General features: G+C 44.4%; 98 protein-coding genes and 3 pseudogenes (2 of these 101 running past the window's edge). 71 read left to right on the forward strand and 30 right to left on the reverse strand.

Going from position 1 to position 115343, the window contains the following annotated elements:
• On the reverse strand, positions 1-514 hold the 5' portion of the coding sequence (locus MKX98_RS05470) for an MBL fold metallo-hydrolase (protein WP_339221884.1). The gene continues 248 nt to the left of window position 1, outside the view; 514 of the gene's 762 nt are visible here — the first part of the coding sequence; it begins with the start codon at positions 512-514; its stop codon lies beyond the left edge, outside the window.
• A 187-nt stretch (positions 515-701) separates the two neighbouring features.
• On the opposite strand from MKX98_RS05470, the gene MKX98_RS05475 reads away from it, so the two are divergent.
• The 3 genes from MKX98_RS05475 to MKX98_RS05485 all read left to right on the forward strand — a co-directional run bounded on the left by MKX98_RS05475 (position 702) and on the right by MKX98_RS05485 (position 4529).
• Positions 702-1151, forward strand: a complete 450-nt coding sequence (locus tag MKX98_RS05475; protein WP_339221886.1) for an Lrp/AsnC family transcriptional regulator — start codon at positions 702-704, stop codon at positions 1149-1151.
• 346 nt (positions 1152-1497) lie between these two features.
• A complete protein-coding gene (locus MKX98_RS05480) occupies positions 1498-2202 on the forward strand; it encodes an ABC transporter ATP-binding protein (RefSeq protein ID WP_339224323.1) in 705 nt (234 codons plus the stop codon).
• Positions 2202-4529 (forward strand): FtsX-like permease family protein, encoded by a 2328-nt coding sequence (locus MKX98_RS05485; RefSeq protein WP_339224325.1) that lies wholly within the window; start codon positions 2202-2204, stop codon positions 4527-4529. The genes MKX98_RS05480 and MKX98_RS05485 overlap by 1 nt, the downstream gene beginning before the upstream one ends.
• Positions 4530-4790: 261 nt before the next feature.
• Here the strand turns inward: MKX98_RS05485 and MKX98_RS05490 are convergent, their stop codons facing one another.
• On the reverse strand, positions 4791-5483 hold the full coding sequence (locus MKX98_RS05490) for a hypothetical protein (RefSeq protein WP_339221888.1): 693 nt from the start codon (positions 5481-5483) through the stop codon (positions 4791-4793).
• A 64-nt stretch (positions 5484-5547) separates the two neighbouring features.
• Between MKX98_RS05490 and MKX98_RS05495 the strand changes: the two genes are divergently transcribed.
• The 28 genes and pseudogenes from MKX98_RS05495 to MKX98_RS05630 all read left to right on the forward strand — a co-directional run bounded on the left by MKX98_RS05495 (position 5548) and on the right by MKX98_RS05630 (position 49681).
• Complete coding sequence (locus MKX98_RS05495) at positions 5548-5916, forward strand: BlaI/MecI/CopY family transcriptional regulator (RefSeq protein ID WP_194541060.1); 369 nt, start codon at positions 5548-5550, stop codon at positions 5914-5916.
• Position 5917: 1 nt separating this feature from the next.
• Positions 5918-7018: a M56 family metallopeptidase gene (locus tag MKX98_RS05500; RefSeq protein ID WP_339221891.1), complete on the forward strand. Its 1101-nt coding sequence runs from the start codon at positions 5918-5920 to the stop codon at positions 7016-7018.
• 297 nt (positions 7019-7315) lie between these two features.
• Positions 7316-7801, forward strand: coding sequence for a sigma-70 family RNA polymerase sigma factor (locus tag MKX98_RS05505; protein ID WP_339221893.1), 486 nt, complete (start codon positions 7316-7318; stop codon positions 7799-7801).
• Between the two features lie 160 nt (positions 7802-7961).
• Positions 7962-9005 (forward strand): Gfo/Idh/MocA family oxidoreductase, encoded by a 1044-nt coding sequence (locus MKX98_RS05510; RefSeq protein WP_339221895.1) that lies wholly within the window; start codon positions 7962-7964, stop codon positions 9003-9005.
• A 334-nt stretch (positions 9006-9339) separates the two neighbouring features.
• Complete coding sequence (locus MKX98_RS05515) at positions 9340-10116, forward strand: histidine phosphatase family protein (protein WP_339221897.1); 777 nt, start codon at positions 9340-9342, stop codon at positions 10114-10116.
• Between the two features lie 197 nt (positions 10117-10313).
• Positions 10314-12842, forward strand: a complete 2529-nt coding sequence (locus tag MKX98_RS05520) for a helix-turn-helix domain-containing protein (protein WP_339221899.1) — start codon at positions 10314-10316, stop codon at positions 12840-12842.
• Positions 12843-13016: 174 nt separating this feature from the next.
• A complete protein-coding gene (locus tag MKX98_RS05525) occupies positions 13017-14345 on the forward strand; it encodes an MFS transporter (RefSeq protein ID WP_339221901.1) in 1329 nt (442 codons plus the stop codon).
• Between the two features lie 45 nt (positions 14346-14390).
• The gene (locus MKX98_RS05530; RefSeq protein WP_339221903.1) at positions 14391-16685 is read left to right on the forward strand and encodes a glycoside hydrolase family 3 N-terminal domain-containing protein; all 2295 of its coding nucleotides are present in this window, start codon (positions 14391-14393) and stop codon (positions 16683-16685) included.
• Positions 16686-16933: 248 nt separating this feature from the next.
• The gene (locus MKX98_RS05535) at positions 16934-18157 is read left to right on the forward strand and encodes an EndoU domain-containing protein (RefSeq protein WP_339221905.1); all 1224 of its coding nucleotides are present in this window, start codon (positions 16934-16936) and stop codon (positions 18155-18157) included.
• A gap of 17 nt (positions 18158-18174) precedes the next feature.
• Positions 18175-18588, forward strand: a complete 414-nt coding sequence (locus MKX98_RS05540) for a hypothetical protein (RefSeq protein ID WP_339221907.1) — start codon at positions 18175-18177, stop codon at positions 18586-18588.
• A 370-nt stretch (positions 18589-18958) separates the two neighbouring features.
• A complete protein-coding gene (locus MKX98_RS05545) occupies positions 18959-19288 on the forward strand; it encodes a nucleoside triphosphate pyrophosphohydrolase (protein ID WP_339221909.1) in 330 nt (109 codons plus the stop codon).
• Positions 19269-21716: pseudogene (locus MKX98_RS05550) on the forward strand (DEAD/DEAH box helicase family protein). Before MKX98_RS05545 ends, MKX98_RS05550 begins: the two are co-directional and overlap by 20 nt.
• Positions 21717-21773: 57 nt before the next feature.
• The gene (locus MKX98_RS05555) at positions 21774-24926 is read left to right on the forward strand and encodes a DUF3427 domain-containing protein (protein WP_339221911.1); all 3153 of its coding nucleotides are present in this window, start codon (positions 21774-21776) and stop codon (positions 24924-24926) included.
• Positions 24927-24937: 11 nt separating this feature from the next.
• Positions 24938-25339 (forward strand): 8-oxo-dGTP diphosphatase MutT, encoded by a 402-nt coding sequence (mutT, locus tag MKX98_RS05560; RefSeq protein ID WP_339221912.1) that lies wholly within the window; start codon positions 24938-24940, stop codon positions 25337-25339.
• A 148-nt stretch (positions 25340-25487) separates the two neighbouring features.
• Positions 25488-25853 carry an HIRAN domain-containing protein gene (locus tag MKX98_RS05565; RefSeq protein WP_339221914.1) on the forward strand — a complete coding sequence of 122 codons (366 nt, stop codon included), beginning with the start codon at positions 25488-25490 and terminating at the stop codon, positions 25851-25853.
• A gap of 82 nt (positions 25854-25935) precedes the next feature.
• Positions 25936-26409 (forward strand): hypothetical protein, encoded by a 474-nt coding sequence (locus MKX98_RS05570; RefSeq protein WP_339221916.1) that lies wholly within the window; start codon positions 25936-25938, stop codon positions 26407-26409.
• 146 nt (positions 26410-26555) lie between these two features.
• Positions 26556-27536: a hypothetical protein gene (locus MKX98_RS05575; RefSeq protein ID WP_036661803.1), complete on the forward strand. Its 981-nt coding sequence runs from the start codon at positions 26556-26558 to the stop codon at positions 27534-27536.
• A 411-nt stretch (positions 27537-27947) separates the two neighbouring features.
• Positions 27948-31022, forward strand: coding sequence for a metallophosphoesterase (locus MKX98_RS05580; RefSeq protein WP_339221920.1), 3075 nt, complete (start codon positions 27948-27950; stop codon positions 31020-31022).
• 490 nt (positions 31023-31512) lie between these two features.
• Positions 31513-33225 (forward strand): DUF262 domain-containing HNH endonuclease family protein, encoded by a 1713-nt coding sequence (locus tag MKX98_RS05585; RefSeq protein WP_339221922.1) that lies wholly within the window; start codon positions 31513-31515, stop codon positions 33223-33225.
• Between the two features lie 246 nt (positions 33226-33471).
• Entirely contained in the window at positions 33472-34047 is a 576-nt protein-coding gene (locus MKX98_RS05590; protein ID WP_339221924.1) for a restriction endonuclease subunit S, read from the forward strand.
• Positions 34044-37253, forward strand: coding sequence for an HsdR family type I site-specific deoxyribonuclease (locus MKX98_RS05595; RefSeq protein WP_339221925.1), 3210 nt, complete (start codon positions 34044-34046; stop codon positions 37251-37253). The genes MKX98_RS05590 and MKX98_RS05595 overlap by 4 nt, the downstream gene beginning before the upstream one ends.
• 115 nt (positions 37254-37368) lie before the next feature.
• Positions 37369-38571 carry a restriction endonuclease subunit S gene (locus MKX98_RS05600; RefSeq protein ID WP_339221927.1) on the forward strand — a complete coding sequence of 401 codons (1203 nt, stop codon included), beginning with the start codon at positions 37369-37371 and terminating at the stop codon, positions 38569-38571.
• A gap of 15 nt (positions 38572-38586) precedes the next feature.
• Entirely contained in the window at positions 38587-39204 is a 618-nt protein-coding gene (locus MKX98_RS05605; RefSeq protein ID WP_339221929.1) for a Fic family protein, read from the forward strand.
• A gap of 35 nt (positions 39205-39239) precedes the next feature.
• On the forward strand, positions 39240-40838 hold the full coding sequence (locus MKX98_RS05610; protein ID WP_339221931.1) for a type I restriction-modification system subunit M: 1599 nt from the start codon (positions 39240-39242) through the stop codon (positions 40836-40838).
• Positions 40839-41542: 704 nt separating this feature from the next.
• Positions 41543-47407, forward strand: coding sequence for a DUF3320 domain-containing protein (locus tag MKX98_RS05615; protein ID WP_339221933.1), 5865 nt, complete (start codon positions 41543-41545; stop codon positions 47405-47407).
• Positions 47408-47655: 248 nt separating this feature from the next.
• A complete protein-coding gene (locus MKX98_RS05620; protein WP_339221935.1) occupies positions 47656-48246 on the forward strand; it encodes a hypothetical protein in 591 nt (196 codons plus the stop codon).
• Positions 48247-48546: 300 nt separating this feature from the next.
• Positions 48547-48717, forward strand: a complete 171-nt coding sequence (locus MKX98_RS05625) for a hypothetical protein (RefSeq protein WP_339221937.1) — start codon at positions 48547-48549, stop codon at positions 48715-48717.
• 403 nt (positions 48718-49120) lie between these two features.
• Positions 49121-49681 (forward strand): nuclease-related domain-containing protein, encoded by a 561-nt coding sequence (locus tag MKX98_RS05630; RefSeq protein ID WP_339224327.1) that lies wholly within the window; start codon positions 49121-49123, stop codon positions 49679-49681.
• An 88-nt stretch (positions 49682-49769) separates the two neighbouring features.
• On the opposite strand, the gene MKX98_RS05635 is transcribed toward MKX98_RS05630, so the two are convergent.
• Positions 49770-50630: a hypothetical protein gene (locus MKX98_RS05635; RefSeq protein WP_339221939.1), complete on the reverse strand. Its 861-nt coding sequence runs from the start codon at positions 50628-50630 to the stop codon at positions 49770-49772.
• Positions 50631-50735: 105 nt separating this feature from the next.
• Here MKX98_RS05635 and MKX98_RS05640 point away from each other — a divergent pair, with 105 nt between their 5' ends.
• Both MKX98_RS05640 and MKX98_RS05645 read left to right on the forward strand, forming a co-directional pair.
• Complete coding sequence (locus MKX98_RS05640; protein WP_339221941.1) at positions 50736-51815, forward strand: endonuclease NucS domain-containing protein; 1080 nt, start codon at positions 50736-50738, stop codon at positions 51813-51815.
• Positions 51805-52533 carry a hypothetical protein gene (locus MKX98_RS05645; RefSeq protein ID WP_339221943.1) on the forward strand — a complete coding sequence of 243 codons (729 nt, stop codon included), beginning with the start codon at positions 51805-51807 and terminating at the stop codon, positions 52531-52533. Before MKX98_RS05640 ends, MKX98_RS05645 begins: the two co-directional genes overlap by 11 nt.
• Positions 52534-52565: 32 nt before the next feature.
• Here MKX98_RS05645 and MKX98_RS05650 read toward each other — a convergent pair whose 3' ends face one another.
• Complete coding sequence (locus tag MKX98_RS05650; RefSeq protein WP_007131103.1) at positions 52566-52817, reverse strand: helix-turn-helix transcriptional regulator; 252 nt, start codon at positions 52815-52817, stop codon at positions 52566-52568.
• A 160-nt stretch (positions 52818-52977) separates the two neighbouring features.
• Here MKX98_RS05650 and MKX98_RS05655 point away from each other — a divergent pair, with 160 nt between their 5' ends.
• The 7 genes from MKX98_RS05655 to MKX98_RS05685 all read left to right on the forward strand — a co-directional run bounded on the left by MKX98_RS05655 (position 52978) and on the right by MKX98_RS05685 (position 57949).
• Positions 52978-53469, forward strand: a complete 492-nt coding sequence (locus tag MKX98_RS05655; RefSeq protein WP_339221947.1) for a hypothetical protein — start codon at positions 52978-52980, stop codon at positions 53467-53469.
• Between the two features lie 329 nt (positions 53470-53798).
• A complete protein-coding gene (locus MKX98_RS05660; protein WP_339221948.1) occupies positions 53799-55007 on the forward strand; it encodes a WXG100 family type VII secretion target in 1209 nt (402 codons plus the stop codon).
• 2 nt (positions 55008-55009) lie between these two features.
• Positions 55010-55357 (forward strand): hypothetical protein, encoded by a 348-nt coding sequence (locus tag MKX98_RS05665; protein ID WP_339221949.1) that lies wholly within the window; start codon positions 55010-55012, stop codon positions 55355-55357.
• A gap of 205 nt (positions 55358-55562) precedes the next feature.
• Positions 55563-55922, forward strand: coding sequence for a hypothetical protein (locus tag MKX98_RS05670; RefSeq protein WP_339221951.1), 360 nt, complete (start codon positions 55563-55565; stop codon positions 55920-55922).
• Positions 55923-56292: 370 nt separating this feature from the next.
• A complete protein-coding gene (locus MKX98_RS05675) occupies positions 56293-56502 on the forward strand; it encodes a hypothetical protein (RefSeq protein ID WP_233354758.1) in 210 nt (69 codons plus the stop codon).
• A gap of 208 nt (positions 56503-56710) precedes the next feature.
• Positions 56711-56926: a hypothetical protein gene (locus MKX98_RS05680; RefSeq protein WP_194541077.1), complete on the forward strand. Its 216-nt coding sequence runs from the start codon at positions 56711-56713 to the stop codon at positions 56924-56926.
• Positions 56927-57580: 654 nt separating this feature from the next.
• Positions 57581-57949 (forward strand): hypothetical protein, encoded by a 369-nt coding sequence (locus MKX98_RS05685; protein ID WP_194541078.1) that lies wholly within the window; start codon positions 57581-57583, stop codon positions 57947-57949.
• Positions 57950-58173: 224 nt separating this feature from the next.
• On the opposite strand, the gene MKX98_RS05690 is transcribed toward MKX98_RS05685, so the two are convergent.
• Positions 58174-58836 carry a hypothetical protein gene (locus MKX98_RS05690; protein WP_339221953.1) on the reverse strand — a complete coding sequence of 221 codons (663 nt, stop codon included), beginning with the start codon at positions 58834-58836 and terminating at the stop codon, positions 58174-58176.
• Positions 58837-59430: 594 nt separating this feature from the next.
• On the opposite strand from MKX98_RS05690, the gene MKX98_RS05695 reads away from it, so the two are divergent.
• Positions 59431-60186, forward strand: a complete 756-nt coding sequence (locus MKX98_RS05695) for a hypothetical protein (protein ID WP_339221955.1) — start codon at positions 59431-59433, stop codon at positions 60184-60186.
• Between the two features lie 51 nt (positions 60187-60237).
• Here the strand turns inward: MKX98_RS05695 and MKX98_RS05700 are convergent, their stop codons facing one another.
• Both MKX98_RS05700 and MKX98_RS05705 read right to left on the reverse strand, forming a co-directional pair.
• On the reverse strand, positions 60238-60879 hold the full coding sequence (locus MKX98_RS05700) for a hypothetical protein (protein WP_339221957.1): 642 nt from the start codon (positions 60877-60879) through the stop codon (positions 60238-60240).
• Positions 60880-61163: 284 nt separating this feature from the next.
• Positions 61164-61322: a YvrJ family protein gene (locus MKX98_RS05705; RefSeq protein ID WP_336245426.1), complete on the reverse strand. Its 159-nt coding sequence runs from the start codon at positions 61320-61322 to the stop codon at positions 61164-61166.
• A 432-nt stretch (positions 61323-61754) separates the two neighbouring features.
• On the opposite strand from MKX98_RS05705, the gene MKX98_RS05710 reads away from it, so the two are divergent.
• On the forward strand, positions 61755-62504 hold the full coding sequence (locus MKX98_RS05710; RefSeq protein WP_194541082.1) for a hypothetical protein: 750 nt from the start codon (positions 61755-61757) through the stop codon (positions 62502-62504).
• Between the two features lie 36 nt (positions 62505-62540).
• Here the strand turns inward: MKX98_RS05710 and MKX98_RS05715 are convergent, their stop codons facing one another.
• From MKX98_RS05715 to ssuC, 9 genes are all read right to left on the reverse strand, one after another.
• A complete protein-coding gene (locus MKX98_RS05715) occupies positions 62541-63032 on the reverse strand; it encodes a cell wall hydrolase (RefSeq protein ID WP_194541083.1) in 492 nt (163 codons plus the stop codon).
• A 91-nt stretch (positions 63033-63123) separates the two neighbouring features.
• Positions 63124-63321 (reverse strand): helix-turn-helix domain-containing protein, encoded by a 198-nt coding sequence (locus MKX98_RS05720; protein WP_194541084.1) that lies wholly within the window; start codon positions 63319-63321, stop codon positions 63124-63126.
• 78 nt (positions 63322-63399) lie between these two features.
• Complete coding sequence (locus MKX98_RS05725) at positions 63400-63792, reverse strand: sigma-70 family RNA polymerase sigma factor (RefSeq protein ID WP_194541085.1); 393 nt, start codon at positions 63790-63792, stop codon at positions 63400-63402.
• A 757-nt stretch (positions 63793-64549) separates the two neighbouring features.
• The gene (locus MKX98_RS05730) at positions 64550-65494 is read right to left on the reverse strand and encodes an aliphatic sulfonate ABC transporter substrate-binding protein (RefSeq protein WP_339221964.1); all 945 of its coding nucleotides are present in this window, start codon (positions 65492-65494) and stop codon (positions 64550-64552) included.
• 69 nt (positions 65495-65563) lie between these two features.
• Positions 65564-66706, reverse strand: coding sequence for an LLM class flavin-dependent oxidoreductase (locus MKX98_RS05735; RefSeq protein ID WP_339221966.1), 1143 nt, complete (start codon positions 66704-66706; stop codon positions 65564-65566).
• A 1-nt stretch (position 66707) separates the two neighbouring features.
• Positions 66708-67607 (reverse strand): aliphatic sulfonate ABC transporter substrate-binding protein, encoded by a 900-nt coding sequence (locus MKX98_RS05740; RefSeq protein ID WP_339221968.1) that lies wholly within the window; start codon positions 67605-67607, stop codon positions 66708-66710.
• Positions 67604-68623, reverse strand: a complete 1020-nt coding sequence (locus MKX98_RS05745; RefSeq protein WP_339221970.1) for an ABC transporter substrate-binding protein — start codon at positions 68621-68623, stop codon at positions 67604-67606. The genes MKX98_RS05740 and MKX98_RS05745 overlap by 4 nt, the downstream gene beginning before the upstream one ends.
• A gap of 118 nt (positions 68624-68741) precedes the next feature.
• Positions 68742-69539, reverse strand: a complete 798-nt coding sequence (locus tag MKX98_RS05750; RefSeq protein WP_339221972.1) for an ATP-binding cassette domain-containing protein — start codon at positions 69537-69539, stop codon at positions 68742-68744.
• Between the two features lie 13 nt (positions 69540-69552).
• The gene (gene ssuC / locus MKX98_RS05755) at positions 69553-70332 is read right to left on the reverse strand and encodes an aliphatic sulfonate ABC transporter permease SsuC (protein WP_339221974.1); all 780 of its coding nucleotides are present in this window, start codon (positions 70330-70332) and stop codon (positions 69553-69555) included.
• Positions 70333-70694: 362 nt separating this feature from the next.
• Here ssuC and MKX98_RS05760 point away from each other — a divergent pair, with 362 nt between their 5' ends.
• Both MKX98_RS05760 and MKX98_RS05765 read left to right on the forward strand, forming a co-directional pair.
• The gene (locus tag MKX98_RS05760) at positions 70695-71429 is read left to right on the forward strand and encodes an SMI1/KNR4 family protein (RefSeq protein ID WP_339221975.1); all 735 of its coding nucleotides are present in this window, start codon (positions 70695-70697) and stop codon (positions 71427-71429) included.
• 342 nt (positions 71430-71771) lie between these two features.
• Positions 71772-72431, forward strand: a complete 660-nt coding sequence (locus MKX98_RS05765; protein WP_339221976.1) for a hypothetical protein — start codon at positions 71772-71774, stop codon at positions 72429-72431.
• 24 nt (positions 72432-72455) lie between these two features.
• Here MKX98_RS05765 and MKX98_RS05770 read toward each other — a convergent pair whose 3' ends face one another.
• The 3 genes from MKX98_RS05770 to MKX98_RS05780 form a co-directional block, all read right to left on the reverse strand.
• Entirely contained in the window at positions 72456-73325 is an 870-nt protein-coding gene (locus tag MKX98_RS05770) for an AraC family transcriptional regulator (RefSeq protein ID WP_339221978.1), read from the reverse strand.
• Between the two features lie 260 nt (positions 73326-73585).
• Complete coding sequence (locus MKX98_RS05775) at positions 73586-74062, reverse strand: small multi-drug export protein (RefSeq protein WP_339221979.1); 477 nt, start codon at positions 74060-74062, stop codon at positions 73586-73588.
• Between the two features lie 32 nt (positions 74063-74094).
• A complete protein-coding gene (locus MKX98_RS05780; protein WP_194541096.1) occupies positions 74095-74823 on the reverse strand; it encodes a MerR family transcriptional regulator in 729 nt (242 codons plus the stop codon).
• A gap of 423 nt (positions 74824-75246) precedes the next feature.
• On the opposite strand from MKX98_RS05780, the gene MKX98_RS05785 reads away from it, so the two are divergent.
• The gene (locus MKX98_RS05785; RefSeq protein WP_339221981.1) at positions 75247-75672 is read left to right on the forward strand and encodes a DUF6157 family protein; all 426 of its coding nucleotides are present in this window, start codon (positions 75247-75249) and stop codon (positions 75670-75672) included.
• Between the two features lie 133 nt (positions 75673-75805).
• Here MKX98_RS05785 and MKX98_RS05790 read toward each other — a convergent pair whose 3' ends face one another.
• On the reverse strand, positions 75806-76828 hold the full coding sequence (locus MKX98_RS05790) for a zinc-binding alcohol dehydrogenase family protein (protein ID WP_339224329.1): 1023 nt from the start codon (positions 76826-76828) through the stop codon (positions 75806-75808).
• 149 nt (positions 76829-76977) lie between these two features.
• Between MKX98_RS05790 and MKX98_RS05795 the strand changes: the two genes are divergently transcribed.
• Positions 76978-77355 carry a helix-turn-helix domain-containing protein gene (locus MKX98_RS05795; protein ID WP_194545057.1) on the forward strand — a complete coding sequence of 126 codons (378 nt, stop codon included), beginning with the start codon at positions 76978-76980 and terminating at the stop codon, positions 77353-77355.
• 159 nt (positions 77356-77514) lie between these two features.
• Here MKX98_RS05795 and MKX98_RS05800 read toward each other — a convergent pair whose 3' ends face one another.
• Positions 77515-78867, reverse strand: a complete 1353-nt coding sequence (locus tag MKX98_RS05800) for a solute carrier family 23 protein (RefSeq protein ID WP_339221983.1) — start codon at positions 78865-78867, stop codon at positions 77515-77517.
• Between the two features lie 57 nt (positions 78868-78924).
• The gene (gene guaD / locus MKX98_RS05805; RefSeq protein ID WP_339221985.1) at positions 78925-80289 is read right to left on the reverse strand and encodes a guanine deaminase; all 1365 of its coding nucleotides are present in this window, start codon (positions 80287-80289) and stop codon (positions 78925-78927) included.
• Positions 80290-80666: 377 nt separating this feature from the next.
• Here guaD and MKX98_RS05810 point away from each other — a divergent pair, with 377 nt between their 5' ends.
• From MKX98_RS05810 to MKX98_RS05820, 3 genes are all read left to right on the forward strand, one after another.
• Positions 80667-80894 carry a hypothetical protein gene (locus MKX98_RS05810; protein WP_339221986.1) on the forward strand — a complete coding sequence of 76 codons (228 nt, stop codon included), beginning with the start codon at positions 80667-80669 and terminating at the stop codon, positions 80892-80894.
• Positions 80895-80925: 31 nt separating this feature from the next.
• A complete protein-coding gene (locus MKX98_RS05815) occupies positions 80926-81366 on the forward strand; it encodes a hypothetical protein (protein ID WP_339221988.1) in 441 nt (146 codons plus the stop codon).
• Between the two features lie 171 nt (positions 81367-81537).
• Complete coding sequence (locus MKX98_RS05820; RefSeq protein WP_339221990.1) at positions 81538-82323, forward strand: superoxide dismutase family protein; 786 nt, start codon at positions 81538-81540, stop codon at positions 82321-82323.
• Positions 82324-82827: 504 nt separating this feature from the next.
• Here MKX98_RS05820 and MKX98_RS05825 read toward each other — a convergent pair.
• Positions 82828-83160, reverse strand: a complete 333-nt coding sequence (locus MKX98_RS05825) for a hypothetical protein (protein ID WP_339221991.1) — start codon at positions 83158-83160, stop codon at positions 82828-82830.
• A 1157-nt stretch (positions 83161-84317) separates the two neighbouring features.
• Here MKX98_RS05825 and MKX98_RS05830 point away from each other — a divergent pair.
• From MKX98_RS05830 to MKX98_RS05885, 12 genes and pseudogenes are all read left to right on the forward strand, one after another.
• Positions 84318-84701, forward strand: a complete 384-nt coding sequence (locus MKX98_RS05830) for an AAA family ATPase (RefSeq protein WP_339221994.1) — start codon at positions 84318-84320, stop codon at positions 84699-84701.
• 90 nt (positions 84702-84791) lie between these two features.
• The gene (locus MKX98_RS05835; protein ID WP_339221996.1) at positions 84792-85307 is read left to right on the forward strand and encodes a DUF4241 domain-containing protein; all 516 of its coding nucleotides are present in this window, start codon (positions 84792-84794) and stop codon (positions 85305-85307) included.
• 283 nt (positions 85308-85590) lie between these two features.
• Positions 85591-86634, forward strand: coding sequence for a WXG100 family type VII secretion target (locus MKX98_RS05840; protein ID WP_339221997.1), 1044 nt, complete (start codon positions 85591-85593; stop codon positions 86632-86634).
• Entirely contained in the window at positions 86635-87042 is a 408-nt protein-coding gene (locus MKX98_RS05845; RefSeq protein WP_339221999.1) for a contact-dependent growth inhibition system immunity protein, read from the forward strand. It abuts the gene before it with no gap.
• 448 nt (positions 87043-87490) lie between these two features.
• On the forward strand, positions 87491-87982 hold the full coding sequence (locus tag MKX98_RS05850; protein ID WP_339222001.1) for a hypothetical protein: 492 nt from the start codon (positions 87491-87493) through the stop codon (positions 87980-87982).
• Positions 87983-87985: 3 nt separating this feature from the next.
• Positions 87986-88096 (forward strand): annotated as a pseudogene (locus MKX98_RS05855) (RNA 2'-phosphotransferase); the annotation flags it as partial.
• Between the two features lie 92 nt (positions 88097-88188).
• Positions 88189-88620, forward strand: coding sequence for a hypothetical protein (locus tag MKX98_RS05860; RefSeq protein WP_339222003.1), 432 nt, complete (start codon positions 88189-88191; stop codon positions 88618-88620).
• 438 nt (positions 88621-89058) lie between these two features.
• A complete protein-coding gene (locus MKX98_RS05865; protein WP_339222005.1) occupies positions 89059-91047 on the forward strand; it encodes a DUF2207 domain-containing protein in 1989 nt (662 codons plus the stop codon).
• A gap of 311 nt (positions 91048-91358) precedes the next feature.
• The gene (locus MKX98_RS05870) at positions 91359-94694 is read left to right on the forward strand and encodes an S-layer homology domain-containing protein (protein WP_339222007.1); all 3336 of its coding nucleotides are present in this window, start codon (positions 91359-91361) and stop codon (positions 94692-94694) included.
• Positions 94695-94869: 175 nt separating this feature from the next.
• The gene (locus tag MKX98_RS05875; protein WP_339222009.1) at positions 94870-96948 is read left to right on the forward strand and encodes an ATP-binding protein; all 2079 of its coding nucleotides are present in this window, start codon (positions 94870-94872) and stop codon (positions 96946-96948) included.
• A gap of 106 nt (positions 96949-97054) precedes the next feature.
• Positions 97055-97210: a hypothetical protein gene (locus MKX98_RS05880; RefSeq protein WP_220686422.1), complete on the forward strand. Its 156-nt coding sequence runs from the start codon at positions 97055-97057 to the stop codon at positions 97208-97210.
• 379 nt (positions 97211-97589) lie between these two features.
• Entirely contained in the window at positions 97590-97841 is a 252-nt protein-coding gene (locus MKX98_RS05885) for a hypothetical protein (protein WP_071221372.1), read from the forward strand.
• 298 nt (positions 97842-98139) lie between these two features.
• Here the strand turns inward: MKX98_RS05885 and MKX98_RS05890 are convergent.
• A pseudogene (locus MKX98_RS05890) lies at positions 98140-98247 on the reverse strand (FMN-dependent NADH-azoreductase); the annotation flags it as partial.
• A 229-nt stretch (positions 98248-98476) separates the two neighbouring features.
• Here MKX98_RS05890 and MKX98_RS05895 point away from each other — a divergent pair.
• The 4 genes from MKX98_RS05895 to MKX98_RS05910 all read left to right on the forward strand — a co-directional run bounded on the left by MKX98_RS05895 (position 98477) and on the right by MKX98_RS05910 (position 102680).
• Positions 98477-99433 carry an SDR family NAD(P)-dependent oxidoreductase gene (locus MKX98_RS05895; RefSeq protein ID WP_194541121.1) on the forward strand — a complete coding sequence of 319 codons (957 nt, stop codon included), beginning with the start codon at positions 98477-98479 and terminating at the stop codon, positions 99431-99433.
• A 54-nt stretch (positions 99434-99487) separates the two neighbouring features.
• Positions 99488-100963 (forward strand): multicopper oxidase family protein, encoded by a 1476-nt coding sequence (locus MKX98_RS05900; RefSeq protein WP_339222013.1) that lies wholly within the window; start codon positions 99488-99490, stop codon positions 100961-100963.
• 214 nt (positions 100964-101177) lie between these two features.
• Positions 101178-102035 carry a hypothetical protein gene (locus MKX98_RS05905; protein ID WP_339222015.1) on the forward strand — a complete coding sequence of 286 codons (858 nt, stop codon included), beginning with the start codon at positions 101178-101180 and terminating at the stop codon, positions 102033-102035.
• Between the two features lie 93 nt (positions 102036-102128).
• A complete protein-coding gene (locus tag MKX98_RS05910) occupies positions 102129-102680 on the forward strand; it encodes a delta-aminolevulinic acid dehydratase (RefSeq protein WP_339222017.1) in 552 nt (183 codons plus the stop codon).
• Between the two features lie 98 nt (positions 102681-102778).
• Here the strand turns inward: MKX98_RS05910 and MKX98_RS05915 are convergent, their stop codons facing one another.
• The 5 genes from MKX98_RS05915 to MKX98_RS05935 all read right to left on the reverse strand — a co-directional run bounded on the left by MKX98_RS05915 (position 102779) and on the right by MKX98_RS05935 (position 109212).
• Entirely contained in the window at positions 102779-103567 is a 789-nt protein-coding gene (locus MKX98_RS05915; protein ID WP_071221356.1) for a response regulator, read from the reverse strand.
• Positions 103560-105260, reverse strand: coding sequence for a sensor histidine kinase (locus MKX98_RS05920; protein WP_194541127.1), 1701 nt, complete (start codon positions 105258-105260; stop codon positions 103560-103562). The genes MKX98_RS05915 and MKX98_RS05920 overlap by 8 nt, the downstream gene beginning before the upstream one ends.
• A 145-nt stretch (positions 105261-105405) precedes the next feature.
• Positions 105406-107061, reverse strand: a complete 1656-nt coding sequence (locus MKX98_RS05925) for an iron ABC transporter permease (protein ID WP_194541128.1) — start codon at positions 107059-107061, stop codon at positions 105406-105408.
• Positions 107058-108167 carry an ABC transporter ATP-binding protein gene (locus tag MKX98_RS05930; protein ID WP_220686415.1) on the reverse strand — a complete coding sequence of 370 codons (1110 nt, stop codon included), beginning with the start codon at positions 108165-108167 and terminating at the stop codon, positions 107058-107060. Before MKX98_RS05930 ends, MKX98_RS05925 begins: the two co-directional genes overlap by 4 nt.
• A 22-nt stretch (positions 108168-108189) precedes the next feature.
• The gene (locus MKX98_RS05935; protein ID WP_339222021.1) at positions 108190-109212 is read right to left on the reverse strand and encodes an ABC transporter substrate-binding protein; all 1023 of its coding nucleotides are present in this window, start codon (positions 109210-109212) and stop codon (positions 108190-108192) included.
• Positions 109213-109458: 246 nt separating this feature from the next.
• Here MKX98_RS05935 and MKX98_RS05940 point away from each other — a divergent pair, with 246 nt between their 5' ends.
• The 6 genes from MKX98_RS05940 (at position 109459) to MKX98_RS05965 (ending at position 115079) form a co-directional block, all read left to right on the forward strand.
• On the forward strand, positions 109459-109686 hold the full coding sequence (locus MKX98_RS05940) for a glycine zipper domain-containing protein (RefSeq protein ID WP_194541131.1): 228 nt from the start codon (positions 109459-109461) through the stop codon (positions 109684-109686).
• A 260-nt stretch (positions 109687-109946) separates the two neighbouring features.
• The gene (locus MKX98_RS05945; protein ID WP_194541132.1) at positions 109947-110321 is read left to right on the forward strand and encodes a BlaI/MecI/CopY family transcriptional regulator; all 375 of its coding nucleotides are present in this window, start codon (positions 109947-109949) and stop codon (positions 110319-110321) included.
• Positions 110322-110329: 8 nt separating this feature from the next.
• Positions 110330-111820, forward strand: a complete 1491-nt coding sequence (locus MKX98_RS05950; protein WP_339222024.1) for a M56 family metallopeptidase — start codon at positions 110330-110332, stop codon at positions 111818-111820.
• A gap of 292 nt (positions 111821-112112) precedes the next feature.
• The gene (locus tag MKX98_RS05955) at positions 112113-112988 is read left to right on the forward strand and encodes a radical SAM/SPASM domain-containing protein (protein WP_194541134.1); all 876 of its coding nucleotides are present in this window, start codon (positions 112113-112115) and stop codon (positions 112986-112988) included.
• Positions 112989-113205: 217 nt separating this feature from the next.
• On the forward strand, positions 113206-113391 hold the full coding sequence (locus tag MKX98_RS05960) for a hypothetical protein (RefSeq protein WP_339222026.1): 186 nt from the start codon (positions 113206-113208) through the stop codon (positions 113389-113391).
• A 212-nt stretch (positions 113392-113603) separates the two neighbouring features.
• Positions 113604-115079 (forward strand): DEAD/DEAH box helicase, encoded by a 1476-nt coding sequence (locus tag MKX98_RS05965; RefSeq protein ID WP_220686413.1) that lies wholly within the window; start codon positions 113604-113606, stop codon positions 115077-115079.
• Positions 115080-115192: 113 nt separating this feature from the next.
• On the opposite strand, the gene MKX98_RS05970 is transcribed toward MKX98_RS05965, so the two are convergent.
• Positions 115193-115343, reverse strand: partial view of a class I SAM-dependent methyltransferase gene (locus tag MKX98_RS05970; RefSeq protein WP_339222029.1) — the end only. It continues 578 nt past the right edge of the window; only the last 151 of its 729 coding nucleotides appear in the window; its start codon lies beyond the right edge, outside the window; its stop codon occupies positions 115193-115195.

Consider the following 115343-nt stretch of genomic DNA (forward strand, 5'->3'; position numbering starts at 1 on the left):
GTGTTTCGATGGCTTCCCCAACAGCTTCATACCAAACCGTATCTCCAGCAATATACAATGTTTTCTCGTTAGGGTGCTTAAAGACAACACCGCACACATGTCCGGCAAGTTGTAATATTTCTCCTCTGCCGTGTTCGCCTTTAGTTTTAACTAATCGAATATCTCCAAAGGCTGAATTTTCTTGCAGCACTTCTACCTTTTGAAAACCGGCGTTTCTGACTTCTGCCGCGTCTTCTTCGTTTTGTACAAACATTTTAATATCTTTTGGCAGCGCCTCTTTAGCCGTATCGTCCCAATGGTCTAAATGTAGATGAGTGACTATCACAGCATCCAAGTTGCTGATAATATGGCCAACCGAGGCTGGCAAGCCAACCAAAGGATTGTTTCGATCTTGGCGTAACGAATTAGGGAAAGGCGGATACGTATCTTTTTCTCCCAAAAAAGGGTCGATTAAAAACTTCTTCCCTGCATATTGGACAACAAGTGTCGCATTTCGAATGAGCTGTATTTTCATGGCAATAGACTCCTTTTTTGATTTGGATATAGTTTACTCAGCGGCCAAGTAACCAATACAGGTTCCCTTTGTCCACTTTGGGATAAGGGTTACTGTATAGTAAAATGATAAAGGACATCTTGAATTTAATCGATGCTTCGATGAAACGCTTTTACATCAAATCATTTCACGGTGAAAGGATTATGGTATGCAACTTGATCAAACGGATTATCAGATCCTTCGGTTACTAACCGAAAATTCAAGGATTCAATGGAAAGACTTAGGGAAACAAATTCATATGACTGGACAAGCAGTAGGCAATCGTATCAAAAAACTTGAGGAGAGCGGTGTAATTACAGCCTATTCCCTAATCATCGATGAAATGAAATTAGGGCTTGCTTATACAGCATTTGTTATTATTCATATGAAAACAGCAAATCACGATTCGTTTATTCGTTTTATTATGGATCAACATGAGATCGTGGAAGCGCATCGTATTTCGGGAGAAGGCTGTTACCATTTAACGATAAAAGTTTCATCCCAAGATCAGCTGAATCTTTTTCTTAATAAACTTCTCGATTATGGGAATTACAGCTTGAATCTGTCCATACAAAAAATCAAACAACGCAGTACGTTGACCGCCGCACCAAATGAATAGCAAAAGCTTCATTCGAGGATGCCGTCATCGAAGGCTTTACGCTTACTACAGAGAATAAAAGGATTGTGTTGCAATTTCAGATAGGAAGTATAAGAGTCATGTAGGTGTTGTTTCACCTATATGACTCTTTTTGTGTTCATGATGTTAAGCGGGAGAAGCGGCGACAAAGACCCTTCTGAAGACCGATACGTAAATACATCGGCTGCAGGAAGAAATATCCATGAGTCTAGATATGATGGATATAGAATGAAACCAGCGGTTAGTGAGAAACGGTAGTTTCTTCACAAGTGACCGGGAATGGCAGGCAACCCATTTCCGGAAAATCCAATACGGGGAGATGTACGAAGTGACAACGTTAATCGAATTCAAAAACGTAACCAAGGCCTATCCAATCGGCGAAGTAACGATTCAAGCCCTTGCGGGGGTTGATTTTTCGATCCGGGAGGGGGAATTCGTAGTGATTCTAGGAGCAAGCGGGGCGGGGAAAAGCACGATTTTGAACATTCTCGGCGGGATGGATACCGCTACCTCGGGACAAGTGTTTGTTGGGGATCAAGAGATTACGGGATGGAGCGAGAAGAGATTAACCCAATACCGCGGCGAGCAGGTTGGCTTCGTCTTTCAATTCTATAACCTGATTCCGAATTTGAATGCGCTCGAGAACGTGGAATTTGCGACAGAGGTATGTAAGGACCATCTGGACGCCCGTGATATTTTACATAAGGTTGGACTAACGGATCGTTTGAAGAACTTCCCTTCCCAGCTCTCTGGTGGCGAACAGCAACGAGTTGCGATTGCCAGAGCGGTTGCCAAGAATCCCGCGCTGCTCCTCTGCGACGAGCCCACCGGTGCTTTGGATTATGTGACAGGAAAGTCGGTCTTAAAGCTTCTTCAAGATTTAAATAAGGAAACGAAGACATGCGTCGTGCTGGTCACCCATAATTCGGCCATCGCGCCGATGGCGGATAAAGTGATCCGCGTCAAGAGCGGGAAGATCGAGAGCATCACGATTAACGATCACAAACAAAGCGTTGAAGGGATCGAGTGGTGATGAAGATTTTAGCGTTGAAACTATTAAGGGACATGAAGCAATCGGTAGGACAATTCATAGCCATAGTATTGGTTATTGCGGTGGGAGCCTTTTTCTACACGGGGCTGGTCACCTTGAGCGACAATCTTAGCGGCTATACGAAGGGGTATTTTCAAGAACATAATCTAAGCGACTTGAACGTCTATTACAGTCAAATTTCCGCAGAGGATGTGGCCGGTTTACGAGACATCGAAGGCATTCAACATATCGAAGGGCGTTATACCGTTCAGGCCGAACAGGCTTTTGAAAGTGATAAAGCCTTATTAACGGTGCATTCGATCCCTGTACCTAATGCAATCAACACATCCAGGATGATGGAGGGCAGGATGCCAGCAGGGCCGAATGAGATCCTGTTGGACTCCCACTATGCCGAGGCACATCATTACCGTGTAGGTGATACCATCAGCCTCCGTGTGAATGACAAGGACATGACGTTCACGATTAGCGGCTTGAATGAAAATGTGGAGCATGCCAAGAAGAACGAAACCCAGGACCATCAAGCTTATGGAATCGCTTATATCCCCGAAGAGACCATACCTGAAATCGCAGGCAGCATGTTCTACAATGAGATCCTGATTGATGCCAAGGACGGTTACGATATGGACCAGTTAGGCCAAGCCATTGAAGCACATTCCCAGTCCCTCCCTTATATAAGCCAGGTCAGTAAAGAACGGACCTTCAACTATTCCCAGACCCAGCAGACGATTCATAATAATAAGCTGATGAGCAGGGTGATCCCGATCGTTCTCTTTTTGATTGAAGCGGTGATTCTGTTTCTGATCATGTCGAGGATTATCGATTCCCAGCGAAATCAAGTGGGCATTATGAAGGCATTAGGGGTGAAAAAAAGAAGCATCATGCTGCATTACATGGGCTACCCTGTGCTGGCAGGCGTCATCGGCTCCATCTTGGGCTATGCCATCGCCGCCGCTCTATTCATTCCACTCATTACAACGTCGATTGGAAGAAGCTACTCCCTGCCTGACCTGACATTCACCCTCTCGTTCTTTACGCTCCTACCTCCGATGATCTGCTCCAGTGCGTTTGGCATGCTGTCCTGCTATTTCAGCGGCAGAGCGATCCTACAAGAACGTGCTGCCCAGGCGATGCGTCCGAAACCGCCCAAGAAGATGAAGAAGCTGCTCATCGAGCAAGTTCCGGGCATGTGGAGCCGGCTTCCCTACAGCTACAAGATCATTCTACGAAATATATTCCTAAATAAACAAAAAGCATTCGCAAGCTCCGTTGGCGTTGTGGTCAGTACGGTTTTGTTGATCACGGCTTTTGGCACGCAGACGGCCCTGCTCAAGGTAGCCGGCCAGATTGAAGAGGTGAATACGTATGATTTACGAGTCGATTATGCGATAGGATCGTTCCCCGATATGGCAGCACTGCCGTCCGGCATAGCAGAACGTTATGGGTTGTCCACCTACCCTGTGGAACTCATCCGAGGGGAAAACAAAGAAAACGCTACGCTGGTGGTTACGGAGCAGGATAATGAGCTGATTCGCTTTTATGATGAACAAGGCGACCGGCTATCGTTAGAGGATCATGGCGTGCTGGTACCGAAATCTTACGCGGATCAATATCATATTGCTGAAGGGGATACAATCCAGCTTCAATTCACGGCACCGGAGCTTAACCAAACCATCGTCGATATGAAGGTTCTGGATATCTCCACACAATACTCGAATCCATCGTTCTACAGCACACCGAATTATATGAAGAGTGTGGGTATCGACTACGATCCTTCTTCTCTGTTAGTGAGCGTCCATAGCGCTGCCGATCTGGCGGGCGTTCGCAGCTTCTTCGAACAGGACCCGCAGGTGGAGGCCATTGTGGACAAGGATGATCTCAAGAAATCTGCGCAATATATGCTGAAGCAAAACAGCTTTATTTTCATCATGTTTATCATCTGTGCCGTCATTCTGTCCTTTGGCGCCATCTACACGATCTCTTCCATCAATATTTACGAAAGGAATCGTGAGCTTGCCACCCTGAAGGTATTAGGTTATCCCAAACGTAAAATCAACCGGTTGATTTTCTCTGAGAACATGCTGTTAACCGCTTTTGCGGTTATTGTCGCCCTGCCGATCAGCGGTTATGTCTATTCCATCATCATCCAGGCGCTTTCGAGTACGCATCAGCAAATTCCGGATCAATTAAACCTTGTGATTATGCTGGCATCGGTTGTACTGGCGTTCATCCTGACCCTCTTCTCCAACCTCATGCTTCGGAAAAAGGTGACGCGGATTCATATGATTGAGTCGTTGAAGGGTGTGGAGTGAATGGAATGCCTGCAAGAAGTACTGAGTACCCCAGACCCAAAAAATATCGGTAGTAAGGTATAAAATTAAGGGATTGGTAGAGCGTCAGCATTTATTGATGACTAGAGAAAGCGCCATGCCTGTTTTCATGAGGCGTGGCGCTTTAATAATCTTTTAGCAGCGATAAGTTTAAGAATGACATCCCCAATAATCATCGCTTTAGTAGAAATAACTACTTTGGGTGAAGCATCATCTCTACCAGCAATGAGATCTTATGGGGGATTAACCATCAACTACACTCATTTGCGCATATCCGGTTGTGCTGTAGGTACTCGCACGAGCTCCATAAGCAGTGTTACGTTTAGGGTTCGTAAGATATATTTTTCCGCCTTGCTTAACGTTATTTACATAACCGAGGTCTGCGCCAGTGTCAATATTCGTGAATCCGCCATTATAGCTTGTCCCTGGCAAAGAGTCAGCTGTCATTGTAACTCTGCTGGCGCTGGTGAAAAAGGTGTAAAACGGCAGTGTCGCTGAAGAATCGGATGGTTCAAATAGATAGACAAACCCTACATAATTCGCGGCTAGGATCTGAAAATCATAAGCTGTAAGCTTAGCTAACTGTTGTTTGCGCACGTCCTCTTTCAATCTAGGAACGTCCCAGTCCGGAAACAGGTCGGAAAATTCAGGAAGTTCTTCAATGGTTCCATCCGGCAGCTCATACGCAACCTGGCCATCAACGGTCCAAGAAGTGCTGTAAATGATAGAATTCCTTGCGTCCAAGATTTCATCCTTCCATTCCTCGGGCGCTACGTCAATATCCTGATACGCAAGTTCCTGTTGTGACAGGGAGTTGTAGTCCTGTTGATCATTCGCAAAAGCAAGGCTAGGTGTGAGTAGAAGGAGAAGAGTCAGTACCGATAAAAGCATTATCATGACGATCCAGATTTTATCTTGATTGTTTAGGTTTGACATGTATATAAGACAAATGTAGAATCTTAGGTAGACAATTGTCTTAAAGGAGTTGATCCATAGAACGATGAAAAAGCTGCCTGATGCGGAGTTTGACATTATGAAAGTGGTTTGGGCCAATGATCCACCTGTAACGACCCATATTATTATGCAACAGCTTGGAAACGAAAGGGGATGGAAAGCGCAGACGGTCATTTCCCTAATGTTACGGCTGATGGAACGAGGTTTCATTCGAACTGAGAAAAAGGGAAGAGAGCGTATTTATTTTCCGCTCATTAGCAAGGAGGACTACCTGAAATTTGAAACAGGTGACTTTATGGAGCGTTTTCATGCGAACTCCTTCTTCAGCCTGGTTGCTACGCTGTATGCCGGTAATAAGGTAAAGGACAGCGACCTAGACCAACTGGAAAAGTGGCTGAAAGAAAAGAGGGAGTGATATGCAGGGATTTTTAGTAACCCTGATTCAATGCTCTGTTTCGATGTCGTTGATAACGCTTATGTATACGGCAGTACGGCCCATTTTATCAAAACGATATGCCGCAAAGTGGATGTATAGGGTTTGGCTGCTGATTGCGGCAGGCTGGATAATTCCCTTTCGTCCACAGATCGACCCGTTAATTTTCCATGTGCCTATACCGGATATTCCTGTAGCTTTTGCCCAATCAATGTCGTTCATGGCTGTAAGGGATATGGAGAACAATTGGGCAACAATCCCTTTGTGGTGGTTGCTTGCAGCAATTTGGGGATGTGGCGTTGTAAGCATTGTATTGTATCATGCTCTGCGGCATGGTCGCTTCATAAAGACGATACGCCGATGGAGTGAGCCTGTTCTCGATGTGAAGGTTTTGGGAATTTTGGACCGTGTGAGATCGGAACTGAGGATAAACAAACCTGTAGGGTTAAGCGTGTGTGAGAGTATTACAAATCCAATGCTCGTTGGCTTTTTCAGGCCTGTCATTTTACTTCCGCCTATGGAACTCTCAGACGATGTATTGTCACTGATTCTAAAGCATGAGTTGATTCATTACAAACGGCACGACCTCTGGTATAAGGCCATGATTCTGATGGCAACCGCGTTTCATTGGTTTAATCCGGTTGTCTATATTATGGCAAAAGCGGCTGCGAAACAATGTGAAATTTCCTGTGATGCATTGGTTTTACAGAATGCAGATCATCAACGGCGAATGCAATACGGGGAAACAATTATTGCTGTCGTCAGGAATGGAGCGAAGGTCCAAACAGGATTATCAAGTAATTTTTATGGAGGGAAAAAAGACTTGAAAAATCGGATATCTTTAATTATGGACCCGAAAGGGAAGAAGGCGGGCATTTTACTCTTTTGTTTGGCTCTGGTGGGGATTCTATGGACCGGCTCCGCGCTGACCGATGAAGCTAATGCAGATGACCCGCAAACATCTATTGCTACTGAGACTGTTACTTGGTCTTATGATAGCGATAGACATATTGATAACGAAGTAACCCGCCTCAAGGAGTCGCTGCGCCGCTACGCAAATAATTTAGACTCAAGTCATAAATAAAGAGAAGGCAACTTTTTTGAACTGACTACCGTAAAGTAAACCGTCATTTAAAACCATCTTCAGCAACCTGAGTCCAGTTTCGTTCGGACTTAGGTTGCTTTCATTTTTTCCTTTCGCCACCGCTTCATTCCCCATCCTGCCTTTCGATGTCCCCAGCCTTTTTTCAAATTTTGAAGAAATTGTTAAATTGCCCCTTTTAACCCGCTTATCGAGTAAACCATAAATACCAAATATTATGAAATTATATAAAATAATCCCTTAATTGGAGAATTGGTATGCGGGGAAGGTGGTGAGAGGATGGTTCTAAATGATGACCAACGACGTGTTATTAAAGCATTATATTTAGAAATGTATTTTTTATTGTTTTCATATGCACAAAACATGTTGAGCGACCGTTCACTGGCTGAAGAAGCCGTTCAGGACACATTTAGAATTGCGTGTGCTAAAGCCGACAATCTTTTATATAGCCCCAATCCGAAAGGTTGGCTATTAAATACGCTAAAGTATGTTATTAAAAACAAAGCTCGCAGTCGGGCGTACCTCATTAATTCCTTAAAGTTAGATGAAAACATGATCCCTGGGGATCTTGATGTACTCGATATTGATTTTATGTACTCTGACTTAACCAATAGTGAGGACTATAAATTACTTAAAAAGATTGCTCTGGATAAGTACTCGATGTTGGAGGCGGCTAAAGAGATGAGGATTTCTGTGGAGGCTTGTAAAAAACGAGTTCAACGAGCGAAGAAGAAAATGAAAAAGGTTTTAAAAAAAATGGTTTAAACAGCTACCAGCATAGAAAGAAAGTGCCCTGCGCTTTGAATCCAAAGGAATAACGGATCAGTATCGTATATCAAAGTGTACGGGCTGCAGCCCCTTGATCTATAATAAGTGACGTGCATGCAATGGCAAAATTCAATCGCGAATGGAATAGGAGAACAGGATGATGAAACAAAAAATGGCCGTCATTGGCTTAGGGCATATGGGTCGGCATATGATTCACCGCTTACTGCCCCAATATACGGAAAAGATCGAGTTGGTCGCCATTTGCGACAGTGATGAATCCAGTTTGCATCGTGAAGCTGCGGAAGCAGGGATTCATCCAAGGCTGTACACCGACTATCGCCAGCTGCTGGATGAGGTGACGCTTGACCTGGTGTATATCGCGGTTCCGCCGTCCCTGCATTATGATGTGGCCCGGATCGCATTTGAGAAAGGCATCCACGTCTTCTGCGAGAAGCCGCTGGCCAACAGCTTGACCGAAGCCCGGAGTCTGGTGGAGCTGGCCGAGAAGGCCGATGTGCTCCATGCGGTTCATTTCTCGCTTCCGCTAGACCCGGCTGTTCTAAAGCTGCGGGCATTGCTAGAGGAGCAAGCGATCGGCGGGATCCAAGGCATGGAGTTGTACCTGGAGTTTCCGCAGTGGCCGAGGGCATGGCAGCAGAATCCATGGATCACGTCAAGGCAGCAGGGCGGATACCTGCTGGAGGTTGGCATTCACTGGATCCAGATGATCCCGCAGGTGTTCGGGCCGATTACGCATGTGAAGAGCGAGATCGAGTTTCCGCCGGATTCGAATCAGTCCGAAAGCCGAGTCCAGGCCGTGCTCCGATTACATAATGATATTGAGATTCGCCTGTCGGGAACCGACCAACGGGAAGGGGAGGAGCGTGTCTCCCTGGTGGTTCACGGTGAGGAAGGAACCTTGGCATTGGAGAACTGGTGCAACTTATACCTAAGCGGCAAGAACACCGATCTGCAGCCTGTACCTGTCGATGATGTCGTCAGCCCGCTGCCGATCTTGAAGCAAATCATTCAGATTCTAAATGGAGAGTCCGGCCAGATCTATGATTTTTATGACGGGTATAACGCGCAGGTTGTTTTGGAAGCCCTGCGCAAGCCGGGTGAGGGCTTTGCGGATGTAAGGGCTCAGTTGATGGGGGGCGGCAAAAAGTACGGGACAGAACCGATTGCCAATTTGAGGTGATCCATGGTGTCCGTGCAACTTAGCAGTTTCATCACGCTCGGCCTGTAAAGGATGAACTAACCCTCTTGGCTCCTTTGCAGGCTGGGCCTTTTCCCACGGGGCGTGATGGAATGAAAAGATTGTATGGGTAATTATTTAACCTCTTATCCTGGAACGAGCCAATAATATTGAAATTTTTAATTAATTGATGACGCAGAAAACGATAAACCGCTGTCTCTCCGCCAGACGGCGTTTCTTTTTATAATTATATTTGGAAGCGCTTTCCGACATGTTTGTATTTCCGACGTTAGGCTTCCTTTCACTTGAAAAAGATATTACTTAGGGGGAATAGGGTATGGGTAAACTTAGAAATGTGCTTTTTCTTGCCATTCTTTTATCTCTTGTCATTTCATTGGCGGCGTGCGGCTCCGAACAGGCTGCAAGCAAGGACAACACGGTTACTTTGTATATTACAAGGCACGGAAAAACAATGCTGAACACAAGTGATCGCGTGCAAGGCTGGGCCGATTCGCCGCTGACGGAGCCCGGTGTCACGGTTGCCGGACAGCTCGGAAAGGGATTGAAGGGGATTCCATTCGCTGCCGCATATAGCAGTGACAGCGGTCGGGCGATCGAAACGGCGAACCTCGTCCTTGAAGAGAGCGGACAAACAGATGTGAAGCTTACGACCGACAAGAATCTGCGGGAATGGAATTTCGGCAAGTACGAAGGGGACCTGAACGCGAATATGTGGAACGTGATTATGCAGGGTTTAGGGATCACCGATATGAAACAGCTGGATATGAAGTCTGATATGGGGAAAATTGCTGACACGATTGCCGCCTCGGACGAGACCGGACAGGCCGAGAATTGGGAAGCGATCTCCACTCGCTTGAGAACGGCTTTGGATGAAATCAGCCATGAAACAGCCGTAAACGGCGGCGGCAATGTGCTTGTCGTTTCTCATGGCTTATCGATCAGCGCCCTCCTTCAAACAATTGATCCTGGCCAAGTTCCCCCCGCGGGTCTGGAAAATGCGAGTGTAACGAAGATTATTTACAAGGACGGTACGTACAACATCGAATCCGTAGGTGATATGAGCTACGCCGAAAAAGGCGAAAAAGCAGAATAAAAGATACGGATAAATCCAAATACAACAAAATGCCCTGGTCGCGGTTTTAAGACTTCGATCAGGGTGAATTTGTTTTGATTGGAGGTTTGGGAGGTTGCCGCATTTCTGTACAATAGGCTTAGATCTTGAAGCATACTATTTTGTATAATGGACGATAGTACAAAAAAGATACGCAATCTTTGTCTGGGGGGACATCTTTGAAAACGTCCATCTTTGAATTGGTGGAGACAGCGGACGATCTGCCGTTTGATGTATCGCTGCACCGGGTAAATTACGTGGCGAGCCATTGGCATAACAGCGTGGAGATCATATTCGTGCTTTCCGGCAACCTGGAAGTCACCGTCGGAACGGAGCACCACACGATAACCGAAGGCGATGTATTTGTGATTAATTCCAGCCATGTCCATGAGGTCATTGGGCTGGACATGAACATTATCGCCACGTTCCTGATTCCAATGGTGTTTTTGAAGGAAAACATTAAAGGCATCGAGGACATCCGCTTCGAATGCAATTCTTCCACGGTCCGGCCGGAACAGAAAAGCGGGTTGGACCGAATCCGCCAGATGCTGGCTGAGATGGTCGAGCTGAAGCAGAAAAAAGGAGAGGCGTACGAGCTGGATATGGGAATCCGCATGCTGGCCGTGTTTTCCATGCTCATTAAGCAGTTCAAATCCTCCGAAACCGGCGGCGCGATAAACGAGAAATATATGGAGCGCATGCTCCGTATTATCAATTATATCGACGAGCATTACAATGAGCCGATCACCCTGCAATCGATCGCCAAAAAAGAATTTTTGTCCGTACCTTATCTGTCCAAATTTTTCAGTGAAAATATCGGGCTTAATTTCCAATCCTATCTGACAAGCATCCGGTTGAAGAACGCGGTGGAGGAGCTGCTTCGATATGAAGACCTCCCGATCGCGGATCTGGCGTTAAGCCACGGATTTCCCAATGCCAAATCATTTTACACGGCGTTCAAAAACAAATACCGTCAGACCCCTCATGAATACCGTAAACAGTATCGACCTGACCGGGAGACGGAAGCCAAAAAGCAAGACATCTCTTCGAATTATCTTCAGTTTAATCAATCCAGCGCACTGGGGATCATCCGTCAGTATTTACGGCGGACCGAATCGTTGGAGGTTGAAACGATCCAGGCAATCGAAACGAAGACCTATGAGGTGAACGCGGCCGCTCAGGGAAGAAGACTGAAGCATACATGGAAAAATCTCATCACGATCGGGAAAGCGCAGGAAGGGCTGCATGCCGATGTACAACAACAGCTGATCTATCTCCAGCAATACTGTCCGTTCCGGTATTTACGCTTTCACGGGATTTTTGACGACGGGATGATGGTATATGATGAAGACGAGGAAGGGCGGCCGCGCTACAATTTCAGGCAGGTGGACCAGCTGTTCGATTTTATGCTGTCGATTGGCTTGAAGCCGTTCGTAGAGCTGGGATTTATGCCCTCCGCGCTGGCATCCGATCCCGGGAAGACGGTGTTCTACAGAGCCAGCTTTACGAGTCCGCCGAAGTCGCTGGATAAATGGAGCGGACTTATCGACTGCTTCCTTCGCCACTGCATGAACCGTTACGGTGCGGCGGAGGTCGAGAGCTGGAGATTCGAGTTCTGGAACGAGCCGGAATTAATCGTATTTTGGCCCGGATCCGTTCAGGAATATCATGAGCTGTATTTGGCCACCTACAGAACCGTCAAACGGTTATCCGCAGGACTGAAGATCGGCGCGCCCGGCCGGATCATCACCGTGACTTCGCCGGAAACGGCGACGAATTTTTTCGCGTTTTGCCGGAAGAACGATTGTCTTCCTGACTTCATTCCGCTGCATTTTTATCCGCATGAAGAAATCGAAAAACGAATACAACAAGAGGAAGCGGATCTCAAGCAGGACGAAGATCTGTACCGGAAGCTGCTGGAGAAATTCGGAGGGATTTCGCCGAATCCCGATTTTCTTAGGGAAAGACTCGCGATCGAGCTACAGCTGTTAGCTGACCAGGGATTATCCGGCCGCGAGGTATATATGACGGAATGGAATTCGACCGCCTATCACCGCGAATTGACGAACGATACCTTATACAAGGCCGCCTATATCGCCAAAAATATTCTCGATAATCTTGATTCCATCGACGGTTTCGGTTACTGGGTGCTGAGCGACAACATTGAGGAAACGTTCCCGTCACCGCGTTTGTTTCACGGAGGACTTGGGCTCATCGCCCAATATGGGATCCCGAAGCCCGCCATGCATGCGTACGGGCTGCTGGGCAAGCTGGGGGAGACGCTGATTGCACGCGGGGATGGATATATCGTGGCTGCCCGTGGAGATACCATTCAAATCATGACGTATAATTACGTTCATTATGATGATCTTTACGCTCTCGGCGACACTTCGTTTATAGATGAAACGCATAGGTATAACGGATTCAAGGAAGAGAAAATCTTAAAAATCGACATCGCTATTAGCGGGTTGCCTCTGGGAACGTACCGTATGGTTACTCAAACGATTACCCGCAAAACCGGCAGCAGCTACGACAGATGGGTGGAAATGGGGGCACCGGAATCATTGACGGCTGAGGATATCGCTTATCTTAAGCAGAGCTCTCCGTCAAGACAGGTCCAAGTATTGAACCTGGAGAACGGGACGGTGATTGGCTCCACCTTGAAACCGCATGAGGTGCAGCTGATTGAATTAACGCCTATGGTATGAGCGGCAAAGCAAGCTGTGTCAATTTTTAAGCCATTCGGAAAGGATAATTTAAACGCTTTCATAATGAGATTAAAAATCGCCCTATAAGTCTTTAAACAACCGCCTGTCTTCATGAAGGCGGTTTCTTTTATAATTTGGTTGTAATCGTTTTCAAGATCATAGGAGGTTATATAAATGGCTGGAGCTAAAGTAAAAGGACAGGTCAAAACCCCTTTTGGCCGATTGACTTTCGGCGTGATGTTAGGCTACGGCCTGATGATGGTCGCACTCATGACACCGGCGACATTGTTGTTGACATTTAAGATGATTGAGATCGATCCGGATGGATATACGTCGTCTTATGGTCTCGTGGCCGGAATCGGCGCTTTCTTCGCCTTGATCGGTAACCCTTTGGGCGGTGCGATCAGCGATCGGACGATCAATAAATTCGGACGGCGGCGCACCTGGATTTTGCTCGGACCTTTGGTCGGCAGCGCTGCGCTTCTGATGATTGGCTGGACATCCTCGTTATGGCTCATCATCGTAGGATGGGCGATTGCGCAGCTGTTCTTCAACTTTGGGATGGCGGCGTACACGGCACTTATTCCCGATCAGGTGAAAGAAGAAAAACAAGGCACGATTTCCGGACTGCTCGGCATGTCCTTACCGCTCGGGATCGTAGTCGGGATGGTATTGATGACATTGTTAACGGACGTCTCCTCAGCCGCGAAATGGACACTTATTGCCGCGATCGGCATCGTGGGTCCGATCATCAGCTTGTTTCTCATTCAAGAAGGAAAAGTGGAAATTATCGGCGATGATAACACGGTCGTGCCGCTCAGAGAGAAACTGAGCAAGATTTACCCAAGTCCGCGGCGGTTCCCGGCGTTTTCTTGGGCGGTCGCTTCGAAATTTCTGATGATGATGGGGTACTGCAGCAGCCTTTACCTCACGGTGATGCTCGTCAACCGGATGGGTTACACGGAAGCCCAAGCTACGGCCAGCGTGGCTAGCGTGAATATTATTTCCACGATTGCCATGTCGTTGACCAGTATTTTCGGCGGGGTGTTATCGGATAAATTCCGGAAGCAGAAACCGTTCTTGTATGTGTCTGCATTCATTATGGTGATTGCCGTACTGATATTTGCGTTTGTTCCTCATTACTTGGCTTATGTCATCGCATCCGCGGTGCTTGGTCTCGGATTCGGCTGTTTTTCCGCCGTCGATATGGCTTTGGTGGCGCGCATTCTGCCGCGGAAAGAAGACTCAGCCAAAGACTTTGGCATTATGAACGTGGCAAACGCATTGCCGCAATCGATCGTTCCGGCGATTGCACCGCTTCTGTTAAGCGCAGGCACGTCGATTGGAATTGGCAGTTGGACGTTCTTCTACCTCGTCCTTGCCATATTCACGGCAATCGGCATGGTATCCATCAAGCCGCTGCCGGAAGTAGGCGAACCGGTAGCTACAGATAACGGAACCGAAGCTGTTGACAGCAGCCTTGCGCCTGCAACTATGAACTGAAGGTAAACTCGGATTGAAATAAAGAGAATCGGGGAGAGAGAGAACATGAGAAACCATACTCTAGATACGATCAATAAGACAGAAGAAACCGTTCAATATGTAAAAAATCCCGGCGGCCCGACTTTGGGCTACAATCAGGAATCGGGCGTGGGCCTGATCGAGCAGGACGGCTTGTTCTTCAAGGATTTAAGCCGTGACGGCAAGCTGGACAAATATGAGGACTGGCGGTTGTCGCCGGAGGAACGGGCGAAAGACCTGGCGTCGAAAATGACGGTCGAGCAAATGGCCGGCCTGATGCTGTACAGCCGCCATCAGTCGATTCCTGCGCTTAGTAATGGCTGGTTCTCAGGCACGTACGGCGGGAAAACGTATGAGGAGAGCGGAGCGAAGCCTTGGGAACTGACCGATGAGCAGATCGCATTTTTGGTCAAAGACCATGTGCGGCACGTGCTTGTGACCGCGGTAGAAAGTCCGGAAGTCGCGGCGCGCTGGAACAACAAAATACAGGCGTTTGCCGAAGGAACCGGCTTCGGTATTCCGGCGAACAATAGCTCCGATCCCCGCCATGCCTCGGATTCAAGCTCCGAATTCAACGCGGGTGCGGGCGGTCATATCTCGATGTGGCCCGAGACATTGGGCCTGGCTGCAACTTTCGATCCCGAGATCACGAGGAAGTTCGGGGTGATCGCTTCCCGGGAATATCGCGCGTTAGGGCTAGCAACCGCCCTGTCTCCGCAAATCGATATCGCCACGGAGCCGCGCTGGTTCCGGTTTAACGGCACGTTTGGCGAAGATTCGAAGCTTGCTGCCGATATGGCCCGCGCTTATGTCGACGGCTTCCAAGCTTCCGAAGGCGAACGGGAAATCGCGGACGGTTGGGGTTATGACAGCGTCAATGCGATGGTGAAGCATTGGCCGGGAGGAGGATCGGGCGAAGCCGGCAGGGACGCCCATTACAGCTGTGGGAAGTATGCGGTGTATCCGGGAAACAACTTTGACGAGCATTTGGTGCCTTTTGTTGACGGGGCATTCAAGCTGGACGGCAAAACTGAGAAGGCGTCAGCTGTCATGCCGTATTACACGATCTCCTCCGGTCAGGACACCGTAAACGGCGAAAATGTCGGCAACTCCTATAATTCGTACCTGATTCGGGATTTGCTGCGCGGGAAATACGGCTATGACGGCGTCGTATGCACGGACTGGATGATCACGGCCGACGTCTCCGGTCCCAAGGATTCTTTTCTGAGCGGAAAACCATGGGGCGTAGAGGATTTGACCGTGGCCGAGCGCCATTACATGCTGCTGATGGCCGGGGTTGACCAATTCGGCGGCAATAATGAGATCGAGCCGGTGTTGGAGGCTTACAAGCTGGGGGTTCGCGAACACGGTGAAGCCTATATGCGTGAACGGTTCGAGCAATCGGCCGTCCGGCTGCTGAAAAATATGTTCCGCCTCGGCTTGTTTGAAAATCCGTACCTCGATCCACATGAGAGCGTCAAGCTGGTTGGCAACCCCGAATATATGCGGGAAGGTTATGAAGCGCAGCTTAAATCGATCGTCATGCTCAAAAACAAAAACGGGGTGCTTCCGCTTCGTGCGAAGAGCAAAGTATACATCCCCAAACGTTTTCTCCCGCCGGGGAAAGACTGGTTCGGTAATCCGACGCCGGAGAGCTACGATTATCCGGCCAACCTGGAGGTCGTCTCGAAATATTTCGAAGTAACCGACAATCCGGACGAAGCGGAATTCGCCCTTGTCTTTATCACATCACCGAAGTCCGGTACCGGCTACAGCCAAGAGGATGAGGAGCAGGGCGGGAACGGTTATGTGCCGATCAGCCTGCAGTACAAGCCGTATACGGCGGAATATGCCCGGGAAGTCAGCCTGGCCGGCGATGAACACGGGAATGAACCGCGGAACCGTTCTTACAAGGGAAAAACCGTCACTCCGCATAATACGACGGACTTAGATATGGTACTGGAGACGAAGGAAAAAATGAAAGGAAAACCCGTCATCGTCTCAATACTGTTAACCAATCCAACGGTTGTTTCGGAATTTGAAGCGGAAGTGGACGCCATTCTGGCAAACTTCGGCGTTCAGGATCAGGCGATGATGGAGGTATTGACGGGAGCAGCGGAGCCGTCCGGGCTGCTGCCGATGCAAATGCCCGCCCATATGCGAACCGTCGAAGAGCAGTTCGAAGATGTCGCGCACGATATGGAATGCCATGTCGATACGGAGAAGCATGTATATGACTTTGCCTTCGGGATGAACTGGAGCGGCTTGATCGAGGATGAACGAACGATGAAATACCGTAAAAGCAGACTCTTTTTAACCTAAATAAGAGAGGAGCTGTTCCATTGCCATGATGATGGCTTTTGGGACAGCTTCTTTGTATTTTAGGGATGTTTGTGTAATCATAACACAAGCCAGTCTTAATCAACGGAGGGTACCGATGAATGAAGCGATACCGTTTGACCGAATCTATCAGGTTGATCGGGCAAAGGCGAGAAATTCAGGACCTTGGAATGTTTTCCAGTTATTTGTATTTTGGTATAATCTGTTTAGCAAATAATGGAGTGATATAAATGCCCAAAATCCAGGTTCCACCCGAATTGCTGATTCAAGTCGCTGAGAAGTTCCGTTTACAGTCCCTGCAAATGGAATGGATGATAAGTTCACTTGACCATCAAATGAATGCCATGCTGATGTGGGAGGGGACGACGCGGCAGCGTTTTTTTGAAGACTTTCATAGAGCCCGCAGTGAAATGACCCGGACGATTGAATACATGAGTTCAATTAGTGATGAATTAAAACGCATTGCTTATCGATTTATATTAGTAGATGAAGAGCTATTGCCTCTTGCTCTGGTAGGCAGAAAAGAGGAGCCCAAAACTTGGCTTGAAAAGGCCTGGGGCAGCTTGAAGGAATTAGGAAACGGAATAATGGATGCTTCTAATGAGCGATATGATAAACGGTATTCTTCGGTGTGGAGCTTTCTGGATTACTGGACAGCTGGCATACCCAAAGGTGCTTACCAAGGATATGTCGAAAGAGCTGATAAGCTATTTGATTCCCCGAATGACTTCGCCAATGGCATGACCTTTGGAGTACATGGAACTATTAGAGAAGCTATTTTTCCTACAAAGGCTTGGTCTACAGAACATGTAGCTAGTATCATAGGAGCAGCAGGAATTGCTACGGGTGCAACAGTACCTCTTATGAAACCGAAAGATATATTGAGTCCAAGGGTTAAGTATGAAGTTAGAAAAGGTAATGATGGATTGCAGCGTGATGAAGATGGAGGGGGAACGCCGAAGAAGGTAGAGGGTGCGGATAATGGTGGTTCTGGTGAAAGTGTAGTTTTAAACAAAACTATAATTAGTCCAGAGATCGAACAAAAGATACTATTTGGGAGAAGAAACGAACCAACATCAAAAAAGCCGAATGGTGTTGTGGGAGGTCATTCACCTAATATAAATAATTCGCATCCTGATTTCGCGGTAGAGGAATTAAGAATTAATCCTGATGGGACAAAAGATATAAAATTTTACACACAATTTCCAGATGGGAAGATTTCAAATGTTAAGTCAAGTACTATTTTTCCAGACTCATGGACTGATACTGAGGTAATCAATGCTGTTAAAGAAGTTGGTGATAAGCCAAGTATTGGTACTCGTGTTGACATAGAAGGTGTAAAAACACTGCACACTGGAACTGTCAATGGGGTAAAAATAGATGTTATTAAAATGGGCGATGATGTGATTTCAGCCTATCCAGTAGGAACAAAGCCGACGCCAGGTTTTAAATAAAAGAAGGAGGTATTAAAATGTATAAGGAACTTGATACACTTTTAACAGATTTTCAAGATGCAGATAATTACTGGTATGACGTTGGTTGTTTAACTGCTGAAAAATTAATTAAAATGTTTAAACAAGAAGATTGGAATAAGTTATCAAATGACCTATTGACAAAATCTCTAGGTTGGCAAAAAAAATTAGCTTATTGTTTAGGTGATGACTCCAATTTGGAAGAGTTAAAAATTTTACTAACTTTAGCGAGTGTTGAGGACGCTGATTTATTTGAAGTCTGTATTGACTCTTTAAGGAGTTTTACCAGTGAAGAAAATAGACGAATAATACGTGAAAACCGTTTTATTATAGAAAAAGTAAAGGAAATTATACCTGAAGCTGGCGTAGTATCAAGAGAAATATTTCATGACTTTCTTGATAATATAGAGTAATCAAAAATCAATAAACAATAGACGAAATAACGGGTCTGTTAAAATGACATGAAGGTTTCTTGAATTAGTTGTACTCAATGAATGCTTTAATTTTATAACGTTAATATCGCTCTTACGTTACATTAATGGCTGTAGCTGCTAAAGTCTACAGCCTATTATTTTGCAGTGATACACACAAGTAGCCTAACAGCGATTGTAACGGGTAAATTAAATCGATGGCAATAAGACGTGGTTCAAGAGAATGCCTAAAAGTAGAGCTCCTCATCTAGGTAACTTATAAACTTCGTTTAACGCAAGGAAGCTTCTTCGAACGATATTTTGATATGATACAATGTAAATACATAATTAACCATGTAAAGGATGAGAATCTATGCCGGTTTACAATAAGCTAGTTCGGGATCTGATCCCCCAAGTCATTGAAGCTACAGGCAAAGAATTTCGCACACGGATCTTGGATGAGGAAGAGTATAAGAAAGAATTGATCATAAAACTTAAAGAAGAGTCGGAGGAATACTTTGCCGCTGAAAGTTCAAAGGAGTCATTGGAAGAGCTTGCAGATATGCTTGAGGTTATCCGGGCATTGGCGGTCGTACATGGAGCAACATGGGAAGAGCTTGAAGCCTTGAGAGAGAAGAAGGCGGAAGCTCGAGGCGGATTCCAAGAACGGGTGTATCTAATTGATGTCGACGACAACGCTTAATGTCAAACTAATAACAGAAAACTTAGCAGACGATTTAATCACCGGGATGCAGAATGCTTCCGGAATCTATATTATGACTTCGTTCGTTATGCAGTAGGGAGTGCGTTTGTTGGCGCCCCATTTGAAAGGTGCGATCGAACGGGGAGCCGAGGTAAAGGTTCTCGCTGGGGATTATTTATTCGTTACGCAGCCTGAAGGTTTGCAGGCATTACGTGATATCGATACCCGACTGGAGGCAAGGTTATGGCGCAGTATGGGGACTTCCTTTCACCCAAAAGCCTATTTGTTTGACTACGAAAACGGTGAAGGGCTCCTTATCGTCGGTTCCTCTAACTTCTCCATGTCCGCCATGAGAATGGGGATGGAGTGGAACCTGGCTATGAATGCAAAGGCCGAGCCTTATACGTTCCAAGTCGCGCTTGAAAAGTTTATGCAAAACTTTTATCACGATTCTACGCTGCCGCTCAATGACAACACCATTTCTCTGTATGAAGAAGAATATCGGGCGTACCACCGTAAAAATCCAGAGTTAATTCGAATGATAACCGAAATGGAGGAGAATGAGTACCGAACCGAAAACGCTAGCGATCCTGTTGAGGATAAGGTTTCTGAAGACGAACAAGCGTCTATTCATCCACGTTTTGCTCAGATTGATGCTCTTGACGCTCTAGAGAGAACGTTAGAAGAAGAATATGACAAAGCCATGGTCGTTATGGCCACCGGACTCGGTAAAACCTATCTAGCAGGTTTTTTCGCCCAGCGTTTTCAACGGGTATTGTTCATTGCGCATCGAGAAGAAATTCTTTATCAAGCCAAACGGTCATTCCAGCGCATCATGCCGGACAAAACTTTCGGTATCTATAACGGTGTCAAAAAAGAAGGGAACGCGGATTGCGTGTTTGCTTCAATCTACACGCTAGGGATGAAGAAGCATCGTGAATCGTTCGCACCGGACGGATTTGATCTTATCGTGGTGGACGAATTCCATCATGCAGCTGCAAACTCATACCAATCGGTTATCCAGTATTTTAAGCCGAAGTTTTTACTTGGCATCACGGCAACACCAGACCGAATGGATGGGAAGGATGTGTATGCCCTTTGTAATGGCAACGTCGCGTACCAGATTCATTTCATTGAAGCCATCCGTCGCGGCTGGTTGTCCCCATTCCAATATTACGGGGTCTATGACGATACAGATTATTCATCCATTCGGTGGCTCGGAACGCATTATGATGACGAGCAGTTGACTGCAGCTCAGTTGAGAGAGTCGCTGGCAGACAAGATCTACGATGCCTGGAACGAGCATAAGCAAACACGGACGATTGGCTTTTGCTCATCAATCCGACAAGCGGATTTTTTGTCGGGGTATTTTCAAGATAGAGGAGTAGCTGCGGTCAGCCTTCACTCTGGAGCCGTAGGAATCACGAGGGGAGAGGCAATAGACCGTCTAGATAGAGGAGATTTAGAAGTCATATTTACGGTAGATTTGTTCAATGAGGGAGTGGATATTCCTAGTGTGGATACCCTGCTTTTTGTCCGACCGACCGAATCCTTAACCGTATTTACACAGCAGGTTGGCCGGGGACTGCGGTTATCGGAGCAAAAGACGCATTGCACAATCATTGACCTCATCGGAAATTATCGTAATGCAGACGTGAAGCTTCGATTATTCGCCACTGACGGTGACGGAAAGAAAACGGTAAAGGAACCGATCATCCCGACTGTGCCGGATGGATGCGAACTCCATTTGGAGACATCTGTTGTTAACCTCCTGGATGAACTAAGCCGTAAGAAACTGCCACATCGCGAGCGTCTGCACCGTTCTTTCCTTGATCTCAAGAATGAGCTCGGTCGAATCCCTACATATTTGGAGCTTCACCTTCATGGGAGCTCGAACAGCTGGGAATATCGGAATGAATTCGGTTCTTATATCGGATTTCTCCTCTGGGCCGAATGCTTAACGAAGGAAGAGGAGGAGATTTATTATCAATATGAGGCTTGGCTACGTGATGTCGAGAAGACCGTCATGACCAAGAGTTATAAAATGATCGTGCTCCTGTATATGCTCGAGCGTGGGCCCGAACATTGGGCAGAATCAGTTCCCCCTCAGGAAGTAGCGCCATTCTTCCACGAATACCTAATGGAAAAGGAATACCGGAGAAGAATCGATTTCTCCGATAAGGATTCGAAACGACTCTGGGAATACAATGAGACCGGAGTTAGCCAGCTCATCGAGCGGATGCCAATGACAAAATGGGGTTCGGCTAAAGGCAGTATGACCCGCTTCGAGGAGGGTGTGTTTAGTCTAAGATTTGAACCTGCCCCTGAGCATGGAGCCGTTTTGCACCAGTGGACGAAAGAAATCTGCCTATATAGGCTGCATCATCATTTTGAACGTAAAGAGCAGAAGCAGGGACCCCTTCAGTGATGAGGGGGTTTTCAAATATTAAATCGCTTGCTCAAACAATTAAGGAGTTGCTGCTATATGAAACAGGGCCTTTATGAGCAGATTATAAATAATCTTACTAGAAGAGAATTATTGACTTTGGATAGTTCCTTATACGAAATTGGGATTGAGCCATTAGATCCGGAGGAAGCACGCAAGGTGCTCTCTAATTACTTAGGCACCGTGATTCGTAGAGCTTTGAAAATCATTCGGGAAAGTAGCAATGATGATGAAGCACTCCTTTTACAGGTACGTGCCTGTAATGAAATTATTGCCACTCTACGTAACACACTGGACAATGAAGAATTAAGGGAGTGGCAGCTTGATGAACAGGGTGAGGTTTTAACCTATGTCTATTCCAAACTAAATCATATTCGAGGCATCAAGGAGTCTAAGGTTCATCGTCCTACAACCCCCTTGTCTCAAAGTTCATTGTTTACGGGTTCACATTCTGAGCCTAATATGATGAGTGAGCTTAAAGCAGAGATTATTACTTCGGATCAGGTTGATCTGTTGGTTTCTTTCATTAAATGGAGCGGGCTACGTTTCCTAATGGAGCAGTTAGAGGAGTTCACGGCAAATGGAGGCCGGTTACGTGTCATAACAACGACCTATATGGAAGCAACGGATTACAAGGCTGTGACAGAATTAAGTAAACTCCCGAACACAGAAATCAAAATCTCATACGATACAGAGCGAACACGGTTACATGCGAAGGCATATCTGTTTAAAAGAGACACTGGATTTACTACAGCATACGTCGGATCATCTAATCTTTCAAATCCTGCTCTTACGAGTGGCTTAGAATGGAACTTAAAAGTTACGGAGAAGGATTCTTATGACGTCCTACGGAAGATAGAGGCAACCTTTGAGAGTTATTGGAACGATCGTGAATTTAAAAGTTTTTCCTTTGCGGATCAGGAGCATCAATTGCTTCTCCAGCAGGCACTTGGCAAAAAGAAAGAACATGAGCGAATTCAGGTAACCTTCCCATTTACCCTTACGCCTTACGATTATCAGAAGGAAATCCTTGAGAAGCTCGAGGCTCAGAGAGTGATATATGGAAGAACGAGAAATCTACTAGTGGCGGCTACGGGAGTAGGAAAGACGGTTGTTTCTGCTTTCGACTACAAACGGTTTGCCGCCCGGAATCAAAAGTCGAGATTACTCTTCGTAGCCCATCGTGAGGAAATTCTAAAGCAAAGCTTGGACACCTTCCGTTTTATATTGAAAGACCTGAATTTTGGAGAACTTCACGTAGGGAGTAACCAGGCCGATTCGATTGATCATCTATTTATTAGTATTCAAAGCTTCAATACTTTAAAACTCACTGAAAAAACCACTCGGGATTTTTATGATTACATCATCGTTGATGAGTTTCATCATGCCGCAGCCCCTTCTTATCAAACGCTACTGGCATATTATCAGCCACAAATTTTATTAGGTTTGACAGCTACGCCTGAGCGAATGGATGGGAAAGATATTTTGCACTACTTTAATGATACAATTGCAGCAGAGATACGCCTAACAGATGCCATTGATCGAAAACTGCTCTGTCCCTTTCATTACTTCGGTGTGACGGATAATGTCGATTTGTCTCAGGTCAAGTGGTCAAGGCGAGGATACGATCTAAATGAGCTTGAAAATTTATATTCCCATAATAAAATTCGGGCAAGCCAAGTTATAAACAGTCTAAAGAAATATGTAACCGATTTGGATGAAGTGAAGGGCCTCGGTTTTTGCGTGAGTGTTGATCATGCACTTTACATGGCTAAAGTTTTCAATGAGTCGGGGATAGCCGCGACTGCCTTGCATGGAAAGTCAAGTAACGATGAGCGGAGCTCTGCAAAGAGAAGATTAGTGTCAGGGGAAATCAAAGTGATCTTCGTTGTAGATCTTTATAATGAAGGGGTAGATATACCGGAGATTAACACGGTTTTATTCCTTCGTCCCACAGAGAGCTTGACCGTATTCTTACAACAGCTTGGACGTGGACTTCGTTTGGCAGAAGGAAAAGAATGTTTAACGGTTCTTGATTTTATTGGGCAAGCCCATAAAGAATATAATTTCCAGGAGAAGTTTAGAGCAGTGCTTGGTAAAACAAAGCATTCTATACAGCATTATGTCGAGAATGGTTTCTCGAGCCTGCCACGTGGAAGCTTTATTCAGCTTGAGAGGCAAGCTCAGGAATACATCCTGAGAAATATTAAGCAAACCACAATCAATAAGAGAAGTCTTATTGAGAAGCTGAAACACTTTACAGAAGATACCGGATTAAGCCTGACACTTGATCATTTTACTCAGTATCACGGAATGAGTCTTTACGAGTTTTATGGTGGACGTAATGGGAGACGGACATTTCGAGGATTGATGGCTGAGGCGGATCTGATCGAACCATTCGAATTCGAGAATATGGAGTATCTGATAAAACGTATTCCAGCTTTATTAAGCATAAACTCCAGGAGATTTCTAAGTTTTTTAATCGACTATCTTGAGGATCCTGGGAAAGCCGCACGTACAGAAGAAGAACGACTGATGTTAAATATGTTTTACTATACCTTCTACCGATCAGAACCGAAGAAACAAGGTTTTCTGGACATTAACCAGGCTATTCAGTCTATTGTTTCCTATAAAGAGTTCAGGGATGAGATCATTGAAATATTAAAGCATAATTACGCACACATTAACTTTGTTGATAAAAAGAATGAATTCCCATTCGTATGTCCATTAGACTTACATTGTACATATTCAACGGACCAAATTTTGGCGGCCTTTGGTTTTTGGAATGAAGAGAAGGCCCCAGCCTTTCGTGAGGGTGTGAAATATTTCGAGGATAAGAAAACGGATATTTTCTTTATTACGCTAAATAAATCCGACAAGGACTTTTCTCCTTCTACTTTGTATGAAGATTACGCCATAAATGAACGCCTGTTTCACTGGCAAACACAAAGTCGTATTTCGGAAGAAACGAATACGGCTAAGCGATATATCCATCATAGACAGACGGGAAACAGAATTGCATTATTTGTCCGTGAATACAAAGAGGAGAATAATTATACTTCGCCTTTTGTTTTCTTAGGAGAAGCTGAGTATGTGAGGCATGAAGGCAATAAACCAATGAGTATTGTGTGGAGGTTGAAAGAAGAGATGCCTCCGGAATTAGTACCGGCAGCAAATAAGGCTATTGGGTAGGGGGTGAATCGATGCTCGCGGTAGCAGCGGCCATCATTGAAAATGAAGCCGGCCAAATCTTAATAGCCAGACGTAAGATGGGAAAGGCGCAAGAAGGTTTATGGGAATTCCCCGGTGGCAAAATCGAGCATAATGAATCGATTGAAGATTGTATAAAAAGAGAACTGCAAGAAGAAATGAATATTCAAATTCAACCGTATGAGTCGTATGGTGAACATGACCATTATTATGGATCGACACATATTCGCTTGTATGCCCATAAGGCTATGTTTGTGAGTGGAGAAATAGTGTTAGTTGATCACGACCAGTATATGTGGGTATATCCAACAGAGTTTGGAGAGTATGAATTTGCTCCGGCTGATGTTAAATTCGTAAAGATGTTAATAGGACATTCAGCAGAGTCCATGGATTAATCCATGGGCTTTTTAATTTCAAGAACATGCATTCGCTGACAAACAGCTGTTCATTTAGAACTATAAAATATGATAATCAACGATACTAGGCTAAACTTCCGGAGTGCAAATACTAGGAGTTTCAGTGAGAAACGGAAAGAAGGTATACATGAAGCAAGCTTTTATTGCAATAACAGGTACCTCGCATTATTTCGGCACGAGTTTTTTGAAGCCGGGGATGGTCGTGCAGCTTGTCAAAGATCCTGGCAATCCGTATGACGAGGAGGCGATCCAGGCGGTTATTCCTCCTATTGGAAAGATCGGTTACGTTGCGAACAGCACACATACGGTGCCTAAAGGATGTCGGAGCGCTGGTCGGATTTATGATTCATTTGAACAACAAGTCTACGGAGTGATTCGGTTTATTGTGAAGGACTTGGTCATAGTAGAACTTATGGAAGGTATAGCAGCATTCGATGTTTTTCTCCAAACAGAACATCAATCATTCCCTTTAAGTGAGAGAAATTTGCCGTAATTTGTTTTTTATTGTGTTAGGAAGGGACAGTGGGAACTTTGACGAATTTAGGTATATAGAATTAAGAGGGAGGAGAATTGGCATGGACCTGGTAGATCGATTGTATCAGAAAATAATAGAAGATCCGCTATCCCCTAAGGTGCTGATTGTCCCATCCTATTCACAAGGGCATCAATTGCTTGAGCGAATTTGCGAACGCTTCGGCTCTATTTTTAATGTAGAAGTCCAGACTCTCCAGGGCATGGTGCACGCCAATACAGCATTAGAGCTAGCGGGCAGAAGGCTTCGTTTGCTTGATGAGGATCAGTTGTTCTGGGTGGTTCGACAGCTGATGCTGCATCAGGCCGAAGCAGCCCCGCATAGTTATATTACGCAAAAATCAATGGTAAACGCTGGGGTGGTCCGTAAAGTTCATCAGTCGCTCGTTGAATTGCGAATAGCTGGGGTTCGGTCCGGAGAAATACATGAACGAGAAGAGGCTTGTATTTCCAACAATTGCTTGACCATTATGCAAAAGTTAATTGCAGGGATTGGGCGGTATGTAGTGCTGAGCTAACCCTTATATCAAGTTCATTTGCACGGTCGTAGATTACGGGTGACGCTTCGGCATGAAACGCAACATCTTTACTAAGCGTTGAACTTTAACAAAATACTAGTAGTGAAGAAGGCTTGATTTTTAAAATCAGGTACTGGAGGGTTTATATGTACTTCATTCAAGGTGCTAGGGCTGAGAAGATTGAATCTGTGACGTTTATGGAACTAGGTATGGTGGAGAGTGATTTGGAGGAAATCTTGAGGAACAGTGTCTTTATGTTATGCGATGAAGAAGAATCTATGCTCATCGTAGGGAGACAAGTTAAAAATGAAAAGAACGGCAGAAGCGACTTAACTGCTATCGACAACAATGGCAACATAGTATTGATTGAGATCAAAAGGGATCGTAGAGATATAGGGAATCGAAAGGAAGCCTTTGAATTCCAGGCTATTCGTTACGCAGCCAGTTATGCAACTATTAAGTCCACAGATGAGCTAGTTAAAAAGGTTTATGCCCCATATATTGAAAAGTATCCAAATGAATTCGAAACAAGCGAATTAACTTCATATGAAATTGGTATCAGAAAGTTAAATGAGTTTTTAGAAAGAAACGGAGCAGTGAATGCTTTTAATAATAGGCAACGGATCATATTAGTAGCCTCAGAGTTCGATGATCAAACACTTTCCGCAGTTGCCTGGTTGAATAGCAACAACGTAGATATCAGTTGTTTTAGATTAGTTCCCTATAAAATTAATGGTGACGTTTATATTAACGCAGAGAAGCTACTTCCTGTTGCGGATTATGATGACTACTATATTAATTTTTTGGAAAAGTCATTAACCCCCGTCTACAAAAGCAAGAAGGATGTTACCAGAAGAAACCTACCTAAGATCGATGCTATGCTCAGCTGGGGAGTAGTAAGAGAGGGAGATATTATCGTTGCTAAAGGGAAAGGGGACGAGGCAATCCTTTTGTCGAGTGGAAATGTCAAAGTAAACGGAAAGGAAGTATCCATGCAAACCTGGTTAAAGGAGATTTATGGGTGGTCAAGCGTTCAAACTTATGTCTTTGCTGTACATAAAGAAAGTGGTAAAACGTTGTCACAGATAAGAGAGGAATATATGTTAGAGGCGGAAAATGAACATTAATAGAAGTAGGTTGGTTTATACTAAACTTATTAATTGTATGTCTAACATTGAAGAAGATTTTAGCCGTGTTAAGGCATAATCTGTTGCTGGCTGCAGCTCCCTGATGAATGGAAGCCGGAGAGGTCAAGGGCTCTTTTCAATTCGATCCTCTGTCGAAGTTCCGATTGGTGAAGTCGAGTAAACGCTAGCTGAAGGTCGTTATATTCTTGCAGTCAATCCAAGGAAACCTGATGATATCGGGAATGCTGTATAAACTGATAATTATTATCCATTCCGCATGCGCATAGATAATAAAGTACCTCGCTGGTCCAATCTTCCCTCATTGAGGGCTAGATAAATGATTTGCTATTCTACAAAGATTTACTTTCAATGTTTTTATTATCAATCCAAAATTATAGAGGTGGTCAGTGTATGATAGTAGGTTTGTTGCAACTAAGTGATATACATATAGAAGCTCAAAACAATAGTATTCTTAGTAAGCACGATAAAATTCCATGGGCTTTACAAGAGTATATATATCAGTTGGACCATCTTTTTATCATTATTACAGGTGACAGCGCATTTTCAGGAAGAGAGATAGAATATCTTCAAGTTATGCAAATGATAGATAACATAAAAAAAGATATACTTTCAATAAAAAGGATAGAGCTCTCTATTTTAATTATTCCCGGCAATCATGATTGTTTCTTACCAGAGCTACCTGTTCGAAGTATTCTTATAAAAAATATTCAATCAGGGATGAGTAGTATTACTAAGGATGAAATTAGTATTCTTACTGATCCACAAAAAGAATTTTTTGAATATCTTAAATGTTATGAGGAAACATCAGCTTTAATTTTTGATGAACTACTATTAAAAACATATTCCTTTGAATTAAACGGTAAAAAAATTGTATTTAACTGTTTTAATTCTTCATGGATATCAGAAAGGAAAGAGACACCAGGCACCTTGTACTTTCCGGTAGAGAGATATACAGAACATTTGTCTAAAGTTGAAGGAGATTTAATAATTTCTGCTATCCATCATCCGAACAATTGGTATATACCAGAGAATGGACGAGCACTTAGGAGTGTATTAGAGAAATATTCTGATCTTATTCTTACTGGCCATGAGCATGTTGCAACTGCAAAGAAAATTGAAAATTTTGATGGGGAGAGAGTGCAGTATATCGAAGGGGGGGTTCTGCAGGAAACTGGTGTAGAACATATAAGTAATTTTAATTTTATTTTGTTCGATTTAGAAGAAGAATTGCAAAAGATTACCCGATTTACTTGGAACGAGGATTACTACTCTAATAGTTACGCCTCTGGCTGGATGAATTATTACCATGCCAATTCAGCCCGTAGTACTCATTTCATATTGTCAGATAATTATCAAGCAAAATTAGATGACCCAGAAATTAATCTTAAGCATCCTCGGAAAGCCAAAGTAATACTAGGTGATATTTACATATACCCGGACGCTAAAATAGTTATATCTGATGAGAAAACAAGTAAATTTGAGCAAATTATAAATCTAGAAAAAATAACATTAGATTGCAAACTTAATGTGATTGTTTTTGGTTCAGAGAGGTCAGGTAAAACATCTTTATGCAAAATGATATATTCCCATTTTTATAACAAGGGATATGTTCCGGTCTATATAAATGCGGTCGATATTAAAGCTAGATCTCTTGAGGACTTTAATAAAACAGTATATAAAAATTTCTCAATACAATACTCAAAAGAAATGATTGAACGATATAAGCAATTAGACCATAAAAAGAAAATTCTTATCATTGATGATATGGAGAAATTCAAACAGCCAAGTGAAGTTATGTCAAGGCTTTTAAAGCAAATTAAAGAAGTATATCCGAATCTCATCATAACTGGCAGCGAAATGTTGAAATTTTCAAATATAATTGAAATTAGCGAAGAAAAGAATGAAGTTTTTGAGCAATTTGAAAAGTATGAAATTCTCCAGTTTGGTCATTATCAAAGGTCCAAATTGATTGATAAGTGGAATAATATCGGTAATAGTGCCCTCTCTGAAGTTGATTTGCTGGAAAAAAACGATAGGATTACTGCTGACATAAATACTGTAATAGGTAATAATTTTGTCCCGTCGTTTCCTTTCTTTTTATTGATTATTATACAAACAGCAGAAAGTGATATCCCACATTCATATAAGGACTCTGCATATGGTTATTATTATGAACTTCTTATAACACAATCTTTTATTAATATTGACATTCAACCTAAAGAACTTGACGCATATTATACCTATATTTCAGAATTAGCATATTACGTTTATAAAAACGAAGTCTACGAAATTTCAGACACTGAGTTATGGAGATTTAACAATTACCTATGCCAGAAATATGATCTAGATCATGAGTATGAAAGAACCGTAACAAGGCTTGTTGACTCATCTATACTTGAAAAGTTAGGTGATTATTATCGATTCAAACTCAATTATATTTATTATTATTTTGTAGCAAAATATCTCTCTTCTAGAATTACTAACCCTGATATAAGGGCAATAATTAAGGACATGTGTCTACATCTTCATATTGAAGAAAATGCCAATATTATCATGTTTTTGACTCATCTATCAAAAGATCCATATATCCTTGATAGTTTATATGAAAAGGCACTGGAAATATTTGATGAGTTCACGCCTACAAAATTAGAAGACGATATTGGTTCACTAAACACATTGGTTAGTGAAATCCCTAAACTTGTTTATCGTAACATTGAAGTGAAGAAGCATCGTGAAGAGAGGCTAATTGCAAAGGATGAGGCGGACCTAGGCAGACGTGAATCAGCAATTACTAGTCATTATCGCCGCAGAAAAAATAAAGATTCAGTAATGGATGTTGTAACTAAACTGAATGTAGCTTTTAAAACAATCGAATTGTTAGGACAGATTTTGAAAAATTATTATGGTTCAATCGAAGCGGAGCAAAAGTATATTCTTACTGAAGAAGTTTATATGATTGGGTTAAGAACACTTAATTCATTTTTATCACTAATTACCGATAATGTAGAAAATGTAGCGATTAATTTACAGAAAATAATTGAAAAACAAGAAACTAATGAAAGTCACCATGACTCGAAATTAGCTGGTAAATTACTTTTCAATATTTGCTGTGTCCTCTCATATCAGATATTCATCAAAATAGCAGAGTCAGTTGGTTCAAAAAATATGAGAAATACCTTCAGTCAGATTACAGAAAATAATAAATTCACATCAATTAGATTAATTGAAATTGCTATAAAACTTGATCAATTACGTTCTCTACCCTATCCAGATATAAAATTACTGAAGGAAGATGTAGAAAAAAACGTAATGGCTCTAAGTATTTTGAAATTGTTAGTAATTAATCATCTCTATATGTATGATACCAATCGAATAGATAAACAGAGAATATGCGATTTACTAGGTATACCAATAGATAAACAGATTACTATAGACTTGACTTCTAGTCGAAAAAAAGACAGATGAATAGTCTGTCTTTTGTATACTAAAATGCTTATTCCTTAGTGTAATAAAAGGAATAATTAGAAGCTTAGAAAGTGGTTTTGAATGGCGAAGTATCAAATATTTGTGGATGGAGGATTCTCGGCGCAATACATCTAAGGCTGATGTCATCGACGAAGAATATTGACCGAACGGAACAAGGAAGTTTGCTAAGGCCAAGAAGATCTGTGCTTATTGTTATTGCAGACAAAGACGAGAGAAAAACTTAGATGTCTTGAAGAGTCTAATTGGTTTTGGAGTAGGTTGCATATAGTCGAGTAGGGCCGTAGCTGCTTTAAATTTTACGGCCTTGTATCGGGGCCAGTACTGTAGAGAAGATGTTCAAGCAATTGAAAGAGAAGCAAAAAGAAAATAGAAATATTTGAAGAAGTTATGACAAACTTCGAATCGTGTGTGATTTGTAAGCACGAGATACATACAAGTAAGCAGATATGTTAAACGGGGGGATTTTGCAATGGATGCAGGAAAACGTACAATCAACGAAATTTTCAACGGAAGCCGAATACTTGAGATTCCGTTCTTTCAACGTGCCTATGTATGGGGGGAAACCCAGTGGGAACGTCTGCTCGAAGACGTTGAGAACGTAAGCCGGACACGAACACCGTACTTTATGGGGTCGGTGATATTGAAGCAACAACTTACAGACACATCAAGCACAGTTGGGGATGTTCGTACTGTAATCGACGGTCAGCAGAGGCTCACAACGTTGAGTATTCTGCTTAAAGTGCTGTGCCTTAAGAACAACAGCTTAAAGAAGTTCGACAAACGTTTTCGACTTGATGATGAAAGCAATGTCCTAAAACACAATCACAACGATATTGAGGCGTATAACACGATTATGGATTTGAATAGTATTCAGACAACTAACCGTAAAGACAACATCTCCCTTGCGTATCAATACTTTGCGGACAACCTAGACCCGAGCAAGATAGATTTCGATATAGTATGCCATGCTATTTTGTTTGTCGGCATTGATCTTGCTTCTGATGAAGATGAGCAGCAGATTTTTGATACTATCAACTCGCTCGGGGTTCGTCTGACTACAGCTGAACTATTGAAGAATTACTTCTTTGGCCGAAACGATATTGCGGAATACGAGAAGTACTGGCTTAATGTTTTTGAGAAAGACGATGAAACTAAGGAATATTGGGATAGAGAGGTTACAACCGGTAGGCTGAAGAGGACATTTACCGATCTGTTTTTCTTCTCATTTCTCCAAATAAAAATACAAGACCCCACGTTTAAAGTTAATACTGATGACAAATTGGCGTTCTCGAAAGTAGATAAACTGTTCGATTCCTATAAACGTTTCATTAAGGAATACTGCGGAGGTGACAAGCTTTCTGTTCTTGAGGAAATCCGTGAATATGCCGCTGTCTTCAAAAAAGCGATTAACGCAGATATTATTGATAATGAACTATCATCAGCAGAGGGAATCGAACGTCTCAATGCAATTATCTTCGCTTTGGACACCGCCACTCTAATTCCTTATGTTTTGTTCGTTGAACGTAACGTGCCTAATATAACAGTGCGGAACGATCTGTATAGTTACCTAGAATCATATATAATGCGACGACTAGTAACGAGGGAGACTACGAAAAATTATAACCAACTATTCTCTGATCGCTTAATACTGAATCGCGTATTCTCAAAAGATGAGTTTATTAGCTACCTTAGTAGTCAGGATGACAAAATTAACCGTATGCCTACCGACGATAATATCAAGACGGCCTTCAACGAGTCGTTGTTGACGAACAAGTATGCGGCAGGAGTTCTTTACTTAATAGAATCTAAAATCCGTGATCGCCGCCGCCACTCCACACAGTTGCTCGGCATCAGCAAATATAGCCTTGAGCATATAATGCCTAAGAAATGGCGTAATAACTGGTTTTTTACAGGGGATAAAGCGGCCGCAGACTTCCGTGACAGAAAATTACTCACGCTTGGGAATCTTACGATTATCACTCAAGCATTGAACGCCTCCATCCGTGATTCTGACTGGGCGACAAAGAAAAACGGTAAGGGTGATAAAGGCGGACTAAGAAAATATGCGGAAGGAATCGAGACATTCTCAACCTATCTTAACGAAGATGCTTGGGATGAAAATGCAATTCAGGATCGAGCAACTTACCTAGCGAATAAAGCACTTGAAACTTGGGGCATCTAGATTCAGCTTAGGCATGGGTAGGGAAAGGGAGATCAGTCCTAGCGAAGGTTGTATGTCGTTGTTAGTCAAAATAAAGTTGTTTGCTCTTTACTGGGCAGACAACTTTTTTGGTTAGAATTGAGCACAACCTCCCATACGTAAAATGTAATTTGTAGAAATTAAAAAAATAAATATTGCCATTTCAATATCAATCAGATAGAATGGAAACATCAAGAAAAAATTAATTTAAGAAAGGCACGAATTCATATGAATAAATTAAAGGATATGGTAGAGTTTGTAAGTGGTTCGCCACAATTTAGAATTATAGAAACATCTGATATATCGGCTCCACAGTATACCTATTATGGACAATCCGATCTTGAAGCAGATTTGGTTGATATGGATTCTAATGGTAGTGACGGCAAACAAGTGCGAACTTTTGATAAGGTCAATACACTATGTCATGGTGATGTTGTTTTCAGTCTGATATCGGGAAAGTCAGCTATCGTTGGTGTGAAGCATCGGGGGTATCTCTACACACAAAACTACGTCAAGTTAGTGGCTAGTAACAAGGTTGATTCAAAATATCTTGCCTTCTTGCTTAATGAAGATCCATTCATCAAGAAACAGTTTCAAAAGGAATTGCAAGGTTCTCAAGTTCTAAAATATACGCTGAAACAAGTGAAAGAACTTGAGTTACCCGATTTGCCACCAATAGATAGACAGCGGATAATCGGTGATCTTTATTTCTACCAACTGAGACTAGAAGCGTTAAAAAAAAGAGCGGCAAATTTGGAAATTCACATATTATTAGAAAAGCTTAGGGAGGCAATCCATAAATGACCGAGAATCAATTTGAAACGGAGTTAATTCAATACCTTACAAGTGGCACCATTACCAAACAAGAACATCTTGAAGGAATAGGCAGCTTTGTTGCCAAAGAATCAAATGTTGATTACATAGTGAAAACTAAACTGTGGAAATATGAACCACATATTAAAACGACAGAACAGCTCTGGGATAACTTCAAGGCCATCCTGGAACAACACAATCAGAACACCTTGGAACATCCTTTAAGTGTTGTGGAATTTAATCAAGTAAAGAAGATTATCTCGGATATTAAGACCCCTTATGAAGCAGGGCAGTTTCTGTACGGCCTTAACGGAGTGTCGCAAATCGAGATCGATTTGGACGATGGACGTCATGTGTTTCTTACTGTTTTTGATCAGAAGCAAATCGGCGCTGGAGATACTGTGTATCAAGTGGTCAATCAAATTGAACGGCCAGCCGTAATCACAGGGAAACTAAATCGCCGCTTTGACACGACGCTTCTGATTAACGGTCTGCCCATCATTCAAATTGAGGAAAAGACGGACACGCGTGATGTCAATGAAGCTCTCAATCAAATGAAGCAATATGCGGATGAACATCAATATCGTGATATTTTCTCAACCTTGCAGATTTTGGTGGCGATCACGCCAAACAATGTAAAGTACATGGCAAATACGACGCCAGATAAATTTAATAAAGACTTCGCTTTTAACTGGCAGCGCAAGAGTGACAATACCATCGTACGCAGCTGGAAAGAATTTGCGGATTCCATGCTTTCGATTCCAATGGCGCATCAAATGGCTACCAACTATATGATTTTGGACGGAACAAAAAATAAAAACACGTTGAAAGTAATGCGTCCCTATCAAGTGTACGCGACACAAAATGTGATCGAGAGATTGAAACGTGCTGATTTTGAATACGGCATAAATAAAATCGGCTACATATGGCATACCACCGGATCAGGTAAGACGATTACAAGCTTCAAGACGGCCTGGCTTGCAAGCCGTCTGCCGAAAGTAGATAAGGTTGTTTTTGTGGTGGATCGAATAGCCTTGACCAAACAAACGAATGAAAATTATAGAGCCTATGACCCGGATGCGACAGAAGACACATTTGGCAGTGTTCAAGACACCAATAACACAACCGATTTGAGTCGTAAGCTGAAAAGTAAAGACAACAGCATCATTGTGACGTCCGTTCAAAAGCTGGATACGTTAGTGAAACGTAAATCTTTTCAAGCTCCGGACAAGAATATCGTGTTTATCGTGGATGAAGCACATCGTTCCACAGGCGGCGACTCCTTCAAAAATATCCAGAAAGCCTTTAAGAGATCGGCCTGGGTGGGTTATACCGGAACGCCAATGTTTGATGAGACAACGACGGGGCTTCGAACGGAAGATATTTTTGGCCCGTTATTACATGCATATACCATTCGTGAGGCGATTGCGGACCGGAATGTGTTAGGCTTCAAGGTTGATTTTGAGACAACGATTGACGAACAACAGATGAAGGAAGTATATCTTCCTGCATTTTACCGTGAACGATATCCAAAATGGTCGGAGGAGCAAATTCAACAAAAAATCAACCATCTCTCCCAGGAAGATATGGATGATGCGGTTGAGCCCAGCTTCTATGATGAAAACCCGGATCATGTCAAACTGGTCGTGGAGGATATTTACAAACATTGGCGCAACCGTTCTAATGAAGGCAAGTACAATGCTTTGTTTACGACGCATGTGGGCGGCGGGAAGGCAAGCACGCCAATGGCGATGATGTATTTTAAGGAGTTTCAGCGTGTTAATGAAGAAAATAAGAAGAACGGCGGACAGACTCTAAAAGTTGCCGTGACGTTCAGTCAAAATACATCGAATAATGAAAGCATGCTTGCTACAAATCAAGGTTTGTATGAGGCCATCCAAGCTTATAATGCTGAATTCGGTACAGCTTTCGGGATGGATGACGTTTCGGGCTACACCCAGGACGTGACTTCGCGCTTGAATAAATCTGCTTCCGATGGTAAGTTCCTCGATTTGGTGATCGTGGTGGATCAATTATTAACAGGATTTGATGCGCCTGAGCTGAACACGCTTTATGTGGATCGAACCCTAAAAGGTGCTGGGTTAATCCAGGCTTATTCACGAACGAACCGGATTGCGGATATGCAAGATAAACCTTGGGGACGTATCGTCAATTACCGCTGGCCGGCGCACAACGAGAAGTTGATGAATAAAGCGCTCGCAGTTTATGCCAATAAAAATTCAGCTATTTTGTCTGATGATGAACAACGCGATTCTAATGAAAAAGACGGGATCATTGCCAAACCGTTTGAAGATGTGTTTAACGAAGTGAAACAAGTTGTTGAAAAATTAAGCAGCATGACGATGGAGTTTCAACAGTTACCGCCTTCTGAGAAACAGAAGGAGGATATGCTTGATTTGCTCCGTGAATACAACAGGGGCATGGCCAAATTAAAGCAATATGATCCTGAAGAAGTGGATGGCGAAAAAGTTGGATTTAACTATGACGATCCAGATGAGTTACTAGAAAAGTTAGGGATGACTTCCGAGCAAGAAGTCATGCTGACCACGGTCTTAACCAATGAACTAAAGTCCCATATTGCTAAAGAGAAGAGGATTCCTCTTTACCAAATCGAACTGCGGATGACTCACGTGAAGGATGTTAAAGTGGACTATGATTATCTTACTGAACTCGTTGAACAATTACTGAACCAGGTTCACGAAGGTAAGAAGGAAGAAGCCAAAGAGACGCAGGAGAAAATCAACCAATTTGCGAATGGATTGGATGACCGCAACTATGCGACCAAGATCATGAATGCAGCGGATGCCATTATCAAAGGTCATTTTCCCCCTGCAGGCTCTGACTTCACGTACCCTGCAAGGCTAAATGACAGTGAACAGATCATCCAACAAGCGAACAATGTTAGCTTGGATCGCATGTTCCTTGACTTCCGGGTGAAGTGGGGGATCACGGAGATTATCACAAGTGCCGGGATGCGTGAGTTGTTCAGCCGCCATCGCTACGGTATGCAAGATTTAGATGATACCGGTCAGATCCGTGACATCATCGCTCAAGCAAGCTCTAACTACATGACACTTGCGCTTGACGAAGGAGTGCAATCCTTGCCTAAAATGAAATATCGAAACGGTTTGCGCGATGCGATTTACAAACTGGCGGATGAATTGGCGGAGAGGTAATCGGGTCGTAGAGAGACGTGGTAATCCCCTTTTTAGGGATTCCAACCATAGAAATAGCGTGTAGTACAATTATTCCTTAAGGGTATGAAATTAGGAAAGTACAAGGAGAGCAGAAATGAACGAAATCAAAGAAAATGTTCCTAAATTAAGGTTTCCTGGATTCACGGATGCTTGGGAACAGCGTAAGTTAGGGGAAATATACACAGAGAGGAAAGAACGTGGAAACGATTCCTTACCGATCCTTTCCGTTTCCATCCATCATGGTGTCTCAAACGAAGAATTAGATAGTGATGCTTTAGGAAAAAATGTGCGCAGAAGCGAAGATAAGTCTCTATATAGACATGTATATCTCGGTGATCTTGTATTTAATATGATGCGTGCATGGCAAGGGGCAATCGGGGTTGTAAAGTCAGAAGGGATGGTTAGTCCTGCATATATTACTGCTATTCCTAGTGCACAACTTTATCCTTTATTTATGGATTACTGTTTACGACGAGATGAGGCGATTAATCAGATTGACAATCTCTCTTACGGAGTTACTGACTTCAGAAAAAGACTATATTGGGATTCGTTTATTAACGTTTTGTGTCGCATACCTTCCGTGCCTGAGCAGGAGATGATTACGGCCTTCTTCACCCACCTCGACCAACTTATCACCCTTCATCAGCGTAAGTTAAATAACGTGAAAAATGTGAAGGCTGGGTTGCTTCAAAAAATGTTTCCGAAAGATGGCGAAAATTTTCCTGAAGTTCGATTCCCTGGATTCACTGACGCTTGGGAACAGCGAAGGCTTGGGGAACTTGCTGAATTTAACCCAAAATCAATATTGCCCGACGAGTTTGAATACGTTGATTTGGGATCTGTTGTAGGTACTGAATTAATTACTCATCGTACTGAATCAAAAGAATCAGCGCCATCTCGAGCTCAACGGCTAGCACAACGTGGTGATGTCTTTTATCAAACAGTTCGCCCTTATCAAAAGAACAATTATTTATATGATTTGCCTTATGATAACTATGTTTTTTCAACTGGTTACGCACAAATGAGACCAAGTATTGATAGTTATTTCTTACTTAGCTGTGTGCAAGAGGAGTTTTTCGTTAAAACTGTTCTTGATAGAAGTACGGGTACAAGTTATCCTGCAATCAACTCGAATGACTTAGCAGAAATTGAGATTAAAGTACCAATTGATAGTAATGAACAAGTAAAAATAGGCTCATTTTTCCGGGATCTGGACAACCTCATCACCCTTCATCAGCGTAAGCTGGAACACTTGCAAGAACAGAAGAAAGCACTTCTACAACAAATGTTTGTTTGATAGGAGGATTAAGTTATGGCTTTAGAAAACAAGTTAGGGATTACCGACTCTTCGGAACTTGCTCGTATGGAGGAAAAAGTCAGCAAGCAAAAAGCTCTTGAAATGTTTGAAACGGGTTTGTTAGATACATTTGAGGTCGGAACATTTAAGTCATTATCCGAGATTCACAAGTGTCTGTTCGAAGACATTTATGACTTTGCCGGAAAAGTACGTGATGTAAATATTGCAAAGGGCGGTTTTCGTTTCGTACCCGTTATGTACCTTGAAGCAGCACTTGATAATATTGCAAAAATGCCGCAATCCACCTTGGACGAAATCGTAGAAAAATATGTTGAGATGAATGTGGCTCATCCCTTCAGAGAGGGTAATGGAAGAAGCATGAGGATATGGCTAGATACCATATTAAAAAAGGAACTGAGGCAAGTTGTCGATTGGAGCAAGGTTGATAAAGAAGATTATATGCTTGCCATGGAAAGAAGCCCCGTTAAGGACGTTGAAATCAAGCTGCTTCTTAAAGCAGCTCTTACAGATAAGATCAATGACCGTGAAGTTTATATGAAGGGTATCGACGCAAGCTACCTTTATGAGGGGTACAACGTATATAAAACGGAAAACCTCAAAAACGAGCAGTAAATGTGATGATTGATATCTAGGAGGATTACAACATTATGAGCAATAAACTACAAACCATTACAACAAAACTGTGGGCGATGGCAAACGAGCTTCGTGGAAGCATGGATGCTGCAGAATACAAGAACTACATTTTAGCCTTTATGTTCTATCGTTATCTGTCCGAGCATCAGGAACGATATCTAGTTGAAAATAATATTCTTGATGTTGCCGAAGGCGAGTCGATCAATCAGGCTTATTTAGAGCAAGCGAAGGGTGACGATTTGAATGACTATCTGGAGGATATCTCCTCAAGTTTGGGTTATGCCATTGCACCGCTTGATACATGGGCATCCTTAGTTGACAAAATTGATAACAGTATGGTGATCCCAAGTGATTATCAAACGATGTTTGACAACTTCAATAAGAACGCTGTATTAAACAAAGAAGCCGTGAATGATTTTCGTGGTGTGTTTAACGACATCAACCTTGGAGACTCTCGTCTTGGTTCTTCTACAAATGAACGTGCGAAATCACTTAACCGGATCGTAAAGCTGGTTGATGGTATTGATTACAAAGGTGAAGATGGCCAAGATATTCTTGGCGCGATCTATGAATATCTAATTGGTCAATTTGCAGCAAGTGCAGGTAAAAAAGGTGGAGAGTTCTACACACCTCATGAAGTTTCTAAAATTCTGGCTAAAATCGTCACGGATGGTGTGGAAGAATCGGATAAGACTTTTGCGGTGTATGACCCGACTTGTGGATCTGGATCCTTGCTGTTAACCGTTCAAGGGGAGCTGCCTGGTGGAGATAAGCCAGGGGCGATTAAATTCTTTGGTCAAGAAAAGAATACGACAACCTACAACTTGGCTCGCATGAACCTGATGATGCATGGCGTTTCATTTAACAACATGACGCTGTCTAATGCGGACACGCTTGAAAGCGATTGGCCTGACGGACCGGATGAAAAGGGAATCGACCGCCCGCGCTCTTTTGACGCTGTGGTTGCGAATCCCCCTTACTCTGCGCATTGGGACAATAGCGAAACAAAATTGAAAGACCCGCGTTTTAGTGAATACGGTAAACTCGCTCCTAAAACCAAGGCAGATTATGCCTTCATTTTACACAGCTTGTATCATCTGAATGATACGGGAACCATGGCGATTGTATTACCGCACGGTGTCTTGTTCCGTGGTGCAGCAGAAGGTGTGATTCGCCAAACCATTATTGAGAAAAACTACCTTGATACAGTTATAGGGTTGCCTGCCAACTTGTTTTATGGCGTAAGTATCCCGACTACGATTCTGGTATTCAAGAAAAATCGGAAAACAAAAGACATCTTGTTTATCGATGCAAGCAAAGAATTTGAAAAAGGCAAGAATCAAAATAAACTTACGGATAACAACATCAATAAGATTATTGAAACGTTCCGAAATCGTGTAGATGTTGATAAATATGCTCATGTGGCATCGCTTGAGGAAATTAAAGAAAACGAGTATAACTTAAATATTCCTCGCTATGTGGATACGTCTGAAGTAGAGCAAACCATTGACCTGGATGTAGTGATTAAGCTATTAGAGCAGGACAAACAAGAAATCGCTGATCTTGAGGCTAAGATCAATGAACAGTTGAGAATCTTGGGTGTTAATGTGTAAGAATTGACGAAAAAGGGTCAAGGATATTAGGTTGGAGGAAATATATACAGAGAGGAAAGAACGATGATACGATTCGTTACAACTCCTCTCCATTTCTATCCATCATGGTGTTTTCCAACGAATTAGACAGTGATACTTTAGGGAAAAAAGTCGCAGAGGCGAGGATGAGTCTCTATATAAACATGTTTATTTCGGTGATCTATTTCTTAACATGACGCGTGCGTGGCAAGGAGCATTCGGAGTTATAAAGTCAGAAGGGATGGTAAGTCATAAGAACTTGTACCGATAAAACAAAAAGCCGCTAAATTAGCGACTATCTATATGAGAGCAGTTCTTGTCTCTGACTATCGCCATTTACGAAGGCTTATAATCTGCAATTGAATTTAACTTACTGATATTAACTATTCGCATCGATTGTTGCTTTTATAACCACTTCAATAATCAACTGCAATATCAGCCAATAGCTTTTTTGCATTAGATTGACTCGCTTAGATTTTTTGAAAAAACATCACCAATAAATAGGCAAGGATACAAACTTCCAGCTTTCTAAAGATGATTCGTCTTTTACGAATCATCTTTTATTTTCTCGTATTTTCATGTCGAATAAAGCAGATACACCCATTATTTAGTGTTATTATAGAACTAATTGGAAATCGTTGTAGGTCTATAGGACTGAGAAACAAGAATTATAGGAGGCTGCGGAAGTGGAAAGCAGAATATCATGCGAATGGTTATATAGCGAAATCGTGAACTACGCTATGCAGCAGAACCATGTTCCTGTTATGAAGAGCATCATCTTAACAAATACAACGGGTGAAGATATCAAGGGAATCACAGTGAAGCTAGAATCTGAGCCGCAATTTGCATATGAATGGAAGAAGGATTTTGACATGCTTCCAGCAGGGCAATCCTTGGACATGGGTACGATTGATTTACATATGTCGACCTCATTTTTGGGAGATTTGTCGGAACGCATATCAGGTACATTGACATTGACGGTATGGCAGAATGACACCGAATTGTTCAAGCAACGCGGCTCGATTTCCGTCCTAGCCTTTGATGAATGGAGTGGACTTGCCGTATTGCCTGAGATGACCGCTGCTTTCGTCACGCCGAATCATCATCAAGTGGCCGAGATCGTACGGGAGGCGGGCACCATTCTGGAGCAATGGTCGGGAAGCCCATCGTTTACAGCTTATCAGAGTAAGGATCCCAACAGGGTACGTATGCAGGCCGCTGCAATCTACTCGGCTTTGCAGAATCGCGAGATTTCCTACTGTGTAGCTCCTCCTAGTTTTGAGTTGATCGGTCAGCGTATTCGTCTTCCTGAGACCATCTTCACGCATGGCCTGGGGAATTGTCTGGATCTTTCCCTGCTATATGCTGCTTGTATGGAGGCCGTGGGTCTACATCCCCTGATCATTTTCACGAAAGGGCATGCGTTTGCCGGAGTCTGGCTTGTAGAGGAGACGTTCTCGGAGACGGTTCAAGATGATATATCGTTATTAACGAAAAGGCTCGCAGCGGGAATAAATGAAATCTGCGTGGTGGAGTCTACGGCTATGGTGAAAGGGGATCGTATTCCATTTGATCAAGCGGCTATGCTTGCCGAGGAGCATCTGAGAGATCCCGATTCATTCGATGGCTTGGTCGATATTCGAAGAGCACGCGCAGCAGCCATACGACCGTTACCACTGCGTACGAAGGCGACAAATGGATGGGTCATTGAGGAGACTCGTGAGATGAAGATCCATGAAAGTGCTGCTCCGGAACTTCTGGAAGTGCTGGAAAAACCATTGGAAGTTGATTCGTTGCAGCCTACAACGCGGCAAAAGCAATGGGAACGTAAGCTGCTAGATTTGACGCTTCGTAATTCACTGCTCAATTTTCGCTTAACCAAGTCGAGCATTCCGCTCATTTCTGCTCAGTTGGGAGATTTAGAAGATGCGCTGGCTGACGGCGATGAATTTCAACTGTTGGCTAGGCCCAGTGACTGGGAGGATAACGGGCGAAACGCCAGCTTGTATCAAAGTGTGAATGCCAATCACCCACTCGTTAAACTGTTGCAGGAAGAATTCGTCCGGAGACGATTGAGAGCCGATTTGAATGCTCAGGACCTAGAGAAAAGAATTGTACATATTTATCGGTCTGCCCGAACTTCATTGGAGGAGAATGGGGCTAACACGCTTTTTCTTGCGTTGGGTCTCTTGAAATGGTATGAATCACCGGTTAGCGAACTTCCTCGATATGCGCCGATTGTGCTGATTCCTGTAGATATTTTGCGAAAATCTTCACGACAAGGATATGTCATTCGGGCGAGGGATGAAGAACCGCAGATTAATATTACACTGCTGGAGATGCTAAGGCAGGATTTCGGTATCGGCATTGATGGCCTGGATCCGCTTCCGAGGGATGAGAAAGGCATTGCCTTGAAACAGATCTTTAACGTTATTCAACATGCATTAATTCAAGTATCCCGTTGGGACATCGAGGAAACGGCTAATCTAGGATTGTTTTCTTTCGGGCAATTTGTAATGTGGAATGACATTCGCACGAGAGCTGATCAATTGGCCGAAAATCAAGTGGTGGCAAGCCTTATTCAGGGGCAATTACAGCTACAGGAATCTGTGGAAATCAAGCCCGAGCCGCTCGATGAGGAGCATCCGGCTCATTCTTTGATTCCGGTCAGTGCGGATTCTTCACAATTGTCGGCCATTCGCGCGGCGCTTAAGGGGCAAAGCTTTGTGCTGCATGGCCCTCCAGGAACCGGGAAGTCCCAGACCATTACGAATATGATTGCTAGTGCTTTGGCCAATGGGAAAAGAGTGCTGTTCGTAGCGGAGAAGATGGCAGCACTGTCCGTTGTTCAGCGAAGATTAGAACAAATCGGTTTGGGCCCTTTTTGCCTGGAACTTCACTCCAACAAAAGCACAAAGCGAGCAGTCCTTGACCAATTAAGCAATGCGATTGATGTGCAGCGGATACAGTCTGGCGAGTCATGGAAAAGACAAGCAGATCGCTTGTTCCAGTTGAGAGAGACGTTAAACGGTTATGTAAAAGCCCTTCATCGGAAACATGCTTTTGGCTTATCTTTATTCGAAGCGATATCGGAGTATGAGAGGGCGGGTGAAGCACCGGATGTCGTTACATTCAACGACGCAGCGATTGAAGGACTAGGCCCGGATACCTTGGTTAAATGGAATGACACTGTTGCTCAATTGATCGCAGCAGGCGCTGCCTTTGGAAATCCGGGCACGCACCCTTGGGTGGACTCTACGGTTACATCCTATACACAGGAGCTGAAGGCAAACGCAGAAGTATTAATAAAGAGCTACATCTTAGAGCTTGAGGGACGTCAGAAAGCGATGAATGAAGTGGTGAAGCATTTCAAATTTGGAGCTCTTCCGATGACTCAAGACAAAGTCTCCATACTTGCACAGTTGTGTAAGCTGGCTAGCCGTGTACCGGATATTAAACCTGCCCTCATGCAAGAGATCAATGTCGAAGAATCGGTCGAAAGGCTAAAGGCCGCCGCACTTCAGGGCAAACGCCGAGACGAGATTAGGGATCAAGTTGCCAAATTATTCACTTCAGAGGCTCAGAGTTTAGATGCCCAAATGATGTTGTCTACTTGGGATAGCTTGGAGCTAAAATGGTTCCTTCCGAAATGGGCTGGGCAGAATCGCATTTTAAATATGCTGAAGAAAATGACGGTTTCCGATCAAGGGATAGCCAAGCAGGATGTCAGATCTCACTTGCTGGATATCAATTCCCTGCAGGAAGAGGAACAGAAGTTAAGTCGAGCAAGGGAAGCATCCGCTCCTTTCCTTGGTTCCTCGCTGATTTGGGATGAAGAAGGCAAGTGGGACGACATCATGGAGACTTGCGAGTGGCTGAATCGATTGCATGCAGCGTTAACGGCTTGGTTTGAAAATACTTCCGATGCCCATCACGCAAGAACACATATTGCAGAATTTATGGTTGACCTTCGTAGGAATGCTGGTCTTAACCAATCGATACAGTCTGTACTCCGTAGTCATGAACAAGTGAAGGATCAGGAGAAGGAACTCCGCGATCTATTGCAGATTGACTTTGAGCGCATGGCACATCAGTCTCAGGATTTGGACTGGCACGATGATCTCCTGGAAAAAGCAAATGGATGGATATCTCATCTAGATGTATTGAGAGATTGGTGTACGTGGCGAAGAGTGCGATCGCAGGCGGAGGAGCAAGGACTTCTCCCGCTTATCATTCCATACGAAGAAGGGCGTCTATCTAATGACCAGTTGAAGGACGCTTTTGAACGTGGACTCTATAAAAAAATAGCGAATTACATCATTGCGCGTGATGAGCAATTCGTGTCATTCTCCGGCAATGTATTTGAAGAGACCCTTCTTCGCTTCAAAGAAGCCGACGAGGAATACACGAGACTAACCCAACAAGAAATTGTGGCCAGGCTTTCTTCGAGAGTCCCTCAAATGACGCAGGAAGCATCGCAAAGCTCGGAAGCCGGCATTCTTCAGCGGGCGATTCGCAGCGGAGGGAGAAATATGTCGATTCGCAAACTGTTTGAACAGATTCCGAATTTGCTACCGCGATTAGTGCCCTGCATGTTGATGAGTCCGATTTCTGTAGCACAGTACCTCGATCCTGAACGGTCCCCATTCGATATGGTGATATTTGACGAAGCCTCTCAGGTGCCTACGGCACAAGCGGTTGGGGCACTGGCAAGGGGGCAACAGTCTGTCATCGTAGGTGATCCGAAACAGCTGCCACCAACGAGCTTCTTTTCGAAGAGCCGTCAGGAAACGGAGGAAGAGGAACCGGCGTTGCAAGACATGGAGAGCATATTGGATGATTGTTTGGCGCTTGGAATGCCGGAGCGACATCTGACCTGGCATTATCGCAGTCGGCATGAAAGCCTGATCGCTTTCAGTAACGCTCATTACTACGAAAATAAGTTAATGACCTTCCCATCCCCGGATGAACCCGTTTCAAGTGTGAAATGGTGCCCTGTCGAAGGATATTATGATCGGGGACGTACGAAACAGAATCGAGCCGAGGGCGAGGCTGTCGTTGCTGAGATTATCCGCCGCATTAAGGATCCGGTCTTACGTCAACAGAGCTTGGGTGTTGTCACGTTTAGCTCCATTCAGCAAACCTTGATTGAGGATATGCTTGAAGAGGTACTGAAGCAAGAACCGGAAGTGGAAATGCTGATGATGCAAATGTCGGAACCCCTATTCATCAAGAACCTTGAGAATGTTCAAGGGGATGAACGGGACGTTATTTTGTTCTCAGTAGGATATGGGCCAGATGCAAACGGTAAGGTAAGCCTGAATTTTGGCCCGTTAAACCGGCAGGGAGGTTGGAGAAGGTTAAATGTCGCCGTATCAAGAGCTAGGTACGAAATGCTGGTCTTCTCAACACTGCACGCCCATCACCTGAATGCGAGCAGGATCAGCAGCGAAGGTGTACTAGGCCTAAAAGCGTTCCTTGAGTATGCGGAAAAAGGAAAACGGATCCTGCCTGCAAGCGAGGCGTCATCTCAAGCGCTTCAGGTTTCGCATGTTCACCGAAGTCTGGCCGCTGAATTGAAAAAGCGCGGATACCAAGCAGATCTCTATGTCGGGGCATCGGGATATCGCATTGATTTAGCGGTATTGGACCCTGAGTCCGATCATTATGCATTAGGGATTCTGCTTGACGGACCGATGTATCAAAATGCAGAATCTGCACGGGATCGAAATATTTTGCGGGAAGAAGTCCTTAAGCAGCTTGGCTGGAATTTGTTGAGGGTGTGGAGTCCGGATTGGTGGGACAATAGAGAAGGCGTAATGGACCGTATTGTGGAAGCTGTTAAGCGAGGAAGAGAGGTCACGAAGTTACGGGTTCAGTCCCAAGCTGAAGTAGCAGTGACTCATGAACAAGTGACATTTGATCGTTTACAGAATCCTCCGGTAAGCAAGGATCATCATGTTCAACCTGCACAGCCTCAGAAACCGAAAGAGATGCAGCCTTACCATGTCTGCGTTCTGGATGCTGTTTCTTTAGGGGCGGATTGGTTTCATTCCCCTGAATCGACGGAGCTCATTTTGGGTCAACTCCGAAAGGTCATTCAAGAAGAAGGGCCCATTAGCCGGAGTTTACTTACAAAACGTATTTTACAGGCATGGGGCATTACCAGACTTGGGGCACGATTGGATCAGAGGTTTACAGATTTGTTGATGAAGATACAGCCTGAACATACGGAAGTGAACGGAATGACCTTCTTCTGGCCAGAGGGAATAAAACCATACGAGTATGGCATTTACAGGGTAGCCACAGATGACGCTCAGCGACGAATGGCCGAGGATTTACCGCCGGAAGAAGTAGCGATTGCCGTGAAATCCATTCTGTCTTCTCAAATTAGTCTTCCTTATGATGAGTTAACGAAACAAGTGGTTAAGGCGCTCGGATACGCTAGATCCGGCAGTGCTCTGGAGAAGTCGATTAAATCGGGGATTCAAAGAGCTATTGAGCTTGACTTCGCTTATGAAGATGAAAATCAACGGGTGGTTGTAAAGTGAGAACCAAATGGACTTGTTTGGTCTTTAGATTAAATGCAAGGATATTCTCTAAGAAGGGTACGATTAACCGCAGGCTGCTTAAAAGCAGCCTGTTTCTTAACTTTTTAAAGTAATGCTTTATTTAACTAAATGAGAAGTATCAGAACAGAAACCTAGTATTGGTGGATAGATATATAAACGGGGATGCAGAATTATTAGGGAATCAATACTTCTTCAATCAATATTTCATTAATCTAACGGAGGATTTAATGACCACTACGAATATTTCCAGAAAAGAAACTCATAAAAGGGGAAAACATAGTTTTATAATTGAAAAATGCCTTGGATTCATCTGGAACAAAATAATATGGGGGATAGTTCTTAGTGTCTTTATTAATTTAGCAGCATATAGTTTTATAACGAATAATCACAAAACATATATGACAACAGAGGAAAACATAAAGAAAAGGTTGACCAATACTATAACTGCTGCGATTGGGCTCGATAGTGTGAAGAAAATAGAGTTTTACTATAAGATTAAAGGTTATGAATATAATGAAAGGTTCGGAATTACTTCTGCAAACTATGCATTTTTCCCGGTCGATCCTGCATTGAGGATTGAAGATTTTAAAGCTGTAATAAATAAAGATCAAGAAAGCGATTTAGATAAAATAAAGATTTCAAATGACCGAGGTCCTTATGGTTATGGTATTGAGATCTATGATAGAAATACGAATGAACTTGTAAATAACTTGTATTCGCTTGAGATAACTGAGCGCGATGAAGTTGAAATCAGAGAGATTATAAAAACAGAATCAACATCAAAGTTAGCAAAATGGTTCCTAGATACCTTCAAATAACAAACTTCTTTTGAAAATAGCTTTCCCGTTCAAGAAGAACCCTGCATTTCTAATGATTTTGGATGTTATTCAATAGGATCGTTTGGTTGTTAAGCCTTCATGACAACACGATATGGCTGCTCATCGAGGAGCCAATTTTTTTATGACTGAGAATAATTAAATTACTGGGCCTATCGATTCAATTTTCTTGGAAGGATTTTCTGATTTAATATAGTTCCGAACTTACGTTTGGTGGCATTCCTTCGTCACCGCTATTCTTTAAACTATGGATAAATGAGGAATTAGTGATGGAGGAATCCCATGAAACAAAGAAACCGTGCAATGAATTTGGAGATTAAACAAGTCATTGAGAAGTTAGGTTTAACGAGTGATAAAGTAACAGAGTTTTATGAGGAAATGAAGGCGAAGTATGGGGAAGGAGAGCAAAAATCCGAAGAATGCTGCGATTCCGGTACACATAAAGAGGATTAAACATTATAAAGATTTGGTTCTATGTCATTCGTATTAAGTCATTGGTAATGGTGGTGAAATTAAAGAACAATCTGCAATGGTTCTATAGAAGGGATTCATAGATCTCTGGCGAATGGATGTATATGTTGATGAGGAGCGTCGATTGATGTTCTGATAACGATTAAGAGGAGTGGATAATTTAAAGAATCATCCAGGCTAGTGCGAATCACTTGAAGGCGCTTATTCTCCACAATATATAAGAACGGAGCTCCAATATGCTAAAGAAATTAATGTCAATATTCAAGTCCAACACTCCAGATAAGAAGAAGCCTTCCCACCTAGTAAAAACAAGACATCCAGCAGCAAACCTAAGCCTAAAGTTCAGCCAACCCGTATCGGAGAGCTGGGAGAGCATAAGATTAACATTCAGCTAGATCAGCTCCCAAAAGGGTGTAAATACGTAAGTGATTTAATGGTGGCAAATCCGAAGTCCCGTACAGGGTATTCGCAGATCGACCATGTAGTGATTACTCCGCATGGATTGTTTGTCATTGAGACGAAGAATTACAACGGAGAGATTAAGGGGACCAGAGACAATAAGTCATGGTCGGTAAGCAACCGATTCAAAATGTACAACCCGTTTATGCAGAATTACGGCCATATTCAAGCGATTAAAAGCTTAGTCCCCGACTACCAAGAGAGCCGATATATATCACTCGTTTCCTTCACGATGCGTTGCCGATTTAGCGTGGACCCAGAATTGAGAAAAATCCAATCGGATGAGCTCATCGTGTACGATGTTGAACTATCCGAATATATTCAGCGTAAAATGAACCGGATTCAAGCCGAGAAGACGGAACCCGTTCTAACAGAATCGGATATTCTGAAGATCTATCAATCTCTGAACGAAGCCAATATCACTGATCCCAAGGTTCGGGCTGAGCATGTAGAGAAGGCAGGAAGTGCCGGGAAGGCAAAGAAATAATCAAAATATAATTGCCGCTGTACCACTTATGGAAGTGGAGAGCGGCAATTTTAATGAAGGAGGTTAAACTTAAAAGTAGACAATGAACTTAGTAAACTGGTTGCATAAACACTTTATCCACATATTTATAATAATCGAATAATCCTTGAGATCCATAAGGGGCAATGATTTCATCACCATCAAGCACTATGTACGATTGACCAGTAATTGATAATTCCTGCTTGATTGGATTGATTTTCTGCAAGTCCCCAACGGTTGTAAAGGAATAAACCCAAATGCTTAAGTCAATTATTGAGTTGCCAGCTGTGACGATTAATTCGCTAATGCCATCTTGATCAAAATCATGGAGAGCAGCTTGTATTTTATAACCCTCCTGTAATTCCCCGTATTCGTCGAATACTTCCGTATCCATACCATACAGGTCAAGTTGCCAACCCACGGAAGTAAAAGGGAAGATCATCACAGCCTTGGTCCCGTTAGGGTGATCTAGTCCTAGAACTAATTCAGCCTCCGTTGTACCAAATCTTATAGGCAAAGTCACATCGGGCGCACCAGGCTTCCACTCAACTTGAGATAAATTCTTTCCTTCAGGAGAACGAATTAATGAGTCAGACGTGGGAATATCTAGGGGGGCCTGATCGGGCTGTGTCTCAACATTATTCGGTGTATCTTCTTGCTGACTATTGTGTGAAGTAGTTGTTGTTTCCTCGTTGTCAGGTGGAATGTTTAAGCTATCATCCCCCTTGTTCTTTTGTTCCTGAGGCTGTTCTTCCTTGCTCTGTAATGCTTGGGAAGTATTTAATTGGTCACTTGTTTTCCCACAGGCAGATGTCACTGCAAGGATAAAAATAAATGCGATTCGTATTGCTAGTTTTTTCATTTCTTGATTTAGTCCTTTCTGATAACATGTAGGTATTATTATCCAATAGGGATTGGCAATATTATCCATTATATTTGATCGATAATATTTGGAAAGTATTTTATTAATCTTTTATCGCCAACGTTCTTGAGTGATGTAATCATGAAATACTGATAGGAAAAGGAGCCAGCTCATATGCCCATCGAACTAGGAGTGTGGAAAATCAATGAAAAGGTGGAGAAGATCCATTTTTCAAGTATAGAAACCGAGCGCAAGCTCGAGGATGTCATCGCCGATGATATTAGCATTATTAATCCTTCTTTGATGCTTATCGGTAGGCAGATCAGTACGGCGTTCGGTAAATTCATTGACATCTTAGCGATGAATGCCGAGGGTAATTTGGTTGTGATTGAGCTTAAGCGTAACAAGACGCCTCGTGAAGTTGTTGCGCAAACGCTGGATTATGCCTCCTGGGTTCAACAGCTAGATTACACGGATATCATTCGTATTTATAGTGATAAAAATCCAGGAAAGCAGCTGGAGCAAGAGTTTGTAGATCATTTCAAGACTGATTTTCCTGATGCCTTAAATGAGCTGCATGAATTAATTATCGTATCAGCTGAGCTGGATCCGTCCACTGAACGCATTATTAATTATTTGACGACCTTCGGTGTACCTGTTAATGCTCTCTTCTTCCATTATTTCAAAGATGGAGATAACGAGTATTTAGCTAGGAACTGGCTTATTGATCCCAACCAAGTAGAAGCGAAAGCTTCCAGCGTGACGTCCAAAAAGACAGGAAAGGCTCCTTGGAACGGAAAAGACTATTACGTTTCGTTGGGAGACGGAATTCATCGGAACTGGGAGGATTGCAGACGATACGGCTTCATTTCGGCTGGACAAGGAAGGTGGTACAGCAATACACTGAATCTCCTTAAGCCGGGTGCTCGGATCTTTGCGTGTATTCCTAAGGTAGGTTATGTCGGTGTAGGTATTGTTGCCGATGAAGTGGTGCCTATTAAGGATTTTCAAGTGCTGGTCGAAGGGGAGAATAAACCACTGCTCGAGGCCGACTTACAGGTCAGCATGGATAAGGATGTCGATGACCCTGATCTCTGCGAGTATGTGGTGCGCGTGGATTGGATTAAGACGCTTCCGAAGCATGAAGCTATCTGGGAAAAAGGGATGTTCGCGAACCAAAATTCCGCATGTAAATTGAGAAACCAATTCACGATCGAGCGTCTGACAAAGCATTTTCAATTAGATGAGGAGTAATAGATTAAATATCTTTAAAGAGGAAGTTTTAAACGATGAACATAAACCCCAACTTGATGAACTATTTGGGCAATGGAGAATGCACGATGCGTGCACCGAGGGGATTTTCATTCCGGATGGGTATGTGGACGAGGAAGCATGGTCAGTAGCAACGCTTAAATTGATGGTACTGCTGAAAGAGGTTAATTCTTCGGACGCCGGGTGGGACCTGCAGCAGTTCGTAAGAGAGAAGGGGTATCTAAAAGAAAGCAGTACCTGGCCAGTACTCCTGCGTTGGACGTATGGGATCCTGAATGGATTCCCAGATTATAGCGAAGTTGAGAAGCGTTATCTAGACGTCAAGGAAGAAGCGGACGAGTTTCTTCGGAAAGTCTATTTTGCAAATGTAAAGAAGATTGCAGGTGGCGCCAAGGCCAATCATACAGATGTCGAGCGCCATATACAGGAGACTGGCGAGCTTCTTCTACAACAAATCAGGGTCGTCAATCCCGATCTGGTTCTATTCTGCGGCGATGTTATATTCCAAGGTGTCCATGAACTATTGAAAAGATCTGGCCCCCATATATTTGAGCTTAAGCAGACTTCCGGCGGCCTGGAGTACATCATGTGGGCCGATATCCAAACGGTCTTTATTCGTTATCATCACCCTAACGCTTACTATCCAAGAGCGATGTCTTATACATATTTGATGAAGGAGATTCAGAAAATACTTTCCTAATCTTTAGTTGAAAAAGTCCGAGGGGGGCCCTCCTAGGTATCTAGTTTCATCTCCCTCTCATAATCCTCAATTAGAGCCGAAGGCTTAACATGAAGCGCCCTTGCTAATGCGGTAATCGTGAGCAGAGAGGGCGCTTTTTCGCCGTTCTCCAGCTCACTGATATAGGACCGGTCTACACGGGAATAGAGGCTTAGCTCATCTTGGGTAAGTTTCTTCTCTTTCCGAAGGTTTCGTAGAGCTCTGCCGAAGGCAAGCAATTCTATGGATTTCTCACTATTAGCCACGTTGGATAACCCCTTATTTGATAGTTAAACTAATCTTATGTGGCTCTATAAGGGAATTTCTGTAGGCTATTGCCTACAAAACAAGTGATATAATACAGATAATGGAAACGGTGATTTGGATTACTAGATTATATTCTTCGTAAATGGGAGTGAAGGGAATATGAAATCAATGGTAACCAGTAATGCCAGTCTAAATGCAGATCTCTCAACCTCCCAACATAAGAAAGAAGCAGGCTGCTTTTACCAGGATATGATTGTTCTTCATGCCAGCTGCTCACAAGAATACATGAAATTATCCATGCATTTTTTGGATAGAAAGCTGCTTTACGTCAGTTTATTATTATGCAACAGGGCGTTAAAATCCATGTTAATTGCCCTATATATAAAGGAGGAGGGAAGGCAGCCTATGTCAGACATTTTACTAGAAGATATGCTACGGATGTTCCCCGAAGGCTCCGGGATGAATGCCGAGTCGTTGATATTTATACAATCTTTATCCTTTTTGTCACAGGAGAGCTCTTTGATCAGTAAAATGAAGCCTACACATCTAATGAACCTGATCAAGAGAGTGGATGAGCTCCTTCTCCAAATATCCAGCCTGCTAGAATTGCCTTACCAATCATACCACTCCGTTTTAAAATATAGGACCTAAAGACAAGGACAAATCATTCTTTTCTAAACATTTTCAGGGTAAGCAAGGGCGAGAATAATGAAGGATAAATAAACCCATCTATTCGCCCCCTTTCTTAAGGTATGTCATGTCCGTGACTCCCTTCATCCTCCCACCTATAATAATGGTCATATTACTGAAAACCTCGCTCCTAATAAAGTCCCGTATCTAACTGAGAAAAAGATCCTAGTTTTAAGTGACATAGCAAGGCCTTGAGAACCTTTTCCATATAATTCAAGTGAAGTAAAATATTTAAGTTAGCTATGATCGGAGATCGGGTTCAATCCCGAAAGCAAGATGGAGAGGTTGTTATGAGTAGAATTTTGGTCACACCGGAGATGTTGCTGCGCGTTGCAGAGCAATGCTCCAGGGCGCATGAACAGCTGGAAGCAATGATACACATGCTGAACCAGAACATCCATATGCTGGAGTCTGGGTGGGAAGGTACGACGAGATCCCGTTTTTACGCGGATTTTCAGCAGGCGCATCGGGAGATGACGCAGACCACGGAGCATATCCATCGGACAAGCTTGGAGCTGAGAGGGATTGCCCAACGATTTAAGTCAGCAGATGAGCGGGGACAACCGATCCAAGTTGCTGGGCATGTGCTGGGAGCATTCCCTATGATGAGGGGTCCCGCAGGCCATAGTGCCGTAGAGGATGCCGGGAGAAAAGCGGAGGAAGCCTGGAATTCGGTGCAGCAGGAAGCCGGGAAGGCATGGGACACCGTGAAGCAAGAAGCAGGGGAACTATGGGAGGGCGTAAAGATCGGAGCCGCCCAGTTAGGGAACTCGTTAATGGATACGGCGATATCCTTGTACGAAGATCCGCTTGGAACCGGGAAAGAGATGCTTTATAATGCAACCATCGGGACGGTCGAGGATATTTGGAACACGGGGATATGGGCCGGCAGAATGCTTTTTAGCGATGAGTATCGCGAAAAAATTGCCGAAGACGTGAAGGCAGAAGTCGATTCAGCAGGCGGCTGGTCCAAATATTTGGGACAGGGGGCGGCTTTGATTCTTGGAGAGGCTATCCTCAACCGTGCTGGAATTAGGGGTAGAGGTCCGCTGAATAAAAAGCATGATGATCTTGGTGGCGGTAATGGTAGTGGTAGTGGTAGTGGTAGTGGTAGTGGTGCCGGTGATGATAGCGGCGATCGTGGCGGCGATGGTAATAAGTCGGGGGATGAGGGTACGGGTAAAGCCATGGGCAGCATGATCAACGACATACGAACAAAGACACCAGATCAATTGCTCAACGAAGGCTGGCAGGATGTAACTGATCCAAGGAAAGCCGAGAATACCATGTCTCGGGAATATTATAATCCTGAAACAGGTGTAAAAATTAGTTATGATCCAGGAAAGAAAGGTGCAACAGGATTTGAAGCGGTAGACCATTACCATATCCACAATCCGAATTATACCGATAAAAAAGTCGATTATTATTTTGATATTGACGGAAATCCTGTGGGGAAAGGTTCGAAAGCTTCTCATATTGTAATAAAGGACGGTGAGTAAGTATGAAAATAGCTACTTTTATTGAAGAATACGATCTACATGACAGCCTATTGGAAAATATTAGTATTAACGGCGAGAAACTGGTTCTCGATATCGATCTCTGTAATTGGAGACAAAAAAATTACAGCCCCGACGAAGATGAAATGAAATTAATTAAGGTTACTTTTGAAAATGTACAAAGGTATCATTTAGATTCAACAAATGATACGGTAGATTCCGATTCAATCTTGGAGATCAGTTGTACGGATGTGGATTCTTCTTCAACGTCGAAAGACATAAAAATCGTCTTTGAAGGTGAAGAAGATATAAAAATAATGACATTTAGAAGTGATAATGTAACCGTAGAGTAATTAGTATAACCTTGATCGAGTGCTCGTCACTCAGTCAAGGTTTTTCTTTTGCCCTATATTACCCTCTTCAAGCTAGATATGTGAGGGAAGTTACTTTAGACTTTAACATAGGAATTGACAAGTTTAGTGGTTCTCCAACAAATATTATGACTGTATTAACCGATAAGCATGGAAATCTAGTTACTGCTACACCGGGAGTGATAAAATGAAACTCAAAGGAAGTAAACAAGAACAAGAATTCAGAAAGGAACTAGAGGGTTCGAATTTGGTTTTGGCTAAAGACGGAAAAGTCGAATTAATAATGAATGTGTTAAAAGATACTTTTGGAGAATTAAAAAGTGCGTATATTTTGAATTGGACACCTGAACAAGGCGAGGATATATACACTATTTTGGTTGACACTGATAAAATCGCTAAAGTTGAAATTAGTAGAGTCAATCAATCGGAAGTTCCTTTAATTGAAACTTACAATCTGAAGGATTTCCAAAAACAGTTGAGTAAAGTATTTCAAATTAAACTAGCCGTGGCGATTGATTTAGCGAAAACGGAACATCAGGAAGGTTAGAAAAAAATATTAAAGGTATAGAAGAAGCTCATATTAAAGAGAAAAATGTGAAGTAAGTGGCTAAGAGGACTGGCTACCAGTGCCGAGTGAGATGGGTAGTAATGTTCAATCAGATTTTACAACCTAAATATCACTATTCCGTTACATCAAACAGGTTATTATAGTCAGATGCTACCATGATTGACCTGTTTTTTTTGTAATTCCTAGACTATACTTTTACTGCTGAATTTGGAAAAGGAGGGAGTTAATTCTGGCCGTTTCAGCAATAATTCTAGCACCACAAAACGAATTTGAACAACATTTCAGTATTCCAATAGCTACACAAAATTTCTTTGAAACATACTGGATACCTGCAATTGAGTCAATAAATATGGAGTGGATTGTGGGTATTAGGTATGGAATAGATGTCACAAAAGAAGATGCTGTTTGTTTGATACATGAACTTAGTTTACTTAAAGACTGGGCACGAAAAAACTTACAGGATGATGTGCAAAAACAGATGCTATCTAGAATTGAACTTCTTGAAACTAAGCTTCCTACGGCTTTTCAACGAGGAGATGCATTGGTTTTTATTGGGTAAATAAATGAATCCATAGTTTCCCCTGGCCTGTCGAGTTCCGTGGTATGTTTCTACGAAAGATTTATGGTTTCTGGATAGGAAAATGCTAGCAGAGTTACTTAAATTAAAATCTTCTCACTGAATCAAATACATTTATAGTCCTTATCTCATTATATGTAAATATCGATAAAAGAGAACTTTGAATTTTTGAGAATAATGGAGGGAAGAAATGAGTGATAATAAAATAACCATACTGTCTGAAAAGTTCGAGAATGAAAAAACTGGTGAACAAGTCGAAGGAATAACGATTATGATAGATGGCAAATTAAAAAATATGTTAGACATAATCATTGAAAAAGAGGGCGGATACAATAACTATACAGAGGTAATTAAAGATATAGTATTTGCTGGCATAAATCAATTTGTCGAAAAGCACAAGAGTTAGAACCCCGCTTAGGCACTGCACCTCTTATTATGAAATCTTGATAGGCTACGTGCCTTTCAAGGTTTTTTTCATTGTTGGCGGTGGATGACGAACGATGTCATCATTCAACCAACAGTGTAACCCATGTTACACCCGTTCAAAGGTTTCGCCATTTTATTTGTACGCACATCAAATGCTTTTAGTTTTATAATCTGAATATCGCTATTCCTTTACCTCAAACAGGTTGATCATAGTCTATACAACCGTAATTGACCTGTTTCGGTTATGGTCGTTTCTTCAAATTTCTTAAATCAATCGCAACTGTCAGGTATTGAGGATATTGCCACAGTAGTGCCTTTGAGAAATCGTTCTACATGGAATCCAGATACAGAGGTATTCGATGTTACCCCGTCTAAAAATGCTTATGATAAAGTTATAGCTGACTGAAGACAAAAATTATTTCTGGGCAGCAGATATTGACAATATCAATCATGAGTATGAATTTATTTTTAGATTTGTAATAGAGTACTTTAAGGAAAATAGTGAGGATTACTTATGGTTTGATGATGCCGATTGGTATTATTCTGCTGCTGATATATTAAAATTAAGCCAAATGCCCTATAACTCTGAGTGGTGCAGTAAAAAAATAGTGTGAAATAACCCATATCCAATAAGGTGGCGAATGACTTTGAAGAGACCCTGGAAGATCATAGCATCCGGTTTTATTGGCATCGTTTTTCTTGTCGTTATGTTGTAGGTGCCTATATCAATAATATCGGATTCCATAACTTAAAGCTCATGTACACGTTGAGTACTACGGAGAAATTAATAGTTCCAATGGATAAAGTGGGGCATTATCTGGCAAGAGAGGATCGTTCCGTTGGGCTTCTAAAAGAGCGACTGAACAGTAAAGGATGGAGCTATGTCGAGCAAGAAGGCTCTAATTATTTTTTTGAAAAGGGAAATGAAGAATCATTTGTTACCGTGCAGCAATGGAATCATAAATATGTCATTTATCAGGTTAAAAGGGGAATGAAAAACTAGATAAAATCGTAAGTGACTATTTTAACAGTTAAGAGTGACCAACACTTCTGATGAAACTCAGAGGTGTAAGGAATGACAGAATCAATAAAATAGGTCGTTCTACTCCGCCGGACGGAATATGCCTCATACATATCGAAAAGCCGCGGTATTTCGCGGCTTTGATTGTTATCTCTCTTAGCTGCATGGATTGATGTTCTGCCAACTGTTAACGATAACGTTTCTTGTTATTTCACGAATGTGTCCGGCAGCTTCAGGGAAATGATCGCCTTGTCAGTATCCTGCAACCCCGAATCACTTAGAAATTGCTCTCGAAGCTCTTTTTTACTCTTACCTAATGCATACTTAACGCTAATATCGACGACATTGCCATGCGAACGAAATGCGGGGAATTGGTCCAACGAAAAAACAATCGCATTCGCTTTATAAGTCTTCGAATCATCAGCCCCGCAAGGAGATTTGGAATCATCTTGGCATATGTTTACTGTAATGGGAAGGTGCCGCGGATTGTTCTTAATTATTTCCCCATTGATGGAGCCGTCGATGTACTGGATGCTGATTTCCCGATCCTTCCTCGTATTCTCGACCGCAGACACAACATACAGCCGATCTGGAACGGCTTGATTATTCTGATTGACGGCATCTTTCACCAAGAAAGCGTATTGGTAGCGGATGCTGATATTTTCTTCGATCTCCGAGATTTCGGTCAAGGGTTCCGTGTTCACGGATCCAGCGGATTTGATCCCTTCCACATCATAGATTACGCTTAATATCGATTCAGGGTCCGTGTTCTGAGGGACGGTTTGTTTGACGGACGTGCTGCAGCCGGTCAAAAGGGCAGCGAAGACCATGAAGATGGCTATGACATATCGGTTCTTTTTGCGATTCAAGCCTTTCCCAATCCTCCTTCAACTGCATGTATGACATGTTTAATAAATGAAGCTATCAAAAATAAGTTAATGGAATTCATGGCATAATGCAAGCTAGGACGATACTTAGGAACGGGTGAAGGTGAGGACGGAATGCTAAGACAATTGTTACGACCAATCCGACCAATCCGACCAGCGTGATAAGCAGCGATAGGTAGAACGAAAATTTTTGAGATTCTATTCGACTTTACTACAATTACAAGATATCAATATTTCCTGTGGTCTTCCGGTTATAGGATCGATGTTGAATTTATCAATGTACATCCTGCGGAGAGTGGCTAGTTGTGTAGACAATTCTCATCCAAACCGTTGGAACACTTCTTGCTCTTGCTTATCAGTATCATTTGTTTCATCGCTAGATATACATTTAGAATATGCTCTGACTGCTACATGTACAGCTTGGATGCTTTTGATCAAATGATCTCGACAAACCACTTTTATCGCCCCCATATAGATTGATTAATTCCATTTGTTACTATTTTTTAAATATAAAATGACATATTATCAACTTTTTGGTTTTTGAATCATGTATACTGATCTATATTAAATTCAACAATGAATCGAAAGAAGGGAAATAAAATTATTAAGAAGCCTATCTTGATGTTAAATGCCTTTATTTTGTGTGGTACCTTGCTGACTGCTTGTGGAAATGAGCAGCCCTCAGTATCTCAAGACACTCCGACTCCGAATACTCAGAGCCAGGGGACTAATAATAAAGAATTAACCTCTCAATTTCCTGATAATGGATACAGTATTAAACTGGATTCCATTGCGGAGAACCAAACTGTCCGAGCTCGAGTGAGTACTGAGCATGGAGAACTCCAGGTTGTATCCAACGGCAAGGAGGAAATTGGACACATTGAGGTGCCTAGCGTTTTTGGAGCAGAAGGCGACTTCACTTTTAGAGGAAATTATAATGTAATATTTAAACATGATGGTTCCGAAAAAGTGATTAAGGAATTAAATGATTTCATATTTGTACAGAAAACCGATAAAACCGTTTCTTTTGAGAAGATCAGTTTTGATAAAGTTGATATTTATCTTCTTACTCCGGAATATACCGCTTCTAGAGGATATAACTCATATGCATTTGGTATAGATAAAGAGAATGGAGACGTTTTTCCATTAACATTCAAAACAGGAAATAACGACCGAGAAACTGTTAATTATGCAATTGATACCTTCCCACATAATGAAGATGGCAAGTTGGTTGTGTCTACTAGAAATACTGAAGGAGAAAACGATGAACAAGCTATTGAAAAAATAGTCTACTCATTGGATATTTCCAAGAAGCAGTTCGTATCAGAATAGATTGATTGAAAATGCACTATCAACCTTGATAGTGCATTTTCAATAAGATAATTAATACAAATTCGGAAGTCCGTATACATTAGGATCTGTTTTTTGGATGTACATTAGACTATTCAGACATGTATTATTGCTGTTAGTAATCGTTGTGTCCATGCCAGGGTAATGATGTTCTGCCCAAATTCGTCTTGTTGCATAGCTGTTAAGAGCAAATACTTGAGTATGACAGAAACCAGAGGCTGGTCCAGTGTAATTCGGATCATAACCATCTTGCAGAGCTTTTACAGCAGCACGAATGCCAGGTGCGTTACCTCCAGCTCTAGAGTAAGCATAGCGAACGTGGATATAACCTTCTATCATCAGTTTGGCGTAAGCAGAAATTCCATCTCGAAGAGTAGAAAAAATCAAATTACGTCCAGATGGTCTGGAATTATCATAAGTTCCACTGTATCCGCAAGCTGAACGTTGGAAGGCGAAATTAAGTGTCGCTTGAATATCTGCGAGTCCAACTGTTCCCCATCCATGCTCGAATCCCCATTGTGTTATGATCATTGCAACGGGCATTCCGTTAAGTCCACCGCTTTTCCTCCAACTTTGATAAGATACCCATTTAGCTAATGCAAGAATATCGTAACGTGTTCCATTGTAAGTGATCGATCCATTGACAGTATTACTAATGTTTGCTGCACAAGCCATTTTAAATGACCTCCTTGAGTTTTTTATTGAACGCTTTTATTGTTGGCGTTCTACTATATAAAGAGAAATGAACATCTGATTTTACAACCGTTCTCGAATTTTATTTCAATTCACTAATATCAAGAGTTTGCATAACCTCGATCATTTTTACATAGAGTTCTTGTTTTAGATTTTCTCGATGATTGGATGGGACCTGTGACAGGGAGGCTTTTATCTTTGAAGTGAAAGATTCTAGAATTTGTAATGATGCATTCTGATCGTCATGTTGCTGAGTTTTACTAAAATCACTTCTTCACGTTTTTTTGTATTTCATTCTTCAATCCATTAATAGCCTCGCTTAAATCAGATATTTTTTTTTCAAAACGAATAAGTAGATACGAAGTAATTGCAATGGGAAACCCTAAATTAGCTATAAAAGTAGCAAAATCAACCTCCGACATCATTCCTCACCCTTTCGTTATTAACCGACTTAAATTAGCTAGTACTTTTAAGTGGTGTTTCGAGAGATTCTGTTGGGATACTCCGAAATTTATTTAGTTTTTGCATTTAAGCGTAAGATAGAATCAGTTGTTGTTGGTTGGGAAGGATTCATAAGCTTAATAAAGTAAATGATCGGTAATATGATCTGAAGAGATCACGCCTGCCTAATAAAGAGAGATGAAGCCCCATTTTCACAACCATTTCTCAAAATAGAATATGAATTCGCCCTTGCCTTGGAATGATCTGTTCAAATGGCCGTATTACTTGAAGTGATGATAGAGGTTTGTTAACATAAATTTAACTTTATTATTAAATATTGTTATTATTATGTAATTCCTCTTCTTATTTGCTTTGATATAATTTCTGCTAGGTACGATGAAAGGGGCACAAGGAGATTGAAAAAAGAAATTGGTGTATTTATGTTGGTGAGTGCTGTTTTGCTTTCGGGGTGTGGTTCAGATGATAGTGGTAGTGCTAATCAAGGGTTGACGGGTGAGTCTCCCAGTAAACAGGTAACAACGCAGCCGGTACAAAACACTAATGAAAAAGAAAAACTGATTACAGCTTCGGAAAATAAGAACGTAAAACTTTATGCTGTCAACGAAACAGACGGTGAAGTTCAAGGGGTTAGGGTTGATATTAACGGGAAACAGAAAGAATTCGATTGGAACATCGTAGATACAGGAACTAAACCACAGCTACTCTATACTGATCTAACGGGTGACGGTAAGGAAGAAGCTGTAATCCTGATCCAGACCGGTCGAGGGACAGAGTTTAATACTTATGACATTCATGTACTTCATGCGGAAGACTTGTCCGAAATTAAAGTACCTAATGCGTTGGATGTTGCTAAAGAAGAAGTGGATTCTAAAGTAATTCAAAAAGCGGATGCGCTGGACATAACAGTTAACATTCAAGGTAAAGAATATAAAACAACTTATCCTACACAAGATGATAACTATTCCGATAAGCTTATTTTTGGGGCTATAAATATTTATTCAATAGAGAATCAAAAAATTGTTGCCACTGTTGCTGGGAATGTTAAACAAATAGAATTTGTCGGTTCCGTTATAATCACTTATAGCTACGATAGTACAAGCAACGAATTTAAAGCTGAGAAAATAGAATTTGATTCTGAAAAGTAAAAAAAGAAGCTGGCAACCACCAGCTCCTTTTTTTACTTAAGGCTCGACGATGTTGAAGAACATGTGGTCACCAACTTGTATTTTCGAAGTAACCTCTACCACATCTACTCTGGCACCAGGCATTTTATACCAGAGTTTCCCTCCAGAAGTATAAGAGAGTGAATTAAAGAGCTTGGCTACTGTGTAATAACGTTTATCGTTAATAGGGTTCCTAAAGCTGCTTAGGTTTTGAGCAACGTTAACACAGTTTCTCCATATGGCACTGCTTGTGTCTGGCGCAAGACATTTAGCTAAGTTATGATCCCAAAAACAACTAAAAGCACCTTGTTGGAGCACAACTGCTTCGATCGTATTTAGGTTACCAAAAGGCTTCCCCGTATAATTTTTACGGTTCATAATGACGTAAGCAACACCTACACGTGAATCTGAGTCATTTTCCGTTTCACCATACAGTGTTCTTGCCAACAAATCGACACTGTCACGTCCGTAAAGCTGGTCTCTCGAAGTTAGTTTGTCACCAATCGCCATAAATTGTTACCTCCATAAAGTTTTTGTAGATCACCGGCGTCTCACTATATAAAGTGAAATGAGCATCTGATTTTACAACCACTCTCGAATTTTATATCAATTCACTAATATCAAAAGTTTGTATAACCTCGATCATTTTTACATAGAGTTCTTGTTTTAAATCTTCTCGATGATCGGGAGGAACTTGTAACAAGGAGGCTTTAATCTTTGGTGTGAAAGATTCCAGAATATGTAGTGTTGCATCTTGGTCATGAAGTTGCTGAGCCTGTACTAACAATTCGGCCATCATAAAATCACTTCTTTACGTTTTTTTAATTTCATTCTTCAATATCAAATCAGTAACGAAATCAACCTCCGACATCGTTCCTCACCCTTGCGTAATTAACCGGCGCAATTTAGCTAGCGCTTTTAATCGGTGTTTCGAGATATTCTGTTGGGATACTCCCAATCTCCGGGCTATTTCCTTGTCAGTTAGTTTTTGTACGTAAGCGTAAGATAGAATCATTTGTTGTTGTGCTGGGAGGGATTCATATGCTTGATGAAGTAGATGATCTGTAATGTGATCTTTTAAATTTGGTGGTACAGATTCTGAATCGTAAACTGTAAATAATGCTGAATCTTGATTTTCGTTGTTGTCTAGCATCAGAGGAAATCGGTTTTCCTTCATTCGTCTCTTTTTGTCGTAATTAATAGAGTTGTAGTAAATAAGATTGGCCATATACGTGATAAACCGACGATTTATTTCCTCTTTCTTTTTCAAAATAAGACCCCCTTCCTTTTTTGAAGAGAACATTCCTACTTAATAAAGAGAGATGAAATCCCATATTTACAACCATTTCCCAAAAGAAGAACAAAAGTTGCTATATTTTATCATTAAATACAATATGATCAATGAAATAAAACACATATCTTATTTGCAAATACAAAAATCTTCTATTAAATTACAATATTTTTCTCTTCTCGATTAATGAAGGTCTCTTAATTTTGGAAAGTAAACTGAGCTACTGCAGGGGGGGGAATATGGATTACTTAACTGAGGAAATACGTACTTGAAAAATCGAATACTGTTTATGACTACCGCCTAATATCAGCTAATCCAAAATACACATATATAAAAGACTGCCCCCAAAGTCTACGATGAACGTAGTCTATTTGAAGGCAGCCCTGTTAAACTTACATAAGGCTTCAATTACATCGCTCTACAAATACTACTTTGCACTTGGCAGCAATTTATTCAACAGAATCGCTGCAAGTGAAGCTGCTAGAATCGGTGAACCGAAACTGCATTCCCCAACTCATTTTAGAGTGGTATCGTCATGGATAGAACAAATGATTTATTAGAGTTGGATAAGCGCCTTATTTCTTTTTGTTTTGGTTCATTGCTAGGCCAATCGTAAAAACAAAAAAAAGGACACCAAGTCCTAAACAGACCTAGTGTCCTCAAATGGTTGGATACTGGAATTTTTACCGAACAATGTCTGACGCTCACCGCTCCTCACAGCTTGCCTCAAGCGGCCTCACTTCAACGTCCTCACATCCACCGTATTGGATAGGACATCCACTTCATTCGGAATAATCCCTTTTTCAAACATATAATCGGCCACCTCTTGCCAACGTTGGCGGACGGTGTCATCAATCGGGTCAAACGGGTATAAAGAGCCTTCCAGCTGCTGACGCGCGACGGGTTCGGAGACGCCTTGGATGTCCTGAATTAATTGGACGGTGTGATCGACGTCGTCGGATAGAAGCGCGGACTCTTCATTCAAGCCTTCGAACACTTCATGGACGAGCTCAGGATGCTCCTTCAGGAAGCCGTTTCGCACAATATACACCGTATCGTTCTCGGATTCGATGTCGCCTGCGGAAATGACCAGCTCTGCACCGAAGTCGACGAGCGCCACGGCCGTAAACGAACCCCATGTCGCCCAAGCGTCGACTTGCCTGCTTTCAAAGGCAGGTCCCGCTTCCGTTGGCGGAAGATAGACAATCTCGACTTCGCTTGCATCGAGTCCGCCTTTCTCCAGCGCTTTATATAGTAGGTATTCGCCCGTGCCTCCGCGGTTTACAGCGATTCTTTTACCCCGAAGGTCGGAAGGACCCTTAATGCCCGCTTCCGGCTTGGCCACAATGCCTTGATTATGAAGATCGCCTTGCTGCTTCGTAAAAATGGTGAATTCCGAGGAGCCTCCGACAAGGGCGCTAATGGCCGCCGTAATCGAGCCGATCGTAATATCGATCGAACCGGCGTTTAACGCCTCGATCGCCGGCGACATGGCGGCAAAACCGCCTGTTTTTTCAACTTTCGCTCCGGCTGCTTCCAGCCTTTTATAGAGGGGACCGCCTTCCTCGGATAAACTTAATGGCTGGGCACTGCGCAGTATGCCAAGACGAACGGGGACGGCCTCATCCTCAGCATTGGCTTGGTTCGCTTGGCCGGCTTTACCGCAAGCTGATAACGTCACTAACAGAATTACTAATAGTACATGTAAGCTTATTTTTCGCATAGGACACTTCCCTTTTTGCCGGATCATTTAGTGGATTTGATGAGCCCAAGTGAAAACCTTCTCCTGTTCTTCTTGCTTCTGTATGGTTGCGGCCTGACGGTTCACGCGTAGATGGGGCAGGATGTATTCTCCTACACGGTAAGCTTCTTCGAGCAGCGGAACACCGGAGAAAATAAACGTTGAAATGCCCGCATCCTGATACTCTCTTATGCGTGCCAGAACGGTTGCCGGACTGCCTACGATCGTTGTGCCCGGACCTGGTCGTACCAGACTCATCCCGGCCCACAAATCCGGATAAATCTCGAGCTCCCGCGCGTCTTTCGGGATCTGACCGTTGTGATTGCGAAGCATGCGCTGCTGCCCCACCGAATCGCTATTTCGAAGAATCGTCTGCATATTTTCCACGGTTTGCGGATCCATCGTCTTGAGCAGCCGATCCGCTTCTTGCCAAGCTTCTTCGTCCGTATCGCGAACGATCAGATATAGCCGGATGCCATATCGCATGGTACGTCCTTGCTCTGCAGCTAAAGCTTGAAGATCTTGAATCTTCTCGGCGACTTGCGGAGGCGTTTCGCCCCAGCTCAGATACGTATCGATATGCTTGGCTGCCGTGACATGAGCCGCTTGCGACGATCCGCCGAACCACAGGGGCGGCGTTGGTTTCTGCGTGGAGGAGAGCTGTAAGGCTTTGCCTTCGGCGGTAATATATTTGCCATGGTAATCCAGGTTTTCCCCGGCCACCGCTTGTTTCCACACCTGAATCCATTCATCCGTGTAGGCATAACGCTCATCATGCCCAAGCGTTGAACCATAGGCGCGCATTTGCGCCGTGTTTCCGTTCACGATGTTTAATAATACGCGTCCTCCGGAAAAATCATCGAAGGTTTGCGCCATTTTCGCAGCGAGCACGGGCGAGATCAACGGCGGATGCACAGCGATCAGAAAGCGCATGTTGTCCGTGCTGGAAATGAGGGATGATCCAAGCACCCACGTATCATGCGGACCCGTTGCCAGCAATGCGCCGGTAAAACCCAATTGGTCGACAGCCGAGGCAATCTGCCTTAGGTAAGGCAAATCGATTTTGCGCGCCCCCTCCGTTGACCAAGGACTGCGGCCATCCGGCGCGGTTAAATACCAATACACTTCAACGTTCTCTTTGTGTACAGCCATGCTATTCTCCTCCAATTTCTACGGGGACAGGTAAAACCGCCTCTGAAACGACTATTTCTTTGGGCAAAATATGCTGTCGTGCTAACAGGTCGGCAACCCGCTGCTGTTCAGTTATGAATTCTTCGGTAATCGGCTGCAGCCCCCAAGGTCTCCGCTGAAGCGCGGCTTCCCATGAATCCACGGAAGGCCAATGGGGCAGGTCCCGGGCAAACAGCTCTGCCGCTTCGCGCGTATTTTCCTGAATCCAACCATCGGCCTGCTGCAGAGCTTCGACAACGGCCTTGAGCAATTGCGGCCGATTCGTCGCAAAATCTCGGCTGGCAAACCATACGGAACGATGAGAGATATGGGATTCAAGCGGCACCAGCGTACGAATGAGTCCTTTGTTATGCAGCTCCGTCAGCTGCGGATCGTTGCCGACCCAAGCCTCCACTTTCCCGGCCAGCAATGCATTCGCCCCATCATTGCCTATATCAACTCGAGCGACATCATCATAAAGAAGGCCTTCTTTATCTAGCGCGGTTGCCAGAAAACTCGTATGCCATGACCCTTCGGAAAGCGCAATGCGCAACCCTTTCAAATCTGCAACGGATTGCACCGGCGTTGCTTTGCGAACGACCAATGCTCCGCTAGCTGTACGAGGATTAGAGACCGCAACGTACACAATATCGATATCCGAAGCCTGCGCGGTTAACGGCGGCGTAGAGCCTGTACCTCCAAAGTCGATTTCTCCGGAGGCGATACGTAGAGGCGTCTTCGCTCCATCGGTGTAATCGACCCAGGCAACGGATGCGTCATGGTTTTTAAGAATCTCTTCTAAAAAGCCTAAGCGGCGCAATACGAATAACGAATGATTATTGGGATGCACGCCGATGGTTACGTCTGCTTTACTTTGAGTCATGTGAGGGACACTCCTTTGGCAATGTTATATTCAGCCGCGGCTAACGGTTCTGGAAGGCTCCAGTCCCATACGTTCACGGGATTCGGGAGAAAACCATGCTCGAACAGGAACCTGCTCTGGGCATCAAGCGCTGTTAAATAGTCTTCGCGTAGTGCCGGTCGAAGCGAAATATTACGATAAGCGGAGGCTACATATTCGGATGAAGCGCCGGTTTCTTTTGTAACGACTCGAATGAAATCATCGGGATGATCTTTGGACCAATCGGCGGCGCGAAGCAGAGAAGTGAGAATTTGTTCCACGATATGCTCCTGCTCCGTCAAGGCCGTATCGACCGTCACGGTTCGGGGCACGCCATTGTTGACTCGCACCAGCGGATCCGGATGGAACCCGAGCTCGATCACTTCCTTTAGGGCGGCCGTACGAGCGGCTTCAAGCCCGGTAGCTCCTTTGACAAAAACGGCATCGATTTTACGCCGCTGCAGCGCCTCGATTTCGGTATTCCATGAATCCCTTCTTCCTTCAGGAACCGCCTCAAGATGAACGATGTTGACATCATCCAGCGTAAGATTCGCAAGTGAGAGCGCATTATGAAAACCGCGAAGCGCTTGGGCCGCTCGAAAATCAATCTCTAAATAACGATGACGAGGAATCCCGATTCGTTTTCCACGCAAATCGCCAGGCTCCTGAATATCCGAGTCAGGAAGGGTAAGGATCGCTTGATATTCATCGACCCAGCTTAGTCCGATCAGCCGCGTATCGCTCCCGGTGGAGCGCGCCCATAAAGCCGGAATGTTCCCTCCTTCTCGCACCAGGAAAGGCAAGGTGTGATTAAAATGCGCATGAGGCAAAGCGTGATTGGTGGCGTTTCTCGTTAGTTCCGCCGCCGTACATCCGGACTTTTCAAGCTCTTGTTGAAGAAGCCCGAGGTCAAGGGCCAAACTGGCTGCTGTCGGAACCGGGCAGCGTGTAATCCTGATTTCCTTAACGATTTCTTGCGGGTTATCGATGTTAGGCATGCTTCAGGGCTCCTTTCTTTTTTCGGTTTCACATCCGGTCATACGCTCGCTTGTGATCCACCTCCTTCAACAAATGGTGTTTTGGCAATCCCCTCCCAAGCGGGATGGTGTTAGAAACCTATGACCCTTTCTTTAAGGGATAGGGGAGGTCTTCTGCTTCATGTCGGCTTGCCGTTTCGGTTATGCCCATGACCCGTTTCAGGATGTGATCGATGAATACTGCCACTTCGGCATTTCCCCGTTGACGGGGGCGCGGGAAAGGGACGGCTCGATCCATCGCGATCCGGCCCTCCTCAATGAGGACCACGCGGTCGGCCAAAACGACAGCCTCTTCGACATCGTGCGTAATCAAGACGGTCGTGAATTGCTGCTGCTGCCACAGCGATTCGATTAATTGCTGCATTTCAATGCGGGTCAATGCATCGAGCGCTCCTAAAGGTTCATCGAGCAGCAATAATTTGGGCTGGCTGGCGAGCGCTCTTGCTAAGGCGACTCGTTGTTTCTGGCCGCCGGACAGCACGGACGGCCATTCATTGGCCCGCGCACTCAGCCCAACCTGCTCTAAAGCGGCTTCGGCTTTATGACGGTCTTCTTTTCGAAGTCCGATCGCTACATTATCGATGACCTTATTCCAAGGCAGCAGCCTCGCATCTTGAAACATCATCCGAGTTTCGGGATGTACTTGCTGAACCGGATGATCATTGATCCATATGTCTCCCGACGTGGATGTTTCCAATCCGGCGATCACGCGCAATAGCGTGCTTTTCCCGCAGCCGCTTCGCCCGATGATGGCAATGAACTCTCCTGGCTTCACGTCCAGCTCAATGCCTTGAAGTACAGGTTGTTCGCCGAAGCTTTTCTGTAATCTTGTTGTACGAAGATGTACACCATGGGTAGAGGAATTCAGGGTCGACACATCCTTTCAGAGCTTACTTTTGATAGTTCGGGTTCCATTGTAAGAACCGCTTCTCTAAGAGCTTGGCGATGGAATCGGCCAGCTTTCCAAATAAGGCATAAAGCAAAATGGTAAGCAGAATGATATCGGTTTGCATGTATTCTCTTGCGTTCATGGCCAGAAAGCCGATGCCTGAATTCGTAGCGATCGTTTCGGATACGATTAGGGTCAACCACATGATGCCTAAGGCGTAGCGTAGTCCGACCAGAATGGAAGGCAGTGCGCCAGGCAGAACGACTCTCCAAAAGAGCGAAGCGGAGCGCAGCCCGTATACGTTCCCCATTTCAATCAACCCGTTGTCCACGGAGCGGATGCCGTGCAGGGTATTGATGTAGACCGGGAATAACACGCCGATCGCGACCAAAAATATTTTTGACTCCTCGCCAATGCCAAACCATAGAACGACTAGCGGAATCATCGCCAGATGAGGAACATTGCGTACCATTTGAATCGTGGTATCCAACAATTTTTCAGCAATGGAGGATAAGCCGTTCATAAAGCCCAGTACAAGACCGATCCCCCCGCCTATTAGGAAACCAATGAACGCTCTTTGAAAGCTGATCGAGATATGTTCGATTAATTCTCCTGACAACAGCAACTCCCTGAAAGAAAATAAAACGTCTTGAGGCAGGGGGAGGATTTTTCTCGATATCACATCAAGATTGGATAATATGGACCACAGAACGATTAGTAAGATGGGGAGAACCCAAGGCAGGCATTTTCCGATCAACGGATTGGACATGAACTTTCTCATCACTTCAACTTCACCTAGCTTTCAAAAATAGGATGATCAACAATAAAAGGCCACAACACCAGCAGAATATCCTGCTGAGGCTGTGACCTCCATTTGAATGGTCGGTATCTTTTTAATGTTTAATAATTCCTATAAGTTTAATATGGATTTGATTATACTTCCCGATTTTGGTTTCGTCAACCGGAATTTCGAACGTATTCACGCTATGAAAGTGGAAAGAGCTTGAGCTACTAAAGCGGGGCTCGGTACCATTTGTAATAGGCCCGAAATGACGTTCTATTCCTGGGCACAACCTCAAATCTGCAGTATATTTAGAGAAGTAGATGATACCCAGACGCATCACGAGGAGGTTCACGCAATTAATGGAAGCAAATATAGAAACACTTCTCCGTGTATTGGGAGAGCATCATAAAGAGACCCACGGCATTCCGGAAGCGGACATTCAGGCTAAAGAACAGAGCCTGGGCTTTTCGTTGCCGACTGCATTGCGGGATTATTACAAGATTTTGGGACGTTCCCCGTATATCACCCAAGGGTGCAATAACCAATATGAACCGCTCCCACTGGAGGACGTGTTCATTCCGGATGAAACGTTTTTTACGACGGACAAAGCATTCCTGGTCTTCTATCAAGTGGAGGAGTCCGTGATCTATTGCGGGATCCGCATTCAGGATTTGGAGAAGGAGGATCCGCCGGTTTACCTGTGCGCGTGGAATTGCCCTGATTGGCAGCTGGAAAATCGATCGCTTCAACGTTTTCTCGCTGGCAAGGCACTGGTTCAGTTAGGAGTTGAGGATCGGCTGCCCTATTGGGTCATTTTTGATGAGAGCATGTGGGGCTTGTCCGATTACTGCAGCAGTATGCATTTGGAGCGAGAGCATGAGCTAGAAGAAGGGTCGGAGCTGAACGCATGGAAAATCTACGTAAAGGACGATGTGCTGATCGTATTTGAACTCGACGTATCCGAAGAAGAGACGGATGAACTGTTGGCCGTATATCTGGTCTCGTTTCAGCGAGCAAGTATGGAGAAGCTGCTGAGCGAGATGGGGAAAGTAACCAACTTGCCTTCATATCGTACGAATTTGTCAGCACAGTGACAGGTTGAGGGAGCGAGTTCCACAAAGTAACTGCGAATGGTTGATATGGTTATGGTCCAATAGATTGAACGGGGGAGAAATATATTGTAGATTCGTTTGCATCTCGATAGAGGTGCTTTTTTTCGTTATAAGGTTCCTTACGATTTCTTCACTAATTACAGCAAGATCTGAAAAGTAAGGGCAGGCTATATTTGTTAAGTTATATTCGACAAACAGATTAAGGAAGGGGCTGTAGCAAAGAATTTTCAAAATATCCTCGTTGGATGTTTAGAGTCGAAAACCTGTCATGTCGAGAAAGATGTGGCGATCATGTGATTAATATCTAGAAGTGGAGGAAACATCGTGAATATAGAGCTCAATACAGAGGTAAGTAAATCAATAATAACGGCACATGTTCTCAACCGGTGGTCAGGATTTATGGCAATAATAGCGGGGATTCTATATATCGTCATTCAATTTATCCATCCGACAGATGATATCTCTTCTGTGCACACAAACTCTTGGGTAGTGGTGGCATGCCTGACTATGGCTATGTCGTTCTTTAACCTGATCGGAATTACGGGATTCTATGTACGCCAAGCGAAAGAAGCGGGGTGGCTTGGCCTGATCGGTTTTCTTTTATTCAATCTGTTCTGGTTAATCTCATTAATCTTTAGTTTCATCGAAGCATTCGTTTTGCCGTTGTTGACAAGTGATGCTGATAAGTTTGTGGCAGGAATGGTTGGGCTCTTTGGAGGAACAGTCAGCGAGGTTCATCTGGGGATCTTCCCAATATTAGCACCGCTCGCGGGCGTATTGTATATGCTAGGAGGTCTCCTGCTAGGCATCGCCGCATTACGTGCCAGAGTCTTCCCCCGCCCAGCAGCAATTCTGCTGGCTTTCGCTGCTGTAGTGACCTTTGCCGCTGCAATTATTCCCCATCCGTATGATCGGGCATTGGCGATACCGATGGGCGTTGCTCTGATATGGATCGGATATATTATTTGGTCGGAACGTAAGTAAGCATCGAATTAGAGATGTGCAACATTAAATGTCCAGATCGTCAGGAAGTTTCTTGATGGGGGCATAGATATGGTAGGCTGAATCCAGATTGTGGACGTCATTAAAAACCTGGATAAGTTCAATATCCGATTGATCGGACTCTTGCTTGGAAATCTTTAAGAATCTTGCATAGTCTGTTTTGAGCACTTCTCCAATATCAAGCAGGTCACCAAAATAGTTGAACCTCGCACAAAAAATAGTCGGTACATCAATCGTGAAATAAAAGGGTTTATGAATTTGAATGTCACTTGGGATTCCGAACAGCACTTTGAACCGGGTTGAATTGGGTTGACAGTTTGAATAAATGACAAAACAAGAACCATTTATGTTCTCATCAATATGATTCAGCAGCATTGTTGAATGGGAGTGAATCTTCTGCTTGTAATCATCGGTGGCTAGGTCTACTTCAAAGGCAATCCCGCTGATTCGGGTCTCTTTGAACTCTGTCAGTGTGAAGTCCGTGACGATATCACCATGAATATTTTTAAATGGTCTTTTAACTACAGTAGGTATTGGAGTCGGAGTGATTGGTTTAAACCCTGCTCTTAGCGAACTTGGAGCTACGCCGTAATGTTGTTTGAATGCCCGGGTGAATGAGGCCTGCGTACCAAAGGCTAACTGGTAAGCAATATCGGTTAATGACAAGTTGTTGTTATAAATGAGTGATAAAGCGGCATTCAATCTTCTAGATAGGATGTACTGATTTAAGGAACAGCCCATCATGGCAGAAAAAAGCCTATGAAAATAATATTTAGACATATTGAAAGTAAGCGCAACGGATGACACGGTTAAAGGCTGTTCTAAATTTTCCTCAATATGAATCAATGCTTGTTCTATTATCCTGTGATGGTTCATACGAACTCCCTTGTCACGCTCTAATTTTGTGCTAAGTATACCACACGCGTTATACCGCTTAGAAGGCAATTCGCAATCTACTAACCAAGTATGTCACTACTGCTGGGACACATTAGTTGGTATAATGGAAAATTGTTAAGCTAACTGGAAACGAAGTTTAATAAAAATAGCGGCCGACCAAGATTTATTTCTGACATCTTAGTAGCCGCTTTTTCATTAATTTGTCTTCAAATGCTCCTCAAGATATAACGATGAATCATCTATCTAAGCAAGTACTCTCTCCCAAAATGAATAAGCAGCCCAGACCCTACCGCCCACAAGATAATACTAATGGTCTGCCAAGTGATGATATTTTTCTTATCCGCATTGGCCATCGTGCAAATTAATGCGCCTATATGGTTAGCCCCAATGATTGGCCCTAATAGGGAAATGCCAGGAACGCCATATCGATTGAAATACACTTTACCTTTTTGAAAACGTCGATAAACAAAACTATCGCTTCTATCATTGAAAAATCTGGATTTGATCCATGAAGAGGAAATGATTACGGTCAAGACCGAAAGCCAGTTGCCCAAGATGGCCAGAACAGCAATTGGAATGAACGGGAGCTTCAGCAGCACTCCCACAGGCACCGCTACATGAGCCTCGAGGAAAGGGATAAACGAGATTGCGAACACAGCTATAAATTGATAAAGAACTGGAATATGCTCTACTTTTTGCAAAATATCTTGTATCAATGTATTCCCACCTTAATGATGATATGGATGTATTACTCCGACTCCGACATCATGCGCATGGCATCCTTGATGAAGACTTTTTCCTCATCGGTAAATGGATCCAATATATTGAATGTTTCAGCCTCGGGAGCATCTTCTTGAAGCTTTGCCATCTTGATTAGTGTTTGTTTATGGAGAAACATCAATCTCCTCATACATTCTAGCGCTTCTTCAGATTCAGGGCTTGTCTTGGACATGACTAAGTGTCTAATTCTTGAGAATAAGCTATAGTACTCTTGGTCGAGCTTGAATCGCTCTGGATCTCGAAAGTTATAGATTTTATACAGGTTCCGTTTGTTTTCATCCAGATTCTCTTCTTCCCAAAGGATGGAGTGCATAATAAAGCAAAAGGATCTGATATCCACTGAGTTTTCATTCGAAATGATCATATCCATATGATTTAATTGGTCGATCATATCCTGTATTCTTTCTAGCTCCGCAGTGAGCTGTTTTCTTTTGAATTGTATCGTGCTTTTGATCTGCTCTTGTTCGATATGGGCATACTGCAATATGTTCGCAATATCCTTCAGCGAAAAACCTATGAATTTCAATGCCTGAATCTGTTGGAGACGTACCAAGTCATCCCTACTGTACAGCCGGTGTCCGCCATCCTTGTAATCGCTGGGTGTTAACAAGCCGATTTTGTCGTAGTATCTTAACGTTCTGACCGATTCGCCAGTGTGGTTCGATAATTGTCCGATAGTCATCATTTGATCTAACATTTTAGCGCCTCATTTCGATGGATCTCTTTATTTTTGATGTAAGGTATTGCCGGATAATGATAAGGTTTCTGAAGAGCGATGCAAAACATAGCATACAATATGATGAAGGTTTCAATCATTAAAAACGTATACTTAAACCACTGGGGCAACCCTAGAACCAGAGAAGTCCCAAGCATGATTTGTACCGTCATTTTTTCTTTTCTTGTGGTTAATTTCATTCTCGTCACCTTTCGTATAAGAAGTCTGAATCATATCTTAAAAGGTGACGCGGGTAGAGGTTCAAGCATTTTTTTAATGGGGGGAATAAGAAAAGACGGCGATAATGACTGACCGATTCTGTCAGGGATAGAGGGTTATAATTAGTTTTAAATAAGTCGATGTGTTATGAGCGGTGCTATATATATTAGTTTAGGAGGAACGATAATGGATTGGAATTACTATGATACGTTTATTACCGTTGCAACAGATTGCCCTGTTGAGACCGGAACGCAGCCGCCGGACAAGAAAGACGGAAAAACCAAGCCGGGTATCGAGTTTGAGTTAATCACGAATAATCCGTACGCCTATACCCAGGAGGAGCTCTTGTACGAAGTGCATATCCGGCACAAAAACATTCCGGAGACGGAGTTAGCCGAGAGAGGGAACCAGATTCGAGACGAGTTTTTTAGGAAGCCGCAACCATGCTTGAGAGCATCGATGCTCCCGAAGAAATACGGGTGGGGGATTCATTTCAATGCGAAGGGGCAAATCGCGATCGTTCCGGTGGAATCCCCCGACTATCGGCGCTTTGTGGAAGGAGCCAACGGGAAGGTGAAGCTGCTCGCCGCTATGAGAAACAAGAAGAAGTGAGTGCAATCATAGGTTCAGTAGACACAATTACGCTAATGTGAACAATCGTTGCATCAAAAAAAGCAGGCAAAACTGGAATCCAGTTTTGGACTGCTTTTTTTGGACTTTTATGATTTTGATCCGTGTAAATGAATTATTCGAAATGTTCGATAACAACTTTCCCAACCATTTTCCCGGATTCAACCATTCCATGGGCTTTTTTTAGATTTTCAGCATTAATCGGTCTAAGTACGTCGGTTAGGGTCGTTACTATTCTTTTTTGATCGATAAATTCTGATAAGGCAGAAAGTAATTGATGTTGTTCTTGCATGTCTTCTGTTTGAAACATGGCTCTCGTAAACATAAACTCCCAAACAAAGGTAGCACTTTTACTCTTGAGTACATTTAAATCTTGTTTCTCAGCTGTTTCAACAATCGAACAAATTTTGCCTTGTGGAAGTATAGAAGCAGCAATTTGATCCCAGTGTTGATCCGTATTATTTAAACAAAAGATATAATCAACACCTTTCAAGTTGATTTCTTCCAACTGTTCAACAAAAGGTTTATAGTGATTAATCACATAGTCCGAACCAAGTTTTTTGCACCAATTTATTGATTCTTGTTGGGAAGCTGTTGAGATAACCGTTAATCCTGCTAACTTTGCCAGTTGAATAGCTATAGAACCTACTCCACCTGCGCCACCTATAATTAAAATAGAACGTTCTTTATTTTTTTGTGTATTGTTCAAGTCGATACCTAATCGTTCAAATAATCCTTCCCAAGCGGTTATGGCGGTTAAAGGTAATGCAGCTGCTTGTGCATCATTAAGCGTTTCAGGTTTCTTACCAACGATTCTTTCATCTACTAAATGATATTCGCTATATGTTCCTGGTCTAGTTATACTTCCTGCATAATAAACCTGGTCACCTGGTTTGAATAATTTACAATCTTCCCCAACTTCTTCTACAATACCTGAGGCGTCCCATCCAAGAATCTTTGGTGTTTCCTCTTGTTTATCTTTAGGCGCCCTTACTTTCACATCAACCGGATTAATCGAGATGGCATTGACTTTAACTAAAATATCGCGTCCTTCCGCTTTTGGCTTCGGTATTGTAATATCGATCAGACTTTCTGAATGATGAATGGGAAGGTATTTATACAATCCTACGGCTTTCATTTCCACCATATGATATCTCTCCTTTATTTTAAGATCATTTCAAAATGATAAGTACAGTTATAATATAGGTGATAATAATATAAAAAATAAGTACGCACATTAATGTTGTATAGTAACATTATGTATACTGTAAAAAGAGGTGTGTCATGATGCGCAATCGAAAAAGTGGTTACGGAAAGTGTACGGATGGTCTTCAGCATGCTTGCCCCGTAGAGGTTACGTTAGATGTAATTGGGGGTAAATGGAAGGGTGTCATTATTTATCATTTACTTAACGATACGCGTAGATTTAATGAGTTTAGACGATTGGTTCCAGGGATTTCTCAGCGGATGTTGACTTTACAATTGAGAGAGCTTGAAAATGATGGGATTATTCATAGAGAAGTGTATAATGTCATTCCTCCAAAAGTAGAATATTCCTTAACACAATTTGGCCAGACATTGTCCAACATCATTATCCAGATGAGAGAATGGGGTGAAATATACGCTGAGCAAGTACAAACGCAAAAAACGAAAACATCAATATAGTTACAGTCGAGGTATCTAGCAAAGTTAAAATCATACTCTCAAAATAGTAAAAACGCTGTGCTTATCGTAAGAAGCTTACGAGAAGCATAGCGTTTTTCATGAATTCTATTATTTCAAATGTAAGGTTCAGTCAAAAAGTGCCCTGCCTCGCTCTACAACTTACTTCGCACTAGGCAGCAATTTATTCAACAAGATCGCTGCAAGCGAAGCAGCCAGAATCGGTGATCCGAGTAAATACTGCACGAACGTAGGCAGTGTGTACAAGTAATCTTTAGGAATGAGCACTAACGCTAACGTCAAAATCATCGGAATAGCAATAATGTACATTTCTTTTTCGCCGATTTTCACGTTCTTCATGACCTGGATCCCGTTAATCGAGATGATGCCGCAGACGATGGCGAATACGCCGCCGATGACCGCGGTTGGGATCGAGGAGATCAGCACGGCCAATTTACCGGAACAGCCGAAGAGGACAAACCATCCGCCTACCGCCAGGAAGACTCGGCGACTAGCCACACCCGTGATGGATATAATCCCTGCATTCGTGGAATAGCCGGTAACCGGCGTCGAGCCGAGTCCTGAAGCAATCAGGCAGCTGATCCCTTCGCCAATCACCCCTCGGTTAATGTTCTTATCCGTTAACGGTTTATCGATGACGTTACTGATGGCAAACCATGTACCCGTTGTTTCCGCCAGCAGTACGAGGTAAATGATGACCATGGTGATGATCGCCGAGAAGTCAAACGAAAAGCCAAAATCCTTAAACGGAATCTGCGGCATGCTGAACCACTTGGCGTTTGCGACAGCGCTGAAATCCAGCACACCCATAAAGTTGGCGGAGATACATCCGATAATTAATGCGACCATCACGGACGTAACGCGGAATATCGCGCCTCTTGTTCGGAACAGAGAACCTAGGATGACGAACAGGATGAGTGCAGCCGCTGAGATCAGGGCCAGCAGCACATTCTGATTGATGGTGGCGTCCGCGGCGCCGTAGATATTGTCTCGAATCGCAACAGGCAATAACGACAGACCGACGATGAAGATGATCGTGCCCCCGACAATGGGCGGGATGAAGGATTTCACGATTTTATTGAAAACTCCCGTATATCCCAAAATAATGACGAGGATCGCGCCAATCAAGCTCGCGCCCAGCACGGAACTCCAACCCATCTCCCCTCCGCCGCTGGCGGCATAGATGGCGACAATCGCGCCTAGTGGAACATAGGAAGGACCCTGCGCCATCGGCAGCTTCATACAGAAATACGTTTGCACAATCGTGGCAAGCCCGGCCGCAATAAACGTGGATTGGATCAATGCGCTGGACTGATTAGGCGCCAAGCCGATTAACATGGCAATCAGGAAAGGAACGACATAGACGTCCATCGCGACGACATGCTGTAAACCGAGAATGGCGGATTTCCCGAATGATATTTTGCCGTCGGGAGGTACCGTTAAATGCTGTGACTTCGTTTGCTCGTCATTTTGCTTGTCTGCTTGTGTATTCACTCCGCTGGACACCTCGAATGTTAGGATGAATTGCTTTTTGAACAACCTCTATCTTTCTTAACGCGTATGAACCTTTTCCCCTTGTACCCACACCTCGCGGATATGCTCAGGACGTGCCAGATACATGATCTTCTGAAAAATATCTTGTGTGTCTTCATTCTCATCGAACATCGGCAGCTTGGCGGATGGAAGTCTCGTATCGATCACCTGCACATCCCATGCGTAGTTTTCTTGAATGCGGCCAATCGGCAAGCTCAGACTTTCGCCGCCTCCGGCCGTGGCCAGATAGAATGCCTCATGGACCGTAATCCGCGACTCGGGCACGCCGCGAGCTTCCGCAGGAAGGGAGGTGTTCACGCCATCTTCCAGCATCCTCGAGGACATTACGGCCTGTCTTATATTATCGAAGAGACTCGGTGAGAAGCCGCCGGATAGATCCGAGCCTAAACCGATCTCCACATTGTTGGCGTGGAAGCGGGCGACCGGGATGACGCTGTTGGCGAAATACGCGTTGGATATCGGGCAGTGCGCGATCGCGGTGCCGGTGTCAGCGAACAATTCGGCATCCTGGTCATCGAGAAAATTACAATGAGCCATGACCGATTTATCGCGCAGCAGGCCAAAATCATGCAGGGCAAACGCATCGTTTTTCTGGAACCGATCTTTCACATACCCGTGCGCCCAATCGCTTTCGCTGCAATGGGACTGCACATACGTGTCGTATTTGGCTGCCAGCTCGCCTAGCCCCTTCAACCCCTCATCGGTGCAGCTTGGAATAAAGCGTGGGGTCACGACGGGATACACGCCTTGTTTGGTGGTCTTGGCGAGTTCCTGTACAGCGATAATAAATTCCTCTGTATCTGCCAGTGCCGTGGATGTGTCCGCATCGCGGTAGTAATCCGGATTCTGCTCAGGATCGTCCATGACAACCTTTCCGACAAGTCCGCGCTGGCCTTTGCTCGCACAGATTTGGGCTAACAACAAGCTGGCTTCTTTATGCACCGTGGCAAAATAAAGGGCCGTCGTTGTTCCGTTGGCCAGCAGGGTACTTACCACATCGTCGTAAACCTGTTGCGCAAACGCCAGATCGGAGAATTTGGATTCCAGCGGGAACGTATACGTATTCAGCCAATCGTAGAGTGGAATGTCCAATGCGGTTCCGGATTGAGCCCATTGCGGGGCATGAACGTGCAAATCGACAAAGCCAGGCAGGAAATACTGTCCTTCCTCTAGTCGGTGAAAGCTGTCCGTGCCTTGATACGTATCCAGCAAGGATTGATAGTCGGCGTCTTCCGGTGCCACGACTCGCTCAATCATGCCGTCCGTGTTAATGCAGTAAAGATAGTCTCTCAATACTTGAATTTCTTTGGGAGACTTGCCTGAAAAAGAAGTCCCTTGAAATAATAACATATATTTACTCATTTTTACCGCCTTAATGTTCGTTTTTTGGAGCGCTTTTGTCATTATAGTCCGTTAAAAAAGAGATGTCCATAGTTTAAAGGCGAATAGATATGAGCTTGAGTTATTAATGAAGACTCCATAGTGATGACAGGTCAGGAACACGATTGAGATCATTCGGAGTTGCCCGGGGGATACAGGGGGCTTCTTCATGAGAGATAACGTCCGCTGCCTTTTTTGTAAAGAGAAAAGGATATCAGCCGCCCCCTACAGAATAACTTGAAGCTGCAATCATTTTTGAGACTTGAAGGGGAATTGAAATGAAGACTAAATTGATCATGGTCGAAGGTCTGCCGGGTTTCGTAGCGATTACTGCAAGACGCAGGCTCCTTTAAAGAAATATGGATCGAACGAGCCGCCAAAAAAGGCAGCTGGAATACGGCAAACATCGCGGTCTGGAGGGTGTCGAAGGGACGCTGGAAGTATTGAAGGCCCGGCGCAGGCTGGAGTACCGGATCTTGGACAGTCTTGGACTGAACAAGGAACGAATGAACAACTCCCATTATGATCAAGAGACGTACAGAACCATGCTGATAGACAAGCTGAAGCTGCATGGGGTCATCCAATAATATTATTTTGTGAATAAGGAAGGACGATTTGATGAAGCACTTTTTAACGATCATGCTGCTCTATATGACGGCTCTATTAACAGGCTGCGATAAGGAACCCGGTTGGGAAACGATGCAGCTTCTGGACGAGAAGGTCGTCGAAATTCGGATTTCGGCATTTGAGTCATGGGACGAGATGAACGGGGATACACTGTTTTCTTTCAAGGAGGCGAAGGCTGTAAGCGCATTTGAGGAAGCGATCCGTACGGCTCGCAAGCAACCAGATGCTGCCAAACGAACAGACCCGGATTACGACGTGATGGTTATCTATGATCAGCAATCCCCGATTCACGCCATTAAGCTGTGGTTGGGGGAAGAGGGTCAGGAAAGTGTGTTCAGCTACGGTTTCAAAGATTGGGGAGAAGATGTATATGTGGTTTCCGCCAAACATACGGATCGGATGAGAGAACTCATTTTGCAAGAGGGGCATTAACGCCGTAGCGGAGGGAATCTCTTTTTTATGTTCAGTAGCTGGAGATGATATAAAAGCCAGTTTAGTAGGTTATTCAATCCGTATATCTGTCTAGGGGAACAATAAATAACGCCGAACGCCTCATATCCCATAAAATAACGACTTAGACGTATAAAATCAGGGGATTGGGAGATGAATGAATATCATCATTCAGGAGGCGATGAAGTGAAGAAGAAGACCAACAAATTAAAATATATGGCTGGAGCATTTCTTGCCGGAGCCCTGCTGTTCACAGGAATTTTGTTCGCTGCTGCGAATCCCGAAGGAACTTTAGCTACGATTAAACACACGATGTCTAAAATAAGCTACTACGTGAACGGCAAGGATAACTCCACCACTGATGGACCATTTGCGCAGCAAGGGACGGCGGCCTCGGATTCCGAGACTCCTACCGGCAGCAGCGATGCACCTGCTCGCATGGTTTCGGATCCGGTTAATCAACCCGTGTTCTGGGACCAGGCTTTCAGGAAGGAATCTCTGGGGCATCTTGAAGTCCAGCTGTACAATGCGGCGGGGGAGTCTGCCGGTTCCGCTATCTTGGAGCAGATCAATGACGGGGTGAAGGTGAAGATCATCGCATCCGGCCTTACACCAGGCAAGCATGGGTTCCATGTACATGAGAACACGATCAAAGATAGGGATTTCAAGTCTGCCGGTGGGCATTTTAATCCGACCGACAAGCATCATGGACTCAAGCATCCACAAGGAAGCCATGTTGGCGATATGCCGAATCTGGTCGTAGGCGCAGACGGCACCGTGGAAGCGGAGACGATCATTCAGCATGGCACCCTTAAAAAGAACCAGCCAAACTCGGTGCTCGGACGCTCGCTGATCATTCATGCCGGCGAAGATGACGGCGTAACCGATCCATCGGGCAATTCCGGCGACCGGGTGGCCGGGGGGAATATTCCGGAGTAATCCTGCAAGCTACAGGTAACATGTGGTTTGTAGCATATGAATGTCAGTGAAAGACGCATCTCTTTAGGAGGTGCGTTTTTTTGTGATGGTTGTGTGGCGGGACATGGAAGAAGAACCTGGTTGGGAATATCTTATAAAAGGTATGGTCTGGCCAATTTTATTTATCAGCTTTTGAAGCAAAATATACAACCATAGATATGAGTGCTATAGATATAAGAACTTTTACTATATTGAATATTGAACCAACACTAAAACTAAATATGGAAAGGAATGTTGTATCATTACCCAAGCCAGCGAACACAGCCAAATTAACAAGTAATATGCTTAAACTAATAGAAACTATGACCACAAATAATGAAAAACCGGTTATGAATTTTTCGTTATCATTTCGCATTATCAAAAGTATAGAGAAAAGACAAATAACTAAAAGAAATATAAGAAACATAATTAACCCCCTATGAATTAAAATAAAGAGGATATAATCCTCTCTATTTTAATTGTAAATTACTTAGATGCGTACGAGAAGTACATGCTTTTAGTCTGTGGACCAAACGCATATAAATCCTGAGAATTAAATAGATTGTAAGACCAACGAACATTAAGCTTTTTTTGTGCTGGAGTATTATAATGCCCTACAGCAAATATTACATCAAATGATTGGCCTGTTTTTTCAAGTTTCTTCCCTTTTGCGAATTCAGCACTAGCCTTTCTAACTTTAGTAGAACCAGAATTATCATATGTTTTCATCGAGTGGTTATTTACAGTTTGTGAACTATTATAAGCGGTGGAAAAAGAAATAGGAGTCAATGGAAGTTGAAACGAGGCAGAAATATCCACCTTTATAGAGCCACCATAAGGCGCTTTTTTGCGTACGCTCTGAAAACCATTAGTGAAAATAATAACAACAAAACGATGGAATTGGATGAATATTAATTTTTAGGGTTATATATCCATTTAGTTGATGAGTGTAATACTCAAAGGAAGTACATGTTGAAAGTTTGATTTTTATAAGGGGAGAGATATTGGTGTGAGGAGAGTTTTCGGTTTTTTTATATTAAATTATTACTATTCGAAAAAGTGGCGTTTGTTTGGTCTGTGGTTTTTCCTCTTTTTACTACATTGGTTATGCAGAAGAATATCTTGGATTCTACTAGCCACAATCTGGATATGATTAAATACATTTTTTTGGTTTTGGGCCTTTATTATCAGTACGTTTTTAAATGGAATAGGACTACAAACAGCAAGGCTTAAAGGAAGTGGTTCATTAAAGACTATACTTTAATTAGTTTAGTGCTTTTCACAATGATTGTGACGCTTATTTACAGTATGTTTTCATTGAAAATATTAAATGTTAATGGTCATCATTGTTATCATTTCAATACCATTAGCTTTTGCAACTTTTAGCGTAGCACTTTTACCTGTTCAGTTTTCCAGCATATCCACCATATTGAATATTTTGATGTATCCCTTTTTTAAGTTGCCATTAATGTTGATATGAAAAATGTGTGGTTATTGGAAATATGGGCTCTGGATTGTTCGATCACGAATTTCTATATGTTCAATTTATAATTCCGTTATTATTTTTTGGTTTCGTAGGATGCATAGCCATGAGAAAAATAGACTTATTATCGATGCTGCAAAGATAGAATTACAATAATATCATGTGATTAAAATTAGGCTATTCGTACTTTAGTATGAATACATAAGTGAGGAATTTTGCTAAGAATATCAAAAATCTTAAATTTAAATATCCAAGAGGAAAAGATTTTGTGTTACAGGATGTAAAATTCTCATTACATACAAAAAAGTTAAATGCAATTGTTGGTGTAAATGATTCTGGTAAAACAACAATGTTTGATTGCGTAACTAATGTTCTAAAACCGGAGTCTGGAGAGATCAATTTACCTTCTGTACAGGATATGTGACCCAGAATCTGAATCTCTTCTTCACCTGTTAAACCTGAAGTTGAAGGAACGGATTTTTACACTGAAAAAATGTCGCAACTTGAAAAAGAATTGTTTGAACATTTGTGGGATTTACGAATCGGGAATATGTCTATCGGTGAAAGAAGATGGTTTTTTATCAACTTATTAATTAGAATTGACCGTTCTTTATATATCTTTGATGAGCCAACAAGCGGAGTGTACCCCGTATCTAGAAAAAGAATACACGAGTTAATTGGGAAGCTTATAGAAGAGGGGAAAACTTGTATTATATCTACACATCAACTTCAAGACTTAATGTACTTAGATTCCCACCTAATCATACTAAATAGAGGAAAGATTACATATAAAGGGGATTTCAAAGAATGGTTACATCTAAATAAATCAAATAATCCAGATGAAGCTTTTGAAAATATGCTAATCTCGATTATGTAAAGGTTGCTGAATCAGGGGTTCGCTCTTAAACTCCCCCCATCATAAGTGCTAAAATAGAACCATCATACGCTGTTATTGGAGGTATCTTCTTTGATCATTCAACTGGGCAATTTTGAAGTGAATTCCGGACAATTAGTTGTTGCGGATCCTTGTTATGAATTGAATACGAACATTATCATCATGGGCGTGTTGGAAGCTGTATTAAATGGAACGTGGGTTGGGGAAGTGCAGAAGGTAGAGATCCCGGATTGGGGCGAAGCCAACGCAAAGCTAACGGCTTACCATCACTCGGCAGCTGAACAGGGGGCATTCCTGGAATGGATCAAGTGTCCTTTTGTAGCTGGGGTGGATAGCGGGCAGGCCGGGATTTTTGATATTCAGAAGTACCGAATTCCAGACGCTGATGCGACATCGGATAGCTCGGATACGGATACGAAATGGTATTATGCCTGCTGCGATATCACCGAGAGTGGAGAAGAAGCGGGTGTCCTGGATGGAGGCGTCGTATCCCGGACCGGCATTGGCGATGGTGCATATGGCGTGTATAAGGCCGTGAATGAGCAGGATCAGGTGGTTGGCGTAAAAATTGTGTTTATTAAGAGCTAGTTGAGTGTCAGTGTAACGAAATACGAGCAAGCGCGAACAGCCATGGAAGGCATCCTTTTATGGCTGTTTTTATTGGAGATGCAGTATAATTGCCTGCCAAGGCTGTCACCATACTAGAGACAATAGAGGCATATTGGGGCTTCAGTACCATTTTAGAAAATGAAAGGCACGATTCTTCCAGATTGCGTACTCCCATGCTATTGATATGAAGGACTCTGGAACCTTTTCCATATCCTAGAAGGAGGATACAATAAGGTCCAATGAAACGTTGGAGAGGATGCAAATGCCTAGAATACTCGTTCCGCCCGAGGTGCTGATTCGGGTATCGGAGGAAGCCGCCAGGGCAGCGGAAGAACTGGAAACGACCAAGAATCGGCTGGACCAGCAGATTACCTATATGATGTCTTCGTGGGAAGGAACGACCCGTTCGCGGTTTTTCGAAGATTTTCAGCACGCCCATGGGGAAATGAATAAAACGATTGAGCATCTCAGGATCATCGGCCAAGAATTGAAAGCCATTGCCTTCCGGTTTATTTCTGCCGATATGCATGAAGATCTCATGATCGCGGCAGCTGCAGCGAGCGCTGCTAATGAGCCCAAAACGTTCTGGGACCATGCGGGGGACTTCTGGCAGGGACTGCAGACCGGTGCGAAGTCCGTGGCAAATTCGGTGAAGGATACGGCGACATCCTTGGTAGAAGACCCGCTTGACACCGCTAAGGATATGGCCTATAACATGACCATTGGGACGATCGAGGAGGCTGCCGAAACGGTGGTCTGGGGAGGCAAAATGATCTTTGATGCCGATACCCGGGAGAAATTCGTCGAAGACGTTGAGGATTCGGGCGGAGCGTCCAATTACATGGGGCAGCAGGCTGCCATGATCCTGGCCGGCTTGACCACACGCCGGTTTGGCGTGAAGACTCACCCACACTTGAAGCATGATTCGGGTGGGGATGGGGGAAAGGTTGAGGGGACGCCGAAGGCTCCTATTATAGAAGAGCTATCAAGGGCCCAAAAGAGAAACCTTGAAACATTAGATAACATAGTTGATAAGCATCTTACAGAAATGGACTTTTCGGGAACCTTAAGAGATTTGCAAGGGAATCCAGTTCCCAAAAAAGACGGAGGGTATTGGAACCATCTTCAGGAAATGCAAGATTCTTATAAAGGTCTTAGCAAAATAAAACGTGGGCTAGAAGGTTCTTTACAAAACCCAACTTTATCAGACTCTACTAGAAAAACACTGCAAGATGCTTTAAACAAAGCAAACCTAAACCTGAAAAAAATTGAGGATTTATTTGAACCATTTGGAGGATTGAAATAAATGAGTCAAACCATTAAAGAGATTTATTCATTGAATACAGACAATCAGAATGATGAACCCGAGTATGCATTGGATAAATGGTACGATAGTCTAATTAATAAAACAGCGGACGAGATTGATTTGGAAGATGTTTCAAGGATGTTATCTCAGAATGTATTTATTGAACTTGGCATAAAAAGGGCAATGGAAATTTTATCGGAGGATCCGATTGCTGGGGTGTTTTATGATGGTCAATTGCTGGAGTTACTTAGTGCTGTCGATTTAGATAACTTTAAAGATTTGTCTCAGCTTAAGCTTCTTCTACAGAAGATTAATAACAATGTTTCAAATTTAGATTGGTCTAGTGAAGAAGATCAGATTGAGTATAGTGAGTTATTAACTAATTTTATGAATAAGATTAATTTGTAATCTCAATATAAGGTTGGTTTGCAGGTTTGGGAATGATCGTTCACTACACACTTGAGAGAAATACGTGAAAGTTTTCAAGGCTTATTCTAATCTAAGTATGAGTTAGGAATGAGCCTTTTACAAGTTTGCAGGAATGATTACGCATCTTTATTGTTAATCTGATCGATTGGCAATCGTCGTAAAATGGATGACAACACAGGTTAACATTTTAGCCAAGTGAAAATTCAGAGCCGCTCCTGGATCGATCGTTTTTTTCATTATGATAGACTTTCTTGAACTTGAAACAGATTGAGACAGCCTTGTTTCATTGTTGTATTACATTTAATTGTAGGTGTTGAATTTGCGAAAAGCTTGTGAATATTCAGACTTAAAACCTTGATCGGGTGCTTATCACTCAACAAGGTTTTTTTCTATATAATCTATATTCTCTTATCCACTGCAGGTTAGAATGAGTCTTGTTTGCATACCAAAAATCAAAGAATGGATCACTAAATCGAAAGCTTATGGTGAAGAAATCATCATTTACTATGAAACTAGGGAAGATGGGGTGTTTCTGTTGCCAGGTACATGGGGCATTTATCCATGGTTTGAGGAAGATGGAGAGGAATTAATTGAAGAACGCCATAGGGATGAATTTCGTAGATTAAAACCTTATGGAAAAATATTTCGGTGTGTTGGAGAACGAGACGAATTTATTGAGTTGCAATATATCGGCCACAGTTACTTGGTCAAACCTCAGCTGTTCAAAAAAGTTCCAACGCCAAAATTTAATTTTGGTGTCACTGTAAGACTTAGAAAAAAACCGGAGGTTATTGGAACTATTTCCGAAATCAACTGGCATAATCAGACTGAAAAAGAAATGTACTTTATTGAAGTGGACGGTAAGAAAAAGTCATCCCGATATTTTAGCGAAGATTTAATAAGCCTGGAGTGTGAGTAGTGGATATTACAAAAATTAAGTAAAGAAGTTTCATATGCCTTAAGACATGCTCCATGGGAATATGAATTAGAACTAGATGATGAAGGATGGGTAAGCATTGAACAGGTAGCGCTACGCCGTGATAAACAATAGAGAAACAGCATGAGAAGTGTATAAAACGGACGGTGCAGAAACTGCAACTATTATCTTTACAGGGAGGGAATAAATTGATAGATAATAATTCACCAATTATACCATGGGTTGGGCTTGGAGGAGTTAAACTTTATAGTCATGTAAGTCATTTCTACGATTTAATTGATAAGCTCGATGAAAAGTCATCGTTGTTAGTGAAATTATTTGTAAGATATGAGATTAAAGATTCCGTAGATTTATGGTTCAATTTATTAAACGGAAAGCTCTTTAAGATAACCGCGTCGAAAGGATACAACGGATTATTATTTGATAAGATACATATCGGGATGCATATTGATGAGGTGCTCCAAATAGAGCCAAGTTTTGAATACGATGATTTTGAAGAAGTTTATGTTAGCCCCAAGGGGGTGTTTATTGAAACAGACCCTGTCGAACAAACGGTATTGTGGATATCGGTATATGTTAAAGAACTAGATGATGATGATTTTGAAAGAGGAAATTGGTAGTAAGTATCCTCTGTGCATGTCTATACAGATAGAGAATGGAACGACATTAAACATGATAGATTATATAGATCCAGTGTTAATACCTGTTCCTAAGAATGAAGTATGGAGATGTACTAATTGCGATAGAACTTACGTTTTTAATGAGGATAATACAGTTAGTAAAGTCTATGTGGTAGAACAGCAATAAGAAGTTTAGCAAACTTAACAAAAAGATCGTAAAAAACAACCAATATGAAGGCTTATTCCAGCTTGAAAATGAGGAGGAGTGGGTCTTTTTTTGCGTACCTAATATTAAGAGAAGGAAAGGAAGCTGGCAAAGTGTACAGGCTGACGAGGAAAAATGTTATAATGACTTTTTGCGACCAGAAGTTGTGGAGTCTAGCAACAAAAAACATAAGGCGCCTCTAGTAAAGCTAACTGGAAAACAGGAGGTTTACTGTGAAAATAAAGATTGAACATGTGTTATTTTTGGCAGTTAGTATTGTTTTGGTTGTTATCTTAGGCGGGTGTGGCAACGACAATGAGTTAACTATTGATCAAGTGGACGTTGTGGCCAAGGTAATGGCGGACGGGGACTTATATGTGGAAGAGCTATTCACATACACAGTACAAGGAGAGTATGAAAGAATTCCTAGATATATGGACAATTTCGGGGGAGCGAATATTGAATTTTTTGAAGCTTATGTACCACCGAATGACCGAGAGCTCGGTAATCTTGGTTATGTTAATTTGGAGCGTTATCCGGTCTATTTAAGAACTAAATCAGGTTCTTATTACATCGAATTACAAGCTAAAGATGAAACGAGGCAGATCTATTATCGCTATAGGCTTGATCGAGAAGCTGTGAAATATGACGATCGTGGAGAGCTGGATTGGACCGTACTCAAAGATAACAGGTTTGATCATCACAACGTAACCGTCAGGGTTTATACAGAACAGCCTGCAAAAGAGAATTTATCCGGATATGCCTACGATCGCTCAAGAGGCAGCTTGACGGAAATAAACAATCGTTGGATTAGATACGAAAATCCGCTATTACCCGAAGGGGATAGTGCGAGGCTGAAGTTGTATTTCCCCCCAGAGGTGCTGACGGAGAGGGAAACAGAAGAGCCCTCAGCCTCACTCTCGGAACGACTGTTATATGAACAGAAGCTTCAGCAGAGATTCGAAAAGCGTGAACATTTACTGAAAGCGGGTCAATATATCAGCCACTGGCTGACCTATGTAGCCATAGCGGGTATCGTCTATTATTCCCTTTCGCTGCGTAGGATCTCATCCTGGTGGTGTGGTAGGCGGATCAGCTTCGAAGATCTCGCAGCGATGGATCCAATCGATCTGATTTACCTTTTCCGGAAGGGAAAGCTCCGACTTGCAGATGGGCTGGCCGGTGTATTTTCGCTGCGCCGTAAAGGCATGGTGAGTGTTTCATTAGTGCCATCAGATATGCGATTCCAGGAAGATTCGAGAGCGCCGAAGAGGCTTCCAGAGTTTACATTCAAGGGTAATCGTACAGCCCTGAAAAAACCAGACCGTTATTTGCTTGGTTGGCTGTCTCACGGTACGACTGTCCTGAACCTGGAGAGAATTTCTGGCCCTACGAAAACAGAGCGCAGGAATAAAGCGACTATGGGTAAATACATAAAGCGGATGAGAAGTCTTAAAAGGGGACTCAGCCGCTGGCAGGAGCTTGTGGAGACTGAGAATAGCAAAGGGATCATGTACAAGGAATACGCGGCGAGAAAAGTCATCATACCTGCTCTAGCTCTCATACATCTGGTTTTGCTCATCTATCTGTACATTGCAGACGTAACACCTTGGGGATGGGTAGGAGTATTGGCCATTATTTTGGGCGGCGGACTCATATTGGCTTCTTTTCGCTGGCGCCTCAAAAGATACATCATCATCTTTTTGGTCGTTTGCTTTTTCGTTGCAGCTCCAATTTTGTATGATCCGCTGGTCGACGAATACTTGAACTTCGTAATTCTTTCATTTTTACTTGTTGGTTTTTTACCCCGAGGAGCATTAGATCAGCGTTCGGCAGCTTACCTAAGCGCTATAAAGCGGTATCGACGGAAGCTGGCAAGAGGCGGACATGGCGAAGGCAGGGGTGAATATGACCGTAATCGGCTTGAAAAAATGAGAGAGGATGCGCTATTGCTTGGTGTAGGAGAACGTTTTATGAAAAAGGTAAGCAAAGAAAATCCGAATTTTATTTTCTCAGAGGCTTCTTCTCTGTTCGATAAAGATGTGGATACCGCTATCGATTATGTCTTTATTCATTCTTGGAAAGGAATATCTGATGGAACATCTTCCGGAAGAAATAGCAGTAATGGTGACGGTGGAGCAGACGGAGGGAGCTCATACGACTACAGTAGTGACGGTGGCTATGATGGAGGTTCTGGAGATGGTGGTGGGGGAGGAGATTGACTAAGAAGTTATGGACTGGTTCCCTTCCCACATCACGAAAAGGGAGGAAGACTGCAATCCGGATGGGACTGCAGTCATTACGGTAAATAACATCATAGGCACAATCTTAGCCGAGCGAAAACTCAGGGCCGCTCCCTGCATTCGCTCGGTTTTTTCTTTATGACTGCTTTCCTATCAACTTGAAACAAAATTGAGACAGTCTTTATTCCATTGTTATATTACACTTAATTGAAGATGTTGAATTATATCAGATCACGTCGTGTTTCTATGACTCATCGATGACTGTACTGATGCAAAGGAGAAACCTGTTTATGAAAAAAATGTCCATCGTGCTGGCAGTAACGCTCATTATTTCGATGGTGCTTGCTCCCTTGGCTTCCGCTCAGCCCGTGCTCCGGGCTGGAAACGACTCGGTTCCGGCCGAAACGGACGGTTGGGTGTGGGTCGGGACCGCAGAAGAACTGGCTTATATCAATCGGAATCAAGCGTCTTACCTGGATCGGAATATCCGATTGACCGGCGACATCGATATGACCGGATACGATTGGGTACCCATAGCCGATGAAACGACCGTCTTCAGCGGTATTTTCGACGGAAGGGGACACCGGATCGAAGGTCTCACCATCGATGGAGGAGCTCTACAGTATGTCGGCTTCTTCGGCCGCGTATCGGGGGCCATCCGTAATCTAAGCATTTCCGCACAAGTCAACGGCGGCAGTTATGCCGGCGGATTGGTGGGACACCTGATAGGCGGCAGCATTCTCAACTCGCATTCGCAGGGCACCGTTACGAGTGGCAACACGGTTTCCGTGAGCGTAGCAGGCGGGTTGGCCGGGGCAGCCAATGGCGATTCGACCATTCTTCGCTCATCTTCATCCGCTGCCGTCAAAAGCGGCGATGCCCCCAATCAGTATGCCGGCGGGCTGGTCGGTTCACAGGGATTGGGCAGCATCAATGATTCGTATACCACCGGAAGGGTCACGAATACGGAGAGAGGTCAATATTTCCATGGGGGCGGATTGGCCGGACAAATGATATACGGAACAATAGCCAATAGTTATTCTACAACTGCAATCATGAAATCCGGAAGCGTCACCTATTACACGGTGGGCGGTTTTATCGGAATCGTGACGCATTCATCCATTGACGCCTCATATTACGATAACACGACATCGGCCCAAACCGCTGGCGTGGGCGTTGGGGATATCATAGGCTCACCTCAACTCACAGGCCTAACCACCAACGAGATGAAGACGGCCTCCAATTATGGCGGCTGGGATTTTGCGAATATGTGGGCCGTCCACACTGGCGTCAATGGGGGCTATCCGTTTCTGCGCCCGGATATTTTGACAATCGATCTGCCGCGGGCGGCCAAGGACGCTCCTTATTCGATGGTGATAGATGCTTTCGACGGCGCAAGTGGGGGCATGTCATGGAGCGCCTCCGGACTTCCCAGTGGCCTATCGATGACTGCCTCTGGCAGAATCGAAGGCATCGCTACGGTGAGCGGCGCGTTCCCGGTAACGGTCTCGGCGACCGATGCGGGCCGGAACACCGTCAGCGCGGTATTGACTCTGTACGTGGATGAACCGGCACAGGACATCGACAGGCTTACTATTAGTCCAGGCAGAGCGAACGGTTCGACGAGCGCGACGGCAGTTCCAGGCGATCCTGGGCATACATTCGCTTATCTGCTCGAGAAGGATGCGGGGATGCGTCCTCTGGTGGGTGATGCGCTGCCTGGCGAAGCGGTCTTGTACTCGCTCGGAGCGGACATTGTGGATCCAATCCCGGGTCAATATCTCCAGGTGTTTGAACTGGATGTACAGAAGCGCATTCAGGCATGGAGCAGCGTACAGGTGGAAGCCGCACATATTCGAGACCAAGTCCGCGTGACGGGAGTGACGCTGGATCAGACGGCATTGACCCTTGCGGCAGGAGGTGCTTCACAGAAGCTGACAGCCGTCCTTATGCCTTTGAATGCGTCGAATCAGACGGTAACCTGGAACTCCAGCGATCCGGCCGTCGCTCAGGTGGATCAGAACGGTGAGGTGACGCCGATTGCAGAAGGTACGGCGGTCGTTACGGTGACGACCGTCGACGGAGGGTTCACGGCCACCGCAGCAGTGACGGTCCAGTCGGCTCCAGTGGACACGGGGACGGTGATCGGTGCAGTCTACGGTACAGGGAATACGCCTCTGGTCGGTGCGGCGGTATCGGTGGGCGGAATCAAGGATATGACCGACGCCGAGGGGAGATTTACTGTGAATAACGTAGCGGCAGGCAGCCATGCACTCACGGTGACAGCAGCGGCGTATAACGATTATACGACAACCGTAAATGTCTTAGCTGGGGGGACAGTTGACGCAGGGCGCATCGATTTGAGAGCTGCCTATACCCCAGAACCGGTACCCCCATCCTATAGCTGGGTTCCGGTTTCTGCCCCATCCCCTGTACCGGACCCAAGAATGGTCGTAACGATCAACGGCAAACAAGTTCGGGTAACCGCCAAAAAAGAGCAGGAGCATGACGGGCGCACCGTTCTGAGACTGATAGCGGACTCCGATCTGGTTCGGTCATGGGTCGTTGGCGGGGAAGATATCGTCATTGACATTGACAATGAGGATCCGGTGGTGAAGGTCGATCTCCCGGCTGAAGCGCTGCAGGTTCTCCTTTCGGCGAAGCCGAGTGCAGCCATTCGGATTGGGGTGAACGGGGCAAGCTACAGCGTTCCGCTGTACGTGCTAAGTGACCTCAAGAACCGAGCGACCGTAACGGTCGTTATTGCGAAAATGGCGGATTCCGCAAGGCGCAAGCTGGATGAGGTATTGACTCGTCAAGGCTATGACATGCTGGCGGAGCCGATGAGCTTTGAGCTATACAGCAACGGCGATGTAAGAATCGAAGGGGAAGACACTTACCTCAAGCGGACATTCTTGATTAATGATGCGGCAGGATCCGATCGTTCCACCGTCGTGTGGGTGGATGACGCAGGACAGCCGCGCTTCGTCCCTTCCATTTTTGAAGGGGAGACAGCGACTTTTTATAGCCCATATAACGGTGTGTACACTGCGGTTCGCTCCAACCGAACTTTCGAGGATATCCAGGGACATTGGGCGCAAAGTAACATCGAACGGATGGCGAACAAGCTGATCGTGAACGGATCGGCTGACGGCATGTTTGATCCTAACCGTACGGTGACCCGCGCCGAGTTCGTTGCGATGCTCGTACGTGCGCTCGGACTCACCGAGAAACCGCAGCTTTCTTCCTATTCGGACGTTGGGCCGAACGGAATTTGGTATGCCGGTGCGATAGGAGCCGCATCCGCGGCTGGCTTGATTGAAGGCTACGCCGACGGTTCGTTCCGACCGGACGCTAGGATCACGAGAGAGCAGATGGCGGTTATGCTGGCCAGAGCAGCACGATATGCCGGCGAGCTTCCGCCAAAGGACGCTTCGACTTTGGAAAGCTTCTCGGACTATGCCCAGGTATCCGATTGGGCCAAGGGAGCGACTGCCGACCTGTTGGCCGCCGGCATGATCGAAGGCGTCGGGAAGGCTGCGTTCGCACCGCAGGCGTTTGCCACGCGCGCACAAAGCACGGTTCTCTTAAACCGAATGCTGCTCTACTTGAATTTCATGAACTGATTGCAACTGAATAGATGGCGCGCACATTCCAACCGAGAATGTGCGCGTTTTTTTGCGTTTATTCCGTAATGGAGCCTATTCGTAGACTCGAAACATAGTATAGTATAAAAAAATAGCAGGTTTATTAGTTGAAAGATTCAACGGGCGAGAAGCGGATGGAGTGAGGATGTAACGAATGGAGAAGATTGCAAAACATCGCATTATCGGCTTGGATCGGGAAATGATGAGTTTCACGGATTGGCTGACGGATTCCCGGGCGCAGACATCCATTTTTTCAATATCAGGAATTGGCGGCATTGGCAAAACAACGCTGCTGCTGCAAATGGCCCGCACGGCAAGGCAGTCCTCGGTGCGTTCTCTTTGGCTGGACGGGCAAGGAGGTTTAACGACGTCGGGCGCTTTTCTGGCGAGTCTGGAGATGAGTCTTGCAACTGAATACGGCAGAACCAGGGCTCCGGAATCCGCGCTGCTGCCATACATCGTTAACGAGCTTCAGCTGCAGCGAACCGTTTTGTTCATAGACAATGGTGAGGAGATCGAAAAGCTGGAAGGGTGGCTGTTCTCCAGATTTCTTCCTGAGTTGAAGTCCGCCCACGTGCTGATCGTATGTGCCTCGCGCAATGGACTGCCGCTCAAATGGCAGACGAATCCGGAATGGAAGTCCCGAATGAAAAGGTTCTCTTTGCGGTTGTTTACTCGAGAAGAGGTCTACGATTATTTAGGCGACAGCGGCTTGTCTGCGGAATGGCAAAGGGCTATTGCCGAGAAGACGGAAGGCCATCCGTTGTCGCTTGCCTTGACCGTGGATATGCTGCTTTCCGAGTCTGTAGAGCAGTGGGATGTATGGCGAGAGGTTCCGGCTGTATTGAGCGCCGAATTTTTGCGGGAAGCGGCGTCTCCTGGCGTGTACCGTGCGCTGACGGTTTTGTCGCTTCTGCCTGTTGCCGACGAGAACATGCTGAACCGGTTGTTGGATACACCTTTGGAAGGGGCGGACTATTACCATCTGAGGGCACTTTCGTTCGTACGGGATACGGTGGATGGGATAACGCTGCACCAGGTCGTTGCTCGAATGTTACGGGATGACTTTACGCGCAGAAACCCCGAACAATTTGAATCGGTTCGCCATCAGGTGTTCGTCCTGCTGGCGGAACGATTCCACTCGGTCGACCAACGGATGCAGATGCACCTGAGCGCCCACATCTTGGAGCTGTACCGTGAGTTTCTGCCCTCGGCGCATGCGTACGCCAATTTCTCGTCAAGCCTGAAACCCGGCGAGCATAAGCCGTTCGAGCAGGAAGATCTCCCGTATTTGCAGCGCTTTTTGAAGGCGTCTATTCGGGGTTCCGACTGGCAGTCCGAACTGGTCGACTCTGCCGATTACCCGGTTTTGCTGGAGGAGATTGCAGCTCATTTTCCTGAAGGAATCTTTATCGTGCGGGACGAAAAAGGGATACCGCTGGCGTTCTGCGCAGGCGTATGGCTGCATGCCTTGAGCTTGCCATTGTTGGAACGATATGCGCCTGGGTGCAGGGGGATGCTGGAGGAGGAAGTATCTTCGCTGCATCGGCTGCCACCGGAGGCAGCCGATACGATATTTGTGCTGTTATCCGCGGTAAACTCCGAACAATCCTTGTATCGTCCCGAGGAGCTGGGGGCCATGCTGATGCAGCAATGGCTGGTCCACATGACCGGCGGTTTGCGGGGGATTTTGGCGGCGGGGGATCCACAGTTGAATTCCTTATTGTCGATTCTGGGATTCAAAGCGTGCGGGAAAGCGACGGGATATGCGGGCATCGAATTGACGACATGGGAGCTGGATTTTAGGCAAACGAGCTTCGATCAGTGGATTCAGCGGATCATCCGGCAAACGGAGACAGCAGCAGGACAACCGGCACATCAGCGGGAGGATGAGTATCCCCCGGCCATTGATCGAAACGTAATGAAGCAAATGCTGGAACGGCTGTTCGATCCCGACAAGCTGGAGGAACTCCCTGTCGTTCGGCAATTGGGTTGGGACGGGATGCAGGTGAGGAACATCATTCAAGGGATTCTGGCCGACGGACGTCCGATGGAACCTTTGACGCTGTTGGAGAAGGAAATTCTCATCGCAAGTTATTTGCGCAAGGACCGGAACAAAAGCCAGCTCGCAGCATCCTTCCATATGAGCAGAGCCACCTTTTACCGCCATATGCGTTTGGCCGAAAAACATCTGGCTTTTGTGTTAAGCGATTTGATGCGGTCCGGATTCTGAGCACGCATAGTAAAGGCGTAAAAGGTATAGGATCCCATAGCACCTTTACGCAGGTTGTAGCATAGGACTGCAAGTGAAATACGCATCTCTCTAGGAGGTGCGTTTTTTGAGTTCTATATTTCTTGAGATACACACGATACTGCTGAAACGGAGGTTAGCACGATACAAGAAGCATAGCGCTGTGGGGCTTCTGAACCAAAAGGCACGATTCTTCCAGATTGCATACTCTCATGCCATTGATATGAAGGACTCTGGAGAATAAAACGATTGAGCATCTCAGGATCATCGGCCAGGAATTGAAAGCCATTGCCTTTCGGTTTATTTCAGCCGATATGCATGAAGATCGGCAGCTGCAGCGAGTGGCGCTAATGAGCCCAAAACGTTCTGGGACCATGCGGGGGACTTCTGGCAGGGACTGCAGACCGGTGCGAAGTCCGTGGCAAATTCGGTGAAGGATACGGCGACATCCTTGGTAGAAGACCCGCTTGACACCGCTAAGGATATGGCCTATAACATGACCATTGGGACGATCGAACTTTTTGAATCGAAATTTGAAGGTATTTTTAAAACAGACTATAGGACTGCACACGATAGAACAGTTGATTCGGGTCGTCCCTGGTATCCACCTGAGGAGGAGTGAAATGGCTTCGTATGTATTGCTATTAAAAGAACACGAAGATGATGATATTGTTGTTTACAGATTTGGTCCAAACGAAGATGTTATGGGAAAAATTGAATTGAATAAGACTACTAGGAAGTTTGCTGAGTTAGAGTCTTTACCTGACCCAAGTATTCCAAGTAAATTTTATTTCGATAGAGCGGCTCAAAGATTGGTGGTTTGTTTGGTTCGGGAGGGGGGCAAATTCCCGGAAAGAACTGCATTTGAATCATAACTGATAACATCATAGGCACAATCTTAGCCGAGCGAAAACTCAGGGCAGCTCCCTGTATTCGCTCGGTTTTTTCGTTATGACTACCTTCCTATGAGCTTGAAACAAAATTGAGACAGTCTTTATACCATTGTTATATTACACTTAATTGAAGTTGTTGAATTTTATCAGATCACGTCATGTTTTATATGACTCATTGATTGTACTGATGCAAAGGAGACTCCATTGGCTTCCACTCAGCCCGTGCTCCGGCTGGTAATGACTCGGTTCCGGTCGAAGCGGACGGTTGGGTAATCGCCTCGGTTGATATCCCATAGAACTGTAAAACCTTATTCAAATAGCTGTATCCCATTTCAAGTGGGGAAAGAGGACCTTCCGAATAAATGGAACCGCTAGCTTGAATGTGTAAGACTATTTAACGGTCGTCCAGGCCAATTGTTCGGCCATTTGCCGATGTTTCTTGGCAGAGGGATGCTGTGCAATATTTCCTCGCTGTTGGATATGCCCGAATAATTAGCTTTGAGAAATACGATGCCATAAATTTGAAATTTGGTTATTGACTAATCAATCACAACTTGCTATAGTGTGATCATAAGTTAGTGATTGATCAATCACAAATAAGAGGAGTGTTGATGAACATGAAAAAAGCAATTGTAGTGGGTGCAACGGGTGGTACTGGTGCTGTTATTACGGCTGAGTTGGTAAAAAGGGGGTTGCCTGTGATTGCATTTGGACGGTCGCGGCAAAAGCTGGAGGAGCTTGCAAGAGAACTCGGCAATCCTTCACATCTTACATTAGCAATCGGGGATGCATACCGGCCGGATGACATTGTAACTGCGGCAAAAGAAGCGGAGGTATTGTTCCATTGTGCGAACGTCCCATACCACGAAATGGAGAGTAAATTGATTCCGCTCGGCGAAGCCATCATGGAGGCTGCCAATCGATTAAGCTTGAAGGTTGTCGCAATAGACGGAATTTACCCTTATGGAAGAAGACAGATGGATCGGGTAACCGAGGAGCATCCAAAAAAACCTCATACCAAAAAGGGTAAAGTGCGCCTTGCTTTTGAGCAGATGATCTTTAGCAGCAGATGGAAGAATGTGTCTGCCATGATTGTTCGTTTGCCGGACTATTACGGACCGACTGCAAATCAAGCATCCTATCTTGGAGGGACACTCGAAGCGATCGCCGCAGGCAAAATGGCATTTTTCATCGGAAACATGAAGGTTCCTCGCGAATATGTGTACTTGCCTGATGCGGCAGTTATGATTGTAGAGCTTGCGAGACAGGATCAGGCATATGGTCAAAATTGGAATATTCCCGGGGCGGATATTATTTCCGGTCATGAGATTGTCCGCATCGCCCAGCAAGCCTCCGGTATGAAGAAGCCAGTTATTGCTCTTGGCAAGGCTGGATTGTCGCTGCTCGGTCTATTCGTCCCCGTCATGAAGGAGATTGTCGAAATGCTTTACTTAACGAAGGAGCCGCTGCGCCTAAGCGGGGATAAATATAAGCGTTTTATCGGCCCAATTCCGGCTACGAAGCCGGCGGATGGAATTGCCGCAACGATTCGCGAACTGCAGAAAAAACGATGAACATTTTTATAAATAAGTAATTGATTGATCAATCATAAAAAGGAGTGAAAGCTTATGCGGAGGCTAACTTGGAAAGGGAAGGTCGGTATAGCGGGGTTGGGAGTGGCGATTTTGCTGGGTGCGTTGGTTGGCACGTACTTTTGGCAAATTCGCATGCAAAAACCATATGAAGTAAATATGGGCGAAATGCATCACATGGAAGGGATGGCGGGCCATCAGCATGGAACCGCCTCTGCAGCAACCCACCAGGCTTCACTGGCGACACGGTCATGCGAAGCAATTACAGAGGGGGAGAGCGACGCGCCCGTACGCGAGTTTCGGCTCACGGCCTCACAGAGCGAGAAAAAATTAGATAATGGTGATATCGAGAAGGTTTGGACATTCAACGGCCTCACGCCAGGACCAGAAATTCGAGTTGCCGAAGGTGAAAGAGTCCGTGTTGTGTTAGACAACAAGGACATTCAAGAAGGGGTTACCATCCATTGGCACGGGATTGTTCTTCCTTGTTCGCAGGATGGAGTAGCCGGTGTGACGCAGGATGCCGTAAAGCCCGGAGAGCAGTATACGTACGAATTTATAGCAGACTCTCCCGGAACGTATTGGTATCACTCTCATCAGGCTAGCTCCATCCAGGTTGAAAAAGGCTTGCTGGGGAATTTCATTGTCGATCCTCAGCAGGATCGGTTCGAATACGATCAGGAGGAAACGATACTTATCCAACAGTTAAATGGAACTTATCTCATGAACGGTTCAACAAAGGGAACGCATATCGAGGCGGCTCCCGGAAAGAAAGTTAGACTGAGGATGATCAATGCTGCGAACGAAACGGAAACGATTCGCGTCGACGGGGCCACTTACCGAATAATTGCGATGGATGGCCATGACCTCCACGAACCGGGGATGCTGGAGCATTATAAATTTCTAATGGGAGCGGGCCAGCGTTATGATCTTCTCTTTGAGATGCCGCAGCAAGGTAAAGTTGTCGTCACGAGTGAATCAGGTTTGAAGGTGACACTCGGGACCGGTAGCGAACCGGAGGTCCGTTCGGATCACAGCTTATTCAGATGGACCGACTATGGAGAACCAGATCCGAATGCTCCTGTAGACAAATTAACCTACGATCAGTCCTATACCTTAAAGCTCGATCAGAATCTGTTCATCAACTCCATTAACGGAAAAAGTTTTCATGAAATACCACCTCTGGTGGTCAAGGAAGGCCAACGTGTAAAAATGACGATTACGAATGCTGGCGGAGGTGACCACCCTTTTCATTTGCATGGGCACATATTTCAGGTGCTAAGCCATAACGGCCAGGCTTTGAGCGGAAGTCCCGTATATCTTGATACATTATTAACGCAAGAAGGTGATACTTACGAGGTGTACGTTAAGGCGGATAACCCGGGTTTATGGATGATGCATTGCCACAATCTGATGCACGCATCTATGGGAATGAGCATGATGTTCAATTATGAAGGTATTTCGACGCCATTTCGGGTCGGGACAAAATCGGGAAATTTACCGGACTTATGATCGGAACTAGGGAAGACGCTTATCCTGATATGAAAAGCTTCATATTGTTTCCCCTTTGCGCCCAGCTCGATAATACCAGCTGGGCGCATTTTGCGTTATCAAATAGCCGCCAGCCATCATCATGCAATGGAAAGTTTCTTCAATAATATAATGAGGAAAAAACACCATGAATTCGAATATACTCTAGAAACTATACGAAGAGAGGGATACGCTAATGGATATGCAGACGCTAGCAGAGAGAATGAGTGCAGGCGTGTTTAACGATATTCTGAAACGTGACTTTTCACAGGACATGATTTCTGAATTAGAACAGATGAACGCGGTCCAAATGGAAAACAAACTGAAAGACATATTAGCCGTACCGATAGGTATATCCAAGCAGAGGGTATTCGAATATCTTCAATTGTATTATTCGGCTTCTTGGCAGAATCTTTTCATGGAGCTGAATATGCCCCGTGCGTTAAGTCTTTTGGAGGTTGGTGCTGGTGATGTTGTTTACATTCCAAAGGCTTTAGATGCTTATTCCAACAACATGGGCACCTATGTGACTGCCAATCTCAACAGGGATCTGACACGAAACTTTCAGGAGAAAACGAAAGGGATGGACGTCAGTATACGGGTTGTTGAGGACGATGCAGCCAATGTCGGTTTATATTATCCGGAGTCCTCTTTTGACGTTGTCGCTTATCACCACGCTATTAACGATATCATCCAGACCATTATCGCGGATCGTGAGGGCATTGATACAGTAAATCAAGATTGGTGGACAATCGAACCTCAAATGTTACAAACTGTTATGGATTATCACCGAAAAGGCATATTGAAGGATGCAGCATATCATGCGTTTATCCAAATCATTGACACAAGCCGTAAGCAGTTAAAAAGAGGGGGATACATGATATTCGATAACATTACTTATTCTGGATATGATGAAATGGGGTATTCCTCTGAATTCCACAGCAACTATATCCAACTGGCTAGAAGCTGGATTAGCGAAGCGAATCTAGGATTGGAAGAGGTTGAAGTCGAATCGTATGATAAGCAATGGTGGATGATACTGAGAAAAGTGTGATGACTGGTTGAAAAAGGAAATGCGGTCGGCAATAATAGAATGGGCTCCAATTCCAAATCCATATAATTATCATTGTCAGGAGTTGATACAGAAGTGAGTAAGCCTGTTATGCAGGTCGCTCTGGTCGTCGGACCGGATTGCGACATGGAGAGCCAAGCGGTAAGGGCGGCTCTGGAGTATTTCGGGGTGCGCGTCTTTACATACTGGATCGGGACGCCGAATGATCTGATCTCCGTCTTGTCAGGCGTTGATCTATATGAAGGCACCGATATGATCCTGTTGAATTTTCACGGGGATGAAGGCAGCTTGATTATGCCGGAGCTCGGCGAAGAGGTATACGAGGAGGAGGAGCCGAAGGGCGACTTCGGGGCAGATGAGGTTCGGCGCTATGCGAAGCTGGACGGGAAGACGGTAATCGCGAACGGCTGCTCGCTGGGGGATCCAGCACTGGCCGAAGCTTTCCTGGAGCGGGGCTGCAAGATGTATATCGGGCCGGATGACTATCCGGACGGCAACGATGCGCTGATGTTTGTTCTGCGGCTGTTCTATGAGATCGTTCAGCAGGGCAGGGACGTAAAGGAAGCCTTTGCCCAAGCTGTAGCGATGAGTGATGAACTATCCATGTACCGTTTGTATGAACGATAGCAATCATAGATAAAGATTCCACACCCCTGCTCATGTCTTGCAGGGGTGTGTGCAAATATAAGTACGATCGAGCACCTCTCGTATCTAGATTACCCGTTCTATCCATTCTTCTCCTCGAAATATTCCTGATACTGGCTCGGCGTGACGTGGGCGTACTTCTTGAAGATGCTTATAAAATACTTGTAATCGCTAAATCCGATATCCTGCGCGATGGTATAAACTTTGTTATCGCCTGACTTCAGTAATTCGATCGATTTCTGGATGCGATAACGGTTAAGAAACTCATTAAACGTATAGCTGGTCTCTGCCTTGAATTTCTGGTTCAGGTAATAGGCGCTTAATCCGATCTCCTCCACGAGATCATGAATGCTGATCTTCTTGGCATAATTCTCCTGTACATAGGCGATCATTTTGGCCACGTATTTCGAGGTTTTGGTTTCCTTCTCCAGAAACTTGCTGTTAAGAATCTCCTCCTTTTCCTGCGGATGATTCGAGATCACTTCATATTTGCGGATTAAATCCACTTTAGCTTTGGCCGATTCGAGTGCCGCGACCAGCTGCTCGTCCTCTAAGGGCTTTACCAGAAACTCGCTCACGCCTAACTGGAGCGCCTGCTGCGCAAGGTGGAATTCATTATAACCGGAGATAATAATGCTGCTGAAGGTATGCTGCTTGAGGCCTTCCCGAATCATCGAGATGCCATCCATGATCGGCATGGTGATGTCGGTTATGACGATATCCGGCTTGAGCTCGCAGATCTTCTCGTAACCATCCTGACCATTCAACCCTTCCTCAATGACGATGCAATCGTATTGAACCCAATCGATGCTGAACCGGATGCCCCTGCGAATCATATCCTCATCTTCGACCAGCAGTACTTTAAACATGATATCCACTCCATTCGTAAGGAATTGTTAGTGCCACGCAGGTGCCTTTTCCTTGCGCGCTGTCAATGTGGATGCCGGATTCTTCACCATATAGAAGAACTAAACGACGGTGAACGTTATACAGCCCGATATGCTGCGTCGTGTTCGTCTGGCTTTGCAAAATCTGATTCACTTCCTGCAGTTTCTCTTTACTCATGCCTTGCCCGTTGTCGCGAACCTCCAGAATGAGCTTGCCGTTGGAGGTGTAGATGTTAATCTCAATCAGCACATCACTTTGATTCTCATAGCCATATTTGATAGCGTTTTCGATAATCGGCTGCAGCAGAAGCTTGGGGACGTATACATCCAGCGTTTCCTCCGCTACGGCAATCCGGTATTCCAGCCGATCATTGAACCGAATTTGCTGCAGCTTTAGATAATCCCGTACATAATTCATGTCATTCTTCAGTTGAACATTGCGATCATGTCCGATGCTGTACCTTAACAAGCGGGATAGAATCAGCACGATGTCCTGGGCCTGATTGGCATCGATCTTAATGGCATAGCGCAGGGTTTCCAGAACATTAAAAATAAAATGCGGATGGAACTGCGATTGCAGCTGCTTCACCTCAATAATGGTGCGAAGCTCCGACAGCTCTTTATTTTTCTCGATCAATTCTTTCAACCGATCCAGCATCACATTGTACTCATCGCCCAGAATTTGAAACTCGTCATTTGTCTGAATATCGACATAGCCATTGAAGTTACCTTCGCGCAGCTGTGCCAAGGCATGAATTAATTTATCGATGGATTCGGAATTGCGCGTCGACATTTTGTTCGCCAGGAACTGGATCAACACCCACAGCAGCAGGCTGGCCGCAAGGACAAAGAAAGACACCGTATAATAGGTGTATTGCTCCGATTTATAGGAGTTCAGCGTAATGACTTGAATCGGTGTGTCAGGGATTCGTTTGGCATACATATAATACTTGCCTTCGTTCAGCAGAACATGTCCCCTGTTATCGAGCTTGGGGCTGAATTTGTTGAGAACCCCTTTGGTCACATTGCTGGTCGTGGCAATAATGGTGTTATGTTCATCCGTGATCATGGCAATCTCATTATTTTGTTCGAAAATCATCTTCTGAATGTCGGATTCATACAGCTGATAGATGATATAGCCTATCGTCCGTTTGTCCTTCACGATGGCTTTGCCAAACGTGTAGCTCGTATCGCGGTCATGCGAATAACGAAAACTGTTCATTTCGGTAAGCGTGTCGCCGGGCCGCTGATCGATCCGATGAATGAGATTGCCGAAGGCAAAATTGGAATACAGTGCATCCGCCGGGGCGGAGCTTGCCAGAAAGACCCCGTCCGTATTGACGATATGAAAAATACTCTTTACCTTCTGCCGGTTGTTGAAATCATAGAAGGCAGAGTACACCTGTTCGCTGCCCAGATGCGAGCTTACATAATTGATCACGGTAGGAGAAACGGCCATCCGGTGAATCTCCTCGTCGTACTGCTGATACACGCCGGAAATGGACTGACTGATGGACTGGGCGGCTTCGGTCGTTTTTTGGGTTAGGTTCATTCTGCCATTAATAATCGTGAACGCCAAAAACAATACGATTAAGATGGAGAACGGGATCATCGTATAGATGCGAAATAAATGACGGGTTGATTCCTTGAAATTACGATAATGTGTTGGTTTCATGCTGCCCTCCATCTGCGATAAGGCCCTCGATCCTATTATACTGACTCGCGGTAACCGCAGATAATCCAAATACATCCAAGCCGGACCTTCATGATGCAGGTGCCGACTTGGATGTAGTCTTTCGTTATGAATTCTTCTCTTCACATTACATGGAAACTTCCTTTTGTCCGGAGAGCTTCAGGAAGACGAGCAGCGACACGACCGTAATGACGGTAAGAATGGTTGACAGCGCTGCCGCCACGCCGTAGTTTCCGCGGATGACCTCGGTGTAGATGGCAACCGTTACGGTCTTGGTCTTGCCTGTATAAAGAATGATCGAGGTGCTTAGTTCGGTGATGATGGTAATCCAGCTTAAGATCGCGCCGGAGACGACGCCTGCCAGCATCATCGGAAGCGTGATCTTGAAGAACGTCTTCATCTGGGAAGCGCCCAGACTGATCGCCGCTTCCTCGATCCCATCGTTAATCTGATGCAGAATGGCCGCACTGGATCGAATCGTATAAGGCAGCCGCCGGATGACAAACGAAATGATCATGATGACGGCTGTTCCACTTAGCGCCAGCGGCTTATTGTTGAACGTGATCAATAGAGCAATCCCGAGTATGGAACCGGGAACGATATACGGGAACATTGTGAAAATGTCCAATGTGTTCGTCAGTGCATTCTTCCTGCGAACGGTTACGTAAGCAATCAGTATCGCTAACAGAATGATGGCGACCAGCGAGACGATGGCCAGAAAGAACGTGTTCAGAATGACGCCGCCAATATTACTGAAAGCCTCTTGATAGCTTTGGAGCGAAAATCCTTTTACAAAGATTCTGCCGTTGGATTTCAGGAACGAAGTATAGATGACATAGAGCTGCGGCAGCAGTGCGATTAACGTATACAGATAGATAACGGCATGAGCCGCAATGTTGCCGATCCCCTTCTTCTTCTTGGCTTCGATCGGATGCAGTGCACTCATCGTAAAGGATTTGCGATTGGCTACGAATTTTTGCAGTAGAAATATCGTGGTGGCGAACAGAACGACGATGACACTGATCGCTGCCGCAAAGCCGTCGTCGCCCCCGACCTCACTGATGAACTCGTTAAAGATCAGTACAGGCACGGTCTTGTATCCCTCACCGATCAGCATCGGCGTACCAAAATCGGCAAGCGCACGCATGAAGACGAGCAGGCCGCCTGCCAGCAGGGTTGGCGTAATGAGCGGAAGGAGCACTTTGCGCATTTTGCCTAAGCCTGTATAACCCATGCTCTCTGCTGCTTCCATCAACGATTGATCCATATTCTTCAGTGCGCCGGACACATACATGAAGATCAGAGGAACCATCTGCAAGGTTAAGACCACCAAGATCCCCGTAAATCCGTAGATATCCGGCATCGTAATGCCGAATGTGCTGCTAACGAATTTCGTAATGACGCCGCTTCTGCCCAGCAGCAGGATCCAGGAGTAAGCGCCAATGAAAGGAGCCGACATCGAGGAGATCAGAATCATGACCCGAATGGCCGAACTGCCTTTAATCTTCACCGTTGCCATGATGTAGGCCAGCGGCGTTGCGATAATGGCGGCAAGCAAGGTAACGCTGACGGTAACTTTCACGCTGTTGAACAGCGCGTTTAAATAATAGGGCTTACTGAAAAACTTCGTGAAATAGGCGAGGGAAAAATCGCCTGTCGTACCGTTGTACACACTCTTGAACAGCATCGTAAACAAAGGCAGAGCGAGAAAAAGAATGTAGAATACAAAGATCAGTAACGAAATGTTGGTCCAGACGTCAAATCGTTTGCGCGTCTCTCTCATAGCCGAGCGCCCCTAGTATAGTTCAGTTCGCCTGCCGCATCATAGACATTGATCTTCTCTTTTTTCACTTTGAGATAGATGACTTGGCCAGGCTCGAGGATCTGTGACGTTTTCGATTCCTGCGTGATCTCCATGCGTTGACCGGACGACAAGTCCACAAAATAATGGGTGTTCTGCCCCAGAAATACGCTGTGCACAATCGTTGCTTTCATGCCGGTTTGGTCCTCGGTTAGAATGAACTCTTCCGGCCGAACCGAGATTTGAACGTTAAGCGTTTCAGCCTTGGCATCGGATTTCGGAACCTCGATGTTAGACAGCTCTTCCATATAGCCGGAGCCGAAGTGCAGGACATGGCTGTCTGCCAATTTGGTTAAAGTACCGCCAAGAATGTTGGTACGGCCGATAAAGGTTGCTACGAATACGTTTGCAGGACGCTGGTAAATCTCCTGTGGTGTTCCGAGATGCTGAATCACGCCGGATTTCATGACAGCGATGCGGTCGGATACCGCCATGGCTTCCTCCTGATCGTGCGTAACGTAGACGGTGGTAATCCCGACTTCTCGTTGAATGTCTTTAATGGCATTACGCATGTCGACCCGAAGCTTGGCATCCAGGTTGGATAGAGGCTCATCCATCAGCAGGACATCCGGGCGGATGACGATCGCTCTGGCTAGCGCAACGCGCTGCTGCTGGCCGCCGGACAGATTCTTCGGCATACGATCTTTATAGGGCTCAATCTGAACGACCTTTAAGATCTCATCCACCTTGGCGTTAATCTCCGCTTTGGATAATTTTCGATTCTCCAGTCCGAACGCGATGTTTCCTTTGACGGTTAAGTGAGGGAAGATCGCATAGCTCTGAAAGACCATCCCGATATTCCGCTTGCCCGGTTCCACCTGGTTAATGACGCGCTCGTTAAAATGAATGGTTCCGCCTTCAATGCTGTTGAAGCCGGCGATCATGCGCAGCAGTGTCGTCTTGCCGCACCCGGAAGGCCCGAGAAGGGTGAAGAATTCACCCTTTTTAATCTCCAGGGACAGCTCGGGAATGACGGTTGTGTCGCCGTATTTTTTGATTAAGTCTTGAATGGTTATGGTTACGCTCATGGTTGTCACCTGATTCTATAGTTTATTTAACGCTAGTGAACAAATCGACATAACGCTCTACGATCTCGGATTTATGCTCGCTGACATAGTCTGTGTCTTCATCAATCATGTGAATTTCTTCATAAGGCTTCATGTGGTCGCCAAGCTTCGTATCCTGGCGGAGCGGACGATTCGTTAATTGCGTCCCGAATGCATCCTGAGCTTCTTGAGACAGAATGAAGTCGATGAATTTCTTGGCGTTGTCCATATGCGGTGCATCTTTGATAATGGCAGATCCCGCATCCAGGAATACCGCGCCTTCTTTTGGATATACGATTTCTACCGGAGCTCCGTTCTTTACATAGGTGCTGGAAGGGTCTTCATAGGTAAGGCCGACCACATATTCACCGTCTGCCACGCTTTTGTGAACAGCACCGGAACCGCTCGCGATTTTGCCGTCCAGGTTCTCGATCAGCTGACCGACGTAGTTCCAGCCTTGTTCATTCTCATAATCGCCGCCCATCGCTTTCAGCATATTGGTTAACTGGGCGAAAGCGGAGCTTGAGCTTGCCGGATCAGCGGAGGCAATCTTCCCTTTGAGCTGCGGGTTCAACAAATCCGCATAACCTTCGATTTTGATGTCGCCGATCAGATTTTTGTTCACGAGCAGCACGCTGCCATCCGAGATATAAGGAGTAGCGAAGCCCGACGTATTGCGGTGACCTTCCATTAAGTTCTTGTCTTCAGGTGATACGTAAGGCTCGTATAAAGCTTCATTTTCACGGAAACCGGCCATAGAACCGCCGAACATCACGTCAGCGTAAGGGTTTTGCTTCTCGGACTGTAAGCGCTTAATAATTTCGCCGGTACCAGCCGTTACAAGCTCAACCGTAATCCCGGTCTGCTTCTCGAACATCGGGATGATGGTCTTGATGATCTCTTCGCTATTCGGACTGTAGATGACGAGTTTATTAGACGAAGCCGAGTCGGGCTCGCTGCTTCCGCAACCGCTTAGCGCCCCCATAATCAACACGCAGGTTAACAGTAAAATCGACAGCTTTTTCATGTATAATCCCCCTTGAACAAAGTTCATTTCGTAATTGCATGTTCATTGTAGCAAGCTTGGTACCGTTTACATAATCCCATAATCCGCAAACATCGTCTAAAATACGCAACCTAATTTGGAGTAGAAGAGATCTGGGCAGATATACTTTTAAAGAATTCTTTCAGACTCGTTAGGGCAAGATATGGTTTGGAACAACGTCTGGCAAGATGGAGCTGTTCCTATCACAATGTCGAGGGAGTGAGATGGATGGCTAATAAAAACGATCGTAATCAAAAGGTTGATTCTGACCGCGACACGACCAACATGGATATTGAAGCTGGAGAAGCTTTAGGAACAGCTGGCGGCGGCGCGGTGGGTGCTGCTGTAGGTTCCGTTCTGGGTCCAATCGGCACGATTGCCGGCGGTATCGCAGGCGCAGCATTGGGAAACAAAGCTGGCGACGCTGTAGACAATGACGACAACGATTCAAAATAAACGGCGTTAACACTACCATCTGTACGAGTACAAATAAGAGGACCCAAGGAATATAGGTGCCCTCAATAATTTGAGCTGTTATGTAGATAAGAACCGCGCTCTCGCGCGGTTCTTTAATTTTACGTATAAGTTCAATGTAGTAGTAAATTTCAACTTCCTTCGCTTGACATATCACTACGTGATGTAGTAGGTTATAATCACTACATCGTGTAGTGATTAAGTTCGTTATGGACGCATAACGACGTAAAGAGGTGTTCACCGTGAACCAAGTTCAAAAATTATCGGATACCGAAATGGAGCTAATGGAGGTGATTTGGGAGTGTACGCCGCCTGTCACATCCACCGAATTGCTCGCTCTGTTTGCCGAGAGAGGTAGGGAATGGAAGGCACAGACCATCTCCACCTTCTTATCGCGTTTGGTGGACAAAGGGGCGCTCACGGCTACAAGGGATGGGCGGACCAATAAATATACGCCTCGCATTTCGCCTGAAGATTATAAGCTTATGGAAACGCAGCATGTTCTGGACGGATTATATCAAGGCTCGGTTAAAAATCTAATTTCAGCTTTGTATGACGGCGAAAAGCTTTCAGATGAAGATATTGCAGAGCTGAAGCAATGGTTTTCGCAAAAGTAGGGGGGCTTATGAATACGATTCTTGAAACGCTGTTTACCCTTACCGCTGCTGGAAGTGCCGTCGTAGCCAGCATGCTTGTCCTGCGGATCATATCCGTCCATGCCTTTCCTACAAAGTGGCGTTATGGAATGAACAAAATGGCAATAGGCTTTTATCTTTTACCCGTAGTCCTTGGTATTCAGTGGATCTTGCCGCTTTTTACATTCAATGCAACAGCAACCGTTCCCATCGTGAACGAGCTGCCTTCAACTGTGCAGCATGCGCTGCCCGGTCCATATTCAGGGATTCATCCGGAGCCGCTCATCCGAGATCAGACCATATCAGCAAACATAGCACTTCCCCTAATTGTCCTATGGGCAGTCGGCGCTATAGCTTTTGCTGCATGGCAGATGTATTGTTATCGCAGATTTTTAAAGAAACTAGAACATACACGTACCAACGTTCCGACAAGCAGCGAAGCAGCCAAACAGCTCTCCTTCATTAAGGAAGCCCTTGGTGTGAAAAGCAGTGTCAGGCTTGCCTACAGCTCCATCATTCGGAGTCCTGTTCTTGTCGGCCTATGGAAACCAACCATTTATCTCCCTATAGAGAATACCGTTAACGTGGACATGGTGATCCGACATGAGTTGATCCATCTGAAACGGAAAGATTTATGGGTCAAAGCGTTCACGCTCGGAGCAAGCGCCTTGCATTGGTTTAACCCTTTGGTGCACATTCTTCGCAAGGACATTCATATATGGAGCGAGCTGTCTTGTGATGAAGAGGTCGTAAAAGAGATGTCCTATGCCGAGCGAAAACGCTATGGGGAGACGATCTTAAGCGTCATGGCAGGATCAAGGAATTTACCCGTGCAATTCTGTGCCTCCTTATCCGGTGACGGCAAACAATTAAAGAGGAGATTAATGATGATGCTGAATGTAAAGAAACAAAAAAAGAAAACGATGTATCTCACGATAACAGCGGTGTTTTTGGTTGCTGCAATTAGCACATCCGCAGCGGCATGGGCTTCTAACCATACGCCCAGAGTCATTGGAAATGAGGAAAGTCATGCTGAAGCTCAACCACAAGAAGCTGCCCCTAGGCCGGTACCTCCTGAAACCGTCGTTGAGAGTGAAGGAAACGATGTTGAAACTCAGCTGGAGGAAGCTCGTCCTGCACCTGTTGTAGAGCATAAAGGAAGCAATGTTGTAGCTCCTCCACAAGAAGCTCGTCCTGTACCTGTTGTAGAGCATGAAGGAAGCAATGTTGTAGCTCCTCCACAAGAAGCTCGTCCTGCACCTGTTGTAGAGCATGAAGGAAGCAATGTTGTAGCTCCTCCACAAGAAGTTCGTCTTGTACCTGTTGTAGAGCATGAAGGAAGCAATGTTGTAGCTCCTCTTCAAGAAGCTGCTCCTTCGGAGGCGGTCGTTGAGAGTGAAGGAGACCAAGATGTAGCTCCTCCAACAGTTCGTCCTATAGACGATCCACACGAGCTCCCCCAGGTAGTTCCATCACGGTAAAATTTATAACGCCTGAAGAACTTGCCGAGTATGATTTTGATAAATAAGAAACCTCATTTTAAAAAGAGCACTGTCATTAGGACGGTGCTTTTTTGTGGCTTGTATCACTACTTGCTAATGTTGATAAAACTAAAGGAGAAGGCGATTAATCTAAATTGTCTTCATACAGAATGGCTCAGATAGCATCTGTAGTTGTAGCTGTATAAGCCCGCCTATGGTACGATATGAAGGATTGGCAAGCGACTCAGCTAGCGAATCATGCGATCATAGACATGAGATTGGGGATAACATCTTGAAGACGTTTAAGAAAGTTTACATAGAAATTACGAGTATTTGTAATCTGGCCTGCACGTTCTGCCCGCCGACGGAGCGCAAGGCCAACTTCATTAAAGTGGAAGACTTTGCGAGAAGATTGGATGAGATCAAGCCGCATACGAGTTACATTTATCTGCATGTGAAGGGGGAGCCGCTGCTCCATCCGAAGATCGATGAGCTGCTGGATATCAGCCATGAAAAAGGGTTCAAGGTCAACATTACGACCAACGGCACGTTGATCGCGAAGAACCGGCATAAGCTGCTGGGCAAGCCGGCCTTAAGACAGATGAACTTCTCGCTCCACAGCTTTGACGGCCATGTCGGGTCCACGGACCGTGAGGGATATTTGCGGGAGATTCTATCCTTTGTTCGTGCTGCCGAGGAGCATAAAGTCATCTTCTCGTTCCGTTTGTGGAATCTGACCCAGGACAACCAAACGAACCTAGAGAAGAGCCGCAATCGCCAGACACTCGAAATTTTGGAGCAGGAATTCAACCTGGACTACCGAATCGAGGAAAAGGTTGAACCCGGCGGCGGCGTGAAGGTCGCCGACCATGTCTATCTGAATCAGGATTATGAGTTTCAGTGGCCAAGTCTGACAGCCCCGGAGGATGAAGGCAAAGGCTTCTGCCATGCGCTTCGCAGCCAGGCGGCCATTCTGGTAGACGGGACGGTCGTGCCGTGCTGTCTGGATGGGGAAGGGGTCATCAACTTGGGCAATATCCATCAGAAGTCCTTCTCGGAGATCGTTGACGGGGAGCGGGCGAACAATCTTGTGGATGGATTTTCGCGCCGGGAAGCTGTTGAGGAGTTATGCAGAAAATGCGGGTATCGGCAGCGGTTTGGGGCATAACTGGAACTGGATATAAAGACGTAGTGTACATTTAGAAAATAGGAACAGTGCCGTCATAAAAAACGATCCATAATATAATTGGATCGTTTTTTGTGTAATGATTTAGTTTATTATGGGTTTTTCGCATATTCAGCCTTATAATTGGATAAACATGATTTTTCAAGCTGGAGTTACTCTTTGAATTACTTAAAAACAGGAATTCGGGGAGGCAGTATAAATGAATAACAACCGTGATCATGAACGAGAAGAACTTGAGAACAAACTAAGGAAAGAGTATGAAAAAAATGCAATTTTAAATTTTTCACAATCCATTGGAAAAACAATGATTGGTCATCAAACAGGATGCTTAACTACGCTAATAGCAATATTTATCATATTCCTAATTTTCTTCTTGAATAAGTAAAATCAATGATCCAAAGAAAGGTGGGTTGAATGAAATTTTGCGGTAGATAATAGCCGAAACGAGAGGCGGAGAAAAATTCCGCTTCTTTTTTTGTGCTAATGTATGGTATCGTTATATGTTATGACGTAAAGGAACGGCTTGTGGAGACTCTATATGAGATGCCCCATGTTACGTGATGAGACAATATAGGTATTCACCTTAAAGGAGACCCCATGACATTTCAAGATTTAAATATATCCCCCGTGATTCTCAAGGCTTTAGCGAAGGAGAATTACAAGACGCCAACGCCTATTCAGGCTCAGGCGATCCCGGCTGTGTTGGCCGGCAGAGATTTGCTGGGCTGCGCGCAGACCGGAACAGGGAAGACCGCCGCTTTTTCGGTACCGATGATTCAGCTGTTGAACGAACAGCCCCCTAAACCAGGGATGGCGCGCCGTATTCGCGCGTTGGTGTTGTCGCCGACCCGGGAGCTTGCCCTGCAAATTTCGGATAACGTGAAAGCCTACAGTCAGTTCACAAAGCTGCGGTCGACGGCCATTGTTGGCGGCGTTTCGCAAAAAACACAGGAGCGGGCGCTTCAGCAAGGAGCGGACATCCTCATTGCTACGCCAGGCAGACTTCTGGATCTTATGAATCAGAAGCGTGTCGATCTGCAGCATGTGGAGATTCTGGTGCTGGATGAGGCTGACCGGATGCTTGATATGGGCTTTATTCATGACGTAAAACGAATTATTGCCAAAATGCCGAGCAAAAGACAAACGCTGTTCTTCTCGGCTACCATGCCTGCGGAGATTACCCAGCTTGTCAAAACCTTATTGCAAAACCCTGTAAAAGTAGAGATTACGCCGGTTTCATCAACGGCCGAACGGATCAAGCAATCGGTGTACCTGCTGGAAACAGGAAATAAGCAGAAACAGTTGAATGAGCTGATGAAGGACCCATCCATCGTGTCGGCCCTGGTCTTCACACGTACAAAGCGCGGGGCTGACCGGGTTGTTCGCGATCTGACGAAGGTGAACATCTCGGCACAAGCCATTCACGGGAATAAATCGCAGGTCAGCCGCCAGACGGCACTCAAAAATTTCAAAAGCGGGGAAACCCGGGTTCTGGTGGCTACGGATATTGCGGCGCGAGGCATCGATATCGACGAGCTGTCGCATGTCATTAACTTTAACCTTCCGAACATTCCGGAAACGTATGTTCACCGGATTGGCCGGACGGGACGTGCGGGACTGAGCGGAACGGCGATATCGTTCTGCGAAGTGGACGAGGTGCCTTTTCTCCGGGATATCGAGAAGTTAATCGGCAAGTCCATTCCCGAAGTGAAGGACCATGCCTTCCCGATGTCAGGATCATTAAGAGCCGCCAAGGTAGACCGATCGCCGAAATCGGGCTCGGCCAAACCCGGCAAAGCCAAATCAGCAGCAGTTAGACCAACTGCTAAACCGAAGGCCGATGCCACCCGTAAGCCAAAGACCGACACGGCTCGTAAACCGAAATCAGACGCGGCTCGCCATTCGAGCACGAATTCGGCACGTAACCCGAAGGCGGAAGCTGTTCTTAATCCGTATTCAGAGATGGCACGTAAGTTCAAAGCGGAAGCGGTTCATAACCCTAAGGACGGTCAAGCCCGTAAGCGCAAGTCCGGTGGATTCAATAAGGGAAGCAAGACCGGCAGACCCCAGTAAGAGGAAAAGACGCGTAGGCGTTCCCGGCATCCCTGTCAATCATCCTAAACTTAAAAAGCACCCTGTTCCACTTGTGATGTGGAAGGGTGCTTTTTTTCGGAATGGAATGGGAATTACGAGCTCTTTCTCCCCGCCAGAAACAGGAACAGTGGAATTCTGCGCCTGCGCTCATAGGTTTCCTCGTGTATGAAATGTTCTCGCACGGGACGGGATTCCCTAAGCTGCTCCACGATAAAGCCGGCTTCCTGCATCGCCCTGAAATAA

It is taken from the genome of Paenibacillus sp. FSL W7-1332, assembly GCF_037969785.1.
GTDB lineage: Bacteria > Bacillota > Bacilli > Paenibacillales > Paenibacillaceae > Paenibacillus_AQ.

Coding starts and splice junctions, on each gene's coding strand:
- MKX98_RS05720 (WP_194541084.1), bottom strand. CDS start 63,321: ATGATGGCCGAATTGTTAGTACAGGCTCAGCAACTTCATGACCAAGAT.
- MKX98_RS05770 (WP_339221978.1), bottom strand. CDS start 73,325: ATGAACCATCACAGGATAATAGAACAAGCATTGATTCATATTGAGGAA.
- guaD (WP_339221985.1), bottom strand. CDS start 80,289: ATGAGTAAATATATGTTATTATTTCAAGGGACTTCTTTTTCAGGCAAG.
- MKX98_RS05840 (WP_339221997.1), top strand. CDS start 85,591: ATGCCTAGAATACTCGTTCCGCCCGAGGTGCTGATTCGGGTATCGGAG.
- MKX98_RS05585 (WP_339221922.1), top strand. CDS start 31,513: ATGGATGCAGGAAAACGTACAATCAACGAAATTTTCAACGGAAGCCGA.
- MKX98_RS05695 (WP_339221955.1), top strand. CDS start 59,431: ATGAATCGAAAGAAGGGAAATAAAATTATTAAGAAGCCTATCTTGATG.
- MKX98_RS05515 (WP_339221897.1), top strand. CDS start 9,340: ATGGGTAAACTTAGAAATGTGCTTTTTCTTGCCATTCTTTTATCTCTT.
- MKX98_RS05905 (WP_339222015.1), top strand. CDS start 101,178: ATGGATATGCAGACGCTAGCAGAGAGAATGAGTGCAGGCGTGTTTAAC.
- MKX98_RS05655 (WP_339221947.1), top strand. CDS start 52,978: ATGAAATCAATGGTAACCAGTAATGCCAGTCTAAATGCAGATCTCTCA.
- ssuC (WP_339221974.1), bottom strand. CDS start 70,332: ATGAGAAAGTTCATGTCCAATCCGTTGATCGGAAAATGCCTGCCTTGG.
- MKX98_RS05510 (WP_339221895.1), top strand. CDS start 7,962: ATGATGAAACAAAAAATGGCCGTCATTGGCTTAGGGCATATGGGTCGG.
- MKX98_RS05675 (WP_233354758.1), top strand. CDS start 56,293: ATGGAGTGGATTGTGGGTATTAGGTATGGAATAGATGTCACAAAAGAA.
- MKX98_RS05575 (WP_036661803.1), top strand. CDS start 26,556: ATGTACTTCATTCAAGGTGCTAGGGCTGAGAAGATTGAATCTGTGACG.
- MKX98_RS05570 (WP_339221916.1), top strand. CDS start 25,936: ATGGACCTGGTAGATCGATTGTATCAGAAAATAATAGAAGATCCGCTA.
- MKX98_RS05610 (WP_339221931.1), top strand. CDS start 39,240: ATGAGCAATAAACTACAAACCATTACAACAAAACTGTGGGCGATGGCA.
- MKX98_RS05815 (WP_339221988.1), top strand. CDS start 80,926: ATGAAGCACTTTTTAACGATCATGCTGCTCTATATGACGGCTCTATTA.
- MKX98_RS05870 (WP_339222007.1), top strand. CDS start 91,359: ATGAAAAAAATGTCCATCGTGCTGGCAGTAACGCTCATTATTTCGATG.
- MKX98_RS05475 (WP_339221886.1), top strand. CDS start 702: ATGCAACTTGATCAAACGGATTATCAGATCCTTCGGTTACTAACCGAA.
- MKX98_RS05925 (WP_194541128.1), bottom strand. CDS start 107,061: ATGAGAGAGACGCGCAAACGATTTGACGTCTGGACCAACATTTCGTTA.
- MKX98_RS05505 (WP_339221893.1), top strand. CDS start 7,316: ATGGTTCTAAATGATGACCAACGACGTGTTATTAAAGCATTATATTTA.
- MKX98_RS05495 (WP_194541060.1), top strand. CDS start 5,548: ATGAAAAAGCTGCCTGATGCGGAGTTTGACATTATGAAAGTGGTTTGG.
- MKX98_RS05600 (WP_339221927.1), top strand. CDS start 37,369: ATGAACGAAATCAAAGAAAATGTTCCTAAATTAAGGTTTCCTGGATTC.
- MKX98_RS05920 (WP_194541127.1), bottom strand. CDS start 105,260: ATGAAACCAACACATTATCGTAATTTCAAGGAATCAACCCGTCATTTA.
- MKX98_RS05760 (WP_339221975.1), top strand. CDS start 70,695: ATGGAAGCAAATATAGAAACACTTCTCCGTGTATTGGGAGAGCATCAT.
- MKX98_RS05930 (WP_220686415.1), bottom strand. CDS start 108,167: ATGAGCGTAACCATAACCATTCAAGACTTAATCAAAAAATACGGCGAC.
- MKX98_RS05665 (WP_339221949.1), top strand. CDS start 55,010: ATGAAAATAGCTACTTTTATTGAAGAATACGATCTACATGACAGCCTA.
- MKX98_RS05940 (WP_194541131.1), top strand. CDS start 109,459: ATGGCTAATAAAAACGATCGTAATCAAAAGGTTGATTCTGACCGCGAC.
- MKX98_RS05850 (WP_339222001.1), top strand. CDS start 87,491: ATGAGTCTTGTTTGCATACCAAAAATCAAAGAATGGATCACTAAATCG.
- MKX98_RS05740 (WP_339221968.1), bottom strand. CDS start 67,607: ATGACTCAAAGTAAAGCAGACGTAACCATCGGCGTGCATCCCAATAAT.
- MKX98_RS05580 (WP_339221920.1), top strand. CDS start 27,948: ATGATAGTAGGTTTGTTGCAACTAAGTGATATACATATAGAAGCTCAA.
- MKX98_RS05605 (WP_339221929.1), top strand. CDS start 38,587: ATGGCTTTAGAAAACAAGTTAGGGATTACCGACTCTTCGGAACTTGCT.
- MKX98_RS05965 (WP_220686413.1), top strand. CDS start 113,604: ATGACATTTCAAGATTTAAATATATCCCCCGTGATTCTCAAGGCTTTA.
- MKX98_RS05935 (WP_339222021.1), bottom strand. CDS start 109,212: ATGAAAAAGCTGTCGATTTTACTGTTAACCTGCGTGTTGATTATGGGG.
- MKX98_RS05745 (WP_339221970.1), bottom strand. CDS start 68,623: ATGCCTAACATCGATAACCCGCAAGAAATCGTTAAGGAAATCAGGATT.
- MKX98_RS05875 (WP_339222009.1), top strand. CDS start 94,870: ATGGAGAAGATTGCAAAACATCGCATTATCGGCTTGGATCGGGAAATG.
- MKX98_RS05705 (WP_336245426.1), bottom strand. CDS start 61,322: ATGATGTCGGAGGTTGATTTTGCTACTTTTATAGCTAATTTAGGGTTT.
- MKX98_RS05590 (WP_339221924.1), top strand. CDS start 33,472: ATGAATAAATTAAAGGATATGGTAGAGTTTGTAAGTGGTTCGCCACAA.
- MKX98_RS05485 (WP_339224325.1), top strand. CDS start 2,202: ATGAAGATTTTAGCGTTGAAACTATTAAGGGACATGAAGCAATCGGTA.
- MKX98_RS05500 (WP_339221891.1), top strand. CDS start 5,918: ATGCAGGGATTTTTAGTAACCCTGATTCAATGCTCTGTTTCGATGTCG.
- MKX98_RS05785 (WP_339221981.1), top strand. CDS start 75,247: ATGGATTGGAATTACTATGATACGTTTATTACCGTTGCAACAGATTGC.
- MKX98_RS05950 (WP_339222024.1), top strand. CDS start 110,330: ATGAATACGATTCTTGAAACGCTGTTTACCCTTACCGCTGCTGGAAGT.
- MKX98_RS05530 (WP_339221903.1), top strand. CDS start 14,391: ATGAGAAACCATACTCTAGATACGATCAATAAGACAGAAGAAACCGTT.
- MKX98_RS05535 (WP_339221905.1), top strand. CDS start 16,934: ATGCCCAAAATCCAGGTTCCACCCGAATTGCTGATTCAAGTCGCTGAG.
- MKX98_RS05820 (WP_339221990.1), top strand. CDS start 81,538: ATGAATGAATATCATCATTCAGGAGGCGATGAAGTGAAGAAGAAGACC.
- MKX98_RS05625 (WP_339221937.1), top strand. CDS start 48,547: ATGAAACAAAGAAACCGTGCAATGAATTTGGAGATTAAACAAGTCATT.
- MKX98_RS05540 (WP_339221907.1), top strand. CDS start 18,175: ATGTATAAGGAACTTGATACACTTTTAACAGATTTTCAAGATGCAGAT.
- MKX98_RS05555 (WP_339221911.1), top strand. CDS start 21,774: ATGAAACAGGGCCTTTATGAGCAGATTATAAATAATCTTACTAGAAGA.
- MKX98_RS05830 (WP_339221994.1), top strand. CDS start 84,318: ATGTCGCAACTTGAAAAAGAATTGTTTGAACATTTGTGGGATTTACGA.
- MKX98_RS05795 (WP_194545057.1), top strand. CDS start 76,978: ATGCGCAATCGAAAAAGTGGTTACGGAAAGTGTACGGATGGTCTTCAG.
- MKX98_RS05595 (WP_339221925.1), top strand. CDS start 34,044: ATGACCGAGAATCAATTTGAAACGGAGTTAATTCAATACCTTACAAGT.
- MKX98_RS05670 (WP_339221951.1), top strand. CDS start 55,563: ATGAAACTCAAAGGAAGTAAACAAGAACAAGAATTCAGAAAGGAACTA.
- MKX98_RS05645 (WP_339221943.1), top strand. CDS start 51,805: ATGAGGAGTAATAGATTAAATATCTTTAAAGAGGAAGTTTTAAACGAT.
- MKX98_RS05635 (WP_339221939.1), bottom strand. CDS start 50,630: ATGGATAATATTGCCAATCCCTATTGGATAATAATACCTACATGTTAT.
- MKX98_RS05735 (WP_339221966.1), bottom strand. CDS start 66,706: ATGGCTGTACACAAAGAGAACGTTGAAGTGTATTGGTATTTAACCGCG.
- MKX98_RS05810 (WP_339221986.1), top strand. CDS start 80,667: ATGGATCGAACGAGCCGCCAAAAAAGGCAGCTGGAATACGGCAAACAT.
- MKX98_RS05525 (WP_339221901.1), top strand. CDS start 13,017: ATGGCTGGAGCTAAAGTAAAAGGACAGGTCAAAACCCCTTTTGGCCGA.
- MKX98_RS05900 (WP_339222013.1), top strand. CDS start 99,488: ATGCGGAGGCTAACTTGGAAAGGGAAGGTCGGTATAGCGGGGTTGGGA.
- MKX98_RS05545 (WP_339221909.1), top strand. CDS start 18,959: ATGCCGGTTTACAATAAGCTAGTTCGGGATCTGATCCCCCAAGTCATT.
- MKX98_RS05490 (WP_339221888.1), bottom strand. CDS start 5,483: ATGTCAAACCTAAACAATCAAGATAAAATCTGGATCGTCATGATAATG.
- MKX98_RS05915 (WP_071221356.1), bottom strand. CDS start 103,567: ATGTTTAAAGTACTGCTGGTCGAAGATGAGGATATGATTCGCAGGGGC.
- MKX98_RS05960 (WP_339222026.1), top strand. CDS start 113,206: ATGAATAACAACCGTGATCATGAACGAGAAGAACTTGAGAACAAACTA.
- MKX98_RS05640 (WP_339221941.1), top strand. CDS start 50,736: ATGCCCATCGAACTAGGAGTGTGGAAAATCAATGAAAAGGTGGAGAAG.
- MKX98_RS05790 (WP_339224329.1), bottom strand. CDS start 76,828: ATGAAAGCCGTAGGATTGTATAAATACCTTCCCATTCATCATTCAGAA.
- MKX98_RS05700 (WP_339221957.1), bottom strand. CDS start 60,879: ATGGCTTGTGCAGCAAACATTAGTAATACTGTCAATGGATCGATCACT.
- MKX98_RS05620 (WP_339221935.1), top strand. CDS start 47,656: ATGACCACTACGAATATTTCCAGAAAAGAAACTCATAAAAGGGGAAAA.
- MKX98_RS05895 (WP_194541121.1), top strand. CDS start 98,477: ATGAAAAAAGCAATTGTAGTGGGTGCAACGGGTGGTACTGGTGCTGTT.
- MKX98_RS05845 (WP_339221999.1), top strand. CDS start 86,635: ATGAGTCAAACCATTAAAGAGATTTATTCATTGAATACAGACAATCAG.
- MKX98_RS05680 (WP_194541077.1), top strand. CDS start 56,711: ATGAGTGATAATAAAATAACCATACTGTCTGAAAAGTTCGAGAATGAA.
- MKX98_RS05885 (WP_071221372.1), top strand. CDS start 97,590: ATGGCTTCGTATGTATTGCTATTAAAAGAACACGAAGATGATGATATT.
- mutT (WP_339221912.1), top strand. CDS start 24,938: ATGCTCGCGGTAGCAGCGGCCATCATTGAAAATGAAGCCGGCCAAATC.
- MKX98_RS05565 (WP_339221914.1), top strand. CDS start 25,488: ATGAAGCAAGCTTTTATTGCAATAACAGGTACCTCGCATTATTTCGGC.
- MKX98_RS05660 (WP_339221948.1), top strand. CDS start 53,799: ATGAGTAGAATTTTGGTCACACCGGAGATGTTGCTGCGCGTTGCAGAG.
- MKX98_RS05780 (WP_194541096.1), bottom strand. CDS start 74,823: ATGTTAGATCAAATGATGACTATCGGACAATTATCGAACCACACTGGC.
- MKX98_RS05715 (WP_194541083.1), bottom strand. CDS start 63,032: ATGGCGATTGGTGACAAACTAACTTCGAGAGACCAGCTTTACGGACGT.